Annotated in this window: 104 protein-coding genes and 1 pseudogene (2 of these 105 only partly in view); 44 read left to right on the plus strand and 61 right to left on the minus strand. The window is 69.7% G+C overall.

Translation table 11 applies throughout. The annotated features are described in order from the left end of the window. The 4 genes from AB0M87_RS07975 to AB0M87_RS07990 form a co-directional block, all read left to right on the plus strand. Positions 1 to 69 carry the final stretch of a cation:proton antiporter gene (locus tag AB0M87_RS07975; protein WP_365851041.1) on the plus strand. Its footprint begins 1,191 nt before the window's first position, so 69 of the gene's 1,260 nt are visible here — the last part of the coding sequence; its start codon lies off the left edge, out of view; it ends in the stop codon at positions 67 to 69. Further along, the gene (locus AB0M87_RS07980; RefSeq protein WP_365851042.1) at positions 56 to 514 is read left to right on the plus strand and encodes a CBS domain-containing protein; all 459 of its coding nucleotides are present in this window, start codon (positions 56 to 58) and stop codon (positions 512 to 514) included. The genes AB0M87_RS07975 and AB0M87_RS07980 overlap by 14 nt, the downstream gene beginning before the upstream one ends. Positions 515 to 548: 34 nt before the next feature. After that, positions 549 to 1,847 carry an ArsB/NhaD family transporter gene (locus AB0M87_RS07985; protein WP_365851043.1) on the plus strand — a complete coding sequence of 433 codons (1,299 nt, stop codon included), beginning with the start codon at positions 549 to 551 and terminating at the stop codon, positions 1,845 to 1,847. A gap of 541 nt (positions 1,848 to 2,388) precedes the next feature. Beyond that, entirely contained in the window at positions 2,389 to 2,994 is a 606-nt protein-coding gene (locus AB0M87_RS07990; RefSeq protein ID WP_365851044.1) for a PepSY domain-containing protein, read from the plus strand. A gap of 153 nt (positions 2,995 to 3,147) precedes the next feature. Here AB0M87_RS07990 and AB0M87_RS07995 read toward each other — a convergent pair whose 3' ends face one another. Together AB0M87_RS07995 and AB0M87_RS08000 are read right to left on the minus strand one after the other, a co-directional pair. Further along, complete coding sequence (locus tag AB0M87_RS07995; protein ID WP_365851045.1) at positions 3,148 to 3,687, minus strand: HPP family protein; 540 nt, start codon at positions 3,685 to 3,687, stop codon at positions 3,148 to 3,150. Positions 3,688 to 3,952: 265 nt separating this feature from the next. After that, positions 3,953 to 5,215 (minus strand): beta-ketoacyl-[acyl-carrier-protein] synthase family protein, encoded by a 1,263-nt coding sequence (locus AB0M87_RS08000; protein WP_365851046.1) that lies wholly within the window; start codon positions 5,213 to 5,215, stop codon positions 3,953 to 3,955. 65 nt (positions 5,216 to 5,280) lie between these two features. Between AB0M87_RS08000 and AB0M87_RS08005 the strand changes: the two genes are divergently transcribed. After that, a complete protein-coding gene (locus AB0M87_RS08005; protein WP_365851047.1) occupies positions 5,281 to 5,898 on the plus strand; it encodes a TetR/AcrR family transcriptional regulator C-terminal domain-containing protein in 618 nt (205 codons plus the stop codon). Positions 5,899 to 6,334: 436 nt separating this feature from the next. On the opposite strand, the gene AB0M87_RS08010 is transcribed toward AB0M87_RS08005, so the two are convergent. From AB0M87_RS08010 to AB0M87_RS08040, 7 genes are all read right to left on the minus strand, one after another. After that, on the minus strand, positions 6,335 to 6,715 hold the full coding sequence (locus AB0M87_RS08010) for a hypothetical protein (RefSeq protein ID WP_365851048.1): 381 nt from the start codon (positions 6,713 to 6,715) through the stop codon (positions 6,335 to 6,337). Between the two features lie 282 nt (positions 6,716 to 6,997). Then, positions 6,998 to 7,582 (minus strand): hypothetical protein, encoded by a 585-nt coding sequence (locus AB0M87_RS08015; protein WP_365851049.1) that lies wholly within the window; start codon positions 7,580 to 7,582, stop codon positions 6,998 to 7,000. Further along, positions 7,579 to 8,718, minus strand: coding sequence for an ROK family glucokinase (locus AB0M87_RS08020; protein WP_365851050.1), 1,140 nt, complete (start codon positions 8,716 to 8,718; stop codon positions 7,579 to 7,581). Before AB0M87_RS08020 ends, AB0M87_RS08015 begins: the two co-directional genes overlap by 4 nt. Positions 8,719 to 8,743: 25 nt before the next feature. Then, a complete protein-coding gene (locus AB0M87_RS08025; protein ID WP_365851051.1) occupies positions 8,744 to 9,613 on the minus strand; it encodes an ATP-binding cassette domain-containing protein in 870 nt (289 codons plus the stop codon). Beyond that, positions 9,610 to 10,647: an ABC transporter permease gene (locus AB0M87_RS08030; protein ID WP_365851052.1), complete on the minus strand. Its 1,038-nt coding sequence runs from the start codon at positions 10,645 to 10,647 to the stop codon at positions 9,610 to 9,612. The genes AB0M87_RS08025 and AB0M87_RS08030 overlap by 4 nt, the downstream gene beginning before the upstream one ends. Continuing rightward, positions 10,644 to 11,648, minus strand: coding sequence for a sugar ABC transporter substrate-binding protein (locus tag AB0M87_RS08035; RefSeq protein ID WP_365851053.1), 1,005 nt, complete (start codon positions 11,646 to 11,648; stop codon positions 10,644 to 10,646). Before AB0M87_RS08035 ends, AB0M87_RS08030 begins: the two co-directional genes overlap by 4 nt. A gap of 151 nt (positions 11,649 to 11,799) precedes the next feature. Next, the gene (locus tag AB0M87_RS08040) at positions 11,800 to 12,792 is read right to left on the minus strand and encodes a sugar ABC transporter substrate-binding protein (RefSeq protein ID WP_365851054.1); all 993 of its coding nucleotides are present in this window, start codon (positions 12,790 to 12,792) and stop codon (positions 11,800 to 11,802) included. 224 nt (positions 12,793 to 13,016) lie between these two features. Here AB0M87_RS08040 and AB0M87_RS08045 point away from each other — a divergent pair, with 224 nt between their 5' ends. Then, positions 13,017 to 14,021, plus strand: coding sequence for a Gfo/Idh/MocA family oxidoreductase (locus tag AB0M87_RS08045; RefSeq protein ID WP_365851055.1), 1,005 nt, complete (start codon positions 13,017 to 13,019; stop codon positions 14,019 to 14,021). Positions 14,022 to 14,046: 25 nt separating this feature from the next. Here AB0M87_RS08045 and AB0M87_RS08050 read toward each other — a convergent pair whose 3' ends face one another. The 5 genes from AB0M87_RS08050 to AB0M87_RS08070 all read right to left on the minus strand — a co-directional run bounded on the left by AB0M87_RS08050 (position 14,047) and on the right by AB0M87_RS08070 (position 19,141). Next, positions 14,047 to 15,231, minus strand: a complete 1,185-nt coding sequence (locus AB0M87_RS08050) for a cytochrome P450 (protein ID WP_365851056.1) — start codon at positions 15,229 to 15,231, stop codon at positions 14,047 to 14,049. 4 nt (positions 15,232 to 15,235) lie between these two features. Beyond that, positions 15,236 to 15,910 carry a response regulator transcription factor gene (locus AB0M87_RS08055; RefSeq protein WP_365851057.1) on the minus strand — a complete coding sequence of 225 codons (675 nt, stop codon included), beginning with the start codon at positions 15,908 to 15,910 and terminating at the stop codon, positions 15,236 to 15,238. Further along, positions 15,907 to 17,121 (minus strand): histidine kinase, encoded by a 1,215-nt coding sequence (locus AB0M87_RS08060; RefSeq protein WP_365851058.1) that lies wholly within the window; start codon positions 17,119 to 17,121, stop codon positions 15,907 to 15,909. Before AB0M87_RS08060 ends, AB0M87_RS08055 begins: the two co-directional genes overlap by 4 nt. 117 nt (positions 17,122 to 17,238) lie before the next feature. Continuing rightward, positions 17,239 to 18,177, minus strand: coding sequence for a DMT family transporter (locus AB0M87_RS08065; RefSeq protein WP_365851059.1), 939 nt, complete (start codon positions 18,175 to 18,177; stop codon positions 17,239 to 17,241). Between the two features lie 139 nt (positions 18,178 to 18,316). Then, positions 18,317 to 19,141, minus strand: coding sequence for an AIM24 family protein (locus AB0M87_RS08070; protein WP_365851060.1), 825 nt, complete (start codon positions 19,139 to 19,141; stop codon positions 18,317 to 18,319). A 114-nt stretch (positions 19,142 to 19,255) separates the two neighbouring features. Between AB0M87_RS08070 and AB0M87_RS08075 the strand changes: the two are divergent. After that, a pseudogene (locus AB0M87_RS08075) lies at positions 19,256 to 19,935 on the plus strand (SDR family oxidoreductase). Positions 19,936 to 20,087: 152 nt separating this feature from the next. Here the strand turns inward: AB0M87_RS08075 and allB are convergent. Next, entirely contained in the window at positions 20,088 to 21,425 is a 1,338-nt protein-coding gene (gene allB / locus AB0M87_RS08080; protein WP_365851061.1) for an allantoinase AllB, read from the minus strand. 335 nt (positions 21,426 to 21,760) lie between these two features. On the opposite strand from allB, the gene AB0M87_RS08085 reads away from it, so the two are divergent. Then, on the plus strand, positions 21,761 to 22,564 hold the full coding sequence (locus AB0M87_RS08085; RefSeq protein WP_365851062.1) for an IclR family transcriptional regulator: 804 nt from the start codon (positions 21,761 to 21,763) through the stop codon (positions 22,562 to 22,564). Positions 22,565 to 22,606: 42 nt separating this feature from the next. Here the strand turns inward: AB0M87_RS08085 and AB0M87_RS08090 are convergent, their stop codons facing one another. Together AB0M87_RS08090 and AB0M87_RS08095 are read right to left on the minus strand one after the other, a co-directional pair. Then, positions 22,607 to 23,299, minus strand: coding sequence for an ABC transporter ATP-binding protein (locus tag AB0M87_RS08090; RefSeq protein WP_365851063.1), 693 nt, complete (start codon positions 23,297 to 23,299; stop codon positions 22,607 to 22,609). Next, on the minus strand, positions 23,296 to 24,336 hold the full coding sequence (locus tag AB0M87_RS08095; protein ID WP_365851064.1) for an FtsX-like permease family protein: 1,041 nt from the start codon (positions 24,334 to 24,336) through the stop codon (positions 23,296 to 23,298). The genes AB0M87_RS08090 and AB0M87_RS08095 overlap by 4 nt, the downstream gene beginning before the upstream one ends. A gap of 134 nt (positions 24,337 to 24,470) precedes the next feature. On the opposite strand from AB0M87_RS08095, the gene AB0M87_RS08100 reads away from it, so the two are divergent. Then, a complete protein-coding gene (locus AB0M87_RS08100) occupies positions 24,471 to 25,655 on the plus strand; it encodes a sensor histidine kinase (protein WP_365851065.1) in 1,185 nt (394 codons plus the stop codon). Continuing rightward, entirely contained in the window at positions 25,652 to 26,296 is a 645-nt protein-coding gene (locus AB0M87_RS08105; RefSeq protein WP_365851066.1) for a response regulator transcription factor, read from the plus strand. The genes AB0M87_RS08100 and AB0M87_RS08105 overlap by 4 nt, the downstream gene beginning before the upstream one ends. Here the strand turns inward: AB0M87_RS08105 and AB0M87_RS08110 are convergent. Both AB0M87_RS08110 and AB0M87_RS08115 read right to left on the minus strand, forming a co-directional pair. After that, positions 26,265 to 26,621: a VOC family protein gene (locus AB0M87_RS08110; protein WP_365851067.1), complete on the minus strand. Its 357-nt coding sequence runs from the start codon at positions 26,619 to 26,621 to the stop codon at positions 26,265 to 26,267. The two genes, AB0M87_RS08105 and AB0M87_RS08110, sit on opposite strands and share 32 nt — an antisense overlap. Further along, positions 26,618 to 26,929, minus strand: coding sequence for a DUF5955 family protein (locus tag AB0M87_RS08115; protein WP_365851068.1), 312 nt, complete (start codon positions 26,927 to 26,929; stop codon positions 26,618 to 26,620). Before AB0M87_RS08115 ends, AB0M87_RS08110 begins: the two co-directional genes overlap by 4 nt. 257 nt (positions 26,930 to 27,186) lie before the next feature. Here AB0M87_RS08115 and AB0M87_RS08120 point away from each other — a divergent pair, with 257 nt between their 5' ends. Next, a complete protein-coding gene (locus AB0M87_RS08120; RefSeq protein WP_365851464.1) occupies positions 27,187 to 27,756 on the plus strand; it encodes a nucleotidyltransferase family protein in 570 nt (189 codons plus the stop codon). A gap of 215 nt (positions 27,757 to 27,971) precedes the next feature. Further along, positions 27,972 to 29,591, plus strand: a complete 1,620-nt coding sequence (gene aceB / locus AB0M87_RS08125) for a malate synthase A (protein WP_365851069.1) — start codon at positions 27,972 to 27,974, stop codon at positions 29,589 to 29,591. Here aceB and AB0M87_RS08130 read toward each other — a convergent pair. From AB0M87_RS08130 to AB0M87_RS08140, 3 genes are all read right to left on the minus strand, one after another. Beyond that, entirely contained in the window at positions 29,543 to 29,968 is a 426-nt protein-coding gene (locus tag AB0M87_RS08130; RefSeq protein WP_365851070.1) for a hypothetical protein, read from the minus strand. The two genes, aceB and AB0M87_RS08130, sit on opposite strands and share 49 nt — an antisense overlap. A 161-nt stretch (positions 29,969 to 30,129) precedes the next feature. Next, positions 30,130 to 30,507, minus strand: a complete 378-nt coding sequence (locus AB0M87_RS08135; RefSeq protein WP_365851071.1) for a hypothetical protein — start codon at positions 30,505 to 30,507, stop codon at positions 30,130 to 30,132. A 100-nt stretch (positions 30,508 to 30,607) separates the two neighbouring features. Further along, on the minus strand, positions 30,608 to 31,198 hold the full coding sequence (locus AB0M87_RS08140; protein ID WP_365851072.1) for a thioredoxin domain-containing protein: 591 nt from the start codon (positions 31,196 to 31,198) through the stop codon (positions 30,608 to 30,610). Between the two features lie 187 nt (positions 31,199 to 31,385). On the opposite strand from AB0M87_RS08140, the gene AB0M87_RS08145 reads away from it, so the two are divergent. Beyond that, positions 31,386 to 32,021 carry a TIGR03086 family metal-binding protein gene (locus AB0M87_RS08145; RefSeq protein WP_365851073.1) on the plus strand — a complete coding sequence of 212 codons (636 nt, stop codon included), beginning with the start codon at positions 31,386 to 31,388 and terminating at the stop codon, positions 32,019 to 32,021. A gap of 84 nt (positions 32,022 to 32,105) precedes the next feature. Here AB0M87_RS08145 and AB0M87_RS08150 read toward each other — a convergent pair whose 3' ends face one another. Further along, a complete protein-coding gene (locus tag AB0M87_RS08150) occupies positions 32,106 to 32,789 on the minus strand; it encodes an alpha/beta hydrolase (RefSeq protein ID WP_365851074.1) in 684 nt (227 codons plus the stop codon). A gap of 212 nt (positions 32,790 to 33,001) precedes the next feature. Between AB0M87_RS08150 and AB0M87_RS08155 the strand changes: the two genes are divergently transcribed. Continuing rightward, entirely contained in the window at positions 33,002 to 33,862 is an 861-nt protein-coding gene (locus AB0M87_RS08155; protein ID WP_365851075.1) for a chitosanase, read from the plus strand. A 66-nt stretch (positions 33,863 to 33,928) separates the two neighbouring features. Here AB0M87_RS08155 and AB0M87_RS08160 read toward each other — a convergent pair whose 3' ends face one another. The 7 genes from AB0M87_RS08160 to AB0M87_RS08190 all read right to left on the minus strand — a co-directional run bounded on the left by AB0M87_RS08160 (position 33,929) and on the right by AB0M87_RS08190 (position 39,892). Next, entirely contained in the window at positions 33,929 to 35,374 is a 1,446-nt protein-coding gene (locus AB0M87_RS08160; RefSeq protein WP_365851076.1) for a nucleobase:cation symporter-2 family protein, read from the minus strand. A 234-nt stretch (positions 35,375 to 35,608) separates the two neighbouring features. Next, complete coding sequence (locus AB0M87_RS08165) at positions 35,609 to 36,994, minus strand: 8-oxoguanine deaminase (RefSeq protein ID WP_365851077.1); 1,386 nt, start codon at positions 36,992 to 36,994, stop codon at positions 35,609 to 35,611. Between the two features lie 223 nt (positions 36,995 to 37,217). After that, positions 37,218 to 38,141: a factor-independent urate hydroxylase gene (pucL, locus tag AB0M87_RS08170; RefSeq protein WP_365851078.1), complete on the minus strand. Its 924-nt coding sequence runs from the start codon at positions 38,139 to 38,141 to the stop codon at positions 37,218 to 37,220. A gap of 7 nt (positions 38,142 to 38,148) precedes the next feature. Further along, positions 38,149 to 38,538, minus strand: a complete 390-nt coding sequence (uraH, locus tag AB0M87_RS08175; RefSeq protein WP_365851079.1) for a hydroxyisourate hydrolase — start codon at positions 38,536 to 38,538, stop codon at positions 38,149 to 38,151. Further along, positions 38,535 to 39,065, minus strand: coding sequence for a 2-oxo-4-hydroxy-4-carboxy-5-ureidoimidazoline decarboxylase (gene uraD / locus AB0M87_RS08180; protein WP_365851080.1), 531 nt, complete (start codon positions 39,063 to 39,065; stop codon positions 38,535 to 38,537). The genes uraH and uraD overlap by 4 nt, the downstream gene beginning before the upstream one ends. Before the next feature lie 156 nt (positions 39,066 to 39,221). Then, positions 39,222 to 39,599: a helix-turn-helix domain-containing protein gene (locus AB0M87_RS08185; protein ID WP_365851081.1), complete on the minus strand. Its 378-nt coding sequence runs from the start codon at positions 39,597 to 39,599 to the stop codon at positions 39,222 to 39,224. Then, a complete protein-coding gene (locus AB0M87_RS08190; RefSeq protein WP_365851082.1) occupies positions 39,596 to 39,892 on the minus strand; it encodes a hypothetical protein in 297 nt (98 codons plus the stop codon). The genes AB0M87_RS08185 and AB0M87_RS08190 overlap by 4 nt, the downstream gene beginning before the upstream one ends. Before the next feature lie 122 nt (positions 39,893 to 40,014). On the opposite strand from AB0M87_RS08190, the gene AB0M87_RS08195 reads away from it, so the two are divergent. From AB0M87_RS08195 to pip, 4 genes are all read left to right on the plus strand, one after another. Next, positions 40,015 to 40,836 (plus strand): TIM barrel protein, encoded by an 822-nt coding sequence (locus AB0M87_RS08195; RefSeq protein ID WP_365851083.1) that lies wholly within the window; start codon positions 40,015 to 40,017, stop codon positions 40,834 to 40,836. A gap of 34 nt (positions 40,837 to 40,870) precedes the next feature. Further along, positions 40,871 to 41,761 carry a 2-hydroxy-3-oxopropionate reductase gene (locus AB0M87_RS08200; RefSeq protein ID WP_365851084.1) on the plus strand — a complete coding sequence of 297 codons (891 nt, stop codon included), beginning with the start codon at positions 40,871 to 40,873 and terminating at the stop codon, positions 41,759 to 41,761. 187 nt (positions 41,762 to 41,948) lie between these two features. Further along, positions 41,949 to 43,406 carry a catalase gene (locus AB0M87_RS08205; protein WP_365851085.1) on the plus strand — a complete coding sequence of 486 codons (1,458 nt, stop codon included), beginning with the start codon at positions 41,949 to 41,951 and terminating at the stop codon, positions 43,404 to 43,406. A gap of 454 nt (positions 43,407 to 43,860) precedes the next feature. Continuing rightward, entirely contained in the window at positions 43,861 to 44,835 is a 975-nt protein-coding gene (pip, locus tag AB0M87_RS08210; RefSeq protein WP_365851086.1) for a prolyl aminopeptidase, read from the plus strand. Between the two features lie 56 nt (positions 44,836 to 44,891). Here the strand turns inward: pip and gcl are convergent, their stop codons facing one another. Next, positions 44,892 to 46,676: a glyoxylate carboligase gene (gene gcl / locus AB0M87_RS08215; protein ID WP_365851087.1), complete on the minus strand. Its 1,785-nt coding sequence runs from the start codon at positions 46,674 to 46,676 to the stop codon at positions 44,892 to 44,894. A 234-nt stretch (positions 46,677 to 46,910) separates the two neighbouring features. Between gcl and AB0M87_RS08220 the strand changes: the two genes are divergently transcribed. Next, positions 46,911 to 47,666 carry a hypothetical protein gene (locus tag AB0M87_RS08220; RefSeq protein WP_365851088.1) on the plus strand — a complete coding sequence of 252 codons (756 nt, stop codon included), beginning with the start codon at positions 46,911 to 46,913 and terminating at the stop codon, positions 47,664 to 47,666. 32 nt (positions 47,667 to 47,698) lie between these two features. Here AB0M87_RS08220 and AB0M87_RS08225 read toward each other — a convergent pair whose 3' ends face one another. The 3 genes from AB0M87_RS08225 to AB0M87_RS08235 form a co-directional block, all read right to left on the minus strand. Beyond that, positions 47,699 to 48,469: a polysaccharide deacetylase family protein gene (locus tag AB0M87_RS08225; RefSeq protein ID WP_365851089.1), complete on the minus strand. Its 771-nt coding sequence runs from the start codon at positions 48,467 to 48,469 to the stop codon at positions 47,699 to 47,701. Positions 48,470 to 48,535: 66 nt separating this feature from the next. After that, positions 48,536 to 50,140: an AMP-binding protein gene (locus AB0M87_RS08230; protein WP_365851090.1), complete on the minus strand. Its 1,605-nt coding sequence runs from the start codon at positions 50,138 to 50,140 to the stop codon at positions 48,536 to 48,538. Then, positions 50,137 to 51,816 carry an AMP-binding protein gene (locus AB0M87_RS08235; protein WP_365851091.1) on the minus strand — a complete coding sequence of 560 codons (1,680 nt, stop codon included), beginning with the start codon at positions 51,814 to 51,816 and terminating at the stop codon, positions 50,137 to 50,139. Before AB0M87_RS08235 ends, AB0M87_RS08230 begins: the two co-directional genes overlap by 4 nt. Before the next feature lie 134 nt (positions 51,817 to 51,950). Here AB0M87_RS08235 and AB0M87_RS08240 point away from each other — a divergent pair, with 134 nt between their 5' ends. Together AB0M87_RS08240 and AB0M87_RS08245 are read left to right on the plus strand one after the other, a co-directional pair. Beyond that, positions 51,951 to 52,775: a LuxR C-terminal-related transcriptional regulator gene (locus AB0M87_RS08240; protein WP_365851092.1), complete on the plus strand. Its 825-nt coding sequence runs from the start codon at positions 51,951 to 51,953 to the stop codon at positions 52,773 to 52,775. A 54-nt stretch (positions 52,776 to 52,829) separates the two neighbouring features. Next, positions 52,830 to 53,684, plus strand: coding sequence for a GNAT family N-acetyltransferase (locus AB0M87_RS08245; protein ID WP_365851093.1), 855 nt, complete (start codon positions 52,830 to 52,832; stop codon positions 53,682 to 53,684). Between the two features lie 33 nt (positions 53,685 to 53,717). On the opposite strand, the gene AB0M87_RS08250 is transcribed toward AB0M87_RS08245, so the two are convergent. The 5 genes from AB0M87_RS08250 to AB0M87_RS08270 all read right to left on the minus strand — a co-directional run bounded on the left by AB0M87_RS08250 (position 53,718) and on the right by AB0M87_RS08270 (position 61,560). Then, the gene (locus AB0M87_RS08250) at positions 53,718 to 54,812 is read right to left on the minus strand and encodes a winged helix DNA-binding domain-containing protein (RefSeq protein WP_365851094.1); all 1,095 of its coding nucleotides are present in this window, start codon (positions 54,810 to 54,812) and stop codon (positions 53,718 to 53,720) included. Between the two features lie 56 nt (positions 54,813 to 54,868). Beyond that, positions 54,869 to 56,500 carry an allophanate hydrolase gene (locus tag AB0M87_RS08255; protein WP_365851095.1) on the minus strand — a complete coding sequence of 544 codons (1,632 nt, stop codon included), beginning with the start codon at positions 56,498 to 56,500 and terminating at the stop codon, positions 54,869 to 54,871. A 76-nt stretch (positions 56,501 to 56,576) separates the two neighbouring features. Then, positions 56,577 to 60,122: an urea carboxylase gene (uca, locus tag AB0M87_RS08260; RefSeq protein WP_365851096.1), complete on the minus strand. Its 3,546-nt coding sequence runs from the start codon at positions 60,120 to 60,122 to the stop codon at positions 56,577 to 56,579. Further along, positions 60,119 to 60,739, minus strand: a complete 621-nt coding sequence (locus AB0M87_RS08265; protein WP_365851097.1) for an urea amidolyase associated protein UAAP2 — start codon at positions 60,737 to 60,739, stop codon at positions 60,119 to 60,121. The genes uca and AB0M87_RS08265 overlap by 4 nt, the downstream gene beginning before the upstream one ends. Then, the gene (locus tag AB0M87_RS08270) at positions 60,736 to 61,560 is read right to left on the minus strand and encodes an urea amidolyase associated protein UAAP1 (RefSeq protein ID WP_365851098.1); all 825 of its coding nucleotides are present in this window, start codon (positions 61,558 to 61,560) and stop codon (positions 60,736 to 60,738) included. The genes AB0M87_RS08265 and AB0M87_RS08270 overlap by 4 nt, the downstream gene beginning before the upstream one ends. 175 nt (positions 61,561 to 61,735) lie before the next feature. On the opposite strand from AB0M87_RS08270, the gene AB0M87_RS08275 reads away from it, so the two are divergent. After that, positions 61,736 to 62,440: a helix-turn-helix domain-containing protein gene (locus tag AB0M87_RS08275; RefSeq protein WP_365851099.1), complete on the plus strand. Its 705-nt coding sequence runs from the start codon at positions 61,736 to 61,738 to the stop codon at positions 62,438 to 62,440. A gap of 31 nt (positions 62,441 to 62,471) precedes the next feature. Here the strand turns inward: AB0M87_RS08275 and AB0M87_RS08280 are convergent, their stop codons facing one another. After that, positions 62,472 to 64,031: an amino acid permease gene (locus AB0M87_RS08280; RefSeq protein WP_365851100.1), complete on the minus strand. Its 1,560-nt coding sequence runs from the start codon at positions 64,029 to 64,031 to the stop codon at positions 62,472 to 62,474. A 117-nt stretch (positions 64,032 to 64,148) separates the two neighbouring features. Here AB0M87_RS08280 and AB0M87_RS08285 point away from each other — a divergent pair, with 117 nt between their 5' ends. The 5 genes from AB0M87_RS08285 to AB0M87_RS08305 all read left to right on the plus strand — a co-directional run bounded on the left by AB0M87_RS08285 (position 64,149) and on the right by AB0M87_RS08305 (position 69,150). Then, positions 64,149 to 64,433, plus strand: coding sequence for an ROK family protein (locus AB0M87_RS08285; protein ID WP_365851101.1), 285 nt, complete (start codon positions 64,149 to 64,151; stop codon positions 64,431 to 64,433). Between the two features lie 145 nt (positions 64,434 to 64,578). Then, positions 64,579 to 65,391, plus strand: a complete 813-nt coding sequence (locus AB0M87_RS08290; protein ID WP_365851102.1) for a DeoR/GlpR family DNA-binding transcription regulator — start codon at positions 64,579 to 64,581, stop codon at positions 65,389 to 65,391. A gap of 491 nt (positions 65,392 to 65,882) precedes the next feature. Next, entirely contained in the window at positions 65,883 to 67,229 is a 1,347-nt protein-coding gene (locus AB0M87_RS08295) for an extracellular solute-binding protein (RefSeq protein WP_365851103.1), read from the plus strand. Positions 67,230 to 67,315: 86 nt separating this feature from the next. Next, a complete protein-coding gene (locus AB0M87_RS08300) occupies positions 67,316 to 68,236 on the plus strand; it encodes a sugar ABC transporter permease (RefSeq protein WP_365851104.1) in 921 nt (306 codons plus the stop codon). Beyond that, positions 68,233 to 69,150 (plus strand): carbohydrate ABC transporter permease, encoded by a 918-nt coding sequence (locus tag AB0M87_RS08305; RefSeq protein WP_365851105.1) that lies wholly within the window; start codon positions 68,233 to 68,235, stop codon positions 69,148 to 69,150. The genes AB0M87_RS08300 and AB0M87_RS08305 overlap by 4 nt, the downstream gene beginning before the upstream one ends. Before the next feature lie 78 nt (positions 69,151 to 69,228). Here AB0M87_RS08305 and AB0M87_RS08310 read toward each other — a convergent pair whose 3' ends face one another. The 3 genes from AB0M87_RS08310 to AB0M87_RS08320 are packed head-to-tail and all read right to left on the minus strand — an operon-like array spanning position 69,229 to position 71,238. Further along, positions 69,229 to 70,044, minus strand: a complete 816-nt coding sequence (locus tag AB0M87_RS08310) for an SAM-dependent methyltransferase (RefSeq protein WP_365851106.1) — start codon at positions 70,042 to 70,044, stop codon at positions 69,229 to 69,231. A 46-nt stretch (positions 70,045 to 70,090) separates the two neighbouring features. Further along, positions 70,091 to 70,375, minus strand: coding sequence for a DUF397 domain-containing protein (locus AB0M87_RS08315; RefSeq protein ID WP_365851107.1), 285 nt, complete (start codon positions 70,373 to 70,375; stop codon positions 70,091 to 70,093). After that, positions 70,372 to 71,238 (minus strand): helix-turn-helix transcriptional regulator, encoded by an 867-nt coding sequence (locus AB0M87_RS08320; protein ID WP_365851108.1) that lies wholly within the window; start codon positions 71,236 to 71,238, stop codon positions 70,372 to 70,374. The genes AB0M87_RS08315 and AB0M87_RS08320 overlap by 4 nt, the downstream gene beginning before the upstream one ends. Positions 71,239 to 71,464: 226 nt before the next feature. Between AB0M87_RS08320 and AB0M87_RS08325 the strand changes: the two genes are divergently transcribed. Next, complete coding sequence (locus tag AB0M87_RS08325; RefSeq protein WP_365851109.1) at positions 71,465 to 71,854, plus strand: ATP-binding protein; 390 nt, start codon at positions 71,465 to 71,467, stop codon at positions 71,852 to 71,854. Between the two features lie 63 nt (positions 71,855 to 71,917). After that, positions 71,918 to 72,331, plus strand: coding sequence for a DUF6302 family protein (locus AB0M87_RS08330; RefSeq protein WP_365851110.1), 414 nt, complete (start codon positions 71,918 to 71,920; stop codon positions 72,329 to 72,331). Between the two features lie 46 nt (positions 72,332 to 72,377). On the opposite strand, the gene AB0M87_RS08335 is transcribed toward AB0M87_RS08330, so the two are convergent. Both AB0M87_RS08335 and AB0M87_RS08340 read right to left on the minus strand, forming a co-directional pair. Beyond that, a complete protein-coding gene (locus AB0M87_RS08335) occupies positions 72,378 to 72,971 on the minus strand; it encodes a class F sortase (protein ID WP_365851111.1) in 594 nt (197 codons plus the stop codon). A 125-nt stretch (positions 72,972 to 73,096) separates the two neighbouring features. Further along, a complete protein-coding gene (locus AB0M87_RS08340) occupies positions 73,097 to 73,783 on the minus strand; it encodes a hypothetical protein (protein ID WP_365851112.1) in 687 nt (228 codons plus the stop codon). Between the two features lie 263 nt (positions 73,784 to 74,046). Here AB0M87_RS08340 and AB0M87_RS08345 point away from each other — a divergent pair, with 263 nt between their 5' ends. Next, positions 74,047 to 75,195, plus strand: coding sequence for a D-alanyl-D-alanine carboxypeptidase (locus AB0M87_RS08345; RefSeq protein ID WP_365851113.1), 1,149 nt, complete (start codon positions 74,047 to 74,049; stop codon positions 75,193 to 75,195). Between the two features lie 68 nt (positions 75,196 to 75,263). Here AB0M87_RS08345 and AB0M87_RS08350 read toward each other — a convergent pair whose 3' ends face one another. Next, positions 75,264 to 76,076: a UbiA family prenyltransferase gene (locus tag AB0M87_RS08350; protein ID WP_365851465.1), complete on the minus strand. Its 813-nt coding sequence runs from the start codon at positions 76,074 to 76,076 to the stop codon at positions 75,264 to 75,266. 191 nt (positions 76,077 to 76,267) lie between these two features. Between AB0M87_RS08350 and AB0M87_RS08355 the strand changes: the two genes are divergently transcribed. From AB0M87_RS08355 to AB0M87_RS08365, 3 genes are read left to right on the plus strand one after another with little or no spacing between them, the layout of a single operon-like run. Continuing rightward, positions 76,268 to 77,326: a 3-oxoacyl-[acyl-carrier-protein] synthase III C-terminal domain-containing protein gene (locus tag AB0M87_RS08355; protein ID WP_365851114.1), complete on the plus strand. Its 1,059-nt coding sequence runs from the start codon at positions 76,268 to 76,270 to the stop codon at positions 77,324 to 77,326. Between the two features lie 13 nt (positions 77,327 to 77,339). Further along, the gene (locus AB0M87_RS08360) at positions 77,340 to 77,885 is read left to right on the plus strand and encodes an isoprenylcysteine carboxyl methyltransferase family protein (RefSeq protein WP_365851115.1); all 546 of its coding nucleotides are present in this window, start codon (positions 77,340 to 77,342) and stop codon (positions 77,883 to 77,885) included. Further along, entirely contained in the window at positions 77,882 to 78,895 is a 1,014-nt protein-coding gene (locus AB0M87_RS08365; RefSeq protein ID WP_365851116.1) for an NAD(P)/FAD-dependent oxidoreductase, read from the plus strand. The genes AB0M87_RS08360 and AB0M87_RS08365 overlap by 4 nt, the downstream gene beginning before the upstream one ends. Before the next feature lie 14 nt (positions 78,896 to 78,909). Here AB0M87_RS08365 and AB0M87_RS08370 read toward each other — a convergent pair whose 3' ends face one another. From AB0M87_RS08370 to AB0M87_RS08395, 6 genes are all read right to left on the minus strand, one after another. Then, the gene (locus AB0M87_RS08370; RefSeq protein WP_365851117.1) at positions 78,910 to 80,313 is read right to left on the minus strand and encodes an LLM class flavin-dependent oxidoreductase; all 1,404 of its coding nucleotides are present in this window, start codon (positions 80,311 to 80,313) and stop codon (positions 78,910 to 78,912) included. Continuing rightward, positions 80,294 to 81,103 (minus strand): ABC transporter ATP-binding protein, encoded by an 810-nt coding sequence (locus AB0M87_RS08375; protein ID WP_365851118.1) that lies wholly within the window; start codon positions 81,101 to 81,103, stop codon positions 80,294 to 80,296. The genes AB0M87_RS08370 and AB0M87_RS08375 overlap by 20 nt, the downstream gene beginning before the upstream one ends. After that, positions 81,079 to 81,978, minus strand: coding sequence for an ABC transporter permease (locus AB0M87_RS08380; protein WP_365851119.1), 900 nt, complete (start codon positions 81,976 to 81,978; stop codon positions 81,079 to 81,081). The genes AB0M87_RS08375 and AB0M87_RS08380 overlap by 25 nt, the downstream gene beginning before the upstream one ends. A gap of 3 nt (positions 81,979 to 81,981) precedes the next feature. Further along, positions 81,982 to 83,040, minus strand: a complete 1,059-nt coding sequence (locus AB0M87_RS08385) for an ABC transporter substrate-binding protein (protein WP_365851120.1) — start codon at positions 83,038 to 83,040, stop codon at positions 81,982 to 81,984. A 35-nt stretch (positions 83,041 to 83,075) separates the two neighbouring features. Then, positions 83,076 to 83,579 (minus strand): flavin reductase family protein, encoded by a 504-nt coding sequence (locus AB0M87_RS08390; RefSeq protein WP_365851121.1) that lies wholly within the window; start codon positions 83,577 to 83,579, stop codon positions 83,076 to 83,078. A gap of 288 nt (positions 83,580 to 83,867) precedes the next feature. Further along, positions 83,868 to 85,121 carry an ROK family transcriptional regulator gene (locus tag AB0M87_RS08395; RefSeq protein ID WP_365851122.1) on the minus strand — a complete coding sequence of 418 codons (1,254 nt, stop codon included), beginning with the start codon at positions 85,119 to 85,121 and terminating at the stop codon, positions 83,868 to 83,870. 428 nt (positions 85,122 to 85,549) lie between these two features. Here AB0M87_RS08395 and AB0M87_RS08400 point away from each other — a divergent pair, with 428 nt between their 5' ends. Further along, the gene (locus tag AB0M87_RS08400) at positions 85,550 to 89,845 is read left to right on the plus strand and encodes a discoidin domain-containing protein (RefSeq protein WP_365851123.1); all 4,296 of its coding nucleotides are present in this window, start codon (positions 85,550 to 85,552) and stop codon (positions 89,843 to 89,845) included. Positions 89,846 to 89,925: 80 nt separating this feature from the next. Here AB0M87_RS08400 and AB0M87_RS08405 read toward each other — a convergent pair whose 3' ends face one another. Then, entirely contained in the window at positions 89,926 to 90,714 is a 789-nt protein-coding gene (locus AB0M87_RS08405) for an SAM-dependent methyltransferase (RefSeq protein WP_365851124.1), read from the minus strand. Positions 90,715 to 90,915: 201 nt separating this feature from the next. Between AB0M87_RS08405 and AB0M87_RS08410 the strand changes: the two genes are divergently transcribed. The 5 genes from AB0M87_RS08410 (at position 90,916) to AB0M87_RS08430 (ending at position 95,014) form a co-directional block, all read left to right on the plus strand. Beyond that, positions 90,916 to 92,550 (plus strand): FUSC family protein, encoded by a 1,635-nt coding sequence (locus AB0M87_RS08410; RefSeq protein ID WP_365851125.1) that lies wholly within the window; start codon positions 90,916 to 90,918, stop codon positions 92,548 to 92,550. 49 nt (positions 92,551 to 92,599) lie between these two features. Continuing rightward, the gene (locus AB0M87_RS08415) at positions 92,600 to 93,106 is read left to right on the plus strand and encodes a MarR family transcriptional regulator (protein WP_365851126.1); all 507 of its coding nucleotides are present in this window, start codon (positions 92,600 to 92,602) and stop codon (positions 93,104 to 93,106) included. 134 nt (positions 93,107 to 93,240) lie between these two features. Then, positions 93,241 to 93,420, plus strand: coding sequence for a hypothetical protein (locus tag AB0M87_RS08420; RefSeq protein WP_365851127.1), 180 nt, complete (start codon positions 93,241 to 93,243; stop codon positions 93,418 to 93,420). 143 nt (positions 93,421 to 93,563) lie between these two features. Beyond that, a complete protein-coding gene (locus AB0M87_RS08425) occupies positions 93,564 to 94,550 on the plus strand; it encodes a glycosyltransferase family 2 protein (protein ID WP_365851128.1) in 987 nt (328 codons plus the stop codon). Then, entirely contained in the window at positions 94,547 to 95,014 is a 468-nt protein-coding gene (locus AB0M87_RS08430) for a GtrA family protein (protein ID WP_365851129.1), read from the plus strand. The genes AB0M87_RS08425 and AB0M87_RS08430 overlap by 4 nt, the downstream gene beginning before the upstream one ends. Here AB0M87_RS08430 and AB0M87_RS08435 read toward each other — a convergent pair. From AB0M87_RS08435 to AB0M87_RS08460, 6 genes are all read right to left on the minus strand, one after another. After that, complete coding sequence (locus AB0M87_RS08435; protein WP_365851130.1) at positions 94,989 to 96,401, minus strand: DUF6056 family protein; 1,413 nt, start codon at positions 96,399 to 96,401, stop codon at positions 94,989 to 94,991. The two genes, AB0M87_RS08430 and AB0M87_RS08435, sit on opposite strands and share 26 nt — an antisense overlap. A 224-nt stretch (positions 96,402 to 96,625) precedes the next feature. After that, positions 96,626 to 97,777, minus strand: a complete 1,152-nt coding sequence (locus AB0M87_RS08440; protein ID WP_365851131.1) for an XdhC/CoxI family protein — start codon at positions 97,775 to 97,777, stop codon at positions 96,626 to 96,628. 48 nt (positions 97,778 to 97,825) lie between these two features. Then, a complete protein-coding gene (locus AB0M87_RS08445) occupies positions 97,826 to 99,304 on the minus strand; it encodes an NCS2 family permease (protein WP_365851132.1) in 1,479 nt (492 codons plus the stop codon). Between the two features lie 261 nt (positions 99,305 to 99,565). After that, complete coding sequence (locus tag AB0M87_RS08450) at positions 99,566 to 101,974, minus strand: molybdopterin cofactor-binding domain-containing protein (RefSeq protein WP_365851133.1); 2,409 nt, start codon at positions 101,972 to 101,974, stop codon at positions 99,566 to 99,568. 2 nt (positions 101,975 to 101,976) lie between these two features. Beyond that, positions 101,977 to 102,570: a (2Fe-2S)-binding protein gene (locus AB0M87_RS08455; protein ID WP_365851134.1), complete on the minus strand. Its 594-nt coding sequence runs from the start codon at positions 102,568 to 102,570 to the stop codon at positions 101,977 to 101,979. After that, positions 102,561 to 103,460, minus strand: a complete 900-nt coding sequence (locus AB0M87_RS08460) for an FAD binding domain-containing protein (RefSeq protein WP_365851135.1) — start codon at positions 103,458 to 103,460, stop codon at positions 102,561 to 102,563. The genes AB0M87_RS08455 and AB0M87_RS08460 overlap by 10 nt, the downstream gene beginning before the upstream one ends. 270 nt (positions 103,461 to 103,730) lie before the next feature. Between AB0M87_RS08460 and AB0M87_RS08465 the strand changes: the two genes are divergently transcribed. Both AB0M87_RS08465 and AB0M87_RS08470 read left to right on the plus strand, forming a co-directional pair. Continuing rightward, entirely contained in the window at positions 103,731 to 105,431 is a 1,701-nt protein-coding gene (locus AB0M87_RS08465; protein WP_365851136.1) for a PucR family transcriptional regulator ligand-binding domain-containing protein, read from the plus strand. A 154-nt stretch (positions 105,432 to 105,585) separates the two neighbouring features. Beyond that, positions 105,586 to 106,356: a hypothetical protein gene (locus AB0M87_RS08470; RefSeq protein WP_365851137.1), complete on the plus strand. Its 771-nt coding sequence runs from the start codon at positions 105,586 to 105,588 to the stop codon at positions 106,354 to 106,356. 22 nt (positions 106,357 to 106,378) lie between these two features. Here AB0M87_RS08470 and AB0M87_RS08475 read toward each other — a convergent pair whose 3' ends face one another. Then, a complete protein-coding gene (locus AB0M87_RS08475) occupies positions 106,379 to 107,191 on the minus strand; it encodes a GntR family transcriptional regulator (protein ID WP_365851138.1) in 813 nt (270 codons plus the stop codon). Positions 107,192 to 107,309: 118 nt separating this feature from the next. On the opposite strand from AB0M87_RS08475, the gene AB0M87_RS08480 reads away from it, so the two are divergent. From AB0M87_RS08480 to AB0M87_RS08490, 3 genes are all read left to right on the plus strand, one after another. Further along, positions 107,310 to 108,161 (plus strand): (2Fe-2S)-binding protein, encoded by an 852-nt coding sequence (locus AB0M87_RS08480; protein ID WP_365851139.1) that lies wholly within the window; start codon positions 107,310 to 107,312, stop codon positions 108,159 to 108,161. Positions 108,162 to 108,327: 166 nt separating this feature from the next. Further along, on the plus strand, positions 108,328 to 109,356 hold the full coding sequence (locus AB0M87_RS08485) for a DUF2637 domain-containing protein (protein ID WP_365851140.1): 1,029 nt from the start codon (positions 108,328 to 108,330) through the stop codon (positions 109,354 to 109,356). Between the two features lie 116 nt (positions 109,357 to 109,472). After that, positions 109,473 to 112,535 carry a glycoside hydrolase family 38 C-terminal domain-containing protein gene (locus AB0M87_RS08490; RefSeq protein ID WP_365851141.1) on the plus strand — a complete coding sequence of 1,021 codons (3,063 nt, stop codon included), beginning with the start codon at positions 109,473 to 109,475 and terminating at the stop codon, positions 112,533 to 112,535. Between the two features lie 42 nt (positions 112,536 to 112,577). Here the strand turns inward: AB0M87_RS08490 and AB0M87_RS08495 are convergent, their stop codons facing one another. Continuing rightward, positions 112,578 to 114,013: the 3' portion of a pyruvate dehydrogenase gene (locus AB0M87_RS08495; RefSeq protein ID WP_365851142.1), read on the minus strand. It continues 307 nt past the right edge of the window; the window shows 1,436 of its 1,743 coding nt (coding positions 308-1,743); its start codon lies off the right edge, out of view; it ends in the stop codon at positions 112,578 to 112,580.

Genomic DNA, 114,013 nt, shown 5'->3' on the forward strand with positions numbered 1-114,013 from the left:
GACGACGGCGGGACCGAGACCAAGGACACAGCGGACATACGAGAAGGAGCCCATCGTGCGGGCACGTGATCTGGCAGTGGAGTACGAAACCGTCGCTGTCGACAGCGACGCCCTGGACGCCGCCCGACTGATGGCCGACCGGAAACTGCCCGCCCTGCTCGTGGTCGACCGGGCGGGCGGGCCGGTGGCGATCATGCCGGCATCCCAGCTGGTCAAGGTACTGGTGCCGGCCTATGTGATCGAGGATCCCACCTTGGCGGCGGTCATCGATGAGCAGCACGCCGACCGGCTGGGCGCGTCGCTGACCGGTCGCACGGTGGGCGACTGCCTGCCTGTCAAGGCGGGTCCGCCGCCGATCGCCGATCCGCACGACACCGCTCTGGAGGTCGCGGCGCTGATGGCGCGGGCGCACAGCCCGCTGGTGGCGGTGGCCGAGAGGGACGAACAAGGGATCCGTCTGCTCGGGGTGATCACCGCCTCCCACCTGCTGCATCAACTCCTCGAGAACCCCTAGTGCCGGTGACCGGCCACCCCTGCTTGGAGACCTTGTGAGTGACTGGCACAGCTGGGCGGCGATCGCCGTCTTCGTCGGCACCTATGCCCTGATCATCAGTGAGAAGGTCCACCGCGTCGCAGCCGCGCTCGGCGGGGCGGGCCTCATGCTGGCGATCGGGGCGACCGACGATGTCTCGGCGTTCTACACCCAGGACTCCGGCATCGACTGGAACGTCATCTTCCTGCTGCTCGGGATGATGATGATCGTCGGTGTGCTGAAGAAGACGGGACTCTTCGAGTACCTGGCCATCTGGTCCGTCAAGAAGGCGAGAGCCAGACCCTTCCGGGTCATGGCCATGCTGATCATCATCACGGCGGTGGCCTCCGCCCTGCTGGACAACGTCACCACCGTGCTGCTCATCGCACCCGTCACCCTGCTGGTCTGCGAACGTCTCGCCCTGCCCGTCGCGCCCTATCTGATCGCGGAAGTCCTCGCCTCCAACATCGGCGGCACCGCCACCCTCGTCGGCGACCCGCCCAACATCATCATCGCCAGCCGGGCCGGCCTGACCTTCAACGACTTCATCGTCCATCTGGCCCCGCTCTCCGCCTTCCTGACGCTCGTCCTCATCGCGCTCTGCCGGTTCATCTTCCGCACGGCGTTCGTCTACGACGAGGAACGGGCAGCCGAGATCATGGAACTGGAGGAGAAGGAAGCCATCCGCGACCCGAGGCTGCTCATCCAGGGCCTGGCCGTACTTGCCCTGGTCATCGCGGGTTTCGTCCTGCACCCGGTCCTGCACTACCAGCCGAGCATCGTGGCACTGCTCGGCGCCGGGCTCCTCGTCGCCGTGTCCACCGTCGAGACCGGTGAGGTGCTCTCCGAGGTCGAATGGCCCACCCTCGCCTTCTTCGCCGGACTGTTCATCATGATCGGAGGTCTCATCGACACCGGCGTCATCAACGAGATCTCCAGCGCTCTCGCCAACGCCGTCGGTGACAAGGAACTCGGCGGCTCGATGCTCGTCCTCGGCGCATCCGGAGTCCTGTCGGGTGTCGTCGACAACATCCCCTACGTCGCGACCATGGCTCCCATCACCGCGGACCTGGTCCACAGCTTGGGAGGAGACAGCGACCACGTCATGTGGTGGGCGCTCGCCCTGGGGGCCGACCTCGGCGGAAACGCCACCGCCATCGGCGCCAGCGCCAACGTGGTCGTGCTCGGCATCGCGGAACGCAACCGCACCCCGATCTCCTTCTGGCAATTCACCAAATACGGCCTCACCGTCACCGCCGCCACCCTGGTGATCTCCGCCGTCTATCTCTGGCTGCGCTACTTCGCCCTCGCCTGAAGACCAAAAGAACCTTCCGGGTCTGCGATGTCTCCGGCACAACCGGGGCGATTCAATGATCAGCAACCAGCGCGGCGCCCGGACCCCACCGTCCGGCGCCGATTCGCGGCACTTTGGACCATCACCCGGACGGCGCCCCGGGCCAGGCAGAGCCCTTCCCTCATTGCCGGGGAGCGATCGGCTCCGGCACCACCGGCATCGGCGGTGTCCTGGCGCATCGGTGTCGAACCCGTCGTGTCCATCTTCTGATTGACCACAGCGGTGGGGGGATACCCACGTGGTACGACGAGAAGGAGGTCCTGGTGACCTGTAGGCACCTGTGCGATGTCCGCCGCCCCCTGACGGCGGCCCCGAGGCTGCTCATCGCCTCGGGGCTCTCGGCTGGGGGCACCACTGCACGGGCATGCTGACCGGGCACCTCCCAGGCGCTTACGGTCGCCCTTCTGCTCGCCGTCGCACCATCCCAACCGGCCGAACAAGCAAGAGGAGGATGAGCATGGTCCGCTCACACAGGGGAAGGGCCGGCGGGTACCGGGGATGCGTGCTGAGCACGTGTGGTCTCGCTGTGGCGGGTTCGCTGCTCAGCGTCGGCGCCGGATGCAGTGGTCCACCGCCCGATCGGCAGCCGGAGGCCCTCCCGCAGGTCGATGCCCATTACGAGCGGGCCGTGAGCAAGGCGCTCGACGAAGTCCCCGGCAGCCGACTGGTCTCGGTCCGGATCACCGACACCTCTCGACCGGAGCCTGTCTGGCGCACCCGAGTGTCCGACAAGGACGGCACGATCCACGTGGTCCATGTTGACGCCTTCGACGGAGGACTGCTGGACAAGTCGGTACCGGCCGGGCAGCCGTCGGCACAGAAGGCCCGTGTCGCCGCGCTTGCCGCATCGGCGAAGCTCCTGCCCGAAGAGGCGGTCGACCGGGTGAAGAAGCCCGACTTCGGCAAGGTGACCGACGTCAGCCTGGAAAAGGGCCCTCACGACCGGACCGTGTGGTCCGTCACCGTCGCAACCATCCAGCACGGTGAGACGCACGTCTACCAAGTAGACGCGATGACGGGGAAGGTCGATAGCCAGACGTTGTCGGTGCCCCCCACGAGTGAGCCGACGCGCTCTGTCTCCCCGCCTTCGGGCGGACCCAGCAGATGAGGAGACGGCCGTGATGACGCCCACACCCCTGCTTCGCTTCGCCCGGTCGATGGCAGGACAGCGGAGCAACCGCATCGTGCGGGCACTGGTCTGACGCGCAGCCACCGCAGCCCGGTCTCCGCCCCGGCGTCCCCCTGGGTGCACGCACCACGCTCACCCTGCGTTCTCTCGTTGGGCCCAGCGGGATGTCGCGGCCGCCAGCACCGGAGCGATGGCGAGCACCAGGGCGAGGCCGGTCAGCATCCCGTAGAGCGGCGGTCCCGGCCGCGAGATGCCCGAGGAGATCAGCAGCGCCGTGGCGGCAGCAGGGGGATGGTGGGCGTCACACACATGGAGGAGAAAGAGCGTCAGCCCCACCGCGACGGCTTGCGCACCGATCTGCCGGACAGTGTCCTGCTGTTGCTCGGCGATGGATGGATGGCTCCACAGGCCGAAAACGGCCAGACACGCCAGGCCCACGGCCACGGCCAGGGCGTGGCCGGTCACGGCACCACGCAACCGCGCCTGCACGGATTCCGGATGAGCCAGCAGCAGATACGCCGTCGGGCCCAGCGTCGTGGTGAGGGCCACCCAGCCGATGAGGTGGCCGATCGCGCCCACCCCGGCGAGCAACAGGGCGGACAGCAGGAACAGTCGTACACCACCCAGCAGCCGGCCGCGCACGGCACCACGCCGATCCTGCCCCGTCTGCATACCCCGGGGGGTCACGCGCTCTTGCCCGGGAAGCCTGCGCCTGGCTGCTTGAAGTAACTCGTTGTCACGGTGGCCTCCGTTCGCTAGGGACCGCCTGGGTACCCCTAGCCACTCCGGTCAATCGCCTGGTGAGGAGCAGCCGAACCGCAGGAGCCGCGACATCGGGGTAGGGATGTGATCGAGGTACTGCCGTGGCTGCGTATGCTCTGTTTCCCGTCGATCAATCGGCGGCGGCCCTCCACGGACAACCGTTCGTTCGCGTGGGTCATGGTGTCACCGAGGCCGTACGGGACGCATGGTGCCGTGCGCCGGTGACGATGAGCGAGACGTTCTGCCCACCGAAACCGAAGGAATTGCTGAGCACGGCTTCCTGGGGGACGTCTCGCCGCTCTGCGACGACATCGAGATCGATGTCGGGACCGACGCCGGCCGCGGTGAGGTTGCGGGTCGGCGGAATGACGCCGTGCTCCACACTGAGGACGGCGATGAGCGCTTCGATCGCGCCGGCTGCGCCAAAGAGATGACCGAGCGCCGCCTTGGGGGCTGTCACGGTGGCGCGGCCGAAGACCTCCCCGATCGCGTGCGCCTCGGCAACGTCGCCGACCGGAGTCCCGGTGGCATGGGCGTTGATGTGGCTGATCTGCTCGGCAGCCAAACCGGCTTGCGCGAGGGCCTTCCGCATAGCAGAGATCTGACCGGAGCCGTCGGCAGCGGGCGCCGTGATGTGGTGGGCGTCGGCGGCTATGCCGGCGCCGGCGAGCACCGCGTGGACGCGCGCGCCCCGGGCGCCGGCATGCTCGGCGCTTTCCAGCACCACGACAGCCGCGCCTTCACTGAGGACGAATCCGCTGCGGTCCGCGGCGAACGGCCGGGACGCAGACGCGGGTTCGACGGTATGCCGTGAAAGTGCTTGTGCCTGGGCGAAGCCAGCAACGGTGATCGGTGTGATAGCGGCCTCGGTCCCGCCCGCGATCACCACGTCCGCCTCGCCGGCACGGATGAGCCTGGCCCCCAGGGCGATCGCCTCGGCACCGGAAGAGCACGCCGAGACGGGCGTGTAGACACCGGCCCGTGCACCGTATTCGATACTGATCAGCGCCGCCGCCGCGTTGGGCATGAGCATCGGGACCGTGCGTGGCGAGACGCGCCGCTTCCCGGCCGCCTCCAGTACGTCGTCTTCCTTCAACAGCGTCCGTATGCCCCCGATGCCCGTGCCGATCGCCGATGCGAGCCGGTCCGGGTCCACCTCTGGGGCACCGGCATCGGCCCAGGCTTCGGCCGCCGCGGCCAAGGCCGCCTGCTGCGAGCGGTCGAGGCGCCTGGCCTGCACCGGCAGCAGCAACTCGGCGGGGTCGATCGCCATCGTCCCCGCGACGGCGTCGGGAAGGCCGGCGTCTTCGTGGCCACGCAGGACGCCGCCGCGGATGCCGGACTCGCCGGCAAGCAGGGCGTCCCAGGTGGACGCCACGTCTGCCCCGAGCGGTGTGACCGCGCCGAGTCCTGTCGCGACGACTTCAGTCCGGTGCATGCCCGTCAACCTTTCTTGTATGCGATACAAGTGAACGCTCTTGTTGTATCACATACAATTTTGGTGTGGAGAAGAAGCGAACCGAAGTTCGATCAACGTCGGCTCGGTCGCGTGACCGCGGTCGCGCGACGAGGCACCGGCTGATTGAGGCAACTGCACAGCTCTGCAAGGAACGGCCCGGCGCTGAGGTGAGCGTCGCGGAGATCGCGAACGCGGCAGGCGTCTTCCCCAATCAGGTCACCTACCACTTCGGCTCAAAGGACTCGCTTCTCGTGCACGCCGCCTTTCTCGGTTTGCTGCACGACGCCCGACGGATTGAGCGCATCGGTCGCCAAGCCCCCGATGCGGCGACGTTTCGGCGCAACATCGCCCGCGCCGTACTGGCCATGCCCTCGCTCCCGTCAGTCACGCGAGCACTCGCCGCCGGAATCTCCAAGCCCGAACTTGCCCCCGTGGTCGACCAGCACCTCCAGTTGCTGTTCCGGCAATCCGAGCGCTTCGTGAGCCGGCTCATCGACAGTCGCGGCTGGAGGGCGCGCCGACCGCTCAACGTGGAAGCCAGAACGTTCTGGAGCACCGCGCTCGGTGCGGTGCTGCTCGTCCGCGCCGGGGCACATGGCACCGTCGCCGACCTCGACCTCGCCGGAGCACTGACCATCCACGACGAACCCGGTCCCGGTTAGCTCAGTGGAACAGGCAGGCGACGACGTGCGCGGTTCCCGCCCGAGGGTGGCCTTGTCGCGGTCGGCATGTCTGCCGTAGTCGAAGAACTCCACTGCTGCGGCTGGTGCAAGGCGTCAAGAACCTGCTTGCCAGCAACAGTTGAACCCCGGACGGCCCCCTGGGCGCGGTCCGCCGGCTGGCCCGCGCCCGGCAACGTCGCCCCGGGCGCACCCTCACGTTCGCACAAGGGCCCGGCACACGGTCGGGTGCGGAATCAACCGGTTCAAGCGCAACCTGGCGGTTGCCACCCGGTTGCGACGAACTTTCGGTCCGCTTCGAAACCGCCCCCTGGCCGCCGCCCTCTCCGAAGGGTTACGACGGGCCTGCGCTGTCGGTTGTACATGCCATGCCGAGCGTGACCGGGGGGGAAGGGACGAGGCGGATCATCGAACAGTCCTAGCGGGTCAGCGTCTCGAAGCCGACATCTCCGCAGTACTTAACGACACGCCCCTCCGCTTCGGAGTCCCCATTCTTCATCGCTGCCACCGTCGCCTCCCCCAAGGTGCGGCCTCCGCCGACGGTCTCATCCCGGAGCGGTCGCATCGCGAGAAAGGCGTCCTGAGCGACGGCTTTGACCTCGTCGTCCGCGGACGACTCCGGCGTATCCGTGTCCGCCGCGTTCCGCGCCTTCTGCCACGTCCCCAACTGCGTGCAGTAGTTTTCCCGCTGCTCGGTCAGCCGCTGTTCATCCTTACCCTTGGACGAGGGACAACCCGCCGCCGCCACGGCCACCGCCACCAGGGCGACGACTGGGACTACCGCCTTAAGCACGCGCACCACTTGCCCCCCGGCTGGAACTTCGTCCGCTCGACGCTGTCACCTGCAGCGCCCGCAGCACAATACCCCGGTGGGATACCTCGACCACCGCAGCGATCGCTGACTCGACCTGCCGATACACGCAGAACTCCCGCCGAAACAGTCCGACGGAGGTTCCTCGCGTCTCACGTGCTCTCACATCGGACGAGGGGCCGAGCACGGGAACCGGCGCGTCCTCGGGCCCGGCGAATCGGTGTTACAGCGTCTTGACGCCCACGCCGGCCCAGCCGTGGCACGGCGCATTCAGGGGGTGTCGGTGGAGACGACGTAGACCCTGCGGGCATGCGGGAGGGTGCTGTCCACGGTGATGTTCAGGGACGGCAGCGGGTCCTTCTGCGAGAAGGTGGTGCCCGACCAGTCCCGGGTCGCGGGGAATTTCCAGCCGACGATTTTGGCGTCACGGCCGCCGACCGTGACCTTGCCGTCCTTGAGTGCGGTGGGGTTCACCCCCACCTCGTTGAGGAATCCGTCCACCCCTGCCTGGTCGGTGGTGAACTGCACGTACAGTCGGCTGACCTTCCAGTTGCTGGTCTGGTAGTACCAGACACCCAGCGCCTGCTCGGGGATCGGCACGTCGAAGGTACGGCGCTGCACCTTGGTGGGCCAGCCGTGGGTGAGGCCGGTCGCCAGGGCCTTCTTCTCGTTGTGGCGGCCGCTCTGACGGCTCTGCTCGGCGGCGATCACCAGGTATCCGGCCGGGATCCCGATCAGCAGCACGATGATGACCGCCGTCAGCCAGCGGCGGCGGATCATGTGCCGGCGGTCCTCCGCCGACGGCTCGGGACCCTCTTCGGCCGGCGGGGACTGCTGCGACACGGCTGTGGTCATTCCGGGGTTCCCTGCGTGGTGCGGTCGGTGCGGGCGTAACGCTCGTACCGCTCGACGCGGCGGCGATTGGCCCTGCGGAAGCGCCGGGCGATCAGCCTGGCGAGGTCGGCCGCACCGACCATACCCGCCTCGGGGCCGAGCTGAGCCTTGGCGATCCGCGCCTCGGGGCGGTACCCGCGGCCGGTCAGTTGTCGCTTGAAGGCGTCGCGGGCGGGCCCGATGAGCAGGTCGTCGGCCGCGCTGACACCTCCTCCGACGACGAAGCAGGACGGGTCGAGCGCGGCCGCGAGATTGGCGATGCCGACGCCGAGCCACTGGCCGATGTCCTGGAAGAGTTCGACGCACATCGCGTCGCCCTCACGGGCGAGTTCGGTGATGAGCGGCCCGGTGATGTCCGGGATGTTTCCCTCGACCCGCTCGATGATGTTGTAGGCGACCGGCGAGTCGGCCGCAGCCAGTTCCTTGGCTTCCCGGACGAGCGCGTTGCCCGAGCTGTACTGCTCCCAGCAACCGCGGTTTCCGCACGGGCAGCGGTGGCCACCGGGAACCACCTGCATATGACCGAACTCACCCGCGACGCCGTATTTGCCCCGCTTGACCTGGCCGTCCTGCAGGATCGCGCCGCCGATCCCGGTACCGAGCGTGATCATCACCAGGTGGTCCTCGCCGCGGCCCGCTCCGAAGCGCCACTCGGCCCAGGCCGCGGTGTTGGCGTCGTTGTCCACCATGACGGGGACGGCGAGACGGCCCTGCAGCGCGTCCCGCAGCGGCTCGTCGCGCCAGGCGAGGTGGGGGGCGAAGAGCACCCGGGAGCGGTCGGCGTCGACCCAGCCGGCCGCCCCGATGCCCACCGCGTGCACGTCGTGACGGTCGGAGAGGTCGAGGACCAGTTCGACGATGGTGTCCTCGACGACCTTGGCGCTCTTGGACTTGTCGGGCGTCTCGGTCTTTATCTTCTCGAGGATGACGCCGTCGGCGTCGACGACGCCGGCCATCACCTTCGTACCGCCGATGTCGATGCCGACGGTCGGCACGCGGGGCGCTGTGAGGTGCGAGCGCCGCTCGCGGGTCCCGACGGTCCGCAGGACCGTGGCGCGGGCCGAGCCGCGGTGCGCGAAGTCACGGTACGTACTCATCGGGCAGATTCTGCCACCCCTGCCGTCACGAGGCGTCCCCGGCGGGGTGCCCGCCCGGACGCGCGGGTGACGGGGCGCGCTGGAGTTCGTGGCTGAGCTCCTCCAGTTCGCTGCCGCCGGCCATCTGCCGGGTGAGCTCGTCCAGCGTGATGTCGTCCTTGGTGTGGCTGCCGAACATGCTGCCGCGCTTCAGCAGGACGAAGCGGTCACCGACCAGGTAGGCGTGGTGCGGGTTATGGGTGATGAGGACCACGCCGAGGCCTGCGTCACGGGCGGCCGCGACGTATTTCAGGACCACGCCGGACTGCTTGACCCCGAGCGCGGCGGTGGGCTCGTCGAGCACCAGCACCTTCGCGCCGAAGTACACGGCGCGGGCGATCGCCACGCACTGCCGCTCGCCGCCGGACAACGTGCCGATCGGCTGGTCGACGTCGCGCAGGTCGATGCCCATCCGGAGCAGTTCGGCGCGGGTCGTCTCACGCATCGTGCGGGCGTCGAGGCGCTTGACGGGGCCGGCCCCCTTCGTCGGCTCGGAGCCGAGGAAGAAGTTGCGCCAGACCGGCATCAGCGGGACCACGGCGAGGTCCTGGTAGACCGTGGCGATACCCCGGTCCAGGGCTTCCCTCGGTTTGCTGAGGGAGCTCTCCTCGCCCTCGATGAGGAAGCGCCCGGCGTCGTGCCGGTGCAGCCCTGAGATGATCTTGATGAGGGTCGACTTGCCGGCGCCGTTGTCCCCGAGGACACAGGAGATCTCCCCCGCGCGCACGACCAGCGAGACGTCTTCGAGTGCCTTGACGTTGCCGTAGAACTTGCTGACGCCGTCGAGCTCGACCAGCGGCGCGGACCGCTGACCGACGGCCGCCGGCTTCGTTTCGTCGGTGGGCTGCTCGGTCATCGCGATGCCTCCGCTCGCTTGCGTACCCAGGCGTTGAGCAGCGCGGCCAGCAGCAGCATCGCTCCCAGGAAGAACTTGAACCAGTCCGGGTTCCACTCCGCGTACACGATGCCCTTGCTGGTCATGCCGAAGATGAAGGCTCCGACCGCGGAGCCGATCGCCGAGCCGTAGCCGCCGGTGATGAGACAGCCGCCGATGACCGCAGCGATGATGTAGATCAGTTCGTTGCCGACACCCTCACCCGACTGCACGACGTCGTAGCTGAACAGCAGATGCTGGCCGGAGATCCAGGCACCGAAGGCCACGCCCATGTAGAGGCCGATCCTGGTCTTCACGACCGGGACACCGACCGCGCGGGCCGCGTCGTCGTTGCCGCCGACCGCGAAGATCCAGTTGCCCGCGCGGGTGCGCAACAGGATCCAGGTGGCCACCGCGACGAGCACGAGCCACCACAGGATGGTGACCTTCAGGTCGACGTCACCGATGGAGAGCTGCGAGGCGAAGAGCTTCCTGGCCGACGAGAATCCCTCCATGTCGCCGATCGACTTGGTGGAGACGGTGCCGCTGATCAGCTTGGTGAAGCCGAGGTTGAGACCGGTCAGCATCAGGAAGGTGCCCAGCGTGATGATGAAGCTGGGCAGTTTGGTACGCGTCAGCATGAAGCCGTTGAACGCCCCGATGGCCAGCGTGACCAGCAGCGAGACCAGGACACCGACCCAGACGTTCGCCGTCATCTGGTAGCTGAACATCGAGGAGATCAGCGCCGAGCTGGTCACCAGCACACCGGCCGACAGATCGAATTCGCCACCGATCATCAGCAGCGCCACCGGCACCGCCATGATCCCGATGGTCGATGCCGCATAGAGGACGGTGGAGAGGCTGGAGGGGCGCAGGAAGCTGCTCGCGACGATCGAGAAGAAGACGAAGACCGCGACGGCGCCGACGACCGAGCCGAGCTCCGGGCGGCCTAGCAGCCTGCGCAGCAGCGAGGGCCGCAGCAGCCGTTCGTCCGGCACTTCCAGGGTCGCGGTCATCGGGTCCCCCGCTGGGTGTAGGCGGCCAGGGCGCTTGCGTCCTGTTTGGTGATGACCTGCGGACCGGTGAGCACCGGCAGCCCGCCACCGAGGACGTTGCGGTTGTACCTGTAGAGCCAGAGCAGGTCGACGGCCTCATAGCCCTGGAGATACGGCTGCTGGTCGACGGCGAAGCCGAGCGTGCCCTTCTGCAGGGCGGCGGCGACCTTGGCGTTGAGGTCGAAGGTGTCGACTTCCGCCTTGCTGCCCGCGGTGTCCTTCGCCTGGACCGCCGCGTCGGCGAAGGGTGCGCCTAGGGTGACCACGGAGTCGATGGAATGGTCGGCCTGCAGCTTCGCCTCGATGGACGACTGCACGTCGGGCATGTTGGTGCCGTCCACGTAGATGTTCTGCATCGCTCCGTGGAAGGTCTTCTTGGCGCCCGCACAGCGCTGCTCGTGGCCGACATTGCCCTGCTCATGCAGGACACAGAGGGCCTTCTTGCGGCCGCGCTTGTTCAGCTCGTTGCCGACCGCCTCGCCGGCGATGGTCTCGTCCTGGCCGATGTGGCTGAGCGCACCGAACTTCTTGGACTCCGCGGATCCCGAGTTCACCGTGATCACCGGAATGCCGGCCTTCTCGGCCTTCGCCACGACGGCCTTCATGGAGTCGGGCTTGGCGAGGGTGACGATCAGTCCGTCGACCTTCTGGTCGATCGCGGTCTGCACCAGTTGGGCCTGCTGCTGCCCCTCCTCGCTGTGCGAGTAGAGGAATGTGATGTTGTCCTTGTCGGCTGCCTGCTGGGAGCCCTTCTGCACGATGTCCCAGAAGGTGTCGCCGTCGCCCGAGTGGGTCACCATGGCGAACTTCCACCGGGGTGTGTTCACGGCCGCCTTACCGACGGCGGCCGCCCGGGACGCCCGCTCCTCGGCCCGCTTGCCGCCGGTGCTGCTGCATCCCGCCAGGGACAGCCCGACCACAGCCGCCAGCGCCCCACTGACCCAGCTTCGTACCCTTGCCACGAGGTGGTGCCCTTCTTGCTGAACGTGCACTTCTTGCCGTGCCTGTACTTCTCGCCGTGCGGTACGTCTGTGCGTACCTGCCGGTGCGGCCGGGAGACGTCCCGGCCCGGCCCGGCGGCCCAAGTATGGGTCACGGCTGATCGGCGGTCACTCATCGGGTACCGCGTGCGGTGTACTTCTCGAGGGCCGGCACGTCCTTCCCGGTGACGATCGCCGGGCCGGTGAGGACCGGCTTTCCGCCGCCCAGCACGTTCAGGTTGGTCTTGTAGAGCCAGAGTTCGTCGACCGCGAGGTACCCCTGGAGATACGGCTGCTGGTCCACCGCGAATCCGACGTCCTTGGCCTTGAGACTCTTCACCACTGCGGCGTTGAGGTCGAAGGTGTCGATCTCCGCCTTGCTGCCGGCGTCCTTCTTGGCCTTGACCGCGGCGTCGGCGATGGGCGCACCGAGCGTGACCACCGCGTCGATGTCCTGGCCCGCCTGCAGTTTGGCCTCGATCGACGAGGTGGTCGCGGGGGTGTTGGTGCCGTCGACGTTGAGGTTCTCGACCGTGCCCTTGAAGGTCTTCTTCACGCCCGCGCAGCGGTCCTCGAGCGAGACGTTGCCCTGTTCGTGGATGACGCAGACGGCCTTTTTCCTGCCCCGTGCGTTCAACTGTTCACCGACCGCCTCGCCGGCCACCGATTCATCCTGGCCGATATGCCCGAGGGCGCCGACCTCCTTGCTGTACTGGCCACCGGAGTTGATGGTGACGACCGGGATGCCGGCCCTGACGGCCTTCTTCACCACGGCCTTCACCGCGTCGGGCTTGGCCAGGGTCACCACGATCCCGTCGACCTTCTGGTCGATGGCGGCCTGAACGAGCTGCGCCTGCTCGTTGCCCTGCTCGCCGGCGGAGTACAGGAACTGGACGTTGTCCTTGGCCGCCGCCTGTTTCGCCCCGCTCTGCACGATGTCCCAGAAGGTGTCGCCCTGCCCCGAGTGCGACACCATGGCGATCTTGAGCCGCGGCGTCGTGACGCCCTTGCCGCTGCCCGGGCCGGCCGGCTTGTCCTCGGACTTCTTGCCGCCCGATGTGCTGCAGCCGGCGACGGCGAGCGCGAGTGCGGCGAGGAGCACTGCTGCTGTACGCGTCGTACGCATGGGGGTCCGCCTTCCTCCCGGCCGCCCGGTTGCGGCAAGGGAGTTCTAACGGCGAGCACGATGCCTCGTCAAGAGTTTGTCCGAACATTCTTACGAACCTCGTGGACTGTGAAGGCTCAGGGCAGGGCCGGCCACGAGTTCGGACACGCCGGGAGGCGTTGCTGCGGGCCGTTTGTCATGACAAAGACTTGACAGCGGGTGGCCCTGCGACCACTTTGGGGGCCATGCGTATCGGACTGATCGGGACGGGGCGTATCGGCTCCTTCCACGCGGGCGTGCTCAGTGATCACCGTGATGTGGGCGCACTGGTGGTCGCCGACACCGAGGGCCCACGGGCTACCGAAGTGGCCCAGCGGATCGGCGCCACCGCGGCGCCTTCGGTGGACGAGGTCTTCACCTGGGGGGTGGACGCCGTGGTCATCGCCTCGGCGACGGCCTCCCACGCCGATCTGATCGGCCGGGCCGCGCGCGCCGGGCTACCGGTCTTCTGCGAGAAGCCGATCGCCCTGGACCTGCCGCGCACGCTGGCCGCCCTGCACGAGGTCGGGACAGCCGGCAGCATTCTGCAGCTCGGCTTCATGCGCCGCTTCGACGCGGGGTACACCACGGCCCGTGAACTCGTACGCTCCGGTGCCCTGGGCCGGCTGCACACCCTGCGGGCGATCACCTCCGACCCGGCGCCGCCGCCCGCCGCATACCTGCCGCTCTCCGGCGGGCTCTACCGGGACTGCCTGGTGCACGACTTCGACATGGTGCGCTGGGTGACGGGGCGCGAGGTGGTGGAGGTGTACGCGACCGGGTCCGACACCGGGCCCGCGATGTTCCGCGAGGCGGGCGACATCGACACGGCCGCCGCGGTGCTGACCCTGGACGACGGGACGCTCGCCACCGCCACGGCCACCCGCTGCAACGGCGCGGGCTACGACGTACGGCTGGAACTGGCGGGTGAGCTCGACCAGATCTCGGTCGGCCTCGACGACCGCACCCCGATCACCTCGACCGAGCCGCAGGGCCCGCCGCCCGCCGACGAGCCGTGGCCCGGATTCCTCGAGCGGTTCGCGCCGGCCTACGAGGCCGAGCTGGACGCGTTCCTGCGGGTCGCGAGGGGCGAGCTGGACAATCCGTGTGACGGCTGGGAGGCGCTGCAGGCGCTGCGGATCGCCGAGGCCTGCGAGCTGTCGCGCCGCGAGCACCGTCCGGTCGGACTGGACGAACTGCCCGCGGGCTGAGCCGCCGCGGGCCGGTCGGCCGCCGCTACCAGCGCACCGGAAGCTTGCGCACCCCCCGGATCAGCAGTCCGGGAATCCAGTCGTACCCGCTGCCCTGCCGGTCGAGCCCCAGCTCCGGGCAGCGTTCGAGAAGGGTACGGACCGCTGTGCGGCCCTCTATCCGGGCGAGCGGGGCGCCGAGACAGAAGTGGATGCCGTGCCCGAACGCGAGATGTCCCTGCGCGCGGCGGCGGATGTCGAACCGGTCGGCGTCCGGGTAGCGGCCCCGGTCCCGGTCGGCCGACGACAGGGAGACCAGCACGGCCTGCCCGGCCGGGATCTCGGTGTCGCCGATCGTGATCGCCTCCCGGGTATGCCGGTAGGTGGCGGTCTGCACCGGCCCTTCGTATCGCAGCATTTCTTCCACTGCGCCGTCGAGCAGACCCATGTCGGCGCGCAGCGCCGCGAGTTGCTCCGGGTGCGAGAGCAGGGCCCGCATGCCGTTGGAGATCAGATTGACCGTGGTCTCGTGCCCGGCGACCAGCAACAGGAAAGCCATGCCGACGAGTTCACTCGACGACAGCTGATCGCCGTCCTCGTGGCGGGTCCGGATCAGCGCGCTCATCAGGTCGTCGCCGGGCCCGGCGCAGCGTTTGTCCTCGATGAGTTCGACGAGGTACTCACTCATCGCCATGACCGCGGCGTTCTCCTGCTCGGGGCCGGTCGGAGCCACCATTTCGTTCGACCACAGCCGGAATCGCGCCCGGTCAAGGTCGGGCACGCCCAGCAGTTCGCAGATGACCGTCATGGGCAGCGGAAAGGCGAGCGCGTCCACCAGATCGGCCCGGTGGTCCGGTGCTTCGAGCATCGCGCTCACGTAGTCGTCGGTGATCTGCTGCACCCGCGGGCGCAGCGCTTCGACGCGGCGTGCGGTGAATTCCCTGGCCACGAGTTTGCGCAGCCTGGTGTGGTGCGGCGGATCGGTGTCCAGCATGTTGGAGAAAAGACCCGGTGACTCGTCCTGCCAGTTGCCGGTGATGCGCGGGTCCTTGCCGAGCCGGTCGTCCGCGAGCGCGGCTCTGGCCTCGTCGTATCCCACGATCAGCCACACGCCGTCGGCCTCGGCGGTACGGATGCGGTGCACCGGTCCCGCGGCGCGCATCTTCTCGTAGTACTGATAGGGATGGGAATTGAAGTCCTCGGCATGATCCCGCAGGTCAATCTCCGTCATCCGGTCAGCCTACGTCGCCATCCCCGTCGAGGAACCCGGCGTCATGCACCAGCAGCGCGATCTGGACACGGTTGTTGAGCCCGAGGCGAGCCAGGATGCGTGAGACATGTGCCTTGACCGTGGGCACGCTCATGTACAGCTCCGCCCCGATCCTCGCGTTGGAGCCGCCGCGTCCGACGGCGACCGCCACTTCCCGTTCCCGCTCGGCCAGTTGAGCCAGCCGGGCCCGTGCGCGGGCAGCCCGGTCGTCGGGCGCCGCGCCGGCCACCCGGCTCATCAGCTGCCGGGTGACGGCCGGCGAGAGCACCGGGTCGCCGGCCGCCACTCTGCGCACGGCGGTGACGATATCGGCGGGCGGGGTGTCCTTGAGTACGAAGCCGGCGGCCCCGGCGCGCAGCGCCCGCACCACCTGCTCGTCGGCGTGGAAGGTGGTGAGGACGATGACCTCCGGGGCGCCGGGCACGGCCCTCAGCCGTTCGGTCGCGGTCAGACCGTCCACGCCGGGCATCCTGATGTCCATCAGCACCACATCGGCGTGCCCGGCCGCCGCCGACGCGGCCACCTCGGAACCGTCCGCGGCCTCGCCCACGATCTCGATGTCGTCCGCGCCGCCGAGCATCAGGGCGAGTCCGGCACGTACGAGTGGGTCGTCGTCGACGATGAGCAGCCTGATGGTCATGCGGGCCACGGTAGCCAGGCTTCCACCCGGAATCCGCCGTCTCCGCTCGCCCCGTGCTCGAGCCGTCCGCCTGCCAGGGTGGCCCGCTCGGTCAGACCGATCAGTCCCTGGCCGGATCCGGGTACCTTCGGTACGTCTCCCGTCGGGCGCGGGTTGTGCACCTCGACGGCGATTCCCTCCCCCGGTCTCCCGCCCAGCGTGACGGTGACCTCGGCTCCCGGCGCGTGCTTACGGGCGTTGGTCAGCGCCTCCTGAGCGATCCGGTAGGCGGTACGGCCGGTGGCCGCGGGCACCGCTTCCGGATCGGCGACCCGGTTGACCAGAGTGACCTTCATGCCGGCCTGCCGGGACTCGGCGACCAGCTCCTCCAGGGTGACGAGGGTGGGCTGCGGGCGGTTCTCCTCGCCCTCGCCGGGTGTCCGAAGCACCCCGATGATCTCGCGCAGATCCTGCAGCGCCTCGTGGGCACTGTCCCTGATGACCCCGGCGGCCCGCGCCACCTCGGGCACCGGTGCGTCGGGGCGGAACTCCAGAGCACCCGCATGGACGCTCAGCAGGGTGAGCCGGTGGGCCAGTACGTCGTGCATCTCCCGGGCGATGGCCTCGCGGGCGAGCCGCTGCGCCTGCTCGGCCCGCAGCTCGGCCTCGGCCTCGGCGCGGTGCGCACGCTCCCGCAGCACCACGACGATCTGCCGGCGGGAGCGTACGACCATCCCCCAGGCGATCACCAGCAGCACGAGCACCGTCCCGAAGAGCACCGAGCTCATCCAGGAGGTGGACGGATCGGGGCGCAGCCAGGGCTGCACCACCCCACTGCCCACCGCGGCGGCACCGACGACGGCGACCGGTTTGAACGGGCGGTGCACGGCCAGGCTGAACAGCGCCACCAGCAGCGCCCCGGAGGCGAGCGGAGCGAAGGTGCTGACCACGACGAGGGCTACCGCGAGATCCACCGGCCGGCGCCTGCGGAACCACAGCGCGCAGCAGGCGAGACCGCCCGCGGCCACGTCTGCGGCCAGCTCGAGGGAGCTCTCGCGGGACCCGGACGTGAGCGCGTCGAGCGTCAGCACGGCGATGACCACCGCGATCAGAAACGCTGCGACGTCCACGACCCAGTCGCGCAGCGTGCGGCGCGGCCGGCTCCCCTCGGCCGGCAGCTCGGGGTCGGCGAGGGCCGACGGCAGCAACCAGGGGTACTCGGAACGCGTCATATCGACAAAGTTACGCAGCGCGGCGGCCCGCCGCGGTCACGGCGGCCGGAGCAGAGACCAAAGTCGGACAGCCGCAGACTTTCGGCCGGCCGGGCCGGCACTGCCCGGCCCGCGACCTCAGCTCCCCACTGCAGCCGCCCCCCGGTCCGCCGAGCGGCGACCCCAGGTGGTCCCCGCCAGCACCAGCAGTCCGCCGCACAGGCCGACGGCACCGAGGTGTTCACCGCCGATCGCGATACCGACCGCTGCCGCCCAGAGCGGCTCGGTGCCCAGGAGCAGACTGAGCCGCGACGGCGAGGTCCGGCGGACCGCCCACATCTGCACGACGAAGGCGAAGAGCGTGCAGAAGACCGACAGGAAGAGCAGTCCCGCCCACGCGCGGAGGCCAAAGCCGGCCGCCACGGTCCAGGGGGCCGCGCCGGTGCCGGGCACCGCTGCCAGGACGGCGAACACCGCTACGGCTGATCCCAGCTGGACGGTGGTCAGCGACAGCGAGTCGGCTCCGCGGATCGCCCTGATCCGCGACATCGCCAGGACGTGCACGGTCCGGGCGAGGGCCGCCAGCAGCATCAGCAGGTCGCCGGCGGAGGGAGCGGTGAACCCACCGCCCTGGGTCAGCAGCATCACCCCGAGAACGGAGAGCCCGGCGGCCGCCAGGAAGCCACGGCGCGGCGCGGTCCTGGTCATCACCGCCTCGGCGAGCGGTGTGAAGATCATGGTGAGGCTGATGATGAGCCCGGCGTTGGTGGCCGAGGTGTGCACGATCCCGTACGTCTCCAGCAGGAAGATCCCGCTGAGCACCACCCCCAGGGCCCCCGCTCCGCGCCACTGGGCCGCGGTCAGCCCCCGGAGCCTGCGCTGCCCGGCCACGGCGAGAACCGGCAGTACGATCGCGAACCGCAGCGCCAGTACGGCCACCACCGTTCCCGGGGTGGTGATGTCCTTGGCCGCGAGATAACTCGCGCCCCACACCCCGGCCACCAGCAGGACCGGCAGATCGGTCAGCCAGGTACGGCGCGGGGCGAGGGCGGGGACGGGCACGGCGATCGACGCCAACGGGAGCTCCCATGTCCGTGGTGGGTGGAGACTCCGTCGGCTCGCACAGGGCTGATCACCGTAACCGCCCGAAGGGCCCGGACGCCACGGCCGCAGGCGCTCGGGGCAGAGGCAGGTGCCTCCGGTCGGAGGGCCGCGTCTATCCGGCGTTCGTCGAGAACAGTCCGCCGGTCGGTCCCTGCTTGTCGCCACCCTGGGCCTTCTTCAGTGCGTTGGCCAGGCCCTCGATGGTGAGCGACTGCAGGATCACCCGTCCGTTGCCCTCCAGCGTGGCCAGGGACAGACCCTCGCCGCCGAAGACGGCGTTCATCATGCCCTGGCGGTTCAGGCCGCCGATCCGCTGCACTCCGTATTCGATGCCTTCCTCGAAGGCGACGATGCAGCCGGTGTCGACCTCGATCCGGCCGCCGAAGTCGGCGGGGTTGAGGTCGATGAAGTTGCCCGCACCGCAGATGATCACCGTGCCGTGGCCGGTGAACTTCTCCAGGATGAAACCCTCACCGCCGCTGCGGCCCGTGCGGCCGCCCTGCCAGGCGATTCCGAAGTCGACGGTGGACTCGGCTGCGACGAAGGCGTCCTTCTCGGCGAACCACGCCCGGTTACCGGTCAGCTCCAGCGCCCGCATCTCGCCGGGCAGCACCCCCGCGAAGCCGACCGTGCCCTCACCGCCGGAGCAGGTGAAGTACTGGAAGGCGAGCGACTCACCGGCCAGTGCCCGCTGGCCGACCTGCATGGCGGTGCCCATGGCCTGCCTGAGCAGGCCGCCCATTCCACCGGCCTGCCCCGGCTGCCCGCCCTGCGGCTGTCCGCCTCCGCCGCCGGGCCCGGAGAGGCGGGTCTCCATGGTCACGTTCGCGGTCTTGAAGAGGAACTTCCCGGCCTCGCAGTAGACGGTCTGGCCGGGCTGAAGGCTGACCACTGCCATCTGCATGGCGTTGCCGACGATCTCTTGCTGCAGCGTCACAGCCGGTTCTCCTGACGATCTCGGGGTCCGTTTCCCGCCGGTGCCGGGCGGCGGCCGCCGCTTTGCTGGGACGCGAACACCGAGGCGCGAACACTACTGATGAAGGGTTACCACATGTCTTCGCTGGACGGCAGCACGGCTGCGGTCGGGACCGCGCGGACCGGGACGGCACGGACCAGGGCCGCACTGGTCACGGGGGGCAGCAGGGGGATCGGGGCGGCCATCGCGCTGCGGCCGGCCCGGGAAGGGGCCGACGTCGCGATCACCTACGCCCGGGACGAGGCCGCGGCCCCACAAGGTCGTCGCAGAGATCGAATCGACCGGCCGACAAGCACTGGGCCTGCGGGCGGACGCGGCGACCGCGGTCAGCAGGGCCGCCGACGCGTTCGGCGGTCTGGACATCCTGGTGAGCAACGCGGGGATCGGTGTACTCGCCCCGATCGGTGACCTCTCGGCCGACGATCTCGATCGCACACTCGCGGTCAACGTGCGGGAAGTCTTCCTCGGAGCCCGGTCGGCGGCGGTCTCGCTGCGCCCCGGCGGCCGGAACCGCGGTGCGCCCCGGTCCGATCGACACGGACATGAACCCGGCGGACGGACCGTACGCGGAGCCGCCGCGGGCGGGCACGGCGCTGGGCCGCTTCGGGAGCCGGGACGAAGTCGCCTCGCTGGTGGCGTATCCGGCGAGTGAGGAGGCGGCTTACGTCACCGGGGCAGCGCTGGTGGTGGACGGGGGGCACGCGGCGTGTAACGGTCCCGGACCGCCGGATACGGCGGCCGACAGCGCACCGTGAGCCGATATCCGCAGGCGGAAAAGCCCGCCGGGCGGGTACACGTCCCCCCGGACACGGGTGCCGGTGGCCGAGGCGCCGGCAGGAAGCGACGGTCCGTGTCCGGTCGGAGGCGGGTCCGCGGGAGGGCCCGCCTCCTTCCCGCCGGCCAGTGGTCAGTTCGTTCGTTCGAGCAGGCGGCCCGTGGGGTCGGCGAGCGTGCCGTCCGAGGCGATCCGTACGCCTCGGAGCCAGGTCGACCTGACGACACCGTGCAAGGTCTTCCCGGCGTAGGCGGTGACCTGGTTGCGGTGATGCAGGGCGGCCGGGTCCACAGTGAAGGTCTCGTCGGGCGCCAGTACCGCGAAGTCCGCGTCGCGGCCCGGCACGATGGCGCCCTTCCGAGCCAGCCCCACCAGATCGGCCGGGGCGGTGGACATCCAGCGCACCACGTCCTCCAGTGACCGTCCGCGCCGGCGCGCCTCGGTCCAGATCGCGGGCAGGCTGAGCTGCAGCGAGGAGATGCCGCCCCAGGCGGTGGCGAAGTCGGGGGTCTTGAGGTCGGCGGTGGACGGCGAGTGGTCCGTGACGATGCAGTCGATGGTGCCGTCGGCGAGCGCATCCCAGAGCAGATCCTGGTTGGCGGCCTCCCTGATCGGCGGGCAGCACTTGAATTCGCTGGCGCCGTCCGGGACTTCCTCGGCGGTGAGGGTGAGGTAGTGGGGGCAGGTCTCGGCGGTCAGCCGGACGCCGGCCGCCTTCGCCGCGGCGACCAGCGGCAGGGCGTCGGACGAGGACAGATGCAAAATGTGAACACGGGCGCCGATCCGTCCGGCGACCGCGATCAGTCCTTCGATCGCGGCGTTCTCGGAGACACGCGGCCGGGTGGCGAGGTAGTCCGCGTACTTGGGACCGCTCAGATGCGGGGCCACATCCAGCTCGTGCGGGTCCTCGGCGTGCACGATCAGCAGACCGCCGAACCCGGCGATCTCGGTCATCGCGGCGGACAGCTGTTCCCGGTTCAGCTCGGGGAACTCCTCCACGCCCGAGGGTGAGAGGAAACACTTGAAGCCGAAGACTCCGGCGTCGTGCAGCGGACGCAGATCCCTGACGTTGTCGGGCAGCGCGCCGCCCCAGAAACCGACGTCGACGTGCGCCTTGCTGCGCGCCACTTCCTGCTTGGTGCGCAGACCGTCCACCGTGGTGGTCGGCGGCAGCGAGTTGAGCGGCATGTCCACGAGCGTGGTGATCCCGCCGGCGGCCGCCGCGCGGGTGGCGGTCCAGAACCCCTCCCACTCGGTACGACCGGGGTCGTTCACATGGACGTGGGTGTCGACCAGGCCGGGGAGCAGCACGTCGTCACCGAAGTCGTGCAGGCTCGCTCCGGCCGGCACCGCGGCGTCATGGGGCAGTACCGCCGTGATCGTGCCGCCGGTGACGGTGACCGACGCGGCGCGCGTCCCCTCCGGGGTGACGACGCGTGTCGAGCGCAGTACCAGTTCGGTGTCGGACACCCGAGCCCCGCTTCCTCTTTGCGAAATTCAACCCTGCGAAATTCAACGTTCTGTTGAAGAAGTCTTCACTTCGAGCCGCGAGCCGTCAAGGGGTCCCCGAACCGCGGCGGAACTCCGTCCGGACATCTGGAGGTTTCCACAAAGTGGAAGTAGAATTTCAATGTCCGGAACGTAGGTTCTGTGCCGCCAACGGCAGCGGAGTGCTCACGTTCTGGCCGCCTACCCGGACAAAGCATGCCTGACCGGCCAGAACATCGACCTCGCCGCCGGGGTGCCACGGAGTACCTCCCGGTAAGCTGACGCCTCGCCCTGCCCGCCTCGAAAGGACCGCCGCCGTGCCGCAGTCCCACACCAGCGCAGCCGACTCCAAGCCCGCCGCTCCGAGCGGTGGCGTGCAGTCCCTGGAGCGCGCCTTCGACATGCTGGAGCGGATGGCCGACGCGGGGGGCGAGGTCGGCCTGAGTGAGCTCTCGTCCAGCAGCGGCCTGCCGTTGCCCACGATCCACCGATTGATGCGCACCCTGGTGGCCTGCGGTTACGTACGCCAGCAGCCCAACCGTCGGTACGCACTGGGTCCGCGTCTGATCCGGCTCGGCGAGTCATCGGCCCGCCTGCTCGGCACCTGGGCCCGCCCCTACCTGACCCGCCTGGTCGAGGAGACCGGCGAGACCGCGAACATGGCGCTGCTCGACGGCGACGAGATCGTGTATGTCGCCCAGGTGCCCTCCAAGCACTCGATGCGGATGTTCACCGAAGTGGGACGACGGGTGCTCCCGCACTCCACCGGAGTCGGCAAGGCGCTGCTCGCGTACACCCCGCCCGCCGAGGTGAGGGCGCTGCTCGCCAGGACCGGGATGCCGGCCGCCACCGACAAGACGATCACCACACCCGAGGTCTTCCTGGAGGCGCTCGACGCGGTTCGCCGCGCGGGATACGCGGTCGACGACAACGAGCAGGAGATAGGGGTCAGGTGCCTGGCGGTTTCGGTCCCCAACTCCCCCACCGCTGCGGCGATCTCCATCTCGGGCCCGGCCGGCCGGGTGACCGAGGAGGCCACGGAGAAGATCGTGCCGATCCTTCAGGGCATCGCCCAGGAACTCTCCGCGACGCTCGCCAGCGCCGGCCCCCAGAACGGCTGAGCAGACAGCCGGGGCCGGCGGCGGCACGGCGGTGCGGGTGAGTCAGCGGGTCACCTCTTCGGCAACCGGCACGGTGAGCCGCCCGTCGGCCATCGACGCCGTGCGGTCCATCCGGTCCAGATGCGTACGGTCGTGGGTGACCAGCACCGTCGCGGTGCCCCGCTGCCTGGTCAGCGTGACGAGCAGATCGAGCACCCCGGCGCCCCGCTCGTGGTCGAGGGCGCTGGTCGGCTCGTCGACCAGCAGGACCGAGGGCTCGTTCATCAGGGCCCGGGCGATGTTCACCCGCTGGCGCTGACCTCCGGACAGCTGGTGCGGGCGGCGGTCCGCCTGCTCGGTCAGGCCCACCGCGGCCAGCAGCTCCCGTGCCCGGTCGCGGGTCCGGGCCGGCGGCCGCCCCGACAGGTGCGCCATCACCTGCAACTGCTCCGCCGCCGTCAGCGCGGGCAGCAGATTGGGCTGCTGGAAGACGATCCCGACGCGCTCGCGCCGCAGCGCCGCTTTCTCGGCCCGGCTCAGCGAAGCCGTATCCACGCCGTCGACGAGCACCTGGCCGTGCTGCGGCGTCACCAGGGTCGCCGCCACCGCCAGCAGACTCGACTTGCCGGACCCCGAAGGCCCGACCACGGCGGTCAGCGAGCCGGCCGGTACGTCGAGCCGCACCGAGTCCAGCGCGGTCACCCGCCCCTCGCCGTCGGGGTAGGTCAGCGTCACCTCGTGCAGTGTCAGAGTCATCGGGCGCTCCCGAGCGCGGTGAGGGGGTCGACGGCGGTGATCCGCCGGATGGAGAGGGCCGCGCCGAGCACGCCGAGGGCGACTATCACCGCGGCGGGGATCAGCGTGGTGCGCGGATCGAGTACGAAGGGCACATCGGCGGGGACGACCGCACCGGCCCCGGCAGCGAGAGCCGTGCCCAGCAGAGTCCCGGCCAGCAGCATCAGTACCGCCTGCCCGAGCGCGTCGCGCAGCAGATACGGGGTCGAGGCACCGAGTGCCTTCAGTACGGCGATGTCCCCGCTGCGCTGGATCGTCCAGACTGTGAAGAACGCCCCTATCACCAGGGCCGAGATGACGAAGAGGAAACCGCGCATCAGCTGCAGCGAGCCGTTCTCCGCCTGGTAGGAGGGCAGCGCGCTCAGTGAGCCGGCCAGAGTGAGCGTCCGGGTGCCGGCCGCGCGGTCGCCCGCCGCCAGGTCAGCCCCGTCGGTGGTGAGCGCCACCACCGTCACCTCGGCATCAGCCGGGAGTGCGCTCCAGACGACAGGCGTGTGGCTGTACGAGTCGTGCCCGGCGACCGCGGTGACCTTCAGCCGCTTTCCGGCCACCTCGATGGTCTCGCCGGCCGCCGCGCCCAGACTCTTCGCCGCGCCCGCGGACAGCACCACACTGCCGCTGTCGACCGCCACCGGCGCCAGACCGGAATTCGGGCGTACCGCGAACTCCGATACGGCCGCGGTACGGCTGCCCGCCGCCGCGTTCCGGGTGTCGATGGCGACCGGCTGCGCGCTCCGCACCCCCGGCCGCGCCGCCCAGATACGGGCGGCGCCGCTCGGCAGCTGCGAGCCGGTGAAGGAAGCCGACTGCCCGGAGGGTGGCGCCGCGAAGGCCAGGTGGTCGGCGGACAACCCCGTGACGGCCGAGGTGTTGTCCCTGGCCAACCCGGCGGTCAGGCCGGACAGCAGTCCGACGAGCAGGGTGATGAGCACGATCACGGTGCCCATCAGGGCGAATCTGCCCCGGGCGAATCTCAGATCTCTCCATGCGACGAACATGAGCCCAACCCTGCTGGCCACGGAGCGCGGCGGCATCGCGCCACGGATGGCTTCCGCCGGATCAAAAGGCGGAGCCCGCAATCAAACTTTCGATTGAGGGCGATCCAGGACGGTCCGCCTACCCTGGCAGGATCATGGATCCCCGTGCGATGACCCCTGCGCTGCTCGTGCCGCGGCTCTGTCTGCATCTGCTGATGGCCGGACTGCTGGCGCTCGCCGCGGTTCGGGCGCTCACCGGGGACGCGACGAACGCCCCGGCGGTGGTCGCGGCGACGGCGGTGACGGGTGCGATCTACGCCCTGGGCGCACTGTGGCCGTCCGTACGGACCTCGCGTGGAGCGGCCGCTCTCTGGCTCGGCGTGCTCTGCGCGGCCTGGCTGGTCCTGCTCGTCCTGTCACCCGACGGCCTCTGGGCCGCCTTCCCGCTGTACTTCCTGCAGTTGCATCTGCTGCCGGTCCGCTGGTCCCTGCCTGCCGTGGCCGCCACCGCCGGCGCGGCGATCCTGTCGTACCTGCGCCATGGGGAACCACTGAATCCCGGCGCTTTCATCGGTCCGCTGCTGGGTGCGGCGGTCGCCGTGGCCACCGTCCTCGGCTATCAGGTGCTCTACCGGGAGAGCGAAAGCCGCCGCCGGCTCATCGACGAACTGATCGCCACCCGCGCCGAGCTGGCCGGCGCGGAGCGCGCCGCGGGCACGCTCGCCGAGCGGGAACGGCTGGCCGGAGAGATCCACGACACGCTCGCGCAGGGCCTCTCCTCCATCCAGCTGCTGCTGCGCGCCGCTCAGCGCACGCTGCCGGCCGGCGCCCCCGCCGCCGCCCATGTCGAACAAGCCCGGCAGGCGGCCCAGGACAATCTCGCCGAGGCCCGCCGGTTCGTACGAGAACTGTCGCCGCCCGCGCTGCAGCACGGTTCGCTCGCCGCCGCGCTGGAGCGGCTCTGCTCCGGGGGACCCGGTCCGCGGGTCAGGTTCTCGACCAGCGGCACTCCCGTCGCGCTGCCGACGCCGTACGAGGTGGCGCTGTTGCGTATCGCGCAGTCGGCGCTGGCGAACACCCTGCGGCATGCCGAAGCGGCCCGGGCCGAGATCACCCTGAGCTTCCTGGGGAGTGCGGTCGCGCTGGACGTCGTCGACGACGGCGCCGGCTTCGATCCCCTGCGCGCCACGGCCGACGACGACGGTGGTTTCGGTCTGCCGGCGATGCGCTCGCGCGCCGAGTCGCTCGGCGGCGCCCTCACCGTGGAGTCCGCACCGGGCCAGGGCACCGCGGTAGCGGTCACCCTGCCGCTGCCGCCTGCCCCGGGGATGTCGGTATGACCATCCGGCTCCTGCTCGCCGACGACCACCCGGTGGTCCGGGCGGGCCTGCGGGCAGTGCTCGACACCGAGCCCGACTTCGAGGTCGTCGCGGAGGCGGCCACCGCCGAGCGCGCGGTGGAACTGGCCGCATCGGAGCGTTTCGACGTCGTACTGATGGATCTGCAGTTCGGACCCGGCATGCACGGCTCCGAGGCCACCGCCGCCATCACCGCGGTCGAAGGTGCTCCCCGGGTGATCGTCCTCACGACGTACGACACGGACGCGGACATTTTGGCCGCGGTGGAAGCGGGCGCCGGGGGCTACCTGCTGAAGGACGCGCCCCCGGAGGAACTGGCAGCAGCGGTGCGGGCCGCCGCGGCCGGCCGGTCGGCCCTGGCGCCGGCGGTCGCCCACCGCCTGATGGACCGGATGCGCACCCCCGCGGAGTCCCTCACCCGGAGGGAACTGGAAGTTCTGCGACTCGTCGCGGACGGCCTGTCCAACCAGCAGATCAGCAAAGAACTCTTCCTCAGCCAGGCGACGGTGAAGTCCCACCTGGTGCACATCTACGCCAAGCTGGGGGTCGATTCGCGCACCTCGGCGGTAGCGGTCGCCTCCGCACGCCGTCTCATCCGTCGCGGCGGTGGCTCACTACATTGACCACCTTGCCGTTGGGATCCCGTGCGAAAAACCGGCGCACGCCCCACGCCTCGTCCTGCAAGGGATGCACGATCTGCGCGCCACTGGCCAGCACGGCTGCGTGGACCGCGTCGACATCGTCCACCTCGATGGACAGGTCGGGCCGCACGTCCGCGGTCTCGTCATGGGTCATGAAGGTGAGCTGAGCGGTGGGGTTGGTGGGTGAGGCCAGGGTCATCACCCACCCCTGGTTCATGACCTCCCGAAGCCCGATGAGGCCGTAGAAGTCCCGGCTCTCCGCCATCGCCTCCGTCGTCAGGTCGGGCACCACGCGGCGCACGGTCATCGGTGCGGCACTCCGAACAGTTCGACGGCGTTCCGTACCTCCGACAGGGCTGCCGCCAGGGCGCTCACCGAGCCGATCGCCCCCGCGACCAGCAGCAACGAGCGGCGCAGCCGCAGGATCTCGGGGACACCGCTCAGGGCCATCGCGTCCAGCGAAGCCAGTTCGTCCTCGGCGACCGCGCGGTCGGAGAACTCGCCCGGGTGGGCAGCCAGTTCACGGCGGAGCCGGGAGACCGATAAGCGCAGCTCCGCCACCCGCGGATCCTCGCTGCTGCCGGTCACACGCCTCTGCCCCACGCTTCGCAACAAAGCTCTCCCCCTCGCACAACGCTGTGCTGGTGTCTTTTTCACCGCGGTTCAGCCACTGTCCGGCGCCGGACGGACACCACGGGTCGCCGCCAGTTAACGCCACTACGCACCGTTCCCGCCACTCCACAGACGGAATTCATACCGAAGAACCGGTGTCCGTGCGGTATCCAGGCCTGATGAACCATTCAGTGAGGGAACCGGAACCGGAAGAACCGCTACCACGTCCGGCGTCCCCCGGAGCGCCGGCGGTGGCGGGGCTGCTGCTCGCCGCGGGTGGCGGACGACGGCTGGGCGGGCGGCCGAAGGCGCTGCTCGAACACCGCGGCCGCCCGCTGGTCGAACACGCGGTACGGGTGTTGCGGGACGGCGGATGCGGGCCGGTCCATGTGGTACTGGGCGCCGCCGCGGCTGAGGTGAGGCAGCGGGCGGATCTGGCCGGCTGCGTACTGACGGAGAACCCGGCGTGGGCCGAGGGTATGGGCTCGTCACTGCGGGCCGGGCTGACCTCCCTTGCCGGGTCCGGCGCGGAGGCAGCACTCGTTCTGCTGGTGGATCAGCCGGGCATCGGCGCACAGGCGGTGGCCCGGGTGCGGGGCGCGTACCGCTCGTCGTCGAGCCTCGCGGCGGCCTCGTACGGCGGGAAGCGGGGGCACCCGGTCCTCTTCGGCGCGGACCGCTGGGCGGATGTCGCGGCGACCGCGGTGGGGGATCGCGGGGCGCGCGCCTATCTCGGGGCGCATGAGGAGGCGATCACGCTCGTGGAGTGTTCCGATGTTTCCCAGGCTTACGACATCGACACCGTCGAAGACCTGATCCACTTGGAGTGACCGCCCTGGCACTCAGCGACAACTTCTGTCGATGCGGAGAATCTCGATGTCAACAGACCGTTGAACTTCCACCATGAGGAAACTAGTATCCACACGTCAGAAGCGCCATGTACCTATATGGCGCGCGCGACCGCATCTCGGCCCCCCTGGCACCGAGTGCCATGGGCGACAGCCCGGCGGCCGTCAGGCACCACCCGCTGAAGGAGTGACAGCTCATGTCCGCACCAGCGCCGGCCCCGCTGGCCATCGTCGCCGAGCCCCTGCCCCGGCAGGAGGAGGTCCTCACCGATGAGGCCCTCGCCTTTGTGTCCGAGCTGCACCGGCTGTTCACACCCCGCCGTGACGAGCTGCTCGTCCGCCGCGGTGAGCGCCGCGCCGAGATCGCCCGCACCTCATCACTCGGTTTCCTCCCGGAGACCGCGAGCGTCCGCGAGGACGACAGCTGGAAGGTCGCGCCGGCCCCGGCCGCGCTCAACGACCGGCGCGTGGAGATCACCGGTCCGACGGACCGCAAGATGACCATCAACGCGCTCAATTCGGGTGCCAAGGTCTGGCTCGCCGACTTCGAGGACGCGTCCGCCCCGACGTGGGAGAACGTTGTCCTCGGCCAGCTCAGCCTCACCGACGCCTACGAGCGCAGGATCGACTTCACCGACCCGAAGTCCGGCAAGTCGTACGCCCTGAACCCGGCGGACGAGCTGGCGACCGTCGTGATGCGCCCGCGCGGCTGGCACCTCGACGAGCGACACCTCCAGCTGGACGGCCGCCCGGTCCCCGGCGCCCTGGTCGACTTCGGGCTCTACTTCTTCCACAACGCCAAGCGCCTCATCGACCTCGGAAAGGGCCCGTACTTCTACCTCCCGAAGACCGAGTCCCACCTGGAGGCGCGCCTCTGGAACGACATCTTCGTCTTCGCGCAGGACTACGTCGGCATCCCGCAGGGCACCGTCCGCGCAACCGTTCTGATCGAGACGATCACCGCCGCCTACGAGATGGAGGAGATCCTCTACGAGCTGCGCGACCATGCCTCCGGGCTGAACGCGGGCCGCTGGGACTACCTCTTCTCCATCGTCAAGAACTTCCGTGACGGCGGCGCCAAGTTCGTCCTCCCGGACCGCAACCTCGTGACGATGACGGCCCCGTTCATGCGTGCGTACACCGAACTGCTGGTGCGTACGTGCCACAAGCGCGGAGCGCACGCCATCGGCGGCATGGCGGCCTTCATCCCGTCCCGCCGCGACGCCGAGGTCAACAAGGTGGCCTTCGAGAAGGTCAAGGCCGACAAGGACCGCGAGGCCGGTGACGGTTTCGACGGCTCCTGGGTCGCCCACCCCGACCTGGTGCCGATCGCGATGGCCTCGTTCGACGCGGTGCTCGGCGACCGGCCCAACCAGAAGGAACGGCTGCGCGAGGACGTGTCGGTCGCGCCCGGCGACCTGATCGCCATCGACTCGCTGGACGCCAGGCCGACGTACGACGGCCTGGTCAACGCCGTTCAGGTCGGCCTGCGTTACATCGAGGCCTGGCTGCGCGGCATGGGCGCGGTCGCCATCTTCAACCTGATGGAGGACGCCGCCACGGCCGAGATCTCCCGTTCGCAGATCTGGCAGTGGATCAACGCCGACGTGGTCTTCGACAACGGCGAACGCGCCACGGCCGACCTGGCCCGCAAGGTCGCCGCCGACGAACTCACCGCGATCCGCACCGAGATCGGCGACGAGGCCTTCGCGGCCGGCAAGTGGCAGCAGGCCCACGACTTGCTGCTGCAGGTCTCGCTCGACCAGGACTACGCGGACTTCCTGACGCTGCCGGCGTATGAGCAGTTGCGGGGCTGACCCCGCGCCCTGCGCCTTCGCTGCGCCCCGGTGCCGTACAGCACCGGGGCAGCCGGCCGAAAGATCTGCCCGGTGCAGGAGGGGCCGGTCACCCGAAGCCGACCCGCTCCAGCCAGAAGTCGAGCAGCCGCGCATCGCCCAGGATCTCGATGTCCTTGCCGGGGGCCGGCCGCCTCGTGTGGATCAGCAGCAGCAGCTCGGTCAGCAGACCCCGTACCGCGACCGCCGCCTTCGCGCAGCCAGGGGCCGATTATGGCGGGGTCCTCTCGGGTGTATGCGGAGAGGTCGCGGAAGTGGTCGTCGGCCGGCGGCTGCGCCGCCCGGGTCCGTACCACCTCATCGGCCCAGCGCTGACCGCCGCCGCGATACCGCAGCAACTGCCCGACGTTCCAGCCCGGACAGGCGGAACGGGCACCGTCAGGTCCCCACCCGAGATGCAGGAACTCAGCAGCTCGGTTGCTCGACGATCTCCGCGCACTGGCGTTCGTAGCTCAGGAGAGACATGGCCGCACGCTACAGCGTGCCGTCCGGAGTCCGCTCAGACCTGGTCCTCCAGGCGGATGGCCTTGCGCAGATCTTCCACAGCCTTGCCGCCCTTGCCGTTCCTGCTCTCGTAGTCCTCCAGCAACGCCGCTGCGATCGCGTCGAGTTTGCGCTGGATGGCGTGCTCGGCGCGCAGCTCGGAGTTCTTCAGCAGCGCCAGCAGCAGCAGTGTCACGCACGTCATGGCACCCGCGGCGAGCAGTTCCAGTTCCACCGACGGTTTCACCACGTGTATGGCCACGAAGTTGCCGACCAGCAGCAAGCACACCACCAGGAACGCCGGTGAACTGGTGAAGTTCGACGCGTTCTCGGCCAGTCTCTCGAAAAGCCCGCGTCGGTCGCCGCCGCGCTGGACGGGATGCTGAATCGTCACCCGCAGCCGGTACCCCCGTGTGGGCGCCCCTATGTGCCCCGACGCCGGGAACCGGTCGAATGGCCCACCGGTGGGAGGACGAACGGCGGCGCGCCGAAGCTCAAGAGCGGGGCTGGTCGGGCAGCTGCGCGAGGAAGGCCTCCGTCGTGATCGAGTAGCCCGCCGGGCTGATGACCGGAATGGGAGTCACGTCGATGAGCACGGTCGGCGTGCCGGGGACGGTGCTGGTCTCGAAGGCGGCGGCGACCCGCTGCGCCCAGGGCAGGTAGGCGCCGTCCCGGACCTTCTTCCGGAAGCCCTCGGTGTGTAGCGCCTCGACCTCGCCGGAGAGCGCGAGGAGACGGTCCCGGTCGGCGAACGCGTCGTCGCTCTCATCGGGCTGTTCGGCGTACAGCTCGTGCAGGTAGCGCATGAACGGTTTCTGTCCCTCGTCGGCCGCTGCTCCCAGCGCGGCCAGCGCCTCGAGGGAGCCGGTGCCGCCGACTCCGTCGTCGATGAGGGCGGCGAACTGGTACTCGATGGTGAAACGGCCCGCGTCGGCGGCCTGCTCCATGACCGCTCCGAGGCCGTTCTCCATGCGCTTGCAGTAGGGGCAGCGCAGGTCGGCGTAGACGCTCAGTACGTGCGCGGGGCCCGGGTCCCCGTACTGGACGATCGTGTTGCCGGGGCCCGTGGTGTTCGCCGGAATCATGTTCTCAGGTTGCGGAGCGCGGAAGGATCCCGCAACGGGAGAGCTTTCTGAATAGGTCGGCCCGGCCGGAGGCGGACAGAACGCGGGGCAGTGTTCGATGCCCTTGTGAACCAGTCGGCCGGCCGGGGAATCGGCCGGGTTCTCCACCCGACCGATGAGTTCTCGGCACGGCTCGGGTCTCCAGGACATGGACACAGAGAACACGGACACCGAAAACCTTGATACGCAAACGTCCCCGGACGCCGCCGCCTCGCTGCCCGACTTCGAGTCGGCCGCCCGCCATGTCGCCGAGCTGCTCGACGGCATCGGCGACCAGCAGCTCAAGGACCCCACGCCCTGTCCGGACTATGCGGTGCAGGAACTGATCGCCCACCTCGTGGGCCTGACCGCCGCCTTCCGCGACGCGGCGGGGAAGAGCTCCGGCCCGAACACCGATACGGCCCCGGACTCGGCACGGCCCGAGCTGACCCCCGACTGGCGCACCGTGCTCCCCCGGCAACTGGACGAGCTGGTCGCCGCCTGGCGCGCCCCGGAAGCGTGGGAGGGCGTCACCCGGGTGGGCGGCGTGACCCTGCCCGGAGGAGTCGCCGGCCGGGTGGGGATCAACGAACTGGTCATCCACGGCTGGGACCTGGCCCGGTCCACCGGGCAGGGCTATGCCGCCGACCCGGCGAGCCTGGGGGTGTCGTACGGCCTGCTGGAGCCCGCGGACGCTCCGGGGCGGGGCGCCATCTTCGGTCCGCCGGTCGATGTGCCGGATGATGCACCGTTCCTGGACCGGGTGATCGGGCTCAGTGGCCGCGACCCGCGGTGGACACCGTAACGAGCGGGCGGGGCGTGCTCCCGGTGCGTTCATCCCGGGGGCAGCAGGGCGGGAGCCCGGTCGGATCACCCATCCGGGTGTCCGTCAGCTCGTGAAGAACTCGGTGACCACGGCGGAGAACTGCCCCGGCTCCAGCGCGTGGACGTTATGCCCGACCGGAATGGTGGTCATCCGGGAGTCCGGAATCCGCGCGACCATGTCGGGAATCCGGTCCTGCGGCATGGAGCTGTCGGGGCCGCCGGTCACCAGCAGCGTCGGGGCGACGATCTCCCCCAGGCGCTCGGCCCACTCCGGGTCCGGCGCCCACACCTGCCCCTTGATGGCGGGCACCACGTTCCAGTCGTAGTCGATCGGACCGTCGGGAGGCACCAACTCCGCCGGCTCGCGGGGGAACGGCGGCGGGGTCTCCTCCAGGACGAGACGCTCGACCCGCTCCGGATGCTCCTGGGCGAGCAGATAGGCGACGACGCCGCCCATGGAATGCCCCACGATGCCGACCCGGTCCAGGTCGAGTTCGTTGAGAAAGCCGAACACGTCGTCCCGCATCAGCTCGAACGAGTACTCGTCCGGCCAGTCGCTCTCTCCGTGTCCGCGCAGGTCGATGGCGTGGACCCGCCATTCCTCGCCGAGCGTCTGCCCGGTCTCCTCCCAGGTCGCCGAGGAGCCGCCGAGGCCGTGCAGCAGCACGACCGGTGCTCCGAACGGGTCGCCCCAGGTCCGGTAGGCCAGCCGCACGTCACCGACATCGACTACAGAGTGATCGTCCATACCGCAGACGCTACCGCGCCCACGCGGCCCTCTCCGCCGCCGCATTCCACGCCGGTTCCGGTCGCCGACCGCTCCGAGATCGGTCAGGATCGATCTCCCCCGGACAGAACTCGCTCAACTCCTTTCTCCCCAGGGGTGTACGGCCTCAAGTGCAGCTGATAGGAAAGCTTCCTAACAGAACACTTGCACGAGGAATTCCCCTTGGAGGTCTGGTGAACGTCCCCCACCGCAACACCACGGCACGCCGCAAGAGGATCATCACGCGCACCGCACTCGGGCTAGCCTTGGTGGCCCTGCCCGTCACCGCGTACGCGGCCGACTTCCCGGAGCACGCAACGACTCAGCATCGGATGGCCGCCGAAGCGACCGGTCTCGACAATCCGGCGAAGAAGGAAATAGCCATGGAGCTGGTCTCCAGCGCGGAGAACTCCTCGCTGGACTGGAAGGGGCAGTACAAGTACATCGAGGACATCGGCGACGGCCGCGGCTACACCGCCGGCATCATCGGTTTCTGCTCCGGCACCGGAGACATGCTGGATCTGGTGCAGCTGTACACCGACCGGGTGTCCGACAATCCGCTCGCCGGGTATCTTCCCGCGCTGCGCAGGGTGAACGGCACCGACTCGCACTCCGGCCTCGGCTCGGGCTTCGTGAGCGCCTGGAAGTCCGCGGCGAAGGACCCGGCCTTCCAGTCCGCGCAGAACGACGAACGCGACCGGGTGTACTTCGACCCGGCGGTGTCGCAGGGCAAGAAGGACGGCGTCGGCGTGCTCGGCCAGTTCGCGTACTACGACGCCATCGTCATGCATGGTGACGGCGACGACAGCACCAGCTTCGGCGCGATACGCAAGCGGGCCCTGGCGAAGGCCGAGCCGCCGGCGCGGGGCGGTGACGAGGTGAAGTACCTCAACGCCTTCCTGGACGCGCGCGTCTGGGCGATGAAGCAGGAGGAGGCGCACAGTGACACCACCCGGGTGGACACCGAGCAGCGCGTCTTCCTCAACAAGAAGAACCTGAATCTGAACCCGCCGCTGGACTGGAAGGTCTACGGCGACCCGTACCACATCGGCTGACCGGCAAAACGGTACGGCGCGTACGGCACCAGCGGTGCGGTACGCGCCGTACCTGTCATGTCACGGTCAGTGCGCTGCTGCGGCCTCGGCGAGCGCCTGCTCCTCCAGGACCTCCGGAGCCGGTTTCCTCCCCAGATGGTTGAAGGCCAGATTGAGCACGATGGCCACCACACAACCGGTCGAGATACCCGAGTCGAGGACCACCAACACGTCCTTCGGGAACGCATGGTAGAAGTCCGGCGCGGCGATCGGGATCAGCCCGATGCCGAGTGCGGTGGCGACGATCAGCGCGTTCTCACCCTTTTCCATGGCTGCGCTCGCAAGCGTCTGCACGCCGCTCGCGGCCACCGAGCCGAAGAGCACGACCCCGGCCCCACCCAGCACCGGCAGCGGCACCAGCGCGATCACCGATGCGGCCATCGGGCAGAGCCCGAGCACGATCAGAATGCCGCCGCCGACCGCGACGACGAACCGGCTGCGCACCTTGGTCATCGCCACCAGGCCGATGTTCTGTGCGAAGGCACTCGCCATGAAGCCGTTGAACAGCGGGCTGAGCGCGCTGCCGAGAGTGTCGGCGCGCAGTCCGCCCTCGATGGTCCGCTCGTCGGCGGGACGGCCGACGACCTTGCCCAGTGCCAGCATGTCGGCGGTCGACTCGGTCAGACAGACCAACATGACGATGCACATCGAGATGATGGCGGATATCTCGAACTGCGGTGCGCCGAAGTGGAAGGGTGTCGGAAAGCCGATCGGGTCGGCGCTCGTGACCGCGTCGAAGCTGGTCATTCCCATCGGGATGGCTATGACCGTACCGATCACCAGACCGAGCAGGATCGCGATCTGCTGGAGGAAGCCGCGCAGCAGCTTCCGCAGGGCGAGCACGATCGCCAGAGTGACGGCTGCCAGGCCGATGTTCTTCATCGAGCCGTAGCCCGCCGCTCCTTGGGTGCCCTGCGCCCAGCCGAAGGCGACCGGCAGCAGGGAGACACCGATCAGGGTGATGACGGTGCCGGTCACGACGGGTGGGAAAAAGCGGAGCAACTTGCTGAAGTACGGGGCGATGACGAAACCGATCACGCTCGCCACGATGATCGCGCCGAAGATGACGGCGATACCGTCATGCCCCCGGCCCTTGCCTATCGCGATCATCGGGGTGACGCCGGCGAAGGAAACACCGTTGACGAACGGCAGCCGGGCGCCGATCCGCCAGACACCGAGCGTCTGGAGCAGGGTGGCCAGGCCGGCGGTGAAGAGGCTCGCTCCCACCAGGAACGCCGTTTCCTTCGCGCTGAGCCCGACGGCGGGGCCGACGATCATGGGCGGGGCGACAACGCCGGCGTACATGGCGGCCACATGCTGCAGACCGCTGGTGAACATCTTGAAGGGCGGCAGGACCTCGTCGACGGGGTGCTTCGCGCCGTCGGTGGTACCGGCGGGGCGTGCGGCATCGAGGGGCCGTGCGCTGTCGGGGGCTACATCTGCATCATTGCGAAACCTGGGCTGGGCGGCCACGTCGGCTCCTCCGGTCGGTGACGCGTCGGCGGTGACGCGGGTATCAGGGAGGTGGTGCGAACATGCGTTGGGCAGGTGCGGCTGCGGTGGTGGAACGGATCCGGGTACGTCACCGTCCCGGAGGACGTGTGCACTCTGGGCACACGTCCTCCGGTCACGGCTGCCGCACACCCCGCTCGGGTGCACGGCCGCCGGCCGGGGACCGTCCTCCCCGACCGGAGCTTCATGGGCGGCTCAGCCCTGCGCGGCGATGCGCGCGAGACGCTGCGCCTCGTCCCGGGTGGAGCGGGCGATGGCGTCCTCGTCCACCGTGGTCAGGTGGTTGTCCTCGACGACGGTTCTGCCGTTCACCAGGGAGAGGGTCACCGGTGCCGCGGCTCCGAAGACCAGCGCGGTCACCGGATCGGCGATCGAGGCGTGGGCCAGGGTGTCCATCTTCCACAGCACCAGGTCGGCGAGCTTTCCCGGTTCCAGGGAGCCGATCTCAGCCGCGCGGCCCATGACCTGTGCGCCTCCATTCGTACCGAGGCGCAGCGCCTGCCGGGCGTTGAGCGCGGCCTCGCGATGGGCGCCGAGGCGGTTGATGAGCAGCGCGTTGCGCAGCTCGGTGTGCAGCTCGCCGGACTCGTTGGACGCGGTGCCGTCGACGCCGAGACCGACCGGAACGCCGGCTTTCAGCATGTCGGGGACCCTTGCGATACCCGCGGCGAGCCGGGCGTTGGAGGACGGGCAGTGGGCGACACCGGTGCCCGTGCGGGCGAAGGCGGCGATGTCCGAGTCATTCATGTGGACGCAGTGCGCCATCCAGACGTCGTCGCCGAGCCAGCCGGTCGACTCGAAGTAGTCGGTCGGGCCCATGCCGAACAGTTCCTTGCAGAACTGCTCCTCCTCGACGGTCTCACTCCCGTGGGTGTGCAGCCTGACGCCCTTGCGGCGCGCCAGCTCGGCGCCCTGCTTGAGCAGTTCGGTGGAGACGGAGAAGGGGGAGCAGGGTGCGGCGGCGATCCGGGTCATCGCATCGAAGGACGCGTCGTGGTGCTGGTCGATGGTGGCTTCGGTGGCGGCGAGCGCGCCCTCGAGGGTCTCCACGGCGAAGTCCGGAGGCAGGCCGCCGTCCTTCTCGCTGCGGTCCATGGAACCGCGGGCCAGCGTGAAGCGCACCCCCATCTCGGAGGCGGCCCCGATGATGGCGCTCGACAGGTCGCCGGAACCCTGCGGGAAGACGTAGTGGTGGTCCATGGCGGTGGTCACCCCTCCCCGGACCATCATCGCCAGGGAGCCCTGCGCGGCCGCGCGCACCATCTGCTCGTCGATGCGTGCCCAGGTCGGATACAGCGCGACCAGCCAGTTGAAGAGGTTGTGGTCGGTGGCGATTCCCCGGGTGATCCACTGGTAGAAGTGGTGATGGGTGTTGACCAGTCCGGGGGTCACCAGATGTCCGGTGCCGTCGATCCGCCGGACCACATCGGTGAGCCCCGCGGGCGCGTTCCCGGCGCCCACCGACTCGATGCGGTTCCCGGCGACGACCACATGGCCCGATGCGTACTCGGTGTCCTGGGCGTCGACCGTGGCGATGGCGACGTTCTCGATGACGATCCGCTCGGCTGCCGTTGCTGCCATGGTGCTTCTCCTTTTCTCTCAGTGGCGTGGGCACGGCAGGACCCCGGGAGTATTGAGTGCCGAGGCCGGGAGGCTCCGGGTGCCGAAGTAGAAGTATCCGGTGAAGGTGGACTGGTGATCCGGTCCGGCACACCACCGCCGGCGGCTGCTCCAGCCGGCGGTGGTGTGCCCGGCCGCTCTCAGAGCCTGTCGGGCGGCCTCCGGTCCGGCGCCCGGCGGACTCTCAGAGGTTCGTCAGGTCGACCGGGATCTGAGCCTCGACGCCGTCCCGCAGGATGGTGCCCTCGATGAGCCCGTAGGGACGGTCCGCGGCGAAGTAGACCTCATTGTCGTTCTTGAGCCCGAAGGGCTCCATGTCCACCAGGAAGTGGTGGTTGTTCGGCAGCGAGAAGCGGACCTCGTCGATCTCGCTGCGGTGGTTGATGACCCGCGACCCCATCTGGTACATGGTCTGCTGCAGAGACAGGCTGTACGTCTCGGCGAAGGCCTGCAGGATGTGCTTCTTGGCCTGCTCGTAGGACTTCTCCCAGTTGGGCATGCGGTCCGCGTCGCTGGTCCAGTTGTACCGCCACCGGGCGGAGACATCGGTCGCGAGGACGCGGTCGTAGGCCTCCTTGAGCGTCGTGTACCTGTCCTTGGCGAAGCCCCAGAACTCCGAGTTGGTGGAGTTGAGCACTGTCAGGTCCTTGAGACCGGAGATGACCTGCCACTTCTCACCGTCGAAGGTGATCTGCGAGGTGCGCATCTCCTGGCCCTGGCGGACGAAGGAGTGCCTGACCTCGTCGGCCCCGATGAACTGCGAGCTGGCGTCCGAGGTGGCGATCCGGTTCCAGGAGTACTCCTCGATCCGGATCCGGGCGATGTGGATCTGCTCCTGGCTGGTGACGAAGTGCCGGGCCAGGTGGATGCCGAACTGCTCGGCGGACTCGATGCCGTGCTCCTTGGCGAACGCGAACACCGTGTTCTTGGTGGTGTCGGTCGGCAGGACGCTCGCGTTGGAGCCGGAGTAGTGGACCTCCTCCATCTCGCCGGAGAGGGCGACGGAGACGTTGAGGTCCTTGATGTGGTGGGTGTCGCCGTCCCGCGTGATCTTGACTACGCGGTTCTCTGCTTTGCCGTACTGGTTCTGGCCGAGAATCGTGGGCATGTCGGTGCTAGCTCCCTCGGTATACGGAGTAGCCGAACGGGTTGAGCAGCAGCGGTACGTGGAAGTGCTCACCCGGTACGACGGCGAACGTGATCGCCACCTCCGGGAAGAAAGCGCCGCTGTCCCTTACGCGGGGGGCGTCCTGCTGTGCCTCGGCTTGTTTCTTGGTGAAGTACTGCTCGGTTTCGAAGTCGAGCCGTACATGGGTGGTTCCTTCCGGCAGAGCCGGCAGGTCTTTGCAACGCCCGTCCGGGTCGGTGGCCGATCCGCCCAGTGCTACCCACTGCGCGCCGGCGCCGGTACGGGCCGCGAGCGAGATGGTGACTCCGTCGGCGGGGCGGCCGATGCTGGTGTCCAGGATGTGTGTGGACACCGAAGCGGTGCTCTGCGTGCTCAAGACTCTCCCTCTCCTTCTGCTGCGACTGTTTCCACGACGAGGGCCAGCCGGATGCGGTTGATCTTCCCGAGTTCGGTGCGCACATGTCCGCGCTCCTGCTCGGGCGTGTTGCCGATCCGGGCCTTCATGGCGTCGCGCATCTGCTCGCCGGTGGCGCCGGTCGCGCAGATCAGGAAGACGTGCCCGAACTTCTCCTGGTAGGCCAGGTTCAGTTCGAGCATCTCGGTCTTGAGTTCGTCGGAGGCTCCGGCCATCCCCCGCTGTTCACGGGAGGACGTCGGATCTCCTGGCTTCGGGCGGCCGATCGGCGGGTGCCCCGCCATCGCTTCGGCCAGATCCTCCGCGGTCAGCTCGGCCGTTGCGGCGTCACTGGCGCGGAAGAGGGCTTCTGCGGTGGCGTACGGGCGCTGGGCCAGCAGCTTGCCGCCCCATGTCGAACTGGCGCACACCTCATGGAGCACGGCTCGCGCCGCGCTGTCCTGCAGGGTGTTGAACCGGGCGAGGCCCGGTGTCGTACTCGAAGTCACGGGGACCTCCGTGGCCACTTGTGCGGCCTTGTGCTGGACGGGCTGCGGCTAGCTAACGCCCTCGGAAACACCACGTCAACACTTTGTTGAAAACTTGGGGCGAAGAAAAGCCGCCGTCCGCTATGCGGACGACGGCTTTCCGTGGGGTGTGCTCGCTCACTCGCTCTTGGTCGAGTTATCCCTGTTCAGATAGTTGTAGACGGTGAAACGGCTGACCCCGAGGGCGCCCGCCACGGTCTCCACGCCGTGTCGCACGGAGAAGGCGCCACGCGCCTCCAGTATCCGCACGACGGACTGCTTCGTCTTCCGGTCGAGCTCCGACAGCGGCATACCGTGCCGGCGCTCGAGCGCCAGCAGGATGTGGTCGAGGGAGTCGGAGAGCTGGGGCAGCCGTACGGCCAGGACGTCCCGGCCCTCCCAGGCGAGGACCACATCGTCCTCGGTGGCCTGATCCGGCACCAGCATCTCGGCGCCCATGGCATCGACCAGCGGTTTCACCGCGGCGACGAGCGGGTGGTCTCCGGACTCGGTCACTTCTCGCCCTCTCCCTGGGGTCCGTTCCGGTCACCCGGCGGGTCCGCGGCGTCCGACCCGATCACGTTCACCTGGAGCGAGACCCGGGTGGCGCCCGCACCGAGCGCCCGGCGGAGCAGCGCGTCGACCGCGGTCAGTACGGCGTCCGACGCGCCTTCCGCCGTGTTGCCGAACGGACCGACGTCCACGGCGTCCAGCTCGGCCGCCTGGATGACCTCCCGGGCCACCACGGCATGCGCGGGCGCCTCGTCCAGGTCGAAGGGCTCGGTCGTGAACTCCACTCTCAATCGCACCTGCTCAACCTACTGCGCCGGTCAGGAAAAACGAGAGGCGCACTTGACAGCTCTCCCGAGGAACAGGCAATCTTCCATCAAGCAGAAACTAACTTCCGCGATACGGAAGGAGCGCACTTTCAATGGCCTTCACGGACCAGCGCTTCGATGTGAACCTCTCGATCCTCTTCACGGAACTCCCGCTTCTGGAACGTCCAGCGGCCGCCGCCGCGGCCGGTTTCAGCGCGGTCGAGCTGTGGTGGCCCTGGGTCGAGACCCCCACCCCGCCGCAGGCCGAGCTCGACGCGCTGAAGAAGGCTCTCGACGATGCCGGAACGCAGCTGGTGGGGCTGAACTTCTACGCCGGCCGGCTGCCCGGCCCGGACCGTGGTGCGCTCTCCGTTCCCGGCGAGGAGTCGGACCGCTTCCGCGCCAATATCGATGTCGCGGCCGACTTCGCCGCCTCGGTCGGCTGCAAAGCGCTCAACGCGCTCTACGGCAACCGGGTCGACGGCGTGGACCCGGCCACCCAGGACGCGCTGGCCCTGGAGAACCTCGTGCTGGCGGCCCGCGCGGCCGACCGGGTGGGCGCGACCCTGCTCGTCGAGGCTCTCAACAAGCCGGAATCGCCGTTGTACCCGCTGGTGAGCGCCCCGGCCGCGATCGAGGTCGTCGACAAGGTCAACGAACTCAGCGGGCTGGGGAACGCCACGTTCCTGCTCGATCTCTACCACCTGGCGATGAACGGCGAGGACCTCAACGAGGTCATCGACCTCTACGCGGCCAAGACCGGCCACGTACAGATCGCCGACAACCCGGGGCGTGGCGCTCCCGGCACCGGCTCCCTGCCGTTGGCCGACCTGCTCGACCGGCTGGCCAAGGCCGGCTACGAGGGCTGGGTCGGACTGGAGTACAAGCCGGGTGACGGCCCGAGCGCCGAGGCCTTCGGCTGGCGCACCAACTGACCATCTTCACCTGCGTGTTGAAAGAGGCACCCTCATGAGCAGTCTCCCCAAGATCGCGTGGATCGGTCTCGGCATCATGGGCTCCCCCATGTCCGAGAACCTGATCAAGGCCGGCTACTCGGTGACCGGCTTCACGCTGGAGCAGGACAAACTGGACCGCCTGGCGGCCGCCGGCGGCACCGCCGCCGCCTCGATCGCCGACGCGGTGCGGGACGCCGATGTGGTGATCACCATGGTGCCCGCATCCCCGCAGGTCGAGGCCATCGCCTACGGCGCCGACGGCATCCTGGAGAACGTCAGGCCGGGCACGCTGCTGATCGACATGTCGTCGATCACCCCGCAGACCTCGGTCGACCTGGGCAAGGCGGGCGCCGCCAAGGGCCTGCGCGTGCTGGACGCCCCGGTGTCGGGCGGCGAGGCCGGCGCCATCGAGGCCGTGCTGTCCATCATGGTCGGCGGCGAGCAGGCGGACTTCGACGCCGCCAAGCCGATCCTGGACGCCCTGGGCAAGACCATCGTGCTCTGCGGCCCGCACGGCTCCGGCCAGACGGTGAAGGCCGCCAACCAGCTGATCGTCGCGGTCAACATCCAGGCGTGCGCGGAGGCCGTGGTCTTCCTGGAGAAGTCCGGCGTGAACCTCACCGCGGCGCTCGACGTGCTCAACGGCGGCCTGGCCGGTTCCACCGTACTGACCCGCAAGAAGGACAATTTCCTGAACCGGGACTTCAAGCCCGGCTTCCGGATCGACCTGCACCACAAGGACATGGGCATCGTCACCGACGCCGCCCGCAATGTCGGCGCCGCCCTGCCCGTCGGCGCGGTCGTCGCCCAGCTGGTCGCCTCCCTGCGCACCCAGGGCGACGGCGGCCTCGACCACTCGGCGCTGCTCCGCTCGGTCGAGCGGCTGTCGGGCCAGCAGGTCTGAGACGCCACCCCGAGGGCATCGCCCTCCCCTGAACTCCGGGCTGCGGCAGCGCTGACACCTGTCCTGTCGCGCCCAGGCGCTGCCGCCGCCCGGACCCACTCCTAAAATTCAACAAACTGTTGACGTTACATTCTCCGCGAATCTACGCTCCTGGAACCGTCAGCAGCTCCAGTACGGAAGGTCCACGATGTCGAAGCGCGTGCTTACGACCGAGTCAGGCGCCCCGGTCGCCGACAATCAGAACTCTGCCACCGCCGGCGTCGGCGGCCCGATCCTGCTCCAGGACCAGCATCTGCTGGAGAAGCTGGCGCGGTTCAACCGCGAGCGCATCCCGGAGCGCGTGGTCCACGCCCGCGGCTCCGGCGCCCACGGCTACTTCGAGGTGACCGACGACGTCACCGCGTACACCCGCGCCGACTTCCTGTCCGCCGTCGGCAAGCGCACCGAGACGTTCGCCCGCTTCTCCACCGTGGCCGACTCGCTGGGCGGTGCGGACGCGGTCCGTGACCCCCGCGGCTTCGCGCTGAAGTTCTACACCGACGAGGGCAACTACGACCTGGTCGGCAACAACACCCCGGTGTTCTTCATCAAGGACCCGATCAAGTTCCCCGACTTCATCCACTCGCAGAAGCGCGACCCGTTCACCGGTCGGCAGGAGCAGGACAACGTCTGGGACTTCTGGGCGCACTCCCCCGAGGCCACCCACCAGGTGACCTGGGTGATGGGCGACCGCGGCATCCCGGCGTCCTACCGCCACATGAACGGCTACGGTTCGCACACCTACCAGTGGACCAACGCCGCGGGCGAGGCCTTCTTCGTCAAGTACCACTTCAAGACGAACCAGGGTGTGCGCAGCCTCTCCGCCGAACAGGCTGCCGAGCTGGTGGGCAAGGACGCGAACAGCCACCAGACGGATCTGCTCCAGGCCATCGAGCGGGGCGTCAACCCGTCCTGGACGCTGCACGTGCAGATCATGCCGGCCGCCGAGGCGGCGGAGTACCGCTTCAACCCCTTCGACGTGACGAAGGTGTGGCCGCACAGCGACTATCCGCTGCAGCGGGTCGGGCGCCTGGTCCTGGACCGCAACCCGGACAACATCTTCGCCGAGGTCGAGCAGGCCGCGTTCTCCCCGAACAACTTCGTTCCCGGTATCGGCCCGTCGCCCGACAAGATGCTCCAGGGCCGCCTGTTCGCCTACGCCGACGCGCAGCGCTACCGGGTGGGCATCAACCACACCCAGCTCCCGGTCAACGCGCCGCGGAACGCCACCGCCGACAACTACGGCCGTGACGGTTCCATGGCCACCCGGTACGGCTCCCGTCAGGACAAGAACTACGAGCCCAACTCGTATGCGGGCCCGACCCAGTCGGACGCGGCCCTGGCCGCCCCGGTCGCCGTCGCCGGCTGGACCGGCACGCACGCCGCCCCGGCGCACGTCAAGGACGACGACTTCTTCCAGGCCGGCGAGCTGTACCGGGTCATGACGGACGACGAGAAGTCCCGTCTGATCTCCAACATCGCCGGCGGTCTCTCGCAGGTCTCCCGCGACGACGTGATCGAGAAGAACCTCGCCCACTTCCACGCCGCGGACCCGGAGTACGGCAAGCGTGTCGAAGAAGCGGTGCGCGCCCTGCGCGAGGACTGAGTCCGCCCGCCAGAAACCGCGCAGTGGACCTGACGGGAGGTCAGGACCACTTCGCAGTCCGTGCCGCCGACCCGAATGAGGGGTGGCCGACGGCACGGACGCACCCGAGGACCGCGACGGAGTCGCGATGCCAGTGCGGTGGTCAAAGCCACCGGCACGCTGTTCTGACCTGAAGAACGACGTGCCGATGGCCAATCGCCTCCGCCGCGGTCCTCGGCTTCTCGACGCCACCCCCGCCCTGCTCCCCGGGCTTCGTCCGCCGGGGAGCCGAGCCGGACACCACAAGCCCCGCCCGGCGACGCGAACGTCCTGTCGCGCCCAGCCTCGTGCCGCCGGGCGGTACCAGACTTCAGGCCCGAAAAAACTCCATGCCGGAGCGCGGAACAAGGATACGGTCCCTTGTTCCGCGCTCCTTTTGCGTGCGGGTTCCGGCCGACCCTGAGAGGACTGTGGCATGACCGAGCTCCACCCGCCCATCGAGCCGTACGAGCAGGGCCTGCTCGACACCGGTGACGGCAACCTTCTGTACTGGGAGACGTGCGGCAACCCGGCGGGCAAGCCGGCCCTCGTGGTGCACGGCGGCCCCGGCTCCGGCTGCTCCGTGCGCGCCCGCCGGTACTTCGACCCGGCGCGCTACCGCGTCATCCTCTTCGACCAGCGCAACTGCGGACGCAGCACCCCGCACGCCGGCGACCCGGCCACCGACCTGTCCCGCAACACCACCCCCCTCCTCATCAGCGACATGGAGCAGCTGAGGGAGCACCTGGGCATCGAGCAGTGGCTGCTGTACGGCGGATCCTGGGGTTCTACGCTGATCCTGGCGTACGCCGAGGCGCACCCGCAGCGGGTGTCGGAGATCGTGATCGGTGGGGTCACCATGACCCGGCGCTCGGAGATCGCCTGGCTGTACGGCGGTGTGGGCCGCTTCTTCCCCGAGGCACTGGCCCGCTTCCGGGCCGGTGCCCCCGAGTCCGGGGACGACGCGGGCCTGGTCCCCGCGTACGCCCGGCGGGCGTCGGACCCCGATCCGGAGGTGCGGGCGAAGGCGGTCGCCGACTGGTGCGAGTGGGAGGACGCGGTGCTCTCGCTGGAGCCGCACGGCTCCGCCCGTCCGTTCAGCGACCGGCCGTCCGCGGCCAGGGTCGCCCTGGTCCGGATCGCGTCGCACTACTTCTCACACGGCGCCTGGCTGGCCGAGGGCGCGCTGTTGCGCGACGCGCACCGGCTGAAGGGCATCCCGGGTGCCCTCTTCCACGGCCGGCACGATCTGAGCAGCCCGTACACCACTGCCTGGGAACTCGCACAGGCCTGGCCCGAAGCGGAGTTGACCGTCATCGAGGACGCCGGGCACAAGGGCAGTGCCACCCTGCGGGACGCCGAACTCCGGGTCCTCGACCGGTTCGGTTCGTCGGGCAGCCGGCCCGTATGAGCACGCCGAAGGGGCGGACCACCCGGCACCGGTGGCCCGCCCCTTCGTGGCGCTGGTCAGGAAGTGATCAGCGGCAGGATCGCGGTCGGGGCATGGCCCGGCTCCGTGGCGATGTCCTCGAACTCGTTGACGCCGGCGATGTCGCCGCCGCTCATCGAGATGTTGGTGACCCGCTCCAGGATGGCCTCGACGACGACCGGCACCCGGTACTCGGCGGCCAGCTTCTTGGCCTCCTCGAAGGCGGGCAGCAGCTGGTCCGGCTCGGTGACCCGGATCGCCTTGCAGCCCAGCCCCTCGGCGACCTTGACGTGGTCCACGCCGTAGACGCCGATCTCGGGGGTGTTGATGTTCTCGAACTCGAGATTGACCTGGAAGTCGATGTCGAAGTTCCGCTGCGCCTGGCGGATCAGGCCGAGGTAGGCGTTGTTCACCAGGACATGGACGTACGGGATGTTGTGCTGCGCGCCGACCGCCAGCTCTTCGAGCATGAACTGGAAGTCGTAGTCGCCGGAGAGCGCGACGACCGTCGTCTCCGGGTCGGCGGTGGCGACGCCCAGCGCGGCGGGGATCGTCCAGCCCAGCGGGCCCGCCTGGCCGCAGTTGATCCAGTGACGCGGCTTGTAGACGTGCAGCATCTGCGCACCGGCGATCTGCGAGAGACCGATGGTGGAGACATACCGGGTGTCGGGGCCGAAGGCGCGGTTCATCTCCTCGTACACCCGCTGCGGCTTGATCGGCACGTTGTCGAAGTGGGTGCGGCGCTGCAGCCTGGCCTTGCGGTCCTGGGCCGACGCGGCCCACTCCGTACGGTCCGGGAGCCGGCCGGCGGCCTTCAGCTCGCGCGCCACCTCGACGAAGAGCTCCAGCGCCGCCTTGGCGTCCGAGGCGATGCCGAAGTCCGGGGCGAAGATCTTGCCGAGCTGAGTCGGCTCGATGTCCACGTGCACGAACTTGCGGCCCTTGGTGTACGTGTCCAGCTTGCCGGTGTGGCGGTTGGCCCAGCGGTTGCCGATGCCGAGGACGAAGTCGGACTCCAGGAACGTCGCGTTGCCGTAGCGGTGCGAGGTCTGCAGACCCACCATGCCGGCGTTCAGCGCGTGGTCGTCCGCGAGGATGCCCCAGCCCATCAGGGTGGGGACGACCGGAATACCGGTCAGCTCGGCGAACTCCACCAGCAGGTCGGAGGCGTCGGCGTTGATGATGCCGCCGCCCGCCACGATCAGCGGCCGCTGCGACTCGTTGAGCAGCGTGATCGCCTTCTCGATCTGAGCGCGGCTCGCGACCGGCTTGTAGACCGGCAGCGGCGTGTAGGTCTCCGGGTCGAACTCGATCTCGGTCATCTGGACGTCGATCGGCAGGTCGATCAGGACCGGCCCCGGCCGCCCCGAGCGCATCAGGTGGAAGGCCTGCTGGACGACGCCGGGCACCTGCGCCGCCTCCATGACGGTGGTGGCCGCCTTGGTCACCGGCTTGGCGATCGACGCGATGTCGACGGCCTGGAAGTCCTCCTTGTGCATCACCGCGGTCGGCGCCTGGCCGGTGATGCAGAGGATCGGGATCGAGTCGCCGATCGCCGAGTAGAGCCCGGTGATCATGTCGGTGCCCGCCGGTCCCGACGTACCGAGGCAGACGCCGATGTTGCCTGGGTGGGTACGGGTGTATCCCTCAGCCATGTGCGAGGCACCCTCGACATGGCGCGCGAGCGTGTGCTGCACACCGCCTGCGGCCTTGAGTGCCGCATAGAACGGGTTGATCGCCGCACCCGGCACCCCGAACGCGTGCGTGACGCCCTCGCGCTTGAGGATCTCAACTGCCGCTCGGGCAGCGGTCATACGTGGCATTGAGTACTCCTGCTCGGCCAGTCGGAGTGGGCCTCCTGTCGCGCCAACCTGAGATCGCCCATTTCCGCATTACGGAATTCTATTTCTGCTATACGGAAGCAATGTAAGAGCTGTTCCGGTCCGCCGTCAAGGGAGCATGCTCGCGGGGCCGCGCACGGCGACCGAAGGCCGTCGCGGGGGCGTCAATGTCCGAAGTCCCTCCCCCGGGCCGCGCTCTTGGTGGACGATGAGCCCATGGGAACGGGCAGGGGAGAGGACGCGGGCACCGGAGAGATCCCCTCGGACGGCGCGGGAAAGGCCGCCGGGACCGCACGGGTGCGCTGCCCGGCCTGCCTCCGGGAGCACGCGTATGTCGCCGCGGTCCTGCCGTGTGCCTGCGGAGCGCCGCTGGCGCCACCGCTGCTGGAGGGCGCTCCCCCGGAGCCGATCACTCACCGGACCTGGTCCGAGGACTGGGTCATGGTGCGCTGCGAGACCTGCGGGCGGCACGACGAGTGGCCGCAGCCGGAGCTCGGCTGCTCCTGCGGCGCGGTCCTGCGGATTCCGGTACGGCCGGTGAGCGAGCCACCGCCCGCGGCGTCTGCCGCCGGGACCGGCCGGGCCGCTGCCCGTCCGGCGTTCCGGCCGGTGACGATCCGTACCGCCGGCGACGCGGTGTCCGCGGCCGCCCGCTATCTGGAGTGGCTGGGCTTCCGCAACGTCCGGCAGCCGGGCAGGCGGCCCGCTTCCGGCATCGACCTGCGGGGCCCCGACCTGGTCGCCAGCGTTGAGGCCACCACTCGCCCCGCCGTACTGCGGGACATCGAGTGCCTGTGGCTGAACGGTCTGAGCGCGTCGGCGATCAGCGTCTGTTTCTCCCTCGCGGGGTACGCCGACGAGGCGCGCGCCCGGGCTGACGAACTGGCTGTCCCGCTCTTCGTGATGGATCTGACCGGCGCCCCGCAGCCGGTCAACGCCCCGGCCACCGAACTGGTGCAGACGGGCGCGTGACACCGCGGCACTCGAACTGCCGCGGACAGGAATTACGGCCGGTAGATCGCGCCCGGCTTCAGCTGGGCGGGGGCGACCAGCTGCGGCACGGTGACAAAGGTGTAGCCGCGCTCGCGCAGGGTGTCGATGATGCCGGAGACGGCCGGCACCGTGCCCGGGTAGATGTCGTGCAGCAGGATGATGCCGTCGGGCTCGGCCTGCTCGAGCGTCCGCTTCTCGATGAGCGCCGTGTCGTTGGTGGAGAAGTCCTTGGCGGTGGTGCTCCACAGCACCTGGGAGACGCCGAGCTCCTTGCATATCTTGGAGACGCTGTCGTTGGTCCTGCCCTGCGGCGGACGCATCACCCGGGGCCGGGTGCCGGTGATCTTCTCCACCGCGACCTCGGTCTTCTCTATCTCCTGGCGTGCCACATCCGCGCTCTGCTTCGTCAGGATCTTGTGGGTCCAGGTGTGGTTGCCGACCTCATGTCCCTCGGCCGCCTCGCGCTTCACGACGCCGGGGTACTTCATCACGTGATTCTTGCCGAGCAGGAAGAACGTCGCATGGACCTTCTTCTCCTTCAGGACGTCCAGCAGATGCGGGGTGTTCGGTCCCGGCCCGGCGTCGAAGGTCAGCGCTATGCACTTGGCCTCGCGGCAGTCGACGGGGCCGAAATCCGCCGGGTGCTTACCGTCCGCGTGTTTCCGCGCCGCGGACGGCGAGGTGGTGTCCATCGAACAGCCGCTCAGCACAACGGACATGAGCGCGGCCAGGGCAGCGGCGGATCCGAACCGCGCCGCTGCCTTCTTTCTCAGCAATGGCATGACCCGGACTATACACACGATGTATATACCGAGTGTATAGTGGGAGTTCCTCAGCCGGCCACACCGTTAGTGATGGCCGAAACGCTCCCGGAGTTCCACCTTCCTGACCTTTCCGCTGACGGTCATGGGGAAGTCCTCCAGGAGTTGCAGGGCCCGTGGGATCTTGTAGTGGGACAGCTGCCCGCGGCAGTACTCGGCGATCTCCTCCAACGTGGGTGGATCGGTCTGATCACGCGGAATGACACAGGCCAGGATCTCCTCGCCGTACCTCTCGTCCGGCACCCCGACCACCTGCACGTCGACGATCTTCGGGTGACCGTAGAGGAACTCCTCGATCTCGCGCGGGTAGACGTTCTCACCGCCACGGATGATCATGTCCTTGATCCGGCCGACGATCTGCACGTAGTCGTCCTCACGGACGACCGCCAGATCACCGGTGTGCATCCAGCGGCCCGCGTCTATCGCTCCGGCCGTCTGCTGCGGCTCCTCCCAGTAGCCGAGCATCACGCTGTAGCCGCGGGTGCACAGCTCCCCCGCCACGCCACGCGGCACCGTCACTCCCGTCGCCGGATCGACGACCTTCACCTCGAGATGCGGCAGGGCCCGGCCGACGGTCCCGGTGCGGCGTTCCAGGTCGTCGTCGCGGCGCGTCTGGGTGGAAACCGGAGAGGTCTCCGTCATGCCGTAGCAGATCGACACCTCGGCCATGTGCATCTCGGCGACGACCCGCTTCATCACCTCGGCCGGGCAGGGCGAGCCCGCCATGATGCCGGTGCGGAGCGAGGAGAGGTCGTAGTCGGCGAACCCGGGAAGGTTCAGTTCGGCGATGAACATGGTCGGCACCCCGTAGAGCGAGGTGCACCGCTCCTGCTCGACTGCGCGCAGCGTGGCCGCCGGGTCGAACGAGGGGGCCGGGATGACGATGCACGCACCGTGCGAGGTAGCGGCGAGGTTTCCCATGACCATCCCGAAGCAGTGATAGAAGGGGACCGGCAGACAGATCCGGTCCTGCTCCGAGTAACCGACCAACTCACCGACGAAGTAACCGTTGTTGAGGATGTTGTGATGAGAGAGGGTGGCCCCCTTCGGGAAGCCGGTGGTGCCGGAGGTGTACTGGATGTTGATCGGGTCGTCGCAGGAGAGCGCGGTGTCGAACGTCTCCGGTCCGGCCGCTGCGAGCAGCTCTTCCCAGGACGGGTCGCCGATGTAGTGGACGGCCCGCAACGCCGGGCAGTTGCCGCGTACCTCCTGGACCAGCGCCCGGTAGTCGCTTCCCTTGTGCTCGGTGGACGCGATCAGCACCGTGATGCCGGCCTGCTTCAGCACGAACTCCACTTCGTGTGCCCGGTAGGCCGGATTGATGTTCACCATGATCGCGCCGAGCCGCGCGGTAGCGTACTGCACCAGCACCCACTCCGGGCAGTTGACCGCCCAGATGCCCACCCGGTCACCCTTGCGGACCCCGATCCCGGTGAAGGCGCGGGCCAGTTCGTCCACCGCCGCACCGAACCGGGTGTACGTCCACCGGCGCCCCGACGCCACGTCCACCAGCGCCTCATGCTCCGGGAAGGCGGCGACCGCCCGGTCCAGGTTGCCGCCGATGGTGTCACCGAGCAGCGCGGTCGTGCCGGTGCCATGCACGTACGAGAGCGATTCCTGTGACGTGGTCACCGGAGTGTCTCCTCGTCGTACTCGGAGGTGGAACCGGCCGCCGTCGCCTCACGCAGCTCGATCCGCCGGATCTTCCCGGAGACGGTCTTGGGCAGTTCCCCGAACTCGATCCGCCTGATCCGCTTGTACGGGGCCAGCACCGCCCGCGAATGCTCGAAGATCACCTTCGCCGTGCCGGGACCCGGCTCCCAGCCCTCCGCGAGAACCACGTACGCCTTCGGCACGGCCAGCCGCACCGGATCGGGCGCCGGGACGACCGCGGCCTCGGCGACCGCCTCGTGCTCCAGCAGTGCGCTTTCCAGCTCGAAGGGCGAGATCTTGTAGTCGGACGCCTTGAACACGTCGTCCGACCGGCCGATGTAGGTGATGTAGCCGTCGGCGTCGCGCGAGCCGATGTCTCCGGTGCGGTAGTAACCGCCGGCCATCGCCGCGGCCGTGCGCTCCGGATCACCGTGGTAGCAGACCATCAGACCGACGGGTTCCGCCGAGAGGTCGAGGGCGATCTCCCCCTCGCTCACCCCCGGCTGACCGCTGACCGGGTCCAGCAGCTCGACCTTGTAGCCGGGTGTCGGGCGGCCCATCGAGCCCGCCTTGAGCTCCTGCCCCGGGGTGTTGGCCACCTGGACGGCGGTCTCGGTCTGCCCGAAGCCGTCCCGGATCGTCACTCCCCACTTCCGCCGCACGGTCTCGATGACCTCCGGGTTCAGTGGCTCGCCGGCCGCGGCGACCTCGCGCGGGGGCGTTCGCAACTGGCTCAGGTCGGCCTGGATCAGCATCCGCCACACGGTCGGCGGCGCGCAGAACGACGTCACACCGACCCGGTCCATCTCGGCCATCAGCCGGGCCGGATCGAAGCGCGTGTAGTTGTGGATGAAGACCGTCGCCTCCGCGTTCCACGGTGCGAAGAGGTTCGACCAGGCGTGCTTGGCCCATCCGGGCGAGGAGATGTTGAGGTGCACGTCGCCGGGGCGCAGCCCGATCCAGTACATCGTCGCCAAGTGGCCGATGGGGTAGGACGCGTGCGTGTGCTCGACCAGTTTGGGCTGGGCCGTCGTGCCGGACGTGAAGTAGAGCATCAGTGAGTCGTCCGCCGCGGTAACGCCGGCCGGCTCGAACTCGGCGGACGCTGCCTCAGCGTCGCGGTAGTCCAGCCAGCCCTCCGGCGTGTCCGGGCCCACCGCGATCCGGGTGTAGCCGCCCGGCACGTCGGCGAACTTCGCGGTGTCCTCGCTCCGGACCAGGACATGGCGGGCGCGGCCGCGAGTGATCCTGTCCCGCAGGTCGGCGGGGCCGAGCAGCGGGGTGGCGGGGATGACGACGGCCCGCAGCTTCATCGCGGCCAGCGCCGTCTCCCACAGCTCCTGCTGGTTGCCGAGCATGACCAGGATGCGGTCGCCCGGCCGTACGCCCCGGTCGCGCAGCCAGTTGGCCGCCCGGACGGACCGTACGGCCATCTCGGCGAACGACACCTTGGTCTCGGTGCCGTCCTCCTCCACGATGTGCAGCGCGGTCCTGCTGTTGTCCTGGGCGATGACGTCGAACCACTCCAGCGCCCAGTTGAAATTCGCCGGCCGCGGCCAGCGGAAACCCTCGTAGGCCGTGGCGTACTCCTCACGGTGCTGGAGCAGGAAATCCCGTGCGGCACGGAATTCCTCCGTCGCGTTCTGTGGCGCCATGCGTCCTCCTCATTGCGGGACCGGTCCTCAGCATCGTGTAATCAGTGCCCCAGGTCTCACTACCCCCGAACGGGGGCGAAGGCTGTGTCTCTCCCAGGAGACACCCCCGGTCCCCGGAGAGAAAGGAAGCGCGCGTGCCGGAGCCGGTCGAGGCAGTGGAGATGCGAGCGGCGCTGCAGCGGCTGCGCCGCGTCACCGGGCTGCCGGTCGCCTTCGGCGGCCTGCTGACCGACAGCAGACAGCTGCGCATCGCCGAGCTGAGCGGCACCGCGACACCCGCGCTGCGCGGACTGACCGTGTCCGCGGGCAATGGCCTCGGCGGCAAATCGATCGCGCTGTCCCGCCCCTGCGCGGTGACCGACTACCGGGCATCGCTGCATATCAGCCACGAGTACGACACCGCGGTGGGTGCGGAAGGGCTGCACGCGGTCCTCGCGGTGCCGGTGGTCGTGCGACGCAAGGTGCGCGGTGTGCTGTACGGCGCGGTGCGCGCGCCGCTGGCCTTCGGCGACCGCACGTACAACGCGGCCGTCGAAGCGGCACGGGACGTCGAGCAGTCGCTGGTCGTACGGGACGAGGTGCAGCAGCTGCTGGCCGCGGCGCGGGAGCCGGTGGCCGGTCCGGGCGCCTGGGAACAGGTCCGGGAGGCACACAGCGAACTGCGCACGCTGGCGCCGCGCGTCGTGGACCCGTGGCTGCGCGAGGAACTGCTGGCGGTCTGCGGGCGGCTGGCGGGCGGCGGCCGGCAGCCGGGGGAACGGCGGATCGCGCTGGCCACCCGTGAGGTGGATGTGCTGGCCTGGGTGGCGACCGGCGCCACCAACGCCGTGACCGGCGAGCGGCTGGGACTGAAGCCGGAGACCGTGAAAGGCTATCTGCGGTCCGCCATGCGGAAGCTCGGCGCGCACACCCGGCTGGAAGCGGTGGTGGCGGCCCGGCGGGCGGGGCTGCTTCCATGAGCTCCGCGCCGACTCGGGGTTCCGGGGGCCCGGGAACACAGAGGGAGAGCACCCATGACGTACACATCCGCTGAGCGGCTTGTCGTCGCGCGGGCGACCCGGGACGACTGGCCGGTGATCAGCGGTTGGGCGTACGACGAGGGCTGGAACCCGGGGCTGCGCGATGAGGAGAGTTTCTTCGCCCAGGACCCGGCGGGCTTCTTTCTCGGCTGCCTGGACGGCGACCCGGTCTCCGCGATCTCGCTGGTCAACTACGGTGACGGCTACGCCTTCCTCGGCTGCTACCTGGTCCGCCCCGATCAGCGCGGCCGCGGGTACGGCTCGGCCACCTGGCGGGCGGGACTCGCGCACGCGGGGGCCAGGACCCTTGGTCTTGACGGCGTGGTCGCTCAGCAGGACAACTACCGCCGGTCGGGCTTCACCCCGGCCCATCGCACGGTGCGCCACGTCGGCCGGATCGGCACCGGCGAGCGGCCCGCACACGTCCGCCAAATCACCGCTGCGGACCGGGCCGCCGTTGCGGCGTACGACAGTGCGTGCTGGCCGGCCGACCGCCCGCGCTTCCTAGACCGATGGCTGACCACGCAGGGGCACCGGGCCCTGGTCCGGGTCGTCGACGGCCGGCTGACCGGCTTCGCGGTGCTCCGTCCGGCGCGCGAAACCCTGCGGATCGGCCCGCTGTTCGCCGACTCACCGTCCGATGCGCGGGCGCTGTACGCGGCGCTGGCCGCCGAGGCGGGTCCGGCGCAGGTCGCGGTGGATGTCCCGGATGCGAATCCGGCCGGTGTCGCCCTGGCGCAGTCACTCGGTCTGACGCCGGCCTTCGAAACGGCCCGGATGTACACCGGCCCGATCCGGCCGCTCGCCGAAGACCGCGTCTACGGGGTCACCACCTTGGAACTCGGCTGAACCGGCATCGTACTCGCCGCTGCAGGCCCGCGCTCAGTCACGGAATGCGCCGAAGCTGACGTCCCGCGCGGTGACACCGCTCATTTCCCGGACCAGGCGCTCGCCCTCCGCCACCAGCGCCGCCCGGTCGTCGCGACCCAGCCGGGCGAACGGGTCGATCTGCAGGGTGACGGCTCCCCGATACTCCTTCTGCCGCCAGATACCGGCCAGGAATCCGTCGACGAGGAAGCTGCCGAACGTCTGATTCCCCGTGCCGTTGCGGCCCCGGTACTCCGCCGGGATCACCCGGGTGCGATCGGCGTGAGCCAGCAGCAGGTTGTCGTACTCGGGCAGGAAGCGGGGCGGCGCGGGGGTGTGCTGATCCGGACGCGGGGCGTCCGGAAGGTCGAAGAGCTCGACTCCGTTGACATCCTGAAAAGTCATCAGCTGCGGCCGCAGCCGCTCGAACACCTCGCCCAACCTGGTCAGTCCCGCCCACTTCTGCATGTCCATCACCGACGCGGGGCCGAAAGCACGCAGATAGCGCAGCACGGTGGCGTCGGGTGTGGGGACGGGCTCGGGCTTGCGGTCCAGCCACCGTTCGATGGTGGTGAGCGCGACCTGACCGCTCCTGCCCCACAGCCCGCGCGGAGTGACCTGCACCAGAGGCAGCCGGCACCGGGCCGCGATGGAGAGAGCCGACGGATCGGCATCCGGCCACCGGGTCAGCAGCTGTTCGCGGATCTCCTTCATGGTGCGCGGCTGCTCCTCGACCAGGGAGCGCGCGAGTTCGGCCAGCCGATCGAGGTCGACATCCACCAGGCCCTTGCGGAACGCCGCCAGCTCACGGTCCCGGGCGGCCTGGACGAGCGGGCGCAGCGTCAGCGCGTCGTCTGCGGTGTGCAGGTGGATGGTGGAGCGCATGGTCACGATCCGGACGGCCTCGCGCCTCTGCAGCAGACCGGACAGCTCCTGCGGATCGAACCCTTCGAGACGGGACCAGAGCTGGTAATACGGCGGCTTGGTGTTCTGGGCCTGCAGGCCCAGCAGATGGGCTACGGCGTCCTTGGCGGGCATCACCTCGCGGCGCAGCAGGAGTTGGCGGTACAGGGTGGCGCGGTTGAGTGCGCGCGTACTCATCAAGGCCATACGCGGAACGCTACCGGGGCTTGCGGACACCCTCCGTCCGCAAGGGACCAGCGCACTCAGCCGCGGCTGTGCAGATAGGTCCGCCAACTTCCGTACGAGGTGATGTCGGCGGCCTCCCGCAGCGCGGTCTGTTCGCAGAGGAACCCCGGTACCCGGCTGCCGTCAGCGAGTTCCACGCTGCCGAGGGCCATGGGACGAGGGAGAGCGGCGACCAGGCCACCCAGGCCCGCAGGGGGCAGTTCCCACACCTCGGCCTCGATGGCCGCGCCCCCTTCGGAGTCCCGCACCAGGCCCGGTTTGGGCGGATCGGTGGGCAGTGCGTACAGGCGGTAGCAGGGCGCCGTGGCGGTCGTACGGGTGAAACGGCCACCCAGGGCGAGAAGTTGGGGGTTGAGAGGCTGGCCGGTCAGATGCGCGCCGACGACGGCCACCTGGGTGGACGGGGTGAGAAGCGGGGCCATCCGGGCCAGTCGGCCGTCGGTGTGCGCCTGGCCGATCAGCATCACCCCGAACGGCAGCCCGGCCACGGTGCCGGCCGGTACGGCGACCGCGGCCAGGTCGAACAGGTTGGTGGAGTTCGTGAACCGTCCGAGGCGGGCGTTGGTACCCAGTGGGTCGGCGGCGACCTCGGCGAGGGTGGGGTGGCCGGGCGTGGTCGGCAGCAGCAGAGCGTCCGCGTCCCCGAGCGCGGCCATGGCGCGGGAGCGGAGGGCGGAGAGCCTCTCCTGGTCGGCGAAGAGCCGGTGGGCCGGGATATCACGGGAGCGCCGGATGATCTGGGCGACGGTCGGATCCAGGTCGTGGGCATCCTGTTCGGTCCGCTTGTCGACGAAGTCGCCGACCGCCGTATAGCGCTCGGCGACGAAGGCACCCTCGTAGAGCATCGCGGCCGCTTCGGTGAACGGTGCGAGGTCCACGGGCTGGAGGCGGACCCCGGCCGCCTGGAGGCGGGCGGCGGTACTGCGGAACGCGTCGGCCCAGCCCGCGTCCAGCTCGCCGAGCTGGGCGGCGTCCGGGACGGCGATCCGCCAGGGTCCCGGCGCGCGGGCCGGGGGCGCTCCGCCCCCGGTGACCAGGTGGGCCAGCGCCTGCTCGGCCTCGGGGAGTGTTCGGGCGAAGACCGTCACGCAGTCCAGGCTCGCGCAGGCCGGCACGACGCCCCCGGTCGGCACCAGGCCCCGGGTGGGCTTCAGTCCGACGATGCCGTTGAAGGCCGCCGGGACCCGTCCGGAGCCCGCGGTGTCGGTGCCGAGCGCCAGATCGGCGATGCCGAGTGCCACGGCGACGGCCGAGCCGGAGCTCGACCCGCCGCTGATCCGGCGGGGGTCGACGGCGTTGCGCACCGCCCCGTACGGCGAACGCGTGCCGACCAGCCCCGTGGCGAACTGGTCCAGGTTGGTGGTGCCGAGCACGACGGCGCCGGCCGCGCGGAGGCGGGCCACCACCGGTGCGTCCCGGACCGGCTCGTAGGCGTACGAGGGGCAGCCGGCGGTGGTTTCCAGGCCCGCGACGTCGATGTTGCCCTTGACGGCGAGCAGCCGGCCGGCGAGCGGCAGCGCCGGGTCGGTCGCCGCCGCTTCGGCCTCGACCTCCGCCTGCGGGCGCAGGCTGATCCAGATCTCCGGACGGTCGACCTCCGCGATGCGGTCGTAGGCGGCGCGGACACGGGCGAGCAGGCGGTCGGTCATCGATGTGGGTGCCTCTCTCGGTTGCGCGGGTGGCGGTTGCACGGGTCTGCGGGTGCGCGCCTGCGGGGGGCGGCTCTTATGCGCACGGCGCCAGCACGACCAGCGGAGCACCCGGCTCGACCTGGGCGCCGGGTTCGGTGAGGACGTGGGTGACGACCGCGTCGCTCGGCGAGTGGATGCGCGATTCCATCTTCATGGCCTCCACCGCGAGGAGCTGCTGGCCCGCCGTGACCGTGTCGCCGACACGGACGTTGACCTGCCAGACGGAGGCCGTGAATTCGGCCTCCACGAGATGTCCGCCGGGCGGGACGGAGACCTCGGCCGGCGCGGGGGCGGGCGCGGAGACCCGCTCCGCGCGGGTGAACTCGCCCGCGGCCTCCCACGCGTCCCGCTCCGCTGCGAAGGCCGCGGCCTGCCGGGAGCGGAACTCGGTGATGGCCCCCGCGTTCGCGGCAAGGAAGCGCTGGTGGTCGGCGAGGGAGAAGGTGCCCTCCTCGATCCGGGGCGTGAACCGGCCTGCGGCCATGTCGCCACGGAGCTCGATGAGCTCCTCCGGCCCGACCTCGTACCACCTGATGCGGTCGAAGAAGCGCAGCAGCCAGGGCTGCGGGTCCGGCCGCCAGCTCGACCAGACCTGTGTGGTGCGGCCGACGAACTGGTAGCCACCCGGCCCCTCCATGCCGTAGACGCACAGGTATGCGCCGCCGATGCCGACGGAGTTCTCCGCCGTCCAGGTCCGTGCCGGGTTGTACTTGGTGGTGACCAGGCGGTGACGCGGGTCGAGCGGAGTGGCGACCGGCGCGCCCAGGTAGACGTCACCGAGACCGAGAACGAGGTATTCGGCGTCGAAGACGGTGCGGTAGACGTCCTCGACGGCCGGCAGGCCATTGACCCGGCGGATGAACTCGATGTTCCACGGGCACCAGGGAGCGTCGTCCCTGACCCCCGCCATGTAGCGGGCGATGGCCTCGCGGGTCGCCGGGTCGTCCCAGGACAACGGCAGGTGGACCGTCCTGGACGGCACGACGAGCTCGTCGGTGGGAGGCAGCGACGCCTCGATCCGGCGCACGCGTTCCAGCAGTTCCGGCTGGGCCAGCACATCGGGGTCGGTCCGGATCTGCAGGGAACGGATACCGGGCGTCAGGTCGGTGATACCGGGCAGCCCGGCCGCGACCACCGCTTCCATTAGCGCGTGCACCCGCATCCGCAGCGCCAGGTCCAGCTCCATCGGGCCGAACTCGACCAGCAGGTTGTCGTCGCCGCTGCGCCGGTAGGTCACGTCCCGGTGCCGGGCCAGCACCCCGCCGTCCACGATCTCCGGCCGGTCCGCGGCCGGACGCGCCTGGGGCGTACTGCGCAGAGCGTCCGCCGCCGCCACGGTGACCGGGATGAACCGGACCGTGTCCCCGGGGCGCAGCTGGCCGAGCTTCCAGCGCTGGCCCTTGGCGATCGTGGCCGGGCAGACGAAACCGCCCAGGGAGGGGCCGTCGGGGCCGAGCAGCACCGGCATGTCCCCGGTGTAGTCGACCGCGCCGACGGAGTACGGCGTGTCGTGGATGTTGGACGGGTGCAGCCCGGCCTCGCCGCCGTCCGTGCGTGCCCAGCGCGGCTTGGGACCGATCAGACGCACGCCCGTGCGGGCCGAGTTGAAGTGCACCTTCCACTCGGCGGCGTAGAAACCACGGATGTCGTCCTCGGTGAAGAACTCGGGCGCGGCGTGCGGGCCTTCCACCGCCGCGATCTCCCACACCGTGCCGAACACCGGGCGGGCGGCTGGCGGCACCTGACGGGCGGTGTGCTCCGCCGTGCCGCCGTGCAGCACGTCGCCGGTGCGCAGGGCCCGGCCACCGTGCCCGCCGAAACGGCCCAGGGTGAAGGTCGAAGCGCTGCCGAGGAAGTCCGGCACGTCCAGGCCGCCGCCTGCGAACAGCACGTAGGTGCGCAGGCCGAGTTCACCCGCGACGCCGACGGTCAGTGTGGACCCGGCGGGGACGGTCACGGGCTCCCACTGCGGTACGGCGGTGCCGTCGACGTTCACCGGGGCCGGTGCGCCGGTGACGCACACCGTCGTCGGGTGGGTGAACCGCAGGGCGGGGCCCTGCAGGGTGCACTCCAGCCCGGGGGCGCCCTCGGCGTTGCCCAGTGCCCGGTTGCCGAGCCGGAAGGAGAGGTCGTCCATCGGTCCGCAAGGTGGGACGCCGACCTGCCAGTGGCCGGTACGGCCCGGCCAGTCCTGGACGGTGGTGAGGGTTCCGCCCGCGGCGACCTCGATGCGCGGCGTGGGGTCGGTGACCTCGGCCAGGGTGGCGGTGGAGTGGCGGGCGGCCCGCATCTCGGGCCGGGCCAGCGCGGCCCGTACCAGGCCCAGGTTGGTCTCGATGCCGTCGATCCGGGTGGTGGCGAGCGCGGCGTCCAGCCGGCTCAGCGCCTCCGCGCGGTCGGCGCCGTAGGCGATGACCTTCGCGAGCATCGGGTCGTACGCGGTGGTCACCTCCGTACCGGTTCGGACCCAGGAGTCGACGCGGACGTCGGAGGGGAAGGTGACGCGCGTCAGCAGACCCGCGCTGGGGCGATGCCCGCGGGAGGGGTCCTCGGCGTAGACGCGGGCCTCCACGGCGTGGCCGCGCGGTGGTCCGGGAGCGCGGACCACCGAGGTCTCCCCCTGGGCCAGACGCAGCATCCACTCCACCAGATCGACACCATAGATCTCCTCGGTGACGGGATGCTCCACCTGGAGACGGGTGTTGACCTCCAGGAAGTACGCCTCCGCGCGGGCGGCGTCGTAGACGAACTCCACGGTCCCGGCGGAGCGGTAGCCCACCGAGGCACACACGTCATGTGCGGCGTCAGCGAGTTGGCGGCGCACCCGGTCGGGCAGACCAGGCGCCGGGGCTTCCTCCACCACCTTCTGGTTGCGGCGCTGCAGTGAGCAGTCCCGGTCGCCGAAGGTGACCACCCGGCCCGCGCCGTCACCGAACACCTGCACCTCGACGTGACGGGCGTCTTCGACGAGGCGTTCCACGAAGACCCCGGCGGAGGAGAAGGAGGCGGCGGCGACCCGCTGTACCCGGTCCCAGGCGTCGGTGAGCTCCTCCGGCCCGTGACAGGCCTGCATGCCGATGCCGCCCCCTCCTCCGGTGGCCTTCAGCATCACCGGGTAGCCGATACGGCCGGCTTCCTGGAGAGCGGCGGCCGGATCGGGCAGCAGTCCGCTGCCGGGTGCGAGGGGAACTCCCGCTGCTTCGGCGGCGGCGCGTGCGGTGTGCTTGGCGCCGAAGAGGTCCAGTTGCTCCGGTTTCGGGCCGACGAAGACGATCCCGGCCGCCTCGCAGCGGCGGGCGAACTCCGCGTCCTCGGAGAGGAATCCGTATCCCGGGTGGATCGCACCGGCCCCGGCCTCCACCGCGGCCTTCAGCACCAGGTCCACGTTCAGGTACGACTCCCTGGCGGGCGCGGGGCCGAGACGCACGGCCTCGTCCGCCAGCCGTACGTGTTCGCTCGCCCGGTCCGGGTCGGAGAAGACGGCGACCGTACGCAGCCCCAGCCGCCGGGCGGTACCGATGATGCGGGCGGCGATCTCGCCGCGGTTGGCGACCAGCAGGGTGTCGAAGGCGGGTGTCATGGGCGCGCCGTCCCGTCACTGATCGTCATCTCGACGGCGGTCGGCTCGAAGCCGTTGCAGGGGTTGTTGATCTGTGGGCAGTTGGAGACCAGGATCAGGACGTCCGTCTCGGCCCTCAGCACGACCCGCAGGCCCGGGGCGGACAAGCCGTCCACGATGCCCAGCGTGCCGTCCTGCTCGACGGGGACGTTCATGTACCAGTTGATGTTCGAGACCAGATCGCGCTTGCCGAGACCGTACCGGGACCCCTCGGTGAGGAAGTTGTCCGCACAGGCGTGCTGGGACCAGGTGTGGTGGCCGTAGCGCAGGGTGTTGGACTCCTTGGAGCAGGCGCCGCCGAGGGTGTCGTGCCGGCCGCAGGTGTCCTCGACGACGGTCATCAGCTCGGTGTGCTCGTTGGAGAGCAGGACGGAGCCGGTGGACAGGAAGATGTTGTTCTGGGCGTGGAGAGTGTCGGGCGCGCTGTAGCGGACGGCGGTGTCGTGGGCGTCGTACGCGAGGAAGTCGACCGCTTGTTTGCCGTGCAGGTCGGTGATGGTGAGCAGGTGGCCCGCGCGGACGACGGCGGACCACGCGGCCCTGGCCGGCACGACCGTGGTGGTGGTCGACGCACTCATGCGAGCCCCCTTGCGGTGAGGAAGGCGACGGTGTTGAGGAAGGCGCGGCGCCCTTCGGGGGAGGCGTCCCAGCGGGCGTCACCGGGTGCGGTGGCACGGGCCCGCCAGGCGAGTACCTCCAGCGGCCCGCTGAGGTACTCGGGCCGGGGATCTGCGGGATGCGGGACATTGGCGATGAGCACGGTGAGGTCCTGTTCGGCACGCAGGGTGACGAAGGCGCCGGGCCCGGCGGAGCCGGTGAAGGCGACAGCGCCGTCCTCGCGTACCTCGACGCCCTGGAAGAAGGAGAGCGAGGGCGGCAGGTCGCGGGGTTCCAGTCCGTTCTTCAGGGCGGCCAGTTTGAACAGCTCACGTCCGGCGGGGGTTGCGGACCAGGGTGTCCCGTCGCCGTACCGCGCGGTGTTGCGGACAAGGGTGGAGGTGCCGCAGAGTGCGTCGTGCCGCCCCGAGGTGTCGGCGACGACGGAGGCCAGCACGCGGCCCTGGTCGGACAGCAGCAGCCTGCCTTCCTCCAGGTAGGCGTTCCACTGCACCTTGACCGTGTCGGCGGTGTTGAGCCGCTCCCAGGGGCGGTCCGCGACGAACAGCAGCAGATGGGCGCAGGCTTCGCCGCTCGTATCCGTCAGCCGCAGTTCGGTGCCGCGGGCCAGCACCTGGTGGGTGTAGTTGCCGCCCGCCACGGTCTCCGCCCACACCAGGTGGTCCGCGCCGGCAGGCGGGGCGGGCCAGTCGGTGGCGGGCACCACCGGCATCGCCGCGACCCTGCCCCCCTCTTGAGCACGGGCATGGTCCCGCGCGCCGTACGTCGTTGCCGTCGACATGGCTCAACCTCCCGAGACGTGCTGGCGTCCTTGTTCCAGCGGTAATTTCGATCGCTCGACAGAAATTAGGGGTGGGCGGATTCGGGGCCGTTGCCCGGCAGTTACGGCGGCGTTACCGCGCTCTCACTCCAATCGGCCCGCAGGGACGCGCGCGACGGTGTGCGACGATCGGCCCATGAGCACCGCAGGACGACGGGTCGGCAGACCGCGGGCCTCGCCGCGACCCGAGAGCGGACTGTCCGCCCGGGAGGAACTGCTGGCCGCGGCGTCCGAGTTGTTCACCTCGCGCGGCTACGCGGCGACATCGACCAGGGCGGTCGCCGAGCGTGCCGGAATGCGGCAGGCCACGATGTACCACTACTTCGCCGGCAAGGAGGACCTGCTTGCCGCACTCCTGGAAGGCACGGTCACTCCCTCTCTCACCCTCGCCCGTGGCCTCCTCGAGGACGACGGTGCCGGAGCGGGCGAGCGCCCGGCCCCGGCGGAAGCCCGCCTGTGGTACCTCTGCCGCTCCGATGTGGAGCTGCTCTGCGGTGGCCCGCACAATCTGGGGGGTCTCTACCTGCTGCCCGAGATCCGCACCGAACGGTTCGCGGATTTCGGCCGGGTGCGAGGCGAACTGAAGTGCGCCTATGGGAAGCTGCTCGCAGCGACGGCAAGCTGCGGCTCGCTCGGCACCGGCGAACTCAGGCTCCGCACCGACCTGGTCTTCGGGCTCATCGAGAGCGTCATCCTCGTCCACCGCTCCGCCCCGGACCGCTCCGTCCAGGTCTTCGCGTCGGCGACGGCGGACGCGGCGCTGCGGGTGGCGGGGGTGCCCGAGGAGGATCTGGCAGCGGTGCGGGAGGCGGCCGGGACCCTGTCCCGGCCCGCTGGCTGACATTGCTCCCGCTCTTCCGTGCGCCCATCTACTACATCGCCGAGGACACCGGGGTGAGCGGGGGTACGGGCACCGGGCGCCGCGGCCGCAGCGCCCGGTAGGCGGAGCCGACCAGCACCGTCACGCCGAGGAAGAGCGCGGTGAACCACTGGAAGTACCAGTGGCCGCCCGCCGGGTCGTAGACCGCGGCGCGCGGCCAGGCCAGGTTGACGGCCATGAAGAGGCCGTAGACCAGGGCCAGCGCATTGACCGGCAGGCCCCACCTGCCCAGCGAGAACAAGGGGGCACCGGTCTCGTCCGTACCGGCGCCCGCGTCCCAGCCGCCGCGCAGCCTGCGCACCAGCATCGGCCCGGTCACCATCGCGTACGCGAGGTAGAGCATCGCGATGCACGTGGTGCCGATCGCGAGGAAGGCCTCCGGCGAAGCCAGATTCAGCAGGCAGAGGCAAGCGGCGGCAACGCCCACCACCAGCGCGGGAGCGTGCGGCATGCCGGTCCGTGGGGAGACCTTGGCCAGGGTGCGGGAGGCGGGCAGCACGCCGTCGCGCGCCATGGAGAACAGCATGCGGGTCGCGGAGGTCTGGATGGCGAGCGTCGCCACGGCGATGGCCACGGCCACGTCCACCAGCAGCGACTTGCCCACCCCGCTCCCGAGGTTGCTGGTCAGTACGTACGAAAGACCTTCGCCGGCCAGCCGCCCGTCGGTCAGGCTCGGTGCGGCGAGCAAGCCGCCCAGTACCAGCAGGGTGGCCAGGACGCCGGCCGCGAGCAGCGAGGTGAGGATGGTGCGCGGGGCGGTCCGGCGCGGATGATGGGTCTCCTCGCTCATCTCCCCCGCGCTGTCGAAGCCGATCAGGACGTATGCGGCAGCGAACCCGCCCACCAGCAGGGCACCCAGCGCGCCGCCGTTGCCCCCGGTGTGGAGGGTGACGCCCGCGCCGCGCTCGGAGTGGGTGAGGAGCAGCAGCACGATGAGGACCGCGCCGACGATCTCGGCGGTGACCCCGATCCGGTTGACGGCCGACAGCACCTTGTTGTCCAACACGTTGACGACCGTCGTCATGACAAGGAGGAGGACGGCGAGGATCGCGGCATTGGCCGCTCCGCTGGAGGTGGTGGGCGCCGGATCACCTCCGAGGATCTGGAAGCCGGACCAGACGGCGGGGAGCACCACCTGCAGCGCGAGCGCGGCGGCGGCGACCACCACGACCTGTCCGATGACCATGATCCAGCCGGCGTACCAGCCGAAGGCGGGGCGGCTCAGCCGGGTGGACCACTGGTAGATGGCGCCGGAGAGCGGGTAACGCGCGGCGAGTTCGGCGAAGCAGGCCGCCACCAGCAGCTGACCGACCAGCACGACGGGCCAGGTCCAGAAGAAGGCCCCGCCGCCCACGGCATACCCGAAGGCGAAGAACTGGAAGACGGTGGTGAGAACGGAGATGAAGGAGAATCCGGCGGCGAAGGACGCGTAGCGCCCCAGGTTGCGATGCAACTCCTGACGGTAGCCGAAGCCGGCGAGTGCCGCGGGTTCGCTTCCCTGGACGGCGGCGTCCGGGTGCGATGACGGCGAGGGTGGAGCGGTGGCGGTCATGGAGCAGCCCCCAGTCACTGGTTCCTGTCGGATGACAGAAATTAGGAGCGGGCTGTTTCGACGGCATGTCGTAGCCGTGTCCGTGCCGGGCCCAAGTCCTCACCGCAGCACCGGCGGGTGCGACTCAGGCGATACCCCACGAACCTCTGCAATCTGCTGAACCCCGAACGCATCCTCGTCGGAGGCGAGTTGTCCCGGGCCGGCGAGGTACTCCTGACGCCCATGCGTACGGCGAACCGCCGGTACGCGCTGTCGCTGGTGCGGGAGGTGGACGTAGTACCGGCGGAGTTGGAGCTCGGTTCGCGAGTCGGCGCACTCGGCGGCGCCGCGCTCGTCCTCAGTGAGACGCCGGACCTGGCCGCCGTGCTCGACCGGGCCACGGTGAACGGGGCAACCGCGTGAGCGACCGGGACACCGACCCGCCGCCGGTGGTGTGACAGTGAGCGCTTTCTCGACTGTTCTTCTGTGATTGCTTCTGTTCTATAGTGCGGGGCGACGGAGGCGCGCAACCCCTCCACCAGTGTCCGGCCGACAGGAGTAGATGCACATGGCGGATCAGGGAGGCTTGCTCGCGCAGCAGCGTCGCGCGCTGATCCTGGAGTCGGTGCGCCGGGACGGCGCGGTCCGGGTCACCCAGCTCGTCGGACAGCTCGGGGTCTCGGACATGACCATCCGCCGGGACCTGGACGCCCTGTCGAGCGGCGGGTTCCTGGAGAAGGTGCACGGCGGGGCCGTTTCGGTCAGTACGAGCCTCTACGAGCCCGGTTTCGAGGCGAAGTCCACCCGCGAAGCGACGGCGAAGGCCGCGATCGCGGACGCGGCTGCGGCGCGTGTCGAGCCGGGCAGCGTGGTCGCCATCGGCGCCGGCACGACGGCGCATGCGGTGGCCACCCGGCTGGTGGACGTCCCGAGTCTGACCGTGGTGACCAATTCGCTGCCGGTGGCCGAGGTCTTCCAGGCCGCGGCCCGGGAGGGCGGCGGGACGACCGCTGCGACGCTGCTGCTCACCGGCGGTTCCCCCACCCCGTCCGCGGCGCTGGTCGGACCGCTGGCCGACCTGGTCATCGGCTCGCTCCATGTGGACCTGTTGATACTGGGCACCCATGGCGCGTCCGAGGCGGCCGGGCTCACCAGCCCCAACCTCGCCGAGGCCCGGACCAACCGGGCGCTGGTCGCCGCGGCCCGACGGGTCGTGGTGGTGGCGGACCACACCAAATGGGGCGTCGTCGGCCTCAGCGGCTTCTGCCCGCTGGCCGACATCAACTGGTTCATCACGGACGACCGGCTGCCGGCCCAGGCGTCCGCCGTGCTCGCGGAGACGGTGGGCGAACTGACCATTGCCGGCGCACAGGGCAACTGATCCGACAGCGGACAGTCGAAAATCAACATACTCCAACGCCGCAGTCGGCCCCCGGCCCGCGCACCGGACCGGGGAAAGCCGACGCCGACCGCGCCCGTCGAGCCGTCCGCACCGGCAACCGAGGACGTCTCACTCCCTTGTGAGCTGCGGGAAGTTGGCGTTCCCTGTGACCACTCGCCCGAGCCCGGCCCGTGCGTGCGCGTCGCGCCGGATCGGCCGAGAGCACCGCTCACGGCGATCGCGGGGACGAAGCGGACAACTGGCGGCCAACCCACCACCTCGTTCGACATCACGGTCCGGCAACGCATCCTCTGTAGAGCGTTGACGGTCCCAACCATGTGGCGTAGAACTACCCCAGCGGTCGAGATACGTTTCATCTTGGTGACTTCTGTTGGAAATCGATAGTTGCTACAGGGCCCCTCCAGGAACTTCCACACCGTTGTCGCTCCACCTCTCGTCCTCTAGAACGCCCACACACACATGGAGGCACCATGTCGGACGTCGATTCGTCGGGATCCAGCCGAGACGTCGGGACGTCACCGACTCGCAGGAACGTACTGAGGGGCATAGCCGGCGCCGCCGGCCTGGCTGTCGTCTCCGGCGGCCTGCTGACCGCCTGTGACAGCTCGTCCTCGCCCAAGAGTTCCAGCAACGGGAAGAAGGGCGGACCGATCACCTTCGGTTCGAACTACTCGGACCCCGCGGCGAAGACCGCTTTCGCCGCGCTGTGCACGGCGGCAACCGCGTCGACCAAGTCGAAGATCAAGATCAACACGGTCGACCACAACTCCTTCCAGGAGAACATCACCAGCTACCTGCAGGGCACACCGAACGACCTGTTCTCCTGGTTCGCCGGCTACCGCATGCAGTACTTCGCCGCGCAGGGCCTCGCCCAGCCGCTGGACGACGTGTGGGACAAGATCGGCTCCAATTTCGGCCCGGCCGCCAAGAAACTCTCCACCGGGCTCGACGGCCACCAGTACCTGGTCCCGCTGTACAACTACCCGTGGGTGGTCCACTACAACAAGAGCCACTTCGCCGCCAAGGGCTACCAGGTCCCGACCACCTGGGACGAGTACAAGGCGCTGTGCAAGAAGATGAAGGGCGACGGGATCACGCCCATCGCCTTCGCCGACAAGGACGGCTGGCCCGCGCTGGGGACGTTCGACATCCTCAACATGCGTATCAACGGCTACGACTACCACGCGAAGCTGATGAAGCACGAGATCCCGTGGACGGACAAGGGCGTCACCACGGTCTTCGAGCACTGGGCCGAGATCCTGCCCTACATGCAGTCCGGCGCCAACGGACGCATCTGGCAGGACGCGGCCAAGACCCTGGAGTCCAAGAAGGCCGGGATGATGTTCCAGGGCACCAACCAGGTCGCGGCACAGTACGTCACGGACAAGGCGAACCTCGACGACCTGGACTTCTTCACCTTCCCGGCGATCAACCCGACGTACGGCCAGGACTACATGGACGCGCCCACCGACGGGTTCATGCTGAGCAAGAAGGCGAAGAACACCGTCGCCGCCAAGGCCGTCCTGGAGTACATCGGAACGGGTGCGGCGGAGGCCACCTACCTGAAGACCGACCAGTGGGACGTGGGTCTGGCCACCGGGCTGCAGGTGCCGACTTACAACGCCATCCAGAAGAAGTCGGTCGCCGAGATCGCCAAGTGCAAGGCGGTCGGTCAGTTCATGGACCGCGACGCCGACCCGGCGATGGCCACAGCGATGATCTCGATCATCCAGAAGTTCATCGGCGACTCCAGCACCAGCAACATCGCCAAGCTGCAGAAGAGCGCCGAATCGCAGGCAAAGGCGATCTACAGCTGATGAGTTCGCAGACTCGCGTGCACGCTCCGGCGGCGCCGGCCACGACCGAAGTACCGGTCCGCCGTCGCCGCCGGGGTGTGCGCAGAATGTCCCGACGCGACCGCATAGTGGTCACCCTGCTGCTCGGCATCCCGCTGCTGATCGACATCGCGTTCGTCTGGGTTCCGGCCCTGGGCACCGTCCTGCTGTCGTTCTTCAAGTGGAACGGCGTGGGGAGTCTGAGCACCAAGACCTGTCAGCCCAATCTGCCGTCCATCCTCAACAACGGGTGCGTGGACGGCATCCAGAACTTCCACCAGGCGGCCACGAACTATCCGTCCTTCTGGCCGGCCGTCTGGCACAACCTGATCTGGCTCGGTGTCTTCGTCTTCATCGCGACACCGCTCGGCATGCTGTTCGCGGTCGTGATCGACCGCGGCATCAAGGGCAGCCGGATGTATCAGAGCATCCTGTTCCTGCCGGTCATGCTGTCCCTCGCGCTGGTCGGCATCATCTGGGAGTTCATGTACTCGCAGAACCTCGGGCTGATCAACACCGTCATCGGACGCAACGGCAGCAACAACGCCATCGACTGGCTCGGTGACCCGCACCTCAACCTGTGGGCCGTGCTGGTCGAAGCGACCTGGCGGCAGTCCGGCTATGTGATGGTGCTCTATCTGGCCGGTCTCAAGGCGGTCGACCCCACGCTCCGGGAGGCCGCTCGGGTCGACGGGGCCAATGCCTGGGACACCTTCTGGCGCGTGATCTTCCCCGTGATGCGGCCGATCAACATCGTCATCATGGTCGTCACCGTCATCGAATCGCTGCGCGCCTTCGACCTGGTGTACATCACCAACAAGGGAATCAACGGCCTGGAACTGCTCTCGGTACTGGTCACGTCGAACATCGTCGGCGAGACCCAACGCGTGGGCTTCGGCTCCGCGCTCGGCGTGGTGCTGCTGGTGATCTCGCTGGTGCCGATCTGCATCTTCCTGTACCAGACGTTCCGCCGTGAGGAAACGCGATGACCACCGACACCCTGCCGCCCCCGCTTCAGGCTCAGCCGGCCGCCCAGGGCCGCAAGAAGCCGCGGCCCTGGGGCCAGATCGCGTCCCAGCTGTTCCTGATCAGCGCCTCGGTCATGTGGCTGCTGCCGATCGCCTTCGCCCTGTACGTCGCGATCCGGCCGTACGAGGACACCACGAAGTACGGCTATGTCTCGCTGCCCCACCATCTGACGCTGAAGAACTTCAGCGATGCGTGGGTCCAGTCGGACATGCTGCACTTCTTCCTGAACTCGGTGCTGATCACTCTGCCGGCCGTCGTCATCGTGCTGGCGCTGGCCTCGGGGGTGGCCTTTGTGCTGACCCGTGTCAACGTCAAGATCAACGTGGTGCTGCTGATCGTTTTCACGGCCGGCAACCTGCTGCCCCAGCAGGTGATCATCACTCCGCTGTACCGCATCTTCCTGAAGCTTCCGCTGCCGTCGTTCCTCAGCGGCAGCGGGCTGATGTACAACTCGATCACCGGACTGATCGTCATCAACGTGGCGTTCCAGCTGGGCTTCTGCGTCTTCGTGCTGAGCAACTACATGAAGTCGGTCCCGGAGGAGATGTACGAGGCGGCCATGGTCGACGGAGCGAGCCTGTGGGTCCGCTTCTGGAAGCTGACCCTGCCGTTGTGCCGACCGGCCCTGGCCGCGCTGGCCACCCTGCTGACCACGTGGATCTACAACGACTTCTTCTGGGCCATCACCTTGATGTCGTCCGGCGACAAACGCCCGGTCACCTCGGCACTGGCCAACCTGCAGGGCCAGTTCGTCAGCAATCAGAACCTGATCGCGGCGGCCGCGATGATCGCCGCCGTGCCCACTCTGATCGTTTACATCCTGTTGCAGAAGCAGTTCATCGCGGGCCTCTCGCTCGGATCCAGCAAGGGCTGACAACCCGGATCGTCTTCGTCCGCGTCGACATCGCGGCTGCGGGGCCACCCACACCCGGGGTGGCCCCGCACGGCGTGGTCACCGTTTGCGGGCCACACCCGCGTAGAGGGAGACCGCGGCGTCGGTCGCACCGGACAGGGTCTCGCCGTCCGGCTGCCAGCGATGGGGGACTTCGAGCCCCGGTTCGACGAATTCGAGGCCGTCGAAGAAGCCGAGTACTTCTTTGCGGGACCGGACCTGGATCTCGATACCGCCGGCTCGGTAGACATCGAGGATCTTCTCCCAGGCCTCCGGGTCGAAGTCGGGGGTGCAGTGGGACATCATCAGATAGCTGCCCGGGGCAAGGGCGTCAACAAGGTGCTGCACGATCTCATAGGGTCGGCGCTCGTCGGGGACGAAGTGGAGCAGGGCGTTGAGGGACAGGGCGACCGGCCGGCTCAAATCAAGCGTCTGGTGGAGCAGTTCGGCCGAGGTGATCGTCTCCGGCTCCCGCACGTCGGCCTGGATGTAGGCCGTACGGCCTTCGGGCTTGCTCCGCATCAGCGCCTGGGCGTGCCGCAGTACCACGGGGTCGTAGTCGACGTAGACGACCCTGGACTCCGGGTGGGTCTCCTGCGCGATCTGGTGCAGGTTCGGCTGGGTGGGGATGCCGGTTCCCACGTCGAGGAACTGCCGTACGTCGGTGTGGGCGGTGATCCAGCGGGTCGCCCGGTGCATGAACTGCCGGTTGGTCCTGGCGCAGATCTTGATCGAGGGGAAGACGGCCAGTACCTGGGCCGCGGCTTCCTGATCGACCTCGTAATGGTCCTTGCCGTCGAGGTAGTAGTCGTACATGCGGGCACTGTGCGGTTTCGTGGTGTCGATCGGATCGGCGTCGTGACCGGTACCGGCCATGCCAGGTCTCCAGTTCCTCGTGGGGTCGGGGCCGCTTCGGGAGAATTCAGGCGTCCAGCAGGTAGTCCGCCTGACCGGCCTTGGCACCTGCGATGAACGCGGCGAGCTCGTCGCGGGTGTAGATCAGCGCCGCACCCGAGGGATCGGTGGACTGCCGGAGCGCGATCATGCCGCCGGGAAGCCGCTTGGCCTCCACACAGTTGCCGCCGTTCGTCCCGCTCCAGGGCTTCTCCCAGCCGTCGACTCCGAGCGAGGTGGCGGAAATGCCATTGGCCGGGGCGGCGTTGCTGTGGACGGTGTTGGTCGGCAGGGCATTGGGTGAGTGGTTCATGTGCTGTCCTTGCATGCGTCTTCCAGAATTTTGCGGGTTTCTTCGACTGTCCTCGCCTGGGTGGACAGGCGGTCCAGCGCCTCCAGATGCGCGGAGACGTAGGGCCGCTGGTCCTGGTAGGCGGCGCCGCTCAGAGACTCCGTGTAGACGATGTCCGGCAGTTCGGGCATCTCGAAGCGGAACAGAGTGAAGGGGCCGAACGCTCCGATGTGCGGGCCCATTTCGAAGGGCAGGATCTGCAGCGTGACGTTGAACAGCCTCGTCGCCTGGAACAGCCGCTCGATCTGGCCGCGCATCACCTGTCGGCCACCGACCGGCCGATGGAGCACGGCTTCTTCGAACAGCACCCACAGTGCAGGGGCGTTCGGCTGCTCCAGCAGCTCCTGACGTTTGAGACGGAGAGCGACGCGCCGCTCCAGCTCGCCGTCGGCGTCACGCCCCACGCCCGCGCCGAGTACCGCCCGGGCGTAATCCTCGGTCTGCAGGAGACCCGGCACATAGTGCGGTTCATAGGTGCGGATCAGGGTGGCTTCGTCCTCCAGGCTGACGTAGACGCTGAACCAGTCGGGCAGGGCGTCGCGGTAGTCGTGCCACCAGCCGGGTTTGTTGGCGTCCCGGGCCAGTGAGACGAATTCGGCGATTTCCCTGGCCGGTACGGCGTAGTGCTCCAGCAGTTGCCGGACGTACGGGAGCTTCAGACCGACTTCGGCCTTCTCCATGCGCCTGATGGTCACCGGTGTGACATCGATGGCCTTCGCGGCCGCGTCGAAGGTCACCCCGGCTGCTTCACGCAGTGCTCCCAACCGCTTGCTCAGAACGATGCGCAGGACGGTCGGCGCGGTGCCCGCTTTCGCTTCGCTCACGTATTCGCTCCCTCCTGACTGATCATCACGAGCCGTAGTGTGCCAGGCGATTGGTGCGAGAGACAGATGGGTGAGGGCAATCTGAAATTATCAGGTTGCCGGTTGCGATGTGACGGCGTCAGCGAGCATAGTGAACCTCGTGACTCACAGCGCTGATGTCAGAAGTCAGGGACAACTTCCGTTACACACAGGAAGTTTGCACACGGACCAGCGGCGGATCGAACGCATGCACGTGTTCACCGTCCCCGCGTCTCCGGACTCCGTGGCGGATGCCAGGCGCCGCACTCGTGACCGTCTGCGACTGTGGGGACTTGCCGAGGACACGTGCGATCTCACCGTGCTCATCGTCTCCGAACTCGTCACCAACGCGGTGCGTCACACCGCCAGCACCGCCGTGCTGTGCCAGTTACGCAACAGCACCGAGGGACTGGTGCATGTCGAGGTTCAGGATGAGGGCACCTGCGGTCCCAAGCCCCGGAAACTCGTACCCGGTCCCGATGCGGAAAGCGGACGCGGGCTGCTGCTCGTGGACGCCCTGACCTCGGACTGGGGCATCAGAACCGCGGATCCGGCTGCGGGCCGCACCGTTTGGGCGACGCTCCCCGCCATGGCATGAAGGGCCGGGAACCGCGATGCAGAGCTTGACGGAACCGACGACCGATCCGGGAGATGACGCGTCGTGAGCAGTGCCCCTTCGACCGTGCCGCCGATGGGCATCAGTCTGTTGCCGGCCCCCGACGCGCACGATTACGCCGCCTACGCCGAAGCCCTGGAGGATCCCGGGCTGCTGGCAGGAGCCGTCGCGGTCAAGGTGTTCCGGATCCCGCTGCTGGCCGTCCCGGTCGGCGGCTCCCGGCGGGGCGGCTGTCTGGTCGTCGGCACGAACTGCCGCACCGCCCTGGCCATCTGTGACGCGCTCGCCGGCTGGACCGGATTCCCGGACGTGCGGGTCATGGAGTCCCGCCGCAAGTGGGTGGTGGCCTGGGGCGAGAGCGAACCCGAGCCGGGCTGGGACCTGGTGCACCCCGACCGGCTGCGCTTCTACGGCTATGCCCCCGCCGCGGTCGCCCGGCGGGCCGCCGTCGGAGCCTGACGGCGCATCGGGCGGGTGCCGCCGTGCAAGACTCGGTCGAGCGGCATCAGCCACGGGAAGAAGTCAGCCGCGCGAAGACGACGATGTTCCCGTCGTAGCCGGTCGATGTCGCGTAGGCACCGCCACAGGTGATGACCCGGAGTTCGGGTCGGCCGGTGCCGCCGTAGACCTGCTGGGCGGGAAACCCCTTCTTCATGAAGGTCCTGACGCGGTAGACGTCGAACACGGCGGTGCGGCCGTCCGCTCGCCGTACGTCGATGTGCGCGCCAATCCGCAGTTCGCCCAGACGGAAGAAGACCGCGGGGCCGGACAGATTGTCCACATGACCGACGACGACCGCGGTGCCGCGCTCCCCCGGCGTGACCGAGCCGGTGTACCAGCCGGCCAGATTCTTGTTCTCCGGTGGTGGCGCGTCGATCCAGCCTTCCTTGTCCCGACCCACTTCGGCGACCGGTGCGTCGACGCCGATGGCGGGAATGAGCACCCGCCCGGGGCGTGAGGCCGGCAGCGCGGTGACCGATGCCGGCGTCGGGTCGGCGACCACGCCGTCCGCGACGGACGCGGCCTCCGGCTGCGGGGGACCCGAGCCCTCGGCGCCGGTACGCACCAGGGCGACCCCGGCCAGCAGCACGAGCGCCACGGCGCCCCAGTGGGATCGCGTCCGGGAGCGGGCACGGTGGCGGTCACCGTGGTGCGGGACGCCGGGGCATGCCGCGCCCCGCCCTGCCCGCACGGCCGGGGCGGGCGCGCCGCTGCGCGTACGGCTCAGGTCCGGTCCCGGAGGGCGCGGCGGCGCAGGTGGAGCACCCCGCCGAGGGCAGCGGCGATGAGTACGCCGCCGGCTACCAGCTCGGACGGGTTGGTGCCGGTGATCGAGCCGCCCAGACCCGCGTTGACACCCTTGTCGGCCGCGCCTGCCCCCTCCGGCCTACCGGTCTGGTTCCCCCAGCCCGTCTCATCGCCCTGGCCGTACTGGTCCGGCTTACCGGTCTCGTCGCCCTGGCCGTACTGGTCCGGCTTACCGGTCTCGTCGCCCTTGCCGTACTGGTCCGGCTTACCGGTCTCGTCGCCCTTGCCGTGCTGATCCGGCTTACCGGTCTCGTCGCCCTTGCCGGTGGTGACCGTCAGCGGGGTGGTGCCCGTTTCACCGTCGCAGTCGAAGGTGATGTCGTACGGGACGCCCGGCTTGGCCTCCGGGTCGACCACCGTCTTCGCCGGCTTGCCCTTCTTGACGGTGACGGTGTCGAAGACCCCGGAGGTGACAGTGACGCCGGGGGCGTCACAGCCGGTCACGGTCAGAGTGACCGTGCCGCCGGGCGCGACCGAGGCCGGTGTCGCCGTGTATCCGAAGGAAGTGATGCCGCTGTCGTCGCCGGCGGTCGCAGCCGGGGCGGCCAGCGATATCGCGGCAACGCTCAGCAGGGCGGCGGAACCGATACTCGTCCAGCGCATGGGTGTACCTTCCAGCAGAAAATTGCGGCATTTATTGGCACTTAGCAATAAATGCACGTCCTTGCTGGGCAGGCTAGGCCGGTAGTGATCACCTCGCGAGCCCGGTCACCCGAACGAGTCGCCCGCTTGCGCCGAATCGACGGCGCCTCCCCCTGCGGACGACCGTGCGACGGGACATACCCGGGCACGTTCGCCGTGGGCGAGGAACGCTCCGGTGCGGTGCCCGAGATGCGGGCAACCGCGCCCCTTCCTACCTTGGCTGAATGATCATCAGACCCATCGTACGAAGTCTCTGTGCGGGCGCCATGGTGTTGGCCGCGAGCATCGTCTTCATCGCTCCCGGCGTCGCGTCCCCACCACCGGACCAGCACCGTGCGCCCCGCGCCCCCGCTCTGCCCGAGGGTCTGTCCGCCCTGTCCTGGGTGGTCGCCGACGCCACCACGGGCGATGTCCTGGCGTCCAGGGCGCCTCATATGCACCTGCCCCCGGCCAGCACGCTCAAGACCCTCTTCGCGCTCACCGTGCTGCCCAAGTTGCCTGCGGAGAAGCTGCACACCGTGGTGCCCGCGGATCTGGCCGGCCTCGGCGCGGGGAGCAGTCAGGTCGGTGTCGAGGAGGGAAGCGCCTACCGGGTGGCGGATCTGTGGCGCGGGGTATTCCTCCGTTCGGGTGGCGACGCGGTGCATGTGCTGGCCGCCATGAACGGGGGTGTGCAGAAGACCATCGCCGATATGCGGCAACGCGCCGCGCAGTTGGGAGCCGACGACACCCGGGTCATGTCCCCGGACGGCTACGACGCCCCGGGACAGTATTCCTCCGCCTACGATCTCGCCCTGTTCGGCCGGGCGGGCCTGGCCGACCCGGCGTTCGCCCAGTACTGCTCGACCGCCGTCGCGTCGTTTCCCGGCGGCGTGGAGAGCGATGGCCGGGTGGGCTCCTCCTTCGAGATCCAGAACACCAACCGGCTGCTGACCGGCACCAAGGACGTCGACCCCTATCCGGGTCTCATCGGGATCAAGAACGGATACACCACGCTGGCCGGCAACACGCTGATCGCTGCTGCCCACCGCGGGAACCGCACCCTGATCGTGACGGTCATGAACCCCCAGGCGGGTTCCGTGTACGAGGAGGCACGTTCGCTCCTCGACTGGGGTTTTGCCGCCGACGACAAGGTGCAGCCGGTGGGAGCGCTGCGACCCGCCGGGGTGAATCCCGCTGTACTGCATCCGGCGAACGCGAAGCCGACAGCGGAAGCGGCACCGCAGCCCGCCCAGGCGCCGCCGGTCGGCGGCACGTCGCACAGCGGGGCCCGCGAAGGGTTCATGTCACCGATCAATCTCGCAGCAGTCGGGGCTCTGCTCATCTCGTTGGTCGGCTCTCTGTGGCTGCTCCGCCGACGGATGCGACGCTGACGGACGGGACGCTGACGGACAGAACGCCGGCCGGACACGCCGCTGACGGATGTCCGTTCGCACGCCGGTCAGGAGATGCGGGTGCCGCTCGCCAGCAGCAGCGCCACGTCCACCACGGTCACCGCCACGGCCGCAGCGAACGCCGTACGCTCCCAGCGTCGCCCCAGCACACTTCCCGCCGCCGCGATCCCCACCGCGCTCCCGAGCGCCATGACGCCCCGGGCGCCCGGCGGACCGTCGGGACCGAGCACCAGAACGGCGGAGGCGGCCGCCAGCGGTACCGGCAGCAGCAGCCGGGCACCGTCAGGGCCCAGCCGCTGCGGCCAGCCGCGCACACCGGTGCGCAGATCGGCGCGGATGTCGGGCAGTACATCGCCCAGGTGTGCACCGACTCCCAGCAGCGCCCCCGCGGTGACGATCCACCAGGCCGGCGCCGGCGCCCCCGGGGAACCGAGGGCGACGAAGGCCGGCAGACTGGCGAAGCCCAGCGCGTAGGGCAGCCAGGACCAGACGGTCGCCTTGAGCCGGAGGTCGTACGCCCACGCACCCGCGACGCCGGTCAGGTGGACCGCGCCCGCCCACGGACCGCAGCCGAACGACAGCGGCACACACAGCGCCAGCGCCAGGAACGCGGCGGTCCACACCGTACGCACACCGACCGCGCCATCGACGACCGGCTTGCCGCGGCGGCCGGCCGCGATGTCCCTGCGGGCGTCGACCGCGTCGTTGCACCAACCGACGGACAACTGGCCGGTGAGCACCGCGGCGACGGTCAGCACGCTGCGTGGGCCGCTCTGTCCCGCGGTGACGGAGAGACCGGCCATCAGTGCGGTGACCGCCAGCACGGGACCGGGATGGCACGACCCGGCCAGTCCGGCCACCGCGGCGCCCCATCGCGCGGTCGGCTCGTCGGGTACTGACTGTTCGGGCGCCGGCTGCTCGGGAGTTCCCACCCGGCGATCGTAGGGCCCGGGATGAGCTCGGGCGGTACCGTTCAGGGTGTCGGGGCGCTCACCGGGGGCAGGGATGCTGGAATGCAGAGGGGGAGCCCATCCCCCAGGCGGGAGAGCAGATGACCCGGATCGCAGCCGTCCACGGTGTCCTCGCACCACATCGACACACGCAGAGCGAGATCACCGACATGGTGGCCCGTGTCTGCCTGCCCGAGGGTGCTGACCGGCGGGTTCTCGACCGGCTGCATCGGAGCGCGAAGGTCCGCTCGCGTCACATGACGCTGCCGCTCGAGCAGTACGAACGGCTGGACGGATTCGGCGCCGCAAACGACGCGTTCATCGCGGGCGCCACCGAGCTCGGTGCCAGGGCCGTGCGGGGCGCGTTGCACGCGGCGGGCCTGCCGGCCACCGATGTGGATCTGTTGGTCTTCACCTCGGTCACCGGTATCGCGACCCCCTCGATCGACGCCCGGCTCGCCGGACGCCTCGGGCTCCGCACCGATGTCAGACGGCTACCGCTCTTCGGCCTGGGCTGCGCCGGTGGCGCGGCCGGTCTGGCCCGGGTGCACGACTATCTGCTCGGCAGGCCGGACCAGGTGGCGGTGCTGCTCTCGGTGGAGCTGTGTTCGCTCACGTTCCAGCGCCGGGACGCCTCGATGGCGAATCTGATCGCCACCGCCCTCTTCGGGGACGGGGCGGCCGCCGTCGTCGTCCGCGGCGCCGACCGCCCCGCCCCGGTGCCCGGGCCGACGATCGTGGACACCCGCAGCCGGTTGTACCCCGACACCGAGCGGATCATGGGCTGGGACATCGGAAGTTCCGGCTTCCAGGTCGTTCTGGACGCCTCCGTCCCCGATGTGGTGCGGGGTCACCTCGCAGCGGACGTAGAGGCGTTCCTCAGCGAGCACGGTCTGAAGACCAAGGATGTGGCAGCCTGGGTCTGTCACCCGGGCGGTCCCAAGGTGCTCGATGCGGTGACCGAAGCGCTCGAACTGCCCGACGGCGCACTGGACGTCACCTGGCGCCACCTGGCCGACGTGGGCAATCTGTCCTCGTCGTCCGTGCTCCATGTGCTGCGCGACACGCTGGCGGAGCGCCGCCCGCCGCCGGGCACCCCGGGGCTGTTGCTTGCCATGGGGCCGGGCTTTTGCTGCGAACTGGTGCTGCTGCGCTGGTAGGTCGGAGGAGCGCATGATGTGGTACGTACTGCTGGTGGCCGTAGTCGCGGCCGAGCGGATCGCCGAACTCGTCGTCGCCCGGCGCAATGAGCGGTGGAGCATGGCACGCGGGGCGACGGTGGCGGGCCAGGGCCACTATCCGCTGATGGTCGCCCTGCACACCGGTCTGCTGGCGGCCTGTGTGGCCGAGGCATGGCTCGGCGGCCGGCCGTTCCTGCCTGAGCTGGGTTGGCCGATGGTGGCCGTGCTGGTCTGCGCCCAGGGGCTGCGCTGGTGGTGCATCGGCGCCCTCGGCCCGCGCTGGAACACCCGGGTGATCGTCGTCCCGGGGCTGCCGCTGGTGCAGGGCGGCCCCTATCGGTGGCTGCGGCATCCCAACTACGTCGCCGTGGTCGCCGAGGGGGTCGCCCTCCCCCTCGTGCACACCGCGTGGGTGACCGCGGTCGCGTTCACGGTGCTCAACGCGGCGCTGCTGACCGTCCGTATCCGCTGCGAGAACCAGGCACTGACCGCCGCGATGGCGCCGGAGTTCGCCACCGACAGGGACCTGACCGCGTGATCGATGTGCTGGTGGCGGGTGGTGGTCCGGCCGGACTGGCCACGGCGATCCGGGCCGCCCTGGCGGGGCTCGAGTCGGTGGTGGTCGAGCCACGGGATGCGCCCGTCGACAAGGCCTGCGGGGAAGGCGTGATGCCGACGGGGGTCGCCGCGCTGCGGGCCCTGGGGGTCGGCGTGCAGGGACGGGAGTTGCAGGGCATTCGCTACCTGGACCGGGAGCACCGTGCCGAGGCCCGGTTCCGTGAGGGGACGGGGCTCGGTGTACGGCGTACGGTGCTGCACACCGCCCTGCACCGGCGCGCCCGCGAAGTCGGCGTACGGATCATCGACGGCAGGATCGGCGGGGTGCGCCAGGACGCGCACAGCGTCACCGCGGGCGGCCTCACGGCCCGTTGGCTGATCGCCGCCGACGGGCTCCACTCGCCGTTGCGCCGCCGCCTGGGCCTCGACCTCCCTGCCCGAGGTCCGGGCAGGTACGGGCTGCGCCGCCACTACCAGTGCACACCGTGGACCGATCTCGTGGAGGTGCACTGGTCCCGGAACGGCGAGGCATATGTGACCCCGGTCGGCCACGATCTGGTGGGAGTAGCCGTCCTCAGCCACAGCCGTCAGGGCTACGACGCGCATCTGGCCGGCTTTCCCGCCCTCTCGGCCGCACTGCGCGGCCCGTACGCGAGTACGGTGCGCGGCGCCGGGCCGCTGCGCCAGCGGGTACGACGCCGGGTGGCCGGCCGGGTCCTGCTCGTCGGCGACGCCGCCGGCTATGTCGATGCGCTCACCGGCGAGGGGATCGCCCTGGCACTGGCCACGGCCGGCGCCGCGGTGCGCTGCCTGCTGGCCGGACAGCCGCAGGACTACGAACGGGCCTGGACGGCGCTGACCCGGCGCCACCGGCTGCTGACCGGTGCGCTGCTGACAGCGAGCCGCACCCCCGGCACGGCCCGCCTGATCGTGCCGGCCGCCGCACGCATGCCGTCGGTCTTCGCGGCCGCCGTGCACGCGCTGCAGTAACCGACACGGCACGGTCACGCGTCCGCGAGACGTATGCCGAAGCGGCCCTCGCTCCGGTCGACCGCATCGAACAGCCGATTGGCCGGCCGCGGCAGGCCGTAGTGGTCGCGCAGCGTGCGTCCGGTGTACTCGGTGCGGAACAGGCCGCGTTCCTGGAGGATCGGTACCACTTGGTCGACGAAGACCTCCAGCCCGGCGGGGAGGACCGCGGGCATGATGTTGAAGCCGTCGGCCGCCCCGCTGTCGTACCAGTGCTCGATGGTGTCGGCCACCTGGACCGCGGTGCCCGCGAAGGTCCGGTGGCCGCGGCCGCCACCGAGCCTGCCGATCAGCCGGCGCACCGTCAGGCGTTCCCGCCTGGCCAGCTCGACGATGAGGGTGTAGCGGCTCTTCGCGCCCTCGATCTCATCCTCGGTGGGGATGGTTCCGGGCAGCTCCTCGTCGAGCGCCAGCTCGTCGGGGTGCAGCCGCAGCGTTTTGGCGAGCTGTCGTTTGGCGTACTCGGGGACGATCAACCGGTCGAGTTCCTCGTCGAGTTCCCGGGCCTCGGCCTCGGCGTCGCCGATGACCGGAACGATGCCCGGCAGGATCTTGACGCCGTCGGCGTTCCGGCCGATCGCCTCCGCCCGCTGCTTCACGTCCTTGTAGAACGCGATGCCTTCCTCCAGCGTCTGCTGCGCTGTGAACACCGCCTCCGCGTAACGGGCGGCGAAGTCCTTGCCGTCCTCACTCGATCCGGCCTGTACCAGCAGTGGATAGCCCTGCGGCGGCCGTTCCACGTTGAGCGGGCCGTCCACCCGGAAGAACTCGCCGTGGTGGTCGATCTGCCGCACCCGGTCCGCCAGGGCATGCACGCCCTTCTCCTTGTCCGCGACGACCGCGTCATCCGCCCAGCTGTCCCACAGCTTGGTGGCGACCTCGACGAACTCGGCGGCGCGCCGGTACCGGTCGCGGTGCAGCGGGGTGTCGTCCAGCCCGAAGTTGCGGGCGGCGTCCGCGCCGGCGGTGGTGACGATGTTCCAGCCGGCCCGGCCGCCCGACACATGGTCGACGGAGGCAAACCTACGGGCCAGGTTGTAAGGATCGTTGTAGCTGGTGGACGCGGTGGCGATGAGGCCGATGTACTCGGTCGCGCCGGCCAGCGCCGTCAGCAGGACAGTGGGCTCCAGTTTGGCTGCGGGACGCCGACCGGGGTCGCCCATCAGAACCGGACTGTCGGCGAAGAAGACCGAGTCGAGCTTGCCGCGTTCGGCGATACGCGCCAGATTCCGGTAGTGCTCGATGTCGGCGTTGGCCCGCGCGGGGCTTTCGGGGAGTCGCCAGGAAGCCTCGTGGTGGCCGGTGGACATCAGAAAGGCATTCAGGTGCAGCGGCTTGCGGCCGGGTCCGGCATGCCTGCTAGCGGACGTACGCGTCATGGTGGTTCTTCTCCTCAAAGGTGATCTGTGGTTGCGCCACGCCGAGTGCGGCGAGCAGGGTGTCGCGGTACTCCTGGAACTGCGGGTCGCGCCGGGTCCTGGGCGCCGGAAGGTCGATGGTGAGATCGACCGAGATGCGACCCTCCTCCAGCACCAGCACCCGGTCGGCGAGTTCGACTGCCTCGTCGACGTCATGGGTGACCAGCAGCACCGCGGGGCGGTGACGCTCGTAGAGCTCGCGCAGGAGTCCGTGCATCTTGATCCGGGTCAGCGCGTCCAGTGCGCCGAACGGTTCGTCGGCGAGCAGTAGTTCGGGGTCGCGCACCAGGGCGCGGGCCAGCGCCGCGCGTTGCTGCTCGCCGCCGGACAGCTCATGCGGCCAGGCCCTGTCCCGGCCGTCGAGGCCGACCTCGGCGAGCGCGGCGAGCCCGCGCTCGCCGGCTCCGGGACCACCGACACCGAGCACCACGTTGTCGAGCAACCGAAGCCAGGGCAGCAACCGGGAGTCCTGGAAGGAGAGCGACACCCGCTCGGCCACCTCCAGCAGACCGGAGCCTGCAACCTCGTGGTCCAGCCCGGCGATGGCCCTCAGCAGCGTCGACTTACCGGAACCACTGCGGCCGAGCAGTGCGGTGAATTCCCCCGACGCCAGCGTGAGATCGAGCTCGCGGAGGACTGCACGCTCCCCGAAGCGCCGGACCAGCCGCGCCGTCCGCACCGCCGCGTCCGCCGCCCCGACCGCGGGGGCCGGTGCGCACGTGCGGGTCAGCCCGCCAGTGTGCGTCGCCATGACAGGACCCTCCTCTCGACGGCGCGCACCAGCGCGTCCGATGCGAATCCGAAGATGCCGTAGACCAGCAGACCGACCAGAATGATGTCGGTCTGCGCGTACTGCTGGGCCTGGAACATCATGTAGCCGATGCCCGCGGTGGCATTGACCTGTTCGACGACGATCAAGCCCAGCCAGGACGCGGTGACGGCCAGCCGCAGACCCACGAAGAAGCCCGGGAGCGCGCCGGGCACGACGACCTTCCTGATGAACTGCGCCCGGCTCAGTCCGAGCGACTCGGCGAGCTCGACATAGCGCTTGTCGATGCTGGTCAGCGATGCATAGGTGTTGATGTACACCTGGACCATCACGCCGAGCGCGATGGTGATGACCTTCATGCCCTCTCCGATGCCCAGCCAGAGGATCAGCAGCGGCAGCAGTGCCAGCGACGGGATCGCCCGCTTCACCTGCATGGCGCCGTCGATGGTGGCTTCGCCGACCCGGCTGAGTCCGGCGGCGATCGCCAGCGCGGTGCCCACCACGACACCGAGCCCGAGGCCCAGGCCCGCGCGCTGCAGGGAGACCAGGAGGTTCTCCTGCAGCCGGCCGTCGGAGATCAGGTCGGCAGCGGTCCGCACGACCGTCCAGGGCGCCGACAGGATTCTGGTGTCGAGCAGACCCAGGGCGGTGCCGGCGGCCCAGGCCCCGATCAGCAGCAGCGGGCCGACGAGCCGGCCGTACGGGAACAGCTTGCCGGGGCTCAGCCTCCGGCGTCGCGGACCCAGCCCCCCCGTACCCGTGCTCTTCTCCGGGACAGGCCCTGCGTGCGTGTCCCGGACCGGCGTTTCGGTCAGGGGGGGTACGGCGTCGCGCACCTGCGTTGTCACGTCAGTCATGACTCACCTCCGGTACTCGGCGGGAACGGACTGGGCGGCGATGGACTCGAAACGCCGATCGAAGAGGCTGTCCACCCGGGCCTTGGGAACGAAGCCGTTCTCGGCCAGCAGATCGGCGGTCTGCTGCTCCCAGGCGATGGCCTTGTCCCAGCTCTTCGGGAAGACGGGCACCGAAACCGACTTGGTGATCCGCCGTCCGTCCTGTGCGGTGACGCCCTGGTCCTTGACGTAATAGACCTGATTCCAGGCCTCCTTGTTTTCCCACGCCCAGACACTGCCCCGCGCCCAGAAGGGGATGAAGCTCTTGATCGCGGCCAGCTTGTCGTCGTTCTCCAATACCGATGCCGGCGCCCACAACACCGACAGCAGGTCCACCACGTGCGTGTCGATCCTTCGAGCGCCGTCCTTCCCGAACTGGCCGACGTACTTGGTGAGGACGGGTTCGGCCAGCGGGGCGACATCGACCTGTCCGGTCTGCAGTGCGGTCAGGAACTGGTTACTGGTCAGCGGCACCAGAGTGACGTCGTCCTTGCTCAGTCCGGCCTCCTTGACGGCGCGCAGCAGTACGGCTCCCTGAGCCTGCCCCTGCGAGAAGCCGAGCTTCTTGCCGCGGAAGTCCTTGGCCGAGCGGATGTCGGTACCGGGCGCGGTGGCGAACACGTACAGCGGTTTCTCATGCAGCTGTACGGCGACGATCTTCGTGTCGAAGCCGATCGCCTGGGCCTGGATGGGCGGCAGTCCGGCATTGCTCGCGAGCTGTATCGACCGGGCGCGGAATCCCTGGATGACATCGGGGCCCGCGGTGAAATTGGGCCAGTGGGTGACTTTGAAAGGCAGATCCGCAAGCTTTCCGGACGCCTTCAGCTGAAGCTCCGTCGAATGGATCGATATGCTCAGTTCCGTGCGCGGTGGTGGTGCGCCGGAAGGGAGACTTCCGGTGGGCGCGGACCCGACCGATGCGGTTGTTCCCTTGGCGCAGCCTGCGAGGCCGAGCAGCGTGCCACTGCCGAGGGCGAGAAAGGAACGGCGGGCGAGCGGCATAGGCGAAGCCACGTTTGACATCAAGTATTCCTTGATAGGTGGGTACGGACCGGCATTCAGATGGAGCGGTAGGCGCCGTCGTGGAAGACCAGCGGGCGGCGCGTCGGGTCGAGCCAGGAATCCTCGACCCGCGCCACCACGATGCGGTGGTCACCGGCCGGGATGATCTGCTCGACGGAGAGCCGGAGCCAGCCGGCCACCTCATCGAGGACCGGCTCCCCGGTGGGCAGCCGCCGCCACGCCGTCGGTGCGGCGAACCTGTCGATGCCACTGGTGGCGAATCGCCTGGCCAGTGACTCCTGGTCGGCTCCGAGGAAGTTGATGACGGTCGTCGCGGCCCGTTCGATGTGCGGCCAGGACGAGGCGGCCTCCGCGATCCCGAAGGACGCCAGCGGCGGGTCGATGGACAGCGAGGTGAGCGAGGTGGCGGTGAATCCGACCGGCCCGCTGCCGGCGTCCGCGGTCACCGCGACCACGCCGGCGGGATACCTGCGGAACATTTGCTTGAACCGCTCGGGGGCGATTCCCGTTGCGGAATACGAAGATGTGGCGACACTCATGTCTCCCCCAAGGGAAAAGAAGGAAAAGGGCAGGACCGGAAAGGACATCGGTCAGGAAAGCAGCATGGCGCTATGCCACGGCATGCATGTGCAGCGAACGCTCGTCGGTTATCGAGGAACCGCACAGGAGCGACAACAGGAACACCGGGTGGAAGCCAGCACCGGATCGACCCCGCGGCAGCACCGTGCCGCTGCGGGCACGTCATGAGAAATCCGCTGCCAACTGGTCATGAATCCATTGTCCGGTTCGATTTCTGCGCGGTCAACAATGCAACGTGCTGAATTAAGTCAGCTCGCCTCGGTGAGCGCGGGCCAGGGACCGAGCGGGTCCGCGTAGAGAGCCGCCAGAGCCACGGCACCGCCTGCGGTGGCCGGTACCGACCTGGCGAAACTTCCTGCCAGCACGGCCCGTTCGGGGTCGTCGCAGATCGCGGAGCGCTTGGCCACCTCGGCCCGCAGATCCGCCAGACACTCCGGCAGCCGTGCGATCCCCGGTTCGACGACCACCAGGACTTCCGGGTCGAACAGGTCGAGCAGCAGGGCCGCGGCTCGGCCCACGAGTTCCGCGCGATGCCGGAAGAGTGCCACGGCCCGGGGATCGCGGGCCGTCGCCAGGTCCAGCAGGTGCCCGAACGTCGGTAGGTACAGACCCTGTTGCGCCGCGAGCCGCACCATGGCCGGCTCCGACACCTCTGCGTGCAGACACCCGGGTCTGCCACAGACGCAGGGCTCCGCCGCATCGGCCGCTTCCCCGGCAGCGACCGGGAGGTGCGCCACGCTCCCGGCTCCGGCTCGGGGGCCCAGATGCACGGACCCGGCGGTGCTGAAAGCCGCATCGATCACCGTGCCGACGAACAGCAAAGCCACGCCGGCGCGGGTGGCCACCTCACCGAACAACTGCTCGGCCCTGGCCAAGGCCCGGGAGTGGCTGTCCACCTGGACCGGCAGACCGGTCAGGCCGGTGAGGTACTCACGTACGGCCACGCCGCGCCAACCCAGCTGCGGATGGTCCACGATCGTTCCCGCCACGGGGTCCACCCGGTGACCGGTCGCAACACCCAGCGCGAGGACGGTGCGTCCGGCCGCGTGTGTCTCCACCAGCCGGGGCAGACGCGCAGCCAGACGGCTCAGCACTTCCTGCGGACCGGTGCCCCGGTGCGGCTGCCGGTCCTCGGCCACGATCCTGCCCCGCAGATCCATCAGCGAGAGCGTCGAGTGCGCCACTGCGATGTGCGCGCCGGCCATCAGGTACCGCCCGGTGTCGATCTCCAGGGGCACATGGGGCCGGCCAAGACCTCGCGGCCCGGTGGTCTCCGCACTCTCCCGGATTAGGCCGCGAGCCAGGAGCTGTGCGCAGTGGCCGGTCACCGACGCCGGGGAAAGACCGGTGAGCCTGGCGACCGTGGAGCGCGCGACCGGACCGTGGTCGAGGATGGCCCCGAGCACCGCTCCGGTGCCCGACGGCCGACGGGGCCGGCCGGCCGACGGCATCGCTGAACGGCGCGGCGGAGTATGGATGTTGGGCACAGGCAGACGGTCCACGGATGACCTCCCGGTCCTCGACGTGACGGCACTCCATGACGGACGTGCGCGCCCGGTCGTACCCGGTGGAGGGAAGAGGACAGCGGATGATGCCGGCGGAATGCTCCTGAGGGCCGGCCCGCGCGGGCGCCGTAGGTTCAGGCCCGGTGACACGCCGCGGAGCACACACGCTTGAGGTCGACATGACCTCGAGTCGTCAGGTGTGCGGAACGCTGCATGGCGCGCAACGTATCCGGCACGGCTGAACCGGGTCAATCAGCCGACCACATCCTGGACAGCCACCGGAGGGCCCGGCCGACCGCTCGCATGACCCCACTGGTGGTCGACTCGGCAATTTCCTCGGTCGCAGCTGTAGACCTCTCTACAAAGCTCTGCAATTCTCCAACAATTGAACGCAAGAACAGTAACTTTCGACGTTAGGGACGCTCATGAGAAGATCCCGGGGCCGATGGCGCGCGCTGACGGCCGCCCTCGCGACCACCCTGTTACTGCTGGGCCTGCCCGCGCTCTCCGCATCGGCGGTCGGCGGACCTGACATCGCAACAGGGCAACCCACCCGAGCGAGCAGTTCCGCCGCGGAGTACGCGGCAGCGAACATCGCTGACGGCAACCCGTCGACGTACTGGGAGAGTTCGAGCGGCGCCTTCCCGCAGTGGGTGGAGGCCGACCTCGGGTCCACGGCACGCGTCGATCAGGTGGTACTGAAACTGCCGGCAGGCTGGGAGACCCGCAGCCAGACCCTCTCGGTGCAGGGCAGTGCGGACGGCGCCGGCTACAGCACGCTGGTTGGCTCCGCCTCCTACACCTTCAGCCCCGGCGACAGCAATACGGTGACGGTCGACTTCCCCGCCACCCGGGCCCGGTACGTGCGGATCGCCATCACCGCCAACTCCGGCTGGCCCAAGGCGCAGCTCTCCGAACTGCAGGTGCATGCGGCCGACGCCACCGAGACCTCCGGAAACCTGGCCCTCGGCAGAACGCTCACGGCCAGCAGCCACACCGAGGTGTACAGCGCGGACCATGCCAACGACGGCAACCGCGCCACCTACTGGGAGAGCAGGAACAGCGCCCTCCCGCAGTGGATCCAGGCCGATCTCGGCTCATCCGTGCCCGTCAACCAGGTGGTGCTGCGCCTGCCGGACGGCTGGGGGGCCCGCACCCAGACGCTGAAGATCCAGGGCAGCACCAACAACACGGACTTTGCAGACCTCAGCGTGTCCCGGGGGTACACCTTCAACAGCGCCGACGACCAGACGGCGACGATCTCCTTCGATGCGACCACCACCCGGTACGTACGGGTGCTGGTCACCGCCAACACCGGGCAACCGGCCGGTCAGCTGTCGGAGCTGGAGGTCTACGGTCCCGCATCCGGTGACGTCACAGCCCCGTCCGCCCCGCAGGGCCTCGCCTACACCGAACCGGCCACCGGTCGGATCAAGCTCACCTGGCAGGCCTCGACCGACGCCGTCGGCGTCACCGGCTACGACGTCTATGCCAACGGCGAGCTGCGCTCCACCGTCGCCGGCGATGTCACCACGTACACCGACGACCAGCCGGGCAGCAGCACCGTCGCCTACTACGTGCGCGCGCACGACGCGGCGAGCAATCAGTCGGGCAACAGCAACACCGTGACCCGCAAGGGCGACACCGGCGACACCCAGGCACCCACCGCGCCCACCGACCTGGCATTCACCCAGGCCGCGGGCGGTGACATCAAGCTCACCTGGGGCGCCGCCACGGACGATGTGCGGGTCACCGGCTACGACGTCTACGCCAACGGCAGCCTGCTGAAGTCCGTCGCCGGTGATGTCACCACGTACACCGACAACCGGCCGGCCGACGCCACCGTTTCCTACTACGTACGGGCCAAGGACGCCGCGGGGAACGTGTCGGGCAACAGCAACACCGTCACGCGTCCCGGGACCACGGGGTCCGGCTCGAACCTGGCCCAGGCCAAGCCGATCAGCGCCTCCTCCACCGTCTTCACCTTCGCCGCCGAGAACGCCAACGACGGTCTGACGAGCACGTACTGGGAAGGCGCGGGCGGCAGTTACCCCAACACCCTCACCGTGAAGCTCGGTGCCAATGCCGACGTCGGCTCCGTCGTGCTGAAGCTCAACCCCGACAGCGCCTGGTCCACCCGTACCGAGAACATCCAGGTGCTGGGCCGTGAGCAGAGCGCCGGTTCGTTCACCAGTCTGGCGGCCGGCAAGGACTACACCTTCAACCCGGCGAGTCAGAACACCGTCACCATCCCGGTGACCGGACGCGTCGCCGATGTGCAGCTGAAGATCACCTCCAACACCGGGTCCGCCGCCGGTCAGATCGCGGAGTTCCAGGTGATGGGTGTCCCCGCCCCCAACCCGGACCTCCAGGTCACCAGGATCACCTCCACGCCCGCAGCGCCAGTCGAGTCCGACGGCATCAGTCTCACCGCGACCGTCACCAACGGCGGTAGCCAGACGTCGGCCGCCACCGACCTGGCCTTCAACCTCGGTACCACCAAGGCGGGCACCGCCGCCGTCCCGGCGCTGGCGGCGGGCGGGACGGAGACCGTCACCACCTCCATCGGCGCGCACGACGCGGGCAGCTACCCGCTGAGCGCCGAGGTCGACCCGGCGAACAAGGTGATCGAGCAGAACGAGGGCAACAACACCTGGACCAGCCCCGCACCACTGGTCGTCAAGCCGGTCGCCAGCTCGGACCTGGTCGCCTTCCCCGTCAGCTGGTCGCCGAGCTCGGCGTCATCGGGCGACGCGGTGAAGTTCTCGGTGGCCATCAAGAACCAGGGCACCGTGGCCTCGGCCGGCGGCGGCCACGGCATCACCCTGGTCGTGACCGACTCCAAGGGCGCGACGGTCAAGACCCTCACCGGCTCCTACAGTGGCGCGATAGCCCCGGGCGACACCACCACACCCGTCGAGCTGGGCAGTTGGACCGCGGTGAACGGCACCTACCAGGTCAGGACCGTGATCGCGGACGACAGCAACGAGGTGCCGGTCAAGCGCGAGAACAACACCAGCACCCGGTCGTTGTTCATCGGCCGGGGCGCCGACATGCCCTACGACGCGTACGAGGCCGAGGACGGTGTCCTCGCCGGCGGCGCCAAGGTGATCGGACCGAACCGCACCATCGGCGATCCGGCCGGTGAGGCCTCCGGCCGGAAGGCGGTCACCCTGAACAACACCGGCGAGTCGGTCGAGTTCACCACCAAGGCCAGTACCAACACCCTGGTCACCCGCTTCTCCATCCCCGACGCCGCGGCCGGTGGCGGCATCAGCTCCACCCTGGACGTCTACGTCGACGGCACCTTCCTCAAGGCGATCGACCTCACCTCCAAGTACGCCTGGCTGTACGGCGCGGAGACCGGACCCGGCAACGACCCGGGATCCGGCGCACCGCGGCACATCTACGACGAGGCGAACGTCATGCTGGGCATGACCGTCCCGGCCGGCCACAAGATCAAACTCCAGAAGGACGCCGCCAACACCTCGACGTACGCGATCGACTTCATCAACACCGAGCTGGCGACGGCGATCGCGAATCCGGACCCTGCCGCCTACACGGTGCCGGCCGGCTTCTCCCAGCAGGACGTGCAGAACGCGCTGGACAAGGTCAGGATGGACACCACGGGCAAGCTGGCCGGTGTCTACCTGCCGGCCGGTGACTACGAGACGTCCAGCAAGTTCCAGGTGTACGGCAAGGCCGTCAAGGTCGTCGGTGCGGGGCCGTGGTTCACCAGGTTCCACGCCCCGTCGTCCCAGGACAACACCGACATCGGCTTCCGGGCCGAGGCGACGGCCAACGGCTCCTCGTTCGCGAACTTCGCCTACTTCGGCAACTACACCTCGCGCATCGACGGCCCCGGCAAGGTGTTCGACTTCTCAGGCGTCGCCGACATCACCATCGACAACATCTGGGACGAGCACACGGTGTGCCTCTACTGGGGCGCCAACACCGACCGCGTCACCATCAAGAACTCCCGCATCCGTGACACCTACGCCGACGGCATCAACATGACCAACGGCAGCACGGACAACCATGTGACCAACAACGAGTCGCGTGCCACCGGTGACGACAGCTTCGCGCTGTTCTCGGCGATCGATGCCGGGGGCGCGGACGAGAAGAACAACGTCTTCGAGAACCTGACCTCGCTGCTGACCTGGCGGGCGGCGGGGGTGGCCGTGTACGGCGGCTACGACAACACCTTCCGCAACATCCGCATCGCGGACACCCTGGCCTACTCGGGCATCACCGTCAGCTCGCTGGACTTCGGCTACCCGATGAACGGCTTCGGCACCGATCCGACCACCCTGGAGAACATCACCGTCGAACGGGCCGGGGGCCACTTCTGGAACGGCCAGACCTTCCCCGGAATCTGGCTGTTCTCCGCGTCCAAGGTGTTCCAGGGCATCCGGATCAATGACGTGGACATCATCGACCCGACCTACAGCGGGATCATGTTCCAGACCAACTACGCAGGAGGCCAACCGCAGTTCCCGATCAAGGACACCATTCTCACGGACATCACGATCACCGGTGCCCGGAAGAGCGGCGACGCTTTCGACGCCAAGTCCGGTTTCGGACTCTGGGCGAACGAGATGCCGGAGTCCGGGCAGGGCCCGGCGGTCGGTGAGGTCACCTTCCACAACCTGAAGATGAGCGGGAACGCTCAGGACATCAAGAACACGACGTCCACCTTCACGATCAACAACGTGCCGTAACAGCGGGGAAAGCGCCGGCCGCCGGGGTCCCCGGCTGCCGGCGCGGTGACGGAGGGGGCCCTCCACGAGCGGAAGCGGCGCTACCGGACGCGGCCGACTCCGGCGTACACGCCGTTCGGCTCGTACACCGGCGCGTCCGTGTCCTTGTACCACTCGGGGCCGGACACCAGTCCCGGAGCCACCATCTCCAGCCCGTCGAAGAACCGCTCGACCTCGGCGCGGGTGCGTGCGCAGAGGCTCATCCCACCGGCCCGGTACGTTCCGGTGATCGTGTTCGAGAGTTCGGCAGGCAGGAAATCCGCAGTGCCGTGCGAGAGCAGCAGCAAACTGCCCGGAGGCAGGGCGTCGACCAGCGTTCGGGTGACGCCGTACGGGTCCTGGTCGTCGGGGAGGAAGTGCAGAAGCGCGATGAGGGACAGCGCGACGGGCCTGCCGAAGTCCAGGAACCCGCGCGCACGGTCCAGGATCACCTCGGGCTCCCGCACATCGGCCTCGATGTAGTCGGTCGCACCCTCCGGCTTGCTGACCAGCAGGGCCGCGGCGTGCGAGAGCACGATCGGGTCGTTGTCCGCGTAGACGATCCGCGCCTTCGGGTTGATCTCCTGCACGATCTGGTGGAGGTTCGGCGCGGTGGGTATACCCGTTCCTATGTCCAGGTACTGGTCGATACCCGTACCGGCCGCCCAGGCACAGGCCCGGCGCATGAAGTCCCGGTTGAGCCGGCAGCTGACCTTGGCCGCTTCCGGCAGCTGTTCCCCGACCTTCTGATCGACGAGGTAGTTGTCCTTGCCGCCCAGGAGGTAGTCGTAGACCCGGGCCGGATGCGGCTTGCTGGTGTCGATCCTGGACTGGGGCAGACCTGCGGCCATGAAGGACTCCGAACGTAGGCAAGGGGAGGACCCGCCAGTCCTCTCCCGGAGTTTGCCACAGCGCATCGGCCTGTGATCCGGATACTCGCAAGGGAGCTATTTCACGAGTAAAACACCTGCTAAGCTTTTTTCGTGCCCCAACATGCCAGAAGCAGCCGAGCGGGCGGGCCGGCCCGCCCGCCATGGATGCGACCGCTGCCCATGCGAAGCACCGTCCAGCTGCGCCGCCCCGTCGACATCTGGCACAAGCCGGCGCTGAGCGCCGCGGCCGCGCTGGCGGTGCCCGACGTGACCCTGCTCGCGCTGGGCCGGATGGACCTCGTGCTCTACACATCGGCCGGCGCGATGTGCGCGCTCTACGGGCATGGCCTGCCCTACGCCGCGCGGGCCCGCACCCTGGGCTGGGTGGTGCTTGCCATGGTCGCGAGCCTGGGAGCCGGGTTGCTCACCGCTTCGCTGGTCAGCTCACCGGTACTGCTGGTGCTGCTGGCCTCGCTGCTCGCCGCTGTCCACCGGATCGGCTGCGACGCGACCCGGATCGGGCCGCCGGGCAGTCTGATCATCACCTTCATCGCGGCGTCCGCCTTCTTCGTCCCGCAGCAGCCCGCCCGGATCCCCGCGCATCTGGCCCTCGCGCTGGCGGGAGGCGCGGTCGCCTGGCTGGTCGGGATGGCGCCCGCGCTGGTCAGGCCAGACGGTCCGGAGCGGATCGGGGTCGCGCGAGCGCTGGAGGCGGCGGCCGGGCTCTGGCGCAGCGAACGGGCCGACGCGCTGCCGAGCCGGCAGTCCACCGCTGCGGCGGTCGGTGCGGCCTGGCACACCCTCTTCCTGGTTTCCGCGCACGACGAGAACCGGGCCCGGCTCGAACGACTGCTGGTCCACGCCGAGTCGGCGCTGGCCGCACCCGCCGCACACCCGGCGCCCGACCTGGCCAGGGAGGCACAGCGGTGTGCGGACCTGGCGGGTGAGCTGCGGCGCGGGGGCCCGTTGCCCTCGATCGGGCTGACCCTGGCCGAGTACCGCGAACTCACCCGGCAGCTACGGCTCCCCGCGCCGGACCGCGCCCACGGCATGCGCGCGGTGCAGGCGCGGCTCCGCCCCGGTTCGCCGCTGCTGCCGATCGGGGCGCGCGTCGCGGTCGGGTGCTCACTGGCGGGCTGGGCCTCCCTGGCGGCGGGGGTGGGGCACCCGTACTGGGCGGTGGTCACCGCGGCCTCTGTCTTCCAGGCCAACACCACGCTCTCCTGGCAGCGGGCCGTACAGCGCTTCATCGGCAACGTGCTCGGCCTCGCCCTCTTCTTCGCCCTGCTGCCGCTGATCCACACCGGCCGGCCGGCGATGGTCCTGCTGGCCCTGGCATTCCAGATCGGTGCCGAAGCTTTCATGACCCGCAACTACTGGCTGGGTTCGGTGTGTGTCACGCCGATGGCGCTGCTGCTGACGCAGTTCGGCAACACACTGCCCGCCCGCACACTGATCGCCGACCGTGGGCTGGACACGCTGACCGGGGCGGTCATCGGTCTGGCCTGCTGTCTGCTGGTCACCAACCGGCGTGCCACCGACCGTATCGACGCGGCCCTGGAACGCCTCGCGGCCGCCGAGGCGACGGCCCTGCGGGTGCTCGCCGTGCGGGCCGTTCCCGATCACACGACGGGGTGGGCCCGCGACCGGCTGGCGCGCTCCCTGGTGGAGCTGCGGGAGGCCGTCGACGTGGCGTCGGGCGAGTGGTGGCAGCGGGCGCTGCCCGCGGAACGCGTCGCAGCCGCCGAGGCCCGGGGCCACCACACCCTCTCCCTGCTGGTCCGCGATACCGTCCCGGTGGCGCCGGCCGCCTGAGCTGCCGCCTGTCAGAAGCTGGTGTCCGACGAGAGCGAGGCGGGTGCAGATGACCGAGGACATCGTCGCGGCGGTGATCCGGCAGTGGGAGCAGGTGCTCCCCGGTCTCGACACCGGTCCGATGGCGGTGATCGGACGGCTCAACCGCTGTTCCGCACTGCTGCAGCAGGCCGCCGACGCACCGCTGCGGCGCGCCGGGCTCTCCCGGCCGGAGTTCGACGTGCTGGGCACCCTGCGCCGGGTCGATCGCGAGCTGACGCCGGGCCGGATCGCCCGTGAGACCTTCGCCTCCGGCGCGGCGGTGACCAAGCGGGTACGGCAGCTGGAGGAACGCGGTCTGGTGCACCGCCGGCCCGACGACCGGGACCGCCGGGTCACGCATCTGTCTCTCACCGAGGAGGGCCGGGCTCTCCTCGACCGGCTGCTTCCCGAACAGCTGAGGTACGAGGCCGCCCTGCTGGACGGCATCGATCCCCGGAGCCAGCGGGAGCTGTCCACATCGCTGGGTGAACTGCTCGTCCTCCTCGAGGGGCGTCTCGGCAGCCTGCTGAGCTGACGGTGCGCAGGTCATGGGGGTGATCCGGACCTTCCGTGGAGATCCGGTGGTGGCCCGGCCGAAGACGCATGGGCTGCTCGTTCGTGGGCATTCGCCGCAGGATCGGACCGACCGCGACCGAAGGAACATACGCAGTGGACTCCCTCCCCAACCCCGGCTCGCCCATCTACGACCAGCTGGTCCAGGAACACGGTGATGTGCTCGCCGAGATACGGAAGCTGGCCGTCGAGGCGCTCGAGCAGGCGGACCCTGCACAGTTCTGGGGCAGCGCACCGGCCTGGCACCTCCCCGTGGAGAGCGCCAAGTCGGCGTGAGTACCCTTCCGCAACCGCCTTTCTGGTAACAGGAGGCAACCCCGGCCTCTCTCCTGTCGTTCTTCCTGTGTGGCGATTCCCCCGTTGCCCGGCGCTCCCACCGGCGCGACGCCGCTCGCATGACAGACACGGAGTGAATGACGATGGTCCACCTTTCGGTTGTCGTACCGTGTTTCAACGAGGCCGAAGTGATCGACACCTTTCACACCGCGCTCGTCGCGGCGCTCGAACCCACCCGGGAGACCTTCGAGATCTGCTACGTCGACGACGGCAGCAGCGACCGTACGCTGCAACGACTGCGGCACCTCGCGGCCGACGACCCACGGGTACGGTTCACTTCCTTCAGCCGCAACTTCGGCAAGGAACCCGCCATGCTCGCGGGGCTGCGGACGGCCGGCGGTGATGCCGTCGTCCTCATGGACGCCGACCTGCAACACCCGCCCGAACTCGTCCCGCGCATGCTGGAGATGCACCGGCACGGCTACGACCAGGTCGTCGCGCAGCGCGACCGTGCCGGCGAGGGGGCCGTACGCTCCTCATTGAGCCGTGCCTATTACCGGCTGGTCCGGCGCTGCATGGATGTCCAGCTGGTCGACGGCGAGGGAGATTTCAGACTGCTGTCACGCCGCGCGGTGGACTGCGTGCTGTCGCTGCCGGAGAGCAACAGGTTCTCCAAGGGGATCTTCTCCTGGATCGGTTTCGACTCCGTCAGCTTCACCTACCAGAACGTCGAACGGGCCGCCGGGGAGTCCAAGTGGGGCGGCCGCCGACTGCTCAACTACGGCATCGACGGGCTGCTGTCCTTCAACACCCGTCCGCTGCGCCTGGCGATCCACACGGGTCTGTGCCTCTTCCTGTCGGCGCTCGCCTACGCGCTCTGGATCATCGGCAGCGATCTGTTCGTCGGCATCGACACACCGGGATATACGACGCTGCTCACGGTGATCGTCGCGCTCGGCGGAATCCAGCTGGCCACCCTCGGCGTCGTCGGCGAGTACGTGGGACGCATCTACCACGAGGCCAAGCGCCGCCCGCACTATGTGGTGCGGGAGACGGAGACCTCCGTGTCCCGCGTACCGGCCCGCTCCGGGCTCGGGACCCCGGGCGGCCGGGCAAGGACGACGTCATGAGCGCGGCGGCGACGCGGACTCCGAGGTCCCACACGCTCGGCCAGTTCGTGAGCTTCGCGGCCATCGGCGTCGCCAACACCGCGGTGTACTACGCGGTCTACGCGACGCTGAACCAGTGGCTGCCCTATCTGGCCGCCCATGTGCTCGGCTGGACGGTGAGCATCACCGGTTCGTTCCTGCTCAACTCGTACATCACCTGCCGCACCCGCCCCACCTGGCGCGCGTTCCTGCGTTACCCGCTCTCCGGCGTGGTGAACGTCGTGGGCAGCGGCGTTCTGCTCTATCTGGCAGTCAGCCTGCTCGGCATGAACGAGGACATCGCCGCGATCGCGGCCGGCATCCTGGTCACCCCGCTGTCCTTCCTGCTCGCCCGCTGGGCCATCGCAGCCGGCGCGGGCAGCGCCGGCCCGGTCACGCCCGGCGCCGACACCTCCGGCGTCAGTGCAGCCGCTTCGCCTCGGTGACCTGCCGTACCTGGTAGTAGTCGGCGACACACACCGCGGGCCAGCCGCCGGGCTTGCCGCCGAAGGGTTCCAGCATGCGGCCGACATGCAGCGGCTTGTACGGGAGCACCTGGGCGCCGGACGCCGATTGCTCCCGCAGCCACCGGTCCTGGTGGTCCCACTGCTGGGCGCGCACCTGCATCTGCCGGCCGAGGCCGTGCAGCGGTACCGCGAGCGACAGGCAGACGCCCGCGCAGACGAGCGCCGCTGCTCCTGCCGCTCCCGCGGCGAGCAGGGGCGCCGGCCTCCTCACCCGGGTGCGCACCGCCCGCCCGAGCAGCGCTCCGATCCCGGCGAGTACCAGCACGTAGAGCAGCAGGTAGTCGTTCCAGGTCCGCTCCGTGGTCACCACGTGGCGTCCGAAAACGGGGTAGGTGATCACCGTGCAGAGATAGCCGCAGAGCAGGAAGGCGAGCAGCCCGCCGGCGGCCGCCGGCCACGGCCTGCACGGCAGCAGCACCCGGCCCGGCCGGCCCGTCGCCGACAGACCGAGCACCAGACCGGCGGCCACGGCCCCGAGGTACTGCCAGGTGGAGAGGATCGTCGCGAGGATGTGCGCGAACTGTGCGAGCGAGGCGGCCAGTGAGTGCGGGGCGAGCATGGAGGTGCCGGCGCCGTACTTCTCCCGGCGCTGGCGTGAGCCCGGGGAGGTCACCAGCAGCAGTACACCGATGGCCACCCCGGCCATGGTCGCCATCGACCAGCGGCGCACGTACCCCCGCATCCGCTGGGTGAAGAGCCGGCCGGCGCAGAGCAGCACGGCCGACAGCACCACCAGCATCACGACCGACGTCTCCTCGGACAGTGTCCCCAGGAACGCTCCGGCGATCACCGCGGCGACCAGTACGGCGATCCGGCCCCGGTGGCCCCGTACGAGAAGCGGCGGAATGACCGCCGCGCAGGCCAGCACCGGCGCGAGTGTGTGCGAGACGGAGGCGGCGGGCCAGTAGAAGGTCTTGTACGTATTGGCGGAGGCGAACAGAAAGACCGCCGCTGTCATGGACGCCACCAGCAGCGGCACTCCGCGCGCCACGCTCACCCCCACGCGGCGCAGCCCGAGCGTGACCACCGCCCACAGCAGGCCCAGCATCAGCACCCCGCTGACCAGCCCGAACCACTGGTGCCCGGGAACCCCGGGTTCGGCGTACAGCCCGACCAGCCAGCCGTTCGCGATACGCCCGTTGTCGTGGAAGTAGAACTTGCCGGTCAGCCCGGAGATGCCGTGGTCACGCACATACGGCAGAAAGCACCACTCGTCCGCGCTGGGACGTACGAACCGCCCCAGCGCCACGGCCATCGCGAGCAGCCCGAGGGGCAGCAGGGACAGCACGGCGGGCCAGGACGTCATCAGTGCCCTGGCCGGCCGGCGACGGCCGGTTCGTCTCGCGGTCGGGGTGTCGTCACCCGACCGCCTCGGAACGGTGACGCTCGATGCGCCGACGGCCATGGTGCACCACTGCCTCTCGGGGTTGTTGCCGGTCGGCCCCGAAGACGTGATTCCTCATGTTGGCGTTCCCGTTGATCGGCGCGGGATCGGCGGCTGCGCCGAGGGCACCTCCGGCGGGTGCCGCCTCAGGCGGCGGACCCTGTCCGTCCGGCCGGATCCGCCGGGCCTTCGTGGTGGATCGGCGTGTGGGCCCCGGTGAGCGAGGCGCCGGTGCCGCCCCGCCGGCTGGCGACGATCTCCGCAGCGATGGACAACGCGGTCTCCTCCGGCGTACGTGCCCCGAGGTCCAGGCCGATGGGCGAGCGCAGCCTGGCCAGTTCCAGCTCGGTGACGCCGACCTCACGCAGCCGCGCGTTGCGGTCGAGGTGGGTACGGCGCGATCCCATCGCTCCGACGTAGGCGACGGGCAGCGTGAGCGCCAGTTCGAGGAGCGGGATGTCGAATTTGGCGTCGTGGGTGAGCACGCACAGCACCGTCCGGCTGTCGATGGCAGCCGACGCCAGATAGCGGTGCGGCCAGTCGATCACGATCTCGTCGGCGTCCGGAAAGCGGTCGGCGGTCGCGAAGACCGGCCGCGCGTCGCAGACCGTGACGTGGTAGCCGATGAGTTTGCCGACCCGGGCCAGTGCGGAGGCGAAATCGATCGCTCCGAAGATGATCAACCGGGGCGGCGGCACGCTCGCCTCGACGAGCAGGGTGAGTGGCCGACCGCAGCGGGAGCCGTCCTCGCCGATGGTGACCGTGCCGGTGCGGCCGGCGTCGAGCATGGCCCGGGCCTCGGCCGCCGCCGTGCGGTCCAGCTCCGGGTGGCCGCCCAGTGTCCCCTGACCGGAACCGTCCGTACGGACCAGCAGGGCGCGGCCCAGCAACTCGGCCGGGCCGTCCGTGATGCGGGCCAGGGCGGCCGTTCCGCCGGTCGCCGCGGTGGCCAGCGCGGCCGCGTACACCTCGCGCGACGGCGCCTGCGCCTGAACCGGCGTGATCATGATGTCGATGACACCACCGCAGGTCAGGCCCACGGCGAAGGCATCGTCGTCGCTGTAGCCGAAGCGCTCGACGATCGTGGAACCCGATTCCATCGCCTCGCGGCACATCTCGTAGACGGCCCCCTCCACACACCCGCCGGAGACCGACCCGATCGCGGTGCCCTCGCTGTCGACAGCGAGGGCCGCGCCCGGTTGTCGGGGCGCGCTCCCGCCGACCGCCACAACCGTGGCGACGGCGAACGTACGTCCCTGCTCGACCCACCGGTGCAAATCCTCGGCGATGTCCAGCATGTCGGTCTCCTCACGAATGTACGAAACAGGCTAGCGCTGCTCCCGGCTCTAGTTGACGCCCAGCCAGCTTTCGATGGGATGGAGTGCGAAGTAGGCGAGGAAGACCGCGCCCAGCACCCACATCAGCCAGCCGATCTCGCGCGCCTTCCCCTGAGCCAGTTTGATCACGACGTGCGAGATGATGCCGGCGGCGATGCCCACGGTGATCGAGTAGGCGAACGGCATCAGCACGGTGGTCAGGAAGACCGGGATGGAGGTGGCCTGGTCGTTCCAGTCGATGTGCTTGGCGTTGGTCAGCATCATCGAGCCGATGACCACGAGTGCGGCCGCCGCGACCTGGGTCGGGATGAGCTGGGCGAGCGGGGTGAACACGAGGCAGAGCGCGAAGCCGAGACCGGTGACGACACTGGCCAGGCCGGTGCGCGCACCATCACCGACGCCCGCGGTGGACTCGACGAAGACCGTCTGGCCGGAGGCGCCGGCGAGGCCGCCCATGATGCCGCCCGCGCCGTCGATGGTGAGGGCCTTGTTGAGGCCCGGCATCTTGCCGTTCTTGTCGACGAGGTTGGCCTGCTGGCCGACGCCGATGATGGTGCCGATCGCGTCGAAGAAGCCGGCGAGCACCAGGGTGAAGACGATGACACCGACGGTGAGGCCGCCGACGTTACCGATTCCGCTGAAGGAGACGCTGCCGAAGAGGCCGAAGTCGGGCGCGCTGACGATGGAGCCCTTGAGCACGGGGGCGTTGAGGCCCCAGTCCTTCTGGCTGAGTCCGGCGACCTGATGGACGATCGCGGCGAAGAGCGTGCCGCCGACGATCCCGATGAGGATGGCGCCCGGCACCTTGCGGACCTGCAGCACGAAGATCAGCAGAACGGTGACGCCGAAGCAGAGCACCGGCCAGCCGGTCAGCAGGTCGGCCGTACCGAGCTGGAGCGGCTTCGCGCCGGTGATGCCGCCGGGGCCCTTCATACCCGTGACGAAGCCCGCCTGGACCAGGCCGATGAGACAGACGAAGAGGCCGATTCCCATCGTGATGGCGTGCTTCAGCGCCAGCGGGATGGCGTTCATGATCAGTTCGCGGAGGCCGGTGACGACCAGCAGAACGATGATGGCCCCGTAGATGAGGCACATCGCCATCGCGTTGCCCCAGGTCATTGCCGGGGCGACCTGATAGGCCATGACGGCGGAGACACTGAGTCCCGCCGCGAGGGCCAGCGGCACGTTGCCGATGAAGCCCATCACGAGGGTGGTGACGGCGGCGGCGAGCGCGGTGGCGGTGGTGATCTGGCCGCCGTCCAGGTGATGGCCGGTCACGTCGGCGCCACCCAGAATGACCGGGTTCAAAAGGACGATGTACGCCATCGCCATGAAGGTGGTGACGCCACCGCGCACCTCCGTCCCGACGGTCGAACCGCGCTGGGTTATGTGGAAGTACCGGTCGAGCCAAGATCTGCCGGCGGGCTGACGCGTTCCTGCGCCTGCCTCCTCCGACACGATCTCGGGGTCAAGGGACTGCTGGGTCATGGTGCCTACTCCCAAGGTTCAAAGGGGCACCCGCATGGAGACTGTGATCGCGGGGTTTGGGATGGTGCTAGGGCTGCACGACCCGGGGGACGGCCCGAGACGACGTGGGTGATGCTGTGTGGGGGCGAGGACCGCGAGCGGAGCGGTACCGATGGGGGGCTCCGGACGACGCGTGGGAGGTGTGACGTTCCCGTGAAGCACGCGCCGCCCGGAGGGCTGGTGTCAGGTGCCACGCCCGGCAGACATTGCCGGGAGGGGCACCTAGGTGCCGGTGAGGTGCCCCGGGCGGACCGGCGTCCTGTTCAGTTCCAGTCCGGTCGCGTTGCGGATCGCCGCGAGTACGGCCGGAGTGGACGAGAGGGTCGGGGCCTCGCCGATGCCGCGCAGACCGTACGGTGCGTGCTCGTCGGCGAGTTCGAGCACGTCGACGGGGATGGTCGGCGTGTCGAGGATGGTGGGGAGCAGGTAGTCCGTGAAGGACGGGTTGCGCACCTTCGCGGTCTTCGGGTCGACGATGATCTCCTCCATGATCGCGATGCCCAGGCCCTGGGTGGTGCCACCCTGGATCTGGCCGAGTACGGACAGCGGGTTGAGCGCCTTGCCGACGTCCTGGGCCACGGCGAGTTCGATCACCTTGACCAGTCCGAGTTCGGTGTCCACCTCGACCACCGCGCGGTGGGCGGCGAAGGAGTACTGGACGTGTCCGTTGCCCTGACCGGTCCGCAGGTCGAAGGGTTCGGTGGGCCGGTGGCGCCACTCGAGCTCCAGGTCCACCGACTCGCCCTCGAGCACGTCGACGATGTCGGCGAGCACCTCACCGCCGTCGGTGACGACCTTGCCGCCTTCCAGCAGCAACTCCGCCGTGGCCCAGGCCGGGTGGTAGGTGCCGAACTTGACCCGGCCCAGCTCCAGGACCTTCTCGCGGACCTTTTCGCAGGCGTTCTTGACGGCGCCACCGGTGACATAGGTCTGGCGGGAGGCGGACGTCGATCCGGCCGAGCCGACCCGGGTGTCGGCCGGGTGGATGGTCACCTGGGAGACCCCGAGTTCGGTGCGGGCGATCTGCGCGTGGACGGTGACGCCGCCCTGACCGACCTCGGCCATCGCGGTGTGCACGGTCGCCACGGCCTCGCCGTTGATGACCTCCATCCGCACCCGGGCGGTGGAGTAGTCGTCGAAGCCCTCGGAGAAGCCGACGTTCTTGATGCCGACCGCGTAGCCGACGCCGCGCACCACGCCTTCACCGTGCGTGGCGTTGGAGAGCCCGCCGGGCAGTGCCCGTACGTCGGGCTGCTCGCCGGCCGAGAGCCACTGCTGCTCGGGCGGCAGCGGCCGGGCCTTGACCAGGCGGAGCAGTTCGGCGACGGGTGCCGGGGAATCGCAGCTCTGCCCGGTGGGCAGCAGCGTGCCCTGCTCCATGGCGTTGAGCCGGCGGAACTCCACCGGGTCCATGTCGAGCGCGGCCGCGAGTTTGTCCATCTGCGCCTCGTAGGCGAAGCACGCCTGGACCGCGCCGAATCCGCGCATGGCGCCGCAGGGCGGGTTGTTGCTGTAGAGCGCGAGCGCCTCGATGTCGACGTCCTCGATGACATACGGGCCCGCCGAGAGGGATGCCGCGTTGCCGACGACGGCCGGGGAGGCGGAGGCGTAGGCCCCGCCGTCCAGCACGATGCGGCACTTCATGTGCGTGAGCTTGCCGTCCTTGGTCGCCCCGTGCTCGTAGTGCAGCTTCGCCGGATGGCGGTGCACGTGACCGAAGAAGGACTCGAACCGGTTGTAGACGATCTTGACCGGCTTGCCGGTGCGCAGCGCGAGGAGGCAGGCGTGGATCTGCATCGACAGGTCCTCGCGGCCTCCGAAGGCGCCGCCGACGCCCGAGAGCGTCATCCGGATCTTGTCCTCGGGCAGGCCGAGCACCGGTGCGATCTGGCGGAGGTCGGAGTGCAGCCACTGGGTGGCGACGTAGAGATCGACCCCGCCGTCCTCGGCGGGTACCGCGAGGCCCGACTCGGGACCGAGGAACGCCTGGTCCTGCATGCCGAAGGTGTAGTCGCCGGAGACGATGACGTCGGCCCGCGCGGCGGCCGCCGCGGCGTCGCCGCGGATGATCGGCTGGCGGTGCACGATGTTGGGGTGCGGGACGTGACCGATGTGGTGGTCGTCGCGGTTCTCGTGGACGAGCAGCGCGTCCGGCGCGGTGGCCGATGCCTCGTCGGTGATGACGGGCAGTTCGGCGTAGTCGATCCGGATCTTGGCGGCGGCCCGGCGCGCGGTCTCCGGGTGGTCCGCGGCGACGATGGCGACCGGCTCGCCGTGGTGGCGGACCTTGCCGTGGGCGAGTACGGGCGTGTCCTGGATCTCCAGGCCGTAGTTCTTCACCTCGGTGGGCAGGTCGTCGTAGGTGAGTACGGCGTAGACACCGGAGGTGGCGAGCGCCTCGGAGGTGTCGATCGACCTGATCTCGGCGTGTGCGGTGGTGGAGCGGAGCGTGAAGCCCCACAGCATGTCCTCGTGCCACATGTCCGACGAGTACGCGAACTCACCGGTGACCTTGAGGGTGCCGTCGGGGCGGAGCGTGGACTCGCCGATGCCGCCCTTGGTATGCGAGGCCTGCTTGATGCTGGTGGGCGAACCGCTCGGCGCGGTGCTGACCCGTGTCCGGTTACCCATGGTCAGGCCGTCTCTTCCTGGCGGGCGGCGGCGAGCCGGACCGCGTCAAGGATCTTCTCGTAACCGGTGCAGCGGCACAGGTTGCCGGAGAGCGCCTCGCGGATGTCCGCGTCGGACGGGGAGGCGTTCTGCTCCAGCAGTTCGTCGGCTGCCACCAGCAGGCCCGGTGTGCAGAAACCGCACTGCACGGCGCCCGCGTCGATGAACGCCTGCTGAACCGGGGAGAGTTCAGCGGCTTCACCGGCGCGGCCGTCGGTGGGCCGGGCCTGCCAGCGCTGGGCGGCATCCAGGGTGGTGCCGCAGGCGCCTGAGGCGCAGCCGACGCCCGGGTGGGCGTCGTCCCGGTGCCTGGCGTAGTCCGCCAGGCCCTCCACGGTGACGACCTCACGGCCCTCGACCTGACCGGCGGCGACCAGACAGGAGCAGACCGGGACGCCGTCGAGGCGGACCGTGCAGGAACCGCACTCGCCCTGCTCGCAGGCGTTCTTGGAGCCGGGCAGGCCCATCCGCTCCCGCAGGACGTAGAGCAGGCTCTCGCCCTCCCAGACGTCGTCGGCTTCCTGTTGCCGGCCATTGACCGTGAAGTTCACGCGCATGATGCGACTCCCTCAGTGTCGCGGCCGTTGCCGCGGTGGGACTCCCAGGTCCAGCCGAGCGTGCGGCGGGCCATGATGCCGACGGCGTGGCGGCGGTAGCTCGCGGTGCCCCGGACGTCGTCGATCGGGTTCGCGGCCCCGGAGGCGAGCGCCGCGAACTGCTTGGCGATCGACGGAGTGATGATCTTCCGGCTTTCCCAGAAGCCGCCCTCCTCGAGCGCGGCGTTCAGGAACTCCTCGGCCGCCTTCGCCCGGATCGGGGTCGGGGCGGCCGAGCCGATGCCGGTACGGACCGTGCGGGTCTCGGGGTGCAGCGCGAGGCCGAAGGCACACACGGCGATGACCATGGCGTTGCGGGTGCCGACCTTCGAGTACTGCTGGGGCCCGTCGGCCTTCTTGATGTGCACCGACTTGATGAGCTCGTCCTCGGCGAGCGCGTTGCGCTTCACGCCGGTGTAGAACTCATCGATCGGGATCAGCCGGGAGCCGCGCACCGACTCGACCTCGACGTCGCAGTCGGCGGCGAGGAGCGCCGGGTGGGCGTCACCGGCCGGGGAGGCGGTGCCCAGGTTCCCGCCGACGCCACCACGGTTGCGGATCTGGGGTGACGCGACGGTGTGCGAGGCCAGTGCGAGACCGGGCAGTTCGCTGCGCAGATACTCCATGATGTGGGCGTACGGCACGGACGCGCCGAGCTGTACGGTCTTCTCGCCCACCTGCCATGCGCGGAGCTCACCGATACGGTTCAGGTCCAGTAGGTGCTCGGGGCGTCGGTGGTCGAAGTTGATCTCGACCATGATGTCCGTGCCGCCGGCGATCGGCACAGCCGTCGGGTGCTCGGCCTTGGCGGCGAGCGCCTCCTCCCAGCTGGCGGGGCGAAGGAAGTCCATGAGGTGGCTCTCTTCTCATTCGGGTTTTCGCCGGGCGCGGAGACAGTCGGCCCTCGATGGCGTTCATCAGCACGGGTGGATGCTGCGAATACTTGATGACACAAGTACACAAGCCCCGCCGGGCAGGGTGCAGTCACCGAAACCATGAAGGAGTTGGCTGGTGACCATGGTCGTCTTGTATGTTCGAACGAAATACCGGCTGTGGTTACCTCTCCGCTTCCCACCGGCAACATTCAGACACATCCGACTACACAGATCGGCGGCGACGAGATGCGGCTGCGCGCAATGCTCGACAACGACGCGCTGGGCCTGCGGCTGCTCGGCGGGGCGGACGAACTGGACCGCACCGTCCGCGGGGTGATGACCACCGATCTGCGTGATCCCAGCCGGTATCTCGCCGGCGGGGAGCTCGTCCTGTCCGGTCTCGCCTGGTATCGCACCGCCGAGGACTCCGAGCCCTTCGTACGGATCCTGGCGGGCGCCGGGGTCGCCGGACTCGCAGCCGGCGAGGCCGAGTTGGGGGATGTGCCGGAGGACCTGGTGGTGGCCTGCGCACGCCACCGGCTGCCGCTCTTCGCGGTGAACGAGTCGGTCGCCTTCGCCACCATCACCGAGTACGTGGTCCGCCAGGTGTCCGGTGAGCGGGCCGGCGACCTCGCCGCGGTCGTCGACCGGCACCGCAGGCTGATGACCTCCGGTCCGGCGGGTGGCGGCCCCGATGTGGTACTCGACCTGCTCACCACCGACCTCGACCTGCACGGCTGGGTGCTCTCCCCCACCGGACGCCAGATCGCCGGCGCGGGCGCGCAGCTGCCGGCGGACGTGGGCGCGCTGCTGGCCGCCGAGCATCTCGCGGCCACCCGCACCGGGCGCCGGGGGCCGCACCGGGTCACCGTCAAGGGCACCGCCTACTCGCTGTTCCCGGTCCGGGGCCACGACCGGGGCGCCGATCACGGCGCCGGAGCGACGGCGCAGGATGTGCGCCAGACCCTGCTCTCCGACTGGCTGCTCGCCGTCGAGGCGGATGCCGGTGACTGGCCGGCCGCCCGGCTGGACCTGCTGCAGGGCGTGACCCAGCTGATCGCGGTGGAACGCGACCGGCGGGACGCTGCCCGTACGGTACGGCGCAGACTCGCCCAGGAAGTGCTCGAACTCGTCCAGTCGGGTGCGGCGCCGCCCGAGATCGCGGCCCGGCTGCGGGTCGCCGCGCCGGTGCTGCTGCCCGGCATCGGCTCGGCGCCGCGCTGGCAGGTCGTCGTGGCCCGGGTCGAATGGGACGAACGGGACGGGGCGGCCATCGACTCCGGCCCGGTCGCCCAGTCGTTGCTGGAGGAGATCCTGGTGGAGCAGTCGCTGCCGGACGGTGCGGCGGCCCCGGGCTCCCTCGACCGGATCGCGGTGGCCCGTACGGGTGAGGAGGCGATCGCGCTGGTACCGCTCGCCGCGCTGCCCTCCGAGACCGGCGACACCGAGGCGGGACTCGACGCGGACGCGCTGCTCGGCGCGGTGCGCGAGCCGCTCTCGGCGGGACTCGCCGACGACGGGCGGCTCACTCTGGGACTCTCGGCCTCGGTGCACTCGGCCGACGGACTGCGCGGCGCGCTGGAGGAGGCCAGGCACGCCCGCCGGGTCGCCGCGGCCCGGCCGGGCCGGGTGTGCGCGGCGGGCCACCACGAGCTGGCCTCGCACGTGCTGCTGCTGCCGTTCGTGCCCGATGACGTGCGCCGCGCTTTCACCGCCAGGCTGCTCGACCCACTGCGCGACTACGACGAGCGTCACCGGGCCGAGCTGATCCCGACCCTGGAGGCGTTTTTGGACAGCGACGGATCGTGGACCCGATGCGCCGCCCGACTGCATCTGCACGTCAACACTCTGCGCTACCGGGTGGGCAGGATCGAGCAGCTGACGAGCCGTGATCTTTCGCGTCTCGAGGACAAGCTCGACTTCTTCCTGGCACTGCGGATGAGCTGACGCCGGGGGCGGGCCCGCCGGGCCCCGGCGACCACCAAGATTGTGAATTCATTCACCCGACCCCTTGGCCCGGCGTGCCATTCCATGCTGAGATGCGCGCAGACTCAACAGGCTCGATGGCGCGCTAGGGGAGGGTGACGTGGCCTATACCGCCATGTCTGGTTCCGGAACGACAGCTCATGACGATCCTCCGCTCCAGACCGCGGTATGGCGGCTGCGTTCCCGCGGCTGCTGGGTGGACGCGGCCGCCCTGCTCGAACCGCATGCGCGGCACGACGCCGAGGCCGCGCTGCACCGGGCCGCACTGCTGATCGAGCGGTGCCTCTACACCGAACGCGGCTGGACGGACGCGGAGGACGCGCTGCGTACCGCGGAGGCGCTGGCCCGCGACGACGAGGCACGGGGTGCCGCGGCCTGCGAGCGCGGACAGCTCGGATACGCAGCCACCCTGCTGGGGGCGCGGGACCGGGCCGACGAGGCGCGGGCCGCGATGGGCAGGGCCGCGGCACTGCTCGCTCCGGGAGCGCCGGGCAGGCCGCTGCTGGACTTCCGCCGGGGCCTGATCGCGCAGAACCTCGCCCATTCGGCCCAGTCGGCCCGAGCCGCTTTCCGTCGCGCCCACGCGGGGGCGACGGCGCACGGCCAGACGCTGCTGCTCTCCTGCACCTGGCGCCATCTGGCGTCGCTCGCGCTGCGCGAGGGCGAGCTGGCGGAGGCGCGGCACGGATTCGCCGAGTCGCTGCGGATTCGGGAGGAGCTCGGCTACCTGGTCGGCACGGCACCGGCCCTGGCCTCCCTCGCGGAGGCCGAGCCGGAGCCGGAGGCGAGCCGGCTGCGGGCCGAGGCGACACGGTTGTTCCGGCTGCTCGACGGGGTGCCGACCTGGCTGGCCTCGCAGCTGGCGCCGCCGGCGGCGGCGGTCTAGCCCGCCCGGTGCATGAGGGGGCTCAGGCCGGCGCTCCGGTGAAGTGCTCGTGCACCAGGGACTGGACCACCAGGAGATCGCGGTCGATCAGGGCGTCGAGCAGGGCGGTGTGTTCCGCGGCGTCGGCCAGGAGGTCGGCGCGGCGGGAGGCGGGGGCGCCGGCTGACGGCCACTGGGCCCGGCGGTGCAGGTCGTCGGCGACCTCGACCAGCCGCCGGTTGCCGGAGAGGGAGAGCACGGCGCTGTGGAAGGCCCGGTCGGACTCGGCGTAACGCGCGCGGTCGCCGATCGCCGCGGCCGCCACCGAGGCGTCGGCCAGCGGCCGCAGTTCCACCCAGTGCCGGGCCGGTACGGCGCGGGCCAGCCGCAGCATGATCGGGACCTCGATCAGTGCGCGGACCTCGGCCAGCTCGGAGAGCTCGCGGGCACTGCGCTCGGCGACCCGGAAGCCGCGATTGGGCATCACCTCGACGGCGCCCTCCAGGGCGAGTTGCTGCATCGCCTCGCGCACCGGCGTGGCGGAGACGCCGAAGCGCTCGCCCAGCACCGGCGCCGAGTAGACCTCGCCGGGGACGAGGTCACCGCCGACCAGCGCGCTGCGCAGCGCGTCGAGGACCTGCCCGCGCACCGAGTGACGCTGTACCGGCCCGGCTGCTCGGGCGGGTGCCGGCAGGATCGGTGCGGTCGGCTCGCTGTGCGTGTGCTCGCCGCGCGCCTGGTCGCTCCGCAGCCGGTCGGGAGGACCGCCCGGCGAGGGGAGCCGGGTCTTCGCCCGCTCCGCCGGACACACGGACGCGGCCGGCCGTGCGGCATCGCGTGCTGTGCCCTGTTCCACCGCGTCCTCCTTCTGGGTCCCGTCAGCACGATAGGCGGACGGGCCGCCAGTTCAAACATCAATCGGATCGGATAAGGTAAGCCTTACCTGCAAACGATCGTGATTCGGTGGTGCCTGGATGACCGTCCCCACCCTGCTGCGCAGCCCTGTCACTGCCGCTTACGAGCGGCTTTCCGAGGTCTTCCCCGGGCTCTGCGTGACCGAGTTGCCGGACTCCGAGCAGCTCCCGGTCGCCGGCGGCTGGCTGCCGGCGGCGGGGCTCGCGGCGGGTGGCGAGGTGCTCGATGCCTTTCTCGGCTGGGACGAGGCCCAGGTGCTGCGGGACTACGGACGCCGGGCCCGTCCCGACGTCATCGCCAGTTTCGGCTTCCACCGCTACGCCTGGCCCGCCTGCCTGCTGATCACCGTCCCCTGGTTTCTGCACCGCAGGGTGCCCCGCGTTCCCGTCGGCTCGGTCGCCTTCCTGCGCGAGCAGGGCCGGATGGCGGTACGGATCGACACGTTCGCCTGTCTGCCCGGCGATCCGGCGGCCGGTCTGCCGGGGGCCCGGGTCGTACCGAACGAGGACGCGCTGCGCGCCGAGGTGCGGACGGCCGTCGCCGAGCATCTGGGCCCGGTGCTGGACGGCTTCGGCCCGCGGATGCGACGGGGCAGGCGTGCGCTGTGGGGCATGGCGACCGATGAAGTCGTCGAGGGCCTCTGGTACCTCGCGCATCTGCTCGGCGAGGAGCCGCGCGGGATGGCGGAGCTCGGGCAGCTGCTGCCGGGAGCCACCGCTCCCTTTGTCGGCACCGCGGGCTTCCGTGAGCTGTCCGGCCCGCAGGGCCGGCCACTGCCGACCCGCGACCGGGCGAGCTGCTGCCTCTTCTACACGCTGCGCCCCGAGGACACCTGCGTCACCTGCCCGCGCACCTGTGACGCCGACCGAGTCACCGCACTCAGTGCCGACACCCCTCGTTCGACTGACTGAATTCGAACCCAACCCGCCTCGGACGCAAGACAGTTCGAACAGATCGCACCTATCCGGTGCCCCTCCGACCACGTTGGCGTTCTCTTGCCCCGAAACCCCTTGTGGGTCAGGGATCGTGGGCCACTATGACGGCCGCAAGGCACTGACGCGATGCAAGGGACGCCGCATGCGACTGACCGACATATCTCTGGACTGGCTGCTCCCCGCCGGCGTGATGATCGCGGGGGCCCTGGTCGCGGTGGCGGTGCTCGCGCGCGGCAGGCGCGCCGCTGAGAAGGCCGCGACCGACGACTCCTGGGAACGCAGCGAGGAACGCAGGCGGCACAAGGAAGCGGTGTACGGCACCGCCTCGTATCTGCTGCTGTTCTGCTGCGCGGCGGTTGCCGCCGCGCTCTCCTTCCATGGCCTGGTCGGCTTCGGCCGGGAGAACCTCGACCTGTCGGGCGGCTGGGAGTACCTGGTGCCCTTCGGTCTCGACGGGGCGGCCATGTTCTGCTCGGTGCTTGCCGTGCGGGAGGCCAGCCACGGTGACGCGGCGCTCGGCTCCCGCCTCCTGGTGTGGACCTTCGCCGGGGCCGCCGCCTGGTTCAACTGGGTGCACGCGCCGCGGGGACTCGACCACGCCGGCGCCCCGCAGTTCTTCGCGGGCATGTCGCTGTCGGCCGCCGTCCTCTTCGACCGCGCGCTGAAGCAGACCCGGGTGGCCGCACTCCGTGAGCAGGGGCTGGTGCCGCGTCCGCTGCCGCAGATCCGGATCGTACGGTGGCTGCGGGCTCCCAGGGAGACGTTCGGCGCCTGGTCGCTGATGCTCCTCGAAGGGGTGCGGACGCTGGACGAGGCGGTCGACGAGGTTCGCGACGACCGCCGGAAGAAGGAGCAGAACCGGCTGCTCAGGCGGGAACACGACAAGCTGGAACGGGCGCATCTCAAGGCCATCAACCGCCAGCACAGATCCTTCGGCCGCAGCGGCCGACAGGTGGAGGCAGCGCCCGCGGTGACCGCGTCGCAGGCAGCCGCGGAGCCCGCCATACCCGAGCCCGGGCAACTGCCACTGCGCTCAAGGCCCTCCCTGCAGGCCGTAACCGGCCCTGACCCCGCCCCCGTCGACCTGACAGCGGAGGACGACACTCAGGCGCTGCCGCGGCTGGACTCCCTGGAACGGAAGCTGAAGGATCTGGAGCAGCAGTTCGGCTGAGGCTGTCCCGGACCGGCCGCGGAACGGCGGCCGGTCCGGGACAGGTGGGTACCGAATGCTCCGCGGGGGAAGTGAAGCGGTGAACGTCTCGCCGAGCCGATCCTGTAGGAGCCTCGATGCACGACGACCGCGCGCTGGTCGATGGCCGCCTGGAGCGGGCCCTGCGCCAGTTCATCCGACCGGCGCAGTACGCGGACCGGGTCCCGCTCGCCCTGTCCGTGTGGCACCTGCCGGGTGAACCCGTGCCCGTGGCAGAAGCACGGAAGGGGACGTACGAGCCCTTCACGACGGGGACCCCGTGGGGCAGCCCCTGGTCCACCAGCTGGTTCCGTCTCGAGGGCGCTGTGCCCGGCGCCTGGGCGGGCCGCCGGGTGGAGGCCGTCATCGATCCCGGCTTCACCGGGGACGGCCCGGGGTTCCAGGCCGAGGGAATGCTGTACGACGCCCGGGGCATACCGCTCAAGGGCATCCATCCGCGCAACCGCCATGTGCCCGTCGGGGCCCCCGCGGCCGGTGGTGAACAGGTGAGTCTGCTGCTGGAGGCGGCGGCCAACCCCGCGGTGCTGCACGACTACGAGCCGACCCTGCTCGGGGACGTGCTGACCGCGGGAGACCGTCCCCTCTACACCTTCGCGGCGGCGGAGCTGGCCGTGCTGGACGAGACCGTCTGGCATCTCGTGCTCGACATCGAGGTGCTCTCCGAGCTGATGCGGGAGCTGCCCGCCGACCGGGCCCGGCACCACGAGATTCTGCGTTCCCTGGAGGACATGCTCGACGCGCTGGACCTGCACGACGTGGCGGGCACGGCGGCCGCCGCGCGGGAAGCGCTGGCCGGGACGCTGTCCCGGCCGGCGTCCGCGAGCGCGCACCGGATCTCCGCGGCCGGCCATGCTCATATCGACTCGGCCTGGCTGTGGCCGCTGCGCGAGACCGTACGGAAGGCGTCCCGCACCTTCGCCAATGTCACCGCGCTCGCCGCCGATTACCCGGAGCTGGTCTTCGCCTGCTCCCAGGCGCAGCAGTACGCCTGGGTGAAGGAACACCAGCCACACATCTGGGAACGGATCAAGAAGGCGGTGGCGGACGGCAACTGGGCGCCGGTCGGCTCCATGTGGGTGGAGTCCGACGCCAACATGCCGGGTGGTGAGGCGCTGGCCCGGCAGATCGTGCACGGCCGGCGCTTCTTCGCCGAGGAGCTCGGCGTGCAGACCGAGGAGATCTGGCTGCCCGACTCCTTCGGCTACACGGCCGCTTTCCCGCAGCTGGCCAAGCTCGCGGGGATCAAATGGTTCCTCACGCAGAAACTGTCCTGGAACCAGGCGAACAAGATGCCGCACCACACCTTCTGGTGGGAGGGCATCGACGGGACCCGGGTGTTCACGCACTTCCCGCCGGTCGACACCTACAACGCGCAGTTCCACGCCAGGGAACTCGCCCACGCGGAGCAGAACTTCGCCGACAAGGGCCGTGCCACCCGTTCCCTGGTGCCGTTCGGCTGGGGCGACGGCGGGGGCGGGCCGACCCGGGAGATGCTGGAGAAGGCGCGCAGGCTCCGGGACCTGGAGGGTTCGCCCCGGGTGGAGATCGAAAAGCCTTCGGCGTTCTTCACGGCCGCCGAGGAGGAGTACGGGCCGCAGGCCCCGGTCTGGTCCGGCGAGCTCTACCTGGAGCTGCACCGGGCGACGTACACCACCCAGGCGAAGACCAAACAGGGCAACCGGCGCAGCGAACACCTGCTGCGGGAAGCGGAGTTGTGGGCGACCACGGCGGCCCTGAGGTTGCCGGACCACCCCTATCCGTACGACGCGCTGGACCGCATCTGGAAGACGGTGCTGCTGCACCAGTTCCATGACATCCTGCCGGGCTCATCGATCGCCTGGGTGCACCGGGAGGCGCGGGACACCTACGCCCGGGTGCGGGAGGAGCTGGAGGCGATCATCGGTGACTCGGTGGCCGCGCTGGCCCGGACGTCCGGGGCCGCCGACCGGCCGATGGTCCTCAACGCCTCACCGTACGGACGCAGCGAGGTGGTGCGGATCGAGGGTGGCGCACTGGGCTTCGTCGACGTACCGCCGCTCGCCTCCGCCCCGGTCACCGACGCGGTCGCCGGGCCCCCGGTCACGGTGACCAGGGAGGCGGCCGGAATCGTGCTGGACAACGGGCTGCTGCGGGTGGTGGTCGACAGTGACGGGCTGCTGTCCTCGGTACGGGATCTGGCGGCCGGCCGTGAAGTACTCACCCCCGGCAGCCGTGGCAACCTCCTCCAGTTGCACCCCGACCACCCCAACCAGTGGGATGCCTGGGACATCGACAAGCACTACCGGCGCCGGCACACCGATCTCACCGGCGCCGAATCCGTGGAGCTGGTCGAGGAGGGGCCGCTCCGGGCGGTGGTGCGGGTGGTGCGGACCTTTGGGAAGTCCCGTATCACCCAGGAACTGCGGCTCAGTGCGGCGAGCCCGCGCCTCGATGTCGTCACCGAGGTCGACTGGCAGGAATCGGAGAAGGTCCTCAAGGCCGCATTCCCGCTCGATGTGCATGCGGAACGCTCCACGGCGGAGATCCAGTTCGGGCATGTGCACCGGCCCACTCACACCAACACCAGCTGGGACTCGGCCCGTTTCGAGATCTGCGCGCACCGCTGGCTGCGGGTCGCCGAGCCGGGGTACGGGGTCGCGGTGCTCAACGACTCGACGTACGGCCATGATGTGACCCGCACCGAGCACCGGGACGGACTCGGCACGACCGTACGGCTCACCCTGCTGCGTGCCCCGCACAGCCCCGACCCGGAGACGGACCTCGGCAGCCACCGCTTCAGCTACGCCCTGTTGCCGGGGGCCGGGGTGACGCAGGCGGTCCAGGAAGGTCTGGCGCTGAACCTGCCGCTGCGGGCCGCCGCTGCGCCCGAACTGACACCGTTGGTCTCCACCGACCATCCCGCACTCACCGTCGAGTCGGTGAAGCTCGCGGAGGACCGCAGCGGGGACGTGGTGGTGCGGCTCTACGAGTCGGCCGGCGGCCGGGCGGATGCCACGCTCCGGCTCGGCTTCCCGGTCGCGCTGGCGCAGATCACCGATCTGCTGGAGCGGCCGCTGCGGGCGGCCCCGATCGGAGAGGAGGGGCTCACCATCGCTCTGCGGCCCTTCCAGATCCTGACGCTCAGGCTCCGCCCGGCCTGACCGGCGCCGCCCCGGTCTCTCTGGCGAGGCGAGCGGCGTCCCTCACGGCCTGGGCACGTGCCGCAGATTGGAGCGGGCCATCTGCACCATCCGGCCCACCCCGCCGGCCAGCACGATCTTGGAAGCGGAGAGCGCGAAACCGGTGACCATGTCGGCACTGATCCTCGGCGGGATGGAGAGCGCGTTGGGGTCGGTGACCACGTCCACCAGGGCGGGCCCCTTGTGCTTGAAGGCGTCCTTCAGCGCCCCGGCCAGCTGTTTGGGCTTCTCGACCCGTACACCGAAGGCTCCGGAGGCCCGGGCGATGGCCGCGAAATCGGGGTTGTGGTTGTTGGTGCCGTACGACGGCAGACCGGCCACCAGCATCTCCAGATCGACCATGCCGAGGGAGGAGTTGTTGAAGAGGACGATCTTCACCGGCAGGTCGTACTGGACGAGGGTGAGGAAGTCACCCATCAGCATCGAGAAGCCCCCGTCGCCCGACATCGAGACGACCTGCCGGTTCCGGTCGATGAACTGGGCTCCGATGGCCTGCGGCAGAGCATTGGCCATCGAGCCGTGGCTGAACGAACCGATCACCCGGCGACGGCCGTTGGGCGACAGGTAGCGCGCCGCCCAGACATTGCACATGCCGGTGTCCACAGTGAACACCGCGTCGTCGTCGGCGAGTTCGTCCAGCACCGAGGCCACGTACTCGGGGTGGATGGGGACGTGCGTGTCGACCTTGCGGGTGTATGCCTTGACCACGCCGTCGAGGGCGTCCGCGTGCTTCTTCAGCATCTTGTCGAGGAAGGTACGGCTGGTCTTGACCCGCACCCTGGGCATCAGCGCCAGCAACGTCTCGCGGACATCACCCCAGACGGCCAGATCCAGCTTGGTGCGCCTGCCGAGGTGTTCGGGACGGACATCCACCTGGGCGATCTTGACGTCATCGGGGAGGAAGGCGTTGTACGGGAAGTCGGTGCCCAGCAGGAGCAGCAGGTCGCACTCATGGGTCGCCTCGTAGGCGGCGCCGTAACCGAGCAGCCCGCTCATCCCGACGTCGTAGGGATTGTCGTACTGGATCCATTCCTTGCCGCGCAGTGCATGCCCGACCGGCGATTTGATCCGCTCGGCGAACTCCATCACCTCGGCGTGGGCGCCGGCCGTCCCGCTTCCGCAGAAGAGCGTGACCCGGTCCGCCTCGTCGATCAGGCGGGCGAGCTTCTCGATCTCCGCCTCTCCGGGGCGCACCGAGGGCCGCGCGGTGACCAGGGCGTGCTCGACACCTCCGGTGGGCGCGGGTGCGGCCGCGATGTCACCCGGGAGAGTGACCACACTGACACCGCTGCGGCCGACGGCGTGCTGGATGGCGGTCTGGAGCAGGCGGGGCATCTGCTGCGGGCTGGAGATCATCTCGCTGTAGTGGCTGCACTCCTGGAAGAGCCGGTCGGGGTGGGTCTCCTGGAAGTACCCGAGCCCGATCTCGCTGGAAGGAA

It is taken from the genome of Streptomyces sp. NPDC051320, from assembly GCF_040682175.1.
GTDB lineage: Bacteria > Actinomycetota > Actinomycetes > Streptomycetales > Streptomycetaceae > Streptomyces.

Coding starts and splice junctions, on each gene's coding strand:
- AB0M87_RS07995 (WP_365851045.1), bottom strand. CDS start 3,687: ATGCAGACGGGGCAGGATCGGCGTGGTGCCGTGCGCGGCCGGCTGCTG.
- AB0M87_RS08000 (WP_365851046.1), bottom strand. CDS start 5,215: ATGCACCGGACTGAAGTCGTCGCGACAGGACTCGGCGCGGTCACACCG.
- AB0M87_RS08015 (WP_365851049.1), bottom strand. CDS start 7,582: ATGACCACAGCCGTGTCGCAGCAGTCCCCGCCGGCCGAAGAGGGTCCC.
- AB0M87_RS08020 (WP_365851050.1), bottom strand. CDS start 8,718: ATGAGTACGTACCGTGACTTCGCGCACCGCGGCTCGGCCCGCGCCACG.
- AB0M87_RS08025 (WP_365851051.1), bottom strand. CDS start 9,613: ATGACCGAGCAGCCCACCGACGAAACGAAGCCGGCGGCCGTCGGTCAG.
- AB0M87_RS08030 (WP_365851052.1), bottom strand. CDS start 10,647: ATGACCGCGACCCTGGAAGTGCCGGACGAACGGCTGCTGCGGCCCTCG.
- AB0M87_RS08040 (WP_365851054.1), bottom strand. CDS start 12,792: ATGCGTACGACGCGTACAGCAGCAGTGCTCCTCGCCGCACTCGCGCTC.
- AB0M87_RS08045 (WP_365851055.1), top strand. CDS start 13,017: ATGCGTATCGGACTGATCGGGACGGGGCGTATCGGCTCCTTCCACGCG.
- AB0M87_RS08050 (WP_365851056.1), bottom strand. CDS start 15,231: ATGACGGAGATTGACCTGCGGGATCATGCCGAGGACTTCAATTCCCAT.
- AB0M87_RS08055 (WP_365851057.1), bottom strand. CDS start 15,910: ATGACCATCAGGCTGCTCATCGTCGACGACGACCCACTCGTACGTGCC.
- AB0M87_RS08060 (WP_365851058.1), bottom strand. CDS start 17,121: ATGACGCGTTCCGAGTACCCCTGGTTGCTGCCGTCGGCCCTCGCCGAC.
- AB0M87_RS08090 (WP_365851063.1), bottom strand. CDS start 23,299: ATGACTCTGACACTGCACGAGGTGACGCTGACCTACCCCGACGGCGAG.
- AB0M87_RS08095 (WP_365851064.1), bottom strand. CDS start 24,336: ATGTTCGTCGCATGGAGAGATCTGAGATTCGCCCGGGGCAGATTCGCC.
- AB0M87_RS08100 (WP_365851065.1), top strand. CDS start 24,471: ATGGATCCCCGTGCGATGACCCCTGCGCTGCTCGTGCCGCGGCTCTGT.
- AB0M87_RS08105 (WP_365851066.1), top strand. CDS start 25,652: ATGACCATCCGGCTCCTGCTCGCCGACGACCACCCGGTGGTCCGGGCG.
- AB0M87_RS08110 (WP_365851067.1), bottom strand. CDS start 26,621: ATGACCGTGCGCCGCGTGGTGCCCGACCTGACGACGGAGGCGATGGCG.
- aceB (WP_365851069.1), top strand. CDS start 27,972: ATGTCCGCACCAGCGCCGGCCCCGCTGGCCATCGTCGCCGAGCCCCTG.
- AB0M87_RS08140 (WP_365851072.1), bottom strand. CDS start 31,198: ATGATTCCGGCGAACACCACGGGCCCCGGCAACACGATCGTCCAGTAC.
- AB0M87_RS08145 (WP_365851073.1), top strand. CDS start 31,386: ATGGACACAGAGAACACGGACACCGAAAACCTTGATACGCAAACGTCC.
- AB0M87_RS08150 (WP_365851074.1), bottom strand. CDS start 32,789: ATGGACGATCACTCTGTAGTCGATGTCGGTGACGTGCGGCTGGCCTAC.
- AB0M87_RS08165 (WP_365851077.1), bottom strand. CDS start 36,994: ATGGCAGCAACGGCAGCCGAGCGGATCGTCATCGAGAACGTCGCCATC.
- pucL (WP_365851078.1), bottom strand. CDS start 38,141: ATGCCCACGATTCTCGGCCAGAACCAGTACGGCAAAGCAGAGAACCGC.
- AB0M87_RS08195 (WP_365851083.1), top strand. CDS start 40,015: ATGGCCTTCACGGACCAGCGCTTCGATGTGAACCTCTCGATCCTCTTC.
- AB0M87_RS08200 (WP_365851084.1), top strand. CDS start 40,871: ATGAGCAGTCTCCCCAAGATCGCGTGGATCGGTCTCGGCATCATGGGC.
- AB0M87_RS08205 (WP_365851085.1), top strand. CDS start 41,949: ATGTCGAAGCGCGTGCTTACGACCGAGTCAGGCGCCCCGGTCGCCGAC.
- pip (WP_365851086.1), top strand. CDS start 43,861: ATGACCGAGCTCCACCCGCCCATCGAGCCGTACGAGCAGGGCCTGCTC.
- gcl (WP_365851087.1), bottom strand. CDS start 46,676: ATGCCACGTATGACCGCTGCCCGAGCGGCAGTTGAGATCCTCAAGCGC.
- AB0M87_RS08220 (WP_365851088.1), top strand. CDS start 46,911: ATGGGAACGGGCAGGGGAGAGGACGCGGGCACCGGAGAGATCCCCTCG.
- AB0M87_RS08225 (WP_365851089.1), bottom strand. CDS start 48,469: ATGCCATTGCTGAGAAAGAAGGCAGCGGCGCGGTTCGGATCCGCCGCT.
- AB0M87_RS08235 (WP_365851091.1), bottom strand. CDS start 51,816: ATGGCGCCACAGAACGCGACGGAGGAATTCCGTGCCGCACGGGATTTC.
- AB0M87_RS08245 (WP_365851093.1), top strand. CDS start 52,830: ATGACGTACACATCCGCTGAGCGGCTTGTCGTCGCGCGGGCGACCCGG.
- AB0M87_RS08250 (WP_365851094.1), bottom strand. CDS start 54,812: ATGGCCTTGATGAGTACGCGCGCACTCAACCGCGCCACCCTGTACCGC.
- AB0M87_RS08255 (WP_365851095.1), bottom strand. CDS start 56,500: ATGACCGACCGCCTGCTCGCCCGTGTCCGCGCCGCCTACGACCGCATC.
- uca (WP_365851096.1), bottom strand. CDS start 60,122: ATGACACCCGCCTTCGACACCCTGCTGGTCGCCAACCGCGGCGAGATC.
- AB0M87_RS08265 (WP_365851097.1), bottom strand. CDS start 60,739: ATGAGTGCGTCGACCACCACCACGGTCGTGCCGGCCAGGGCCGCGTGG.
- AB0M87_RS08270 (WP_365851098.1), bottom strand. CDS start 61,560: ATGTCGACGGCAACGACGTACGGCGCGCGGGACCATGCCCGTGCTCAA.
- AB0M87_RS08275 (WP_365851099.1), top strand. CDS start 61,736: ATGAGCACCGCAGGACGACGGGTCGGCAGACCGCGGGCCTCGCCGCGA.
- AB0M87_RS08280 (WP_365851100.1), bottom strand. CDS start 64,031: ATGACCGCCACCGCTCCACCCTCGCCGTCATCGCACCCGGACGCCGCC.
- AB0M87_RS08290 (WP_365851102.1), top strand. CDS start 64,579: ATGGCGGATCAGGGAGGCTTGCTCGCGCAGCAGCGTCGCGCGCTGATC.
- AB0M87_RS08295 (WP_365851103.1), top strand. CDS start 65,883: ATGTCGGACGTCGATTCGTCGGGATCCAGCCGAGACGTCGGGACGTCA.
- AB0M87_RS08300 (WP_365851104.1), top strand. CDS start 67,316: ATGTCCCGACGCGACCGCATAGTGGTCACCCTGCTGCTCGGCATCCCG.
- AB0M87_RS08305 (WP_365851105.1), top strand. CDS start 68,233: ATGACCACCGACACCCTGCCGCCCCCGCTTCAGGCTCAGCCGGCCGCC.
- AB0M87_RS08310 (WP_365851106.1), bottom strand. CDS start 70,044: ATGGCCGGTACCGGTCACGACGCCGATCCGATCGACACCACGAAACCG.
- AB0M87_RS08315 (WP_365851107.1), bottom strand. CDS start 70,375: ATGAACCACTCACCCAATGCCCTGCCGACCAACACCGTCCACAGCAAC.
- AB0M87_RS08325 (WP_365851109.1), top strand. CDS start 71,465: ATGCACGTGTTCACCGTCCCCGCGTCTCCGGACTCCGTGGCGGATGCC.
- AB0M87_RS08340 (WP_365851112.1), bottom strand. CDS start 73,783: ATGCGCTGGACGAGTATCGGTTCCGCCGCCCTGCTGAGCGTTGCCGCG.
- AB0M87_RS08345 (WP_365851113.1), top strand. CDS start 74,047: ATGATCATCAGACCCATCGTACGAAGTCTCTGTGCGGGCGCCATGGTG.
- AB0M87_RS08355 (WP_365851114.1), top strand. CDS start 76,268: ATGACCCGGATCGCAGCCGTCCACGGTGTCCTCGCACCACATCGACAC.
- AB0M87_RS08360 (WP_365851115.1), top strand. CDS start 77,340: ATGATGTGGTACGTACTGCTGGTGGCCGTAGTCGCGGCCGAGCGGATC.
- AB0M87_RS08370 (WP_365851117.1), bottom strand. CDS start 80,313: ATGACGCGTACGTCCGCTAGCAGGCATGCCGGACCCGGCCGCAAGCCG.
- AB0M87_RS08375 (WP_365851118.1), bottom strand. CDS start 81,103: ATGGCGACGCACACTGGCGGGCTGACCCGCACGTGCGCACCGGCCCCC.
- AB0M87_RS08380 (WP_365851119.1), bottom strand. CDS start 81,978: ATGACTGACGTGACAACGCAGGTGCGCGACGCCGTACCCCCCCTGACC.
- AB0M87_RS08385 (WP_365851120.1), bottom strand. CDS start 83,040: ATGTCAAACGTGGCTTCGCCTATGCCGCTCGCCCGCCGTTCCTTTCTC.
- AB0M87_RS08390 (WP_365851121.1), bottom strand. CDS start 83,579: ATGAGTGTCGCCACATCTTCGTATTCCGCAACGGGAATCGCCCCCGAG.
- AB0M87_RS08400 (WP_365851123.1), top strand. CDS start 85,550: ATGAGAAGATCCCGGGGCCGATGGCGCGCGCTGACGGCCGCCCTCGCG.
- AB0M87_RS08405 (WP_365851124.1), bottom strand. CDS start 90,714: ATGGCCGCAGGTCTGCCCCAGTCCAGGATCGACACCAGCAAGCCGCAT.
- AB0M87_RS08410 (WP_365851125.1), top strand. CDS start 90,916: ATGCGAAGCACCGTCCAGCTGCGCCGCCCCGTCGACATCTGGCACAAG.
- AB0M87_RS08415 (WP_365851126.1), top strand. CDS start 92,600: ATGACCGAGGACATCGTCGCGGCGGTGATCCGGCAGTGGGAGCAGGTG.
- AB0M87_RS08425 (WP_365851128.1), top strand. CDS start 93,564: ATGGTCCACCTTTCGGTTGTCGTACCGTGTTTCAACGAGGCCGAAGTG.
- AB0M87_RS08430 (WP_365851129.1), top strand. CDS start 94,547: ATGAGCGCGGCGGCGACGCGGACTCCGAGGTCCCACACGCTCGGCCAG.
- AB0M87_RS08435 (WP_365851130.1), bottom strand. CDS start 96,401: ATGACGTCCTGGCCCGCCGTGCTGTCCCTGCTGCCCCTCGGGCTGCTC.
- AB0M87_RS08440 (WP_365851131.1), bottom strand. CDS start 97,777: ATGCTGGACATCGCCGAGGATTTGCACCGGTGGGTCGAGCAGGGACGT.
- AB0M87_RS08445 (WP_365851132.1), bottom strand. CDS start 99,304: ATGACCCAGCAGTCCCTTGACCCCGAGATCGTGTCGGAGGAGGCAGGC.
- AB0M87_RS08450 (WP_365851133.1), bottom strand. CDS start 101,974: ATGGGTAACCGGACACGGGTCAGCACCGCGCCGAGCGGTTCGCCCACC.
- AB0M87_RS08455 (WP_365851134.1), bottom strand. CDS start 102,570: ATGCGCGTGAACTTCACGGTCAATGGCCGGCAACAGGAAGCCGACGAC.
- AB0M87_RS08460 (WP_365851135.1), bottom strand. CDS start 103,460: ATGGACTTCCTTCGCCCCGCCAGCTGGGAGGAGGCGCTCGCCGCCAAG.
- AB0M87_RS08465 (WP_365851136.1), top strand. CDS start 103,731: ATGCGGCTGCGCGCAATGCTCGACAACGACGCGCTGGGCCTGCGGCTG.
- AB0M87_RS08470 (WP_365851137.1), top strand. CDS start 105,586: ATGTCTGGTTCCGGAACGACAGCTCATGACGATCCTCCGCTCCAGACC.
- AB0M87_RS08480 (WP_365851139.1), top strand. CDS start 107,310: ATGACCGTCCCCACCCTGCTGCGCAGCCCTGTCACTGCCGCTTACGAG.
- AB0M87_RS08485 (WP_365851140.1), top strand. CDS start 108,328: ATGCGACTGACCGACATATCTCTGGACTGGCTGCTCCCCGCCGGCGTG.
- AB0M87_RS08490 (WP_365851141.1), top strand. CDS start 109,473: ATGCACGACGACCGCGCGCTGGTCGATGGCCGCCTGGAGCGGGCCCTG.